At 68.9% G+C, this 111228-nt stretch carries 86 protein-coding genes and 1 pseudogene; 42 read left to right on the top strand and 45 right to left on the bottom strand.

The window, feature by feature from the left end; genetic code table 11:
• Positions 1-28 precede the first annotated feature (28 nt).
• The 19 genes from NBG84_RS04570 to NBG84_RS04480 form a co-directional block, all read right to left on the bottom strand.
• On the bottom strand, positions 29-922 hold the full coding sequence (locus NBG84_RS04570) for an SDR family NAD(P)-dependent oxidoreductase (protein WP_250917949.1): 894 nt from the start codon (positions 920-922) through the stop codon (positions 29-31).
• A gap of 158 nt (positions 923-1080) precedes the next feature.
• Positions 1081-2235, bottom strand: a complete 1155-nt coding sequence (locus NBG84_RS04565; protein WP_250917948.1) for a thiolase family protein — start codon at positions 2233-2235, stop codon at positions 1081-1083.
• A 387-nt stretch (positions 2236-2622) separates the two neighbouring features.
• Positions 2623-3417: an SDR family NAD(P)-dependent oxidoreductase gene (locus tag NBG84_RS04560; RefSeq protein WP_250917947.1), complete on the bottom strand. Its 795-nt coding sequence runs from the start codon at positions 3415-3417 to the stop codon at positions 2623-2625.
• Between the two features lie 572 nt (positions 3418-3989).
• Positions 3990-5069, bottom strand: a complete 1080-nt coding sequence (locus tag NBG84_RS04555; protein ID WP_250917946.1) for an ABC transporter substrate-binding protein — start codon at positions 5067-5069, stop codon at positions 3990-3992.
• Between the two features lie 71 nt (positions 5070-5140).
• A complete protein-coding gene (locus NBG84_RS04550) occupies positions 5141-6049 on the bottom strand; it encodes an ABC transporter permease (RefSeq protein WP_250917945.1) in 909 nt (302 codons plus the stop codon).
• Positions 6046-6879: an ABC transporter ATP-binding protein gene (locus NBG84_RS04545; protein WP_250917944.1), complete on the bottom strand. Its 834-nt coding sequence runs from the start codon at positions 6877-6879 to the stop codon at positions 6046-6048. The genes NBG84_RS04550 and NBG84_RS04545 overlap by 4 nt, the downstream gene beginning before the upstream one ends.
• A gap of 94 nt (positions 6880-6973) precedes the next feature.
• A complete protein-coding gene (locus tag NBG84_RS04540; protein ID WP_250917943.1) occupies positions 6974-7600 on the bottom strand; it encodes a CoA transferase subunit B in 627 nt (208 codons plus the stop codon).
• A complete protein-coding gene (locus NBG84_RS04535; RefSeq protein ID WP_250917942.1) occupies positions 7597-8355 on the bottom strand; it encodes a CoA transferase subunit A in 759 nt (252 codons plus the stop codon). The genes NBG84_RS04540 and NBG84_RS04535 overlap by 4 nt, the downstream gene beginning before the upstream one ends.
• A gap of 26 nt (positions 8356-8381) precedes the next feature.
• Positions 8382-9194: a TIGR03084 family metal-binding protein gene (locus tag NBG84_RS04530; RefSeq protein WP_250917941.1), complete on the bottom strand. Its 813-nt coding sequence runs from the start codon at positions 9192-9194 to the stop codon at positions 8382-8384.
• A gap of 320 nt (positions 9195-9514) precedes the next feature.
• Positions 9515-9916, bottom strand: coding sequence for a Zn-ribbon domain-containing OB-fold protein (locus NBG84_RS04525; protein ID WP_250917940.1), 402 nt, complete (start codon positions 9914-9916; stop codon positions 9515-9517).
• Positions 9917-9929: 13 nt separating this feature from the next.
• Complete coding sequence (locus tag NBG84_RS04520) at positions 9930-11129, bottom strand: thiolase family protein (RefSeq protein ID WP_250917939.1); 1200 nt, start codon at positions 11127-11129, stop codon at positions 9930-9932.
• A gap of 2 nt (positions 11130-11131) precedes the next feature.
• The gene (locus NBG84_RS04515; protein ID WP_250917938.1) at positions 11132-11578 is read right to left on the bottom strand and encodes a hotdog family protein; all 447 of its coding nucleotides are present in this window, start codon (positions 11576-11578) and stop codon (positions 11132-11134) included.
• 22 nt (positions 11579-11600) lie between these two features.
• Entirely contained in the window at positions 11601-12086 is a 486-nt protein-coding gene (locus NBG84_RS04510) for an FAS1-like dehydratase domain-containing protein (protein ID WP_250917937.1), read from the bottom strand.
• Between the two features lie 108 nt (positions 12087-12194).
• Positions 12195-13469 carry a CaiB/BaiF CoA transferase family protein gene (locus NBG84_RS04505; protein WP_250917936.1) on the bottom strand — a complete coding sequence of 425 codons (1275 nt, stop codon included), beginning with the start codon at positions 13467-13469 and terminating at the stop codon, positions 12195-12197.
• A 55-nt stretch (positions 13470-13524) separates the two neighbouring features.
• Complete coding sequence (locus NBG84_RS04500) at positions 13525-14778, bottom strand: CaiB/BaiF CoA transferase family protein (RefSeq protein ID WP_250917935.1); 1254 nt, start codon at positions 14776-14778, stop codon at positions 13525-13527.
• On the bottom strand, positions 14775-15941 hold the full coding sequence (locus NBG84_RS04495; RefSeq protein WP_250917934.1) for an acyl-CoA dehydrogenase family protein: 1167 nt from the start codon (positions 15939-15941) through the stop codon (positions 14775-14777). Before NBG84_RS04495 ends, NBG84_RS04500 begins: the two co-directional genes overlap by 4 nt.
• Entirely contained in the window at positions 15938-17188 is a 1251-nt protein-coding gene (locus NBG84_RS04490; protein ID WP_250917933.1) for an acyl-CoA dehydrogenase family protein, read from the bottom strand. The genes NBG84_RS04495 and NBG84_RS04490 overlap by 4 nt, the downstream gene beginning before the upstream one ends.
• A 239-nt stretch (positions 17189-17427) precedes the next feature.
• Complete coding sequence (locus tag NBG84_RS04485; RefSeq protein WP_250917932.1) at positions 17428-18222, bottom strand: enoyl-CoA hydratase-related protein; 795 nt, start codon at positions 18220-18222, stop codon at positions 17428-17430.
• Complete coding sequence (locus NBG84_RS04480) at positions 18219-19967, bottom strand: class I adenylate-forming enzyme family protein (protein ID WP_250917931.1); 1749 nt, start codon at positions 19965-19967, stop codon at positions 18219-18221. The genes NBG84_RS04485 and NBG84_RS04480 overlap by 4 nt, the downstream gene beginning before the upstream one ends.
• 291 nt (positions 19968-20258) lie before the next feature.
• Between NBG84_RS04480 and NBG84_RS04475 the strand changes: the two genes are divergently transcribed.
• Positions 20259-20867: a helix-turn-helix domain-containing protein gene (locus NBG84_RS04475; RefSeq protein ID WP_250917930.1), complete on the top strand. Its 609-nt coding sequence runs from the start codon at positions 20259-20261 to the stop codon at positions 20865-20867.
• A gap of 221 nt (positions 20868-21088) precedes the next feature.
• On the opposite strand, the gene NBG84_RS04470 is transcribed toward NBG84_RS04475, so the two are convergent.
• Together NBG84_RS04470 and NBG84_RS04465 are read right to left on the bottom strand one after the other, a co-directional pair.
• Positions 21089-21787: a TetR-type transcription factor C-terminal domain-containing protein gene (locus NBG84_RS04470; protein ID WP_250917929.1), complete on the bottom strand. Its 699-nt coding sequence runs from the start codon at positions 21785-21787 to the stop codon at positions 21089-21091.
• Positions 21788-21847: 60 nt separating this feature from the next.
• Positions 21848-22642: an enoyl-CoA hydratase/isomerase family protein gene (locus NBG84_RS04465; RefSeq protein WP_250917928.1), complete on the bottom strand. Its 795-nt coding sequence runs from the start codon at positions 22640-22642 to the stop codon at positions 21848-21850.
• Positions 22643-22778: 136 nt separating this feature from the next.
• Between NBG84_RS04465 and NBG84_RS04460 the strand changes: the two genes are divergently transcribed.
• The 4 genes from NBG84_RS04460 (at position 22779) to NBG84_RS04445 (ending at position 28662) form a co-directional block, all read left to right on the top strand.
• The gene (locus NBG84_RS04460) at positions 22779-23945 is read left to right on the top strand and encodes an acyl-CoA dehydrogenase family protein (RefSeq protein WP_250917927.1); all 1167 of its coding nucleotides are present in this window, start codon (positions 22779-22781) and stop codon (positions 23943-23945) included.
• 93 nt (positions 23946-24038) lie between these two features.
• Positions 24039-25658 carry a carboxyl transferase domain-containing protein gene (locus tag NBG84_RS04455; RefSeq protein WP_250917926.1) on the top strand — a complete coding sequence of 540 codons (1620 nt, stop codon included), beginning with the start codon at positions 24039-24041 and terminating at the stop codon, positions 25656-25658.
• 53 nt (positions 25659-25711) lie between these two features.
• Positions 25712-27721 carry an acetyl/propionyl/methylcrotonyl-CoA carboxylase subunit alpha gene (locus tag NBG84_RS04450; RefSeq protein ID WP_285366341.1) on the top strand — a complete coding sequence of 670 codons (2010 nt, stop codon included), beginning with the start codon at positions 25712-25714 and terminating at the stop codon, positions 27719-27721.
• The gene (locus tag NBG84_RS04445; RefSeq protein WP_250917925.1) at positions 27718-28662 is read left to right on the top strand and encodes a hydroxymethylglutaryl-CoA lyase; all 945 of its coding nucleotides are present in this window, start codon (positions 27718-27720) and stop codon (positions 28660-28662) included. The genes NBG84_RS04450 and NBG84_RS04445 overlap by 4 nt, the downstream gene beginning before the upstream one ends.
• An 89-nt stretch (positions 28663-28751) precedes the next feature.
• Here the strand turns inward: NBG84_RS04445 and NBG84_RS04440 are convergent, their stop codons facing one another.
• Complete coding sequence (locus tag NBG84_RS04440) at positions 28752-30275, bottom strand: AMP-binding protein (RefSeq protein ID WP_250917924.1); 1524 nt, start codon at positions 30273-30275, stop codon at positions 28752-28754.
• Positions 30276-30797: 522 nt separating this feature from the next.
• Between NBG84_RS04440 and NBG84_RS04435 the strand changes: the two genes are divergently transcribed.
• Positions 30798-32456 (top strand): AMP-binding protein, encoded by a 1659-nt coding sequence (locus tag NBG84_RS04435; protein WP_250917923.1) that lies wholly within the window; start codon positions 30798-30800, stop codon positions 32454-32456.
• 270 nt (positions 32457-32726) lie between these two features.
• Here the strand turns inward: NBG84_RS04435 and NBG84_RS04430 are convergent, their stop codons facing one another.
• The 4 genes from NBG84_RS04430 to NBG84_RS04415 all read right to left on the bottom strand — a co-directional run bounded on the left by NBG84_RS04430 (position 32727) and on the right by NBG84_RS04415 (position 37249).
• On the bottom strand, positions 32727-33974 hold the full coding sequence (locus NBG84_RS04430) for a DUF1214 domain-containing protein (protein ID WP_250917922.1): 1248 nt from the start codon (positions 33972-33974) through the stop codon (positions 32727-32729).
• A 101-nt stretch (positions 33975-34075) separates the two neighbouring features.
• The gene (locus NBG84_RS04425) at positions 34076-34849 is read right to left on the bottom strand and encodes an SDR family NAD(P)-dependent oxidoreductase (protein ID WP_250917921.1); all 774 of its coding nucleotides are present in this window, start codon (positions 34847-34849) and stop codon (positions 34076-34078) included.
• A gap of 58 nt (positions 34850-34907) precedes the next feature.
• Positions 34908-35573 carry a GntR family transcriptional regulator gene (locus NBG84_RS04420; RefSeq protein ID WP_250917920.1) on the bottom strand — a complete coding sequence of 222 codons (666 nt, stop codon included), beginning with the start codon at positions 35571-35573 and terminating at the stop codon, positions 34908-34910.
• Positions 35570-37249: a flavin-containing monooxygenase gene (locus NBG84_RS04415; RefSeq protein ID WP_250917919.1), complete on the bottom strand. Its 1680-nt coding sequence runs from the start codon at positions 37247-37249 to the stop codon at positions 35570-35572. The genes NBG84_RS04420 and NBG84_RS04415 overlap by 4 nt, the downstream gene beginning before the upstream one ends.
• Positions 37250-37556: 307 nt before the next feature.
• Here NBG84_RS04415 and NBG84_RS04410 point away from each other — a divergent pair, with 307 nt between their 5' ends.
• On the top strand, positions 37557-38813 hold the full coding sequence (locus tag NBG84_RS04410) for an alkyl sulfatase dimerization domain-containing protein (RefSeq protein ID WP_250917918.1): 1257 nt from the start codon (positions 37557-37559) through the stop codon (positions 38811-38813).
• Between the two features lie 88 nt (positions 38814-38901).
• On the opposite strand, the gene NBG84_RS04405 is transcribed toward NBG84_RS04410, so the two are convergent.
• Positions 38902-39978, bottom strand: coding sequence for an ABC transporter substrate-binding protein (locus tag NBG84_RS04405; protein WP_250917917.1), 1077 nt, complete (start codon positions 39976-39978; stop codon positions 38902-38904).
• A gap of 538 nt (positions 39979-40516) precedes the next feature.
• Here NBG84_RS04405 and NBG84_RS04400 point away from each other — a divergent pair.
• The 4 genes from NBG84_RS04400 to NBG84_RS04385 all read left to right on the top strand — a co-directional run bounded on the left by NBG84_RS04400 (position 40517) and on the right by NBG84_RS04385 (position 43988).
• Positions 40517-40684 (top strand): hypothetical protein, encoded by a 168-nt coding sequence (locus tag NBG84_RS04400; protein ID WP_250917916.1) that lies wholly within the window; start codon positions 40517-40519, stop codon positions 40682-40684.
• A gap of 85 nt (positions 40685-40769) precedes the next feature.
• A complete protein-coding gene (locus NBG84_RS04395) occupies positions 40770-41810 on the top strand; it encodes an NAD(P)-dependent alcohol dehydrogenase (protein ID WP_250917915.1) in 1041 nt (346 codons plus the stop codon).
• Positions 41811-42204: 394 nt separating this feature from the next.
• Positions 42205-42585, top strand: coding sequence for an effector-associated constant component EACC1 (locus tag NBG84_RS04390; protein WP_250917914.1), 381 nt, complete (start codon positions 42205-42207; stop codon positions 42583-42585).
• Entirely contained in the window at positions 42582-43988 is a 1407-nt protein-coding gene (locus NBG84_RS04385) for a caspase, EACC1-associated type (protein WP_250917913.1), read from the top strand. The genes NBG84_RS04390 and NBG84_RS04385 overlap by 4 nt, the downstream gene beginning before the upstream one ends.
• Before the next feature lie 329 nt (positions 43989-44317).
• Here NBG84_RS04385 and NBG84_RS04380 read toward each other — a convergent pair whose 3' ends face one another.
• The 4 genes from NBG84_RS04380 to NBG84_RS04365 form a co-directional block, all read right to left on the bottom strand.
• Positions 44318-45781 carry an extracellular solute-binding protein gene (locus NBG84_RS04380; RefSeq protein WP_250917912.1) on the bottom strand — a complete coding sequence of 488 codons (1464 nt, stop codon included), beginning with the start codon at positions 45779-45781 and terminating at the stop codon, positions 44318-44320.
• A gap of 5 nt (positions 45782-45786) precedes the next feature.
• Positions 45787-48282: a vWA domain-containing protein gene (locus tag NBG84_RS04375; RefSeq protein WP_250917911.1), complete on the bottom strand. Its 2496-nt coding sequence runs from the start codon at positions 48280-48282 to the stop codon at positions 45787-45789.
• 40 nt (positions 48283-48322) lie between these two features.
• Positions 48323-48700 (bottom strand): hypothetical protein, encoded by a 378-nt coding sequence (locus NBG84_RS04370; RefSeq protein ID WP_250917910.1) that lies wholly within the window; start codon positions 48698-48700, stop codon positions 48323-48325.
• Positions 48701-48932: 232 nt separating this feature from the next.
• Positions 48933-49091 (bottom strand): hypothetical protein, encoded by a 159-nt coding sequence (locus tag NBG84_RS04365; protein ID WP_250917909.1) that lies wholly within the window; start codon positions 49089-49091, stop codon positions 48933-48935.
• A gap of 39 nt (positions 49092-49130) precedes the next feature.
• On the opposite strand from NBG84_RS04365, the gene NBG84_RS04360 reads away from it, so the two are divergent.
• The 8 genes from NBG84_RS04360 to NBG84_RS04325 all read left to right on the top strand — a co-directional run bounded on the left by NBG84_RS04360 (position 49131) and on the right by NBG84_RS04325 (position 63664).
• Complete coding sequence (locus tag NBG84_RS04360; protein ID WP_250917908.1) at positions 49131-49481, top strand: hypothetical protein; 351 nt, start codon at positions 49131-49133, stop codon at positions 49479-49481.
• Positions 49482-49653: 172 nt separating this feature from the next.
• On the top strand, positions 49654-50148 hold the full coding sequence (locus NBG84_RS04355; RefSeq protein ID WP_250917907.1) for a GNAT family N-acetyltransferase: 495 nt from the start codon (positions 49654-49656) through the stop codon (positions 50146-50148).
• 425 nt (positions 50149-50573) lie between these two features.
• The gene (locus NBG84_RS04350; protein WP_250917906.1) at positions 50574-52967 is read left to right on the top strand and encodes a hypothetical protein; all 2394 of its coding nucleotides are present in this window, start codon (positions 50574-50576) and stop codon (positions 52965-52967) included.
• A gap of 740 nt (positions 52968-53707) precedes the next feature.
• On the top strand, positions 53708-57679 hold the full coding sequence (locus NBG84_RS04345; protein WP_250917905.1) for a hypothetical protein: 3972 nt from the start codon (positions 53708-53710) through the stop codon (positions 57677-57679).
• A 33-nt stretch (positions 57680-57712) separates the two neighbouring features.
• A complete protein-coding gene (locus NBG84_RS04340; protein WP_250917904.1) occupies positions 57713-58873 on the top strand; it encodes a hypothetical protein in 1161 nt (386 codons plus the stop codon).
• A gap of 40 nt (positions 58874-58913) precedes the next feature.
• Positions 58914-59714: an alpha/beta fold hydrolase gene (locus NBG84_RS04335; protein ID WP_250917903.1), complete on the top strand. Its 801-nt coding sequence runs from the start codon at positions 58914-58916 to the stop codon at positions 59712-59714.
• A 634-nt stretch (positions 59715-60348) separates the two neighbouring features.
• Positions 60349-60660, top strand: a complete 312-nt coding sequence (locus NBG84_RS04330) for a trypco2 family protein (protein WP_250917902.1) — start codon at positions 60349-60351, stop codon at positions 60658-60660.
• Positions 60661-60712: 52 nt separating this feature from the next.
• The gene (locus NBG84_RS04325; protein ID WP_250917901.1) at positions 60713-63664 is read left to right on the top strand and encodes an NACHT domain-containing protein; all 2952 of its coding nucleotides are present in this window, start codon (positions 60713-60715) and stop codon (positions 63662-63664) included.
• Positions 63665-64193: 529 nt separating this feature from the next.
• On the opposite strand, the gene NBG84_RS04320 is transcribed toward NBG84_RS04325, so the two are convergent.
• Together NBG84_RS04320 and NBG84_RS04315 are read right to left on the bottom strand one after the other, a co-directional pair.
• Positions 64194-65450 carry a hypothetical protein gene (locus tag NBG84_RS04320; protein WP_250917900.1) on the bottom strand — a complete coding sequence of 419 codons (1257 nt, stop codon included), beginning with the start codon at positions 65448-65450 and terminating at the stop codon, positions 64194-64196.
• Positions 65451-65775: 325 nt separating this feature from the next.
• A pseudogene (locus NBG84_RS04315) lies at positions 65776-66565 on the bottom strand (DUF475 domain-containing protein); the annotation flags it as partial.
• 154 nt (positions 66566-66719) lie between these two features.
• On the opposite strand from NBG84_RS04315, the gene NBG84_RS04310 reads away from it, so the two are divergent.
• A complete protein-coding gene (locus NBG84_RS04310) occupies positions 66720-67985 on the top strand; it encodes a DUF6357 family protein (protein ID WP_250917899.1) in 1266 nt (421 codons plus the stop codon).
• A 673-nt stretch (positions 67986-68658) separates the two neighbouring features.
• Here the strand turns inward: NBG84_RS04310 and NBG84_RS04305 are convergent.
• Entirely contained in the window at positions 68659-69327 is a 669-nt protein-coding gene (locus tag NBG84_RS04305) for a class I SAM-dependent methyltransferase (protein WP_250917898.1), read from the bottom strand.
• A gap of 200 nt (positions 69328-69527) precedes the next feature.
• Between NBG84_RS04305 and NBG84_RS04300 the strand changes: the two genes are divergently transcribed.
• Complete coding sequence (locus tag NBG84_RS04300) at positions 69528-70169, top strand: nucleotidyltransferase domain-containing protein (protein WP_250917897.1); 642 nt, start codon at positions 69528-69530, stop codon at positions 70167-70169.
• On the opposite strand, the gene NBG84_RS04295 is transcribed toward NBG84_RS04300, so the two are convergent.
• Both NBG84_RS04295 and NBG84_RS04290 read right to left on the bottom strand, forming a co-directional pair.
• Positions 70100-70558 carry an amidohydrolase family protein gene (locus NBG84_RS04295; protein WP_250917896.1) on the bottom strand — a complete coding sequence of 153 codons (459 nt, stop codon included), beginning with the start codon at positions 70556-70558 and terminating at the stop codon, positions 70100-70102. The two genes, NBG84_RS04300 and NBG84_RS04295, sit on opposite strands and share 70 nt — an antisense overlap.
• A 544-nt stretch (positions 70559-71102) precedes the next feature.
• Positions 71103-72725, bottom strand: coding sequence for an amidohydrolase (locus NBG84_RS04290; RefSeq protein WP_250917895.1), 1623 nt, complete (start codon positions 72723-72725; stop codon positions 71103-71105).
• A 1036-nt stretch (positions 72726-73761) separates the two neighbouring features.
• Here NBG84_RS04290 and NBG84_RS04285 point away from each other — a divergent pair.
• The 5 genes from NBG84_RS04285 to NBG84_RS04265 all read left to right on the top strand — a co-directional run bounded on the left by NBG84_RS04285 (position 73762) and on the right by NBG84_RS04265 (position 78563).
• Positions 73762-74121 carry a hypothetical protein gene (locus NBG84_RS04285; protein ID WP_250917894.1) on the top strand — a complete coding sequence of 120 codons (360 nt, stop codon included), beginning with the start codon at positions 73762-73764 and terminating at the stop codon, positions 74119-74121.
• Entirely contained in the window at positions 74094-74339 is a 246-nt protein-coding gene (locus NBG84_RS04280; protein WP_250917893.1) for a hypothetical protein, read from the top strand. Before NBG84_RS04285 ends, NBG84_RS04280 begins: the two co-directional genes overlap by 28 nt.
• Before the next feature lie 696 nt (positions 74340-75035).
• Positions 75036-75869 (top strand): PIG-L family deacetylase, encoded by an 834-nt coding sequence (locus NBG84_RS04275; RefSeq protein WP_250917892.1) that lies wholly within the window; start codon positions 75036-75038, stop codon positions 75867-75869.
• 307 nt (positions 75870-76176) lie between these two features.
• A complete protein-coding gene (locus NBG84_RS04270) occupies positions 76177-76425 on the top strand; it encodes a hypothetical protein (protein ID WP_250917891.1) in 249 nt (82 codons plus the stop codon).
• Between the two features lie 617 nt (positions 76426-77042).
• The gene (locus NBG84_RS04265; protein ID WP_250917890.1) at positions 77043-78563 is read left to right on the top strand and encodes a glycoside hydrolase family 18 protein; all 1521 of its coding nucleotides are present in this window, start codon (positions 77043-77045) and stop codon (positions 78561-78563) included.
• Between the two features lie 983 nt (positions 78564-79546).
• Here NBG84_RS04265 and NBG84_RS04260 read toward each other — a convergent pair.
• Positions 79547-80284, bottom strand: coding sequence for an IclR family transcriptional regulator (locus NBG84_RS04260; protein WP_250917889.1), 738 nt, complete (start codon positions 80282-80284; stop codon positions 79547-79549).
• A gap of 188 nt (positions 80285-80472) precedes the next feature.
• Entirely contained in the window at positions 80473-81285 is an 813-nt protein-coding gene (locus tag NBG84_RS04255) for a nucleoside phosphorylase (protein ID WP_250917888.1), read from the bottom strand.
• Positions 81286-81691: 406 nt separating this feature from the next.
• On the opposite strand from NBG84_RS04255, the gene NBG84_RS04250 reads away from it, so the two are divergent.
• The 11 genes from NBG84_RS04250 to NBG84_RS04200 all read left to right on the top strand — a co-directional run bounded on the left by NBG84_RS04250 (position 81692) and on the right by NBG84_RS04200 (position 91715).
• A complete protein-coding gene (locus NBG84_RS04250; protein WP_250917887.1) occupies positions 81692-82441 on the top strand; it encodes an ABC transporter ATP-binding protein in 750 nt (249 codons plus the stop codon).
• A 2-nt stretch (positions 82442-82443) separates the two neighbouring features.
• Positions 82444-83277, top strand: a complete 834-nt coding sequence (locus NBG84_RS04245) for an ABC transporter permease (RefSeq protein ID WP_250917961.1) — start codon at positions 82444-82446, stop codon at positions 83275-83277.
• Positions 83278-83309: 32 nt separating this feature from the next.
• Positions 83310-84338 carry an ABC transporter substrate-binding protein gene (locus NBG84_RS04240; protein WP_250917886.1) on the top strand — a complete coding sequence of 343 codons (1029 nt, stop codon included), beginning with the start codon at positions 83310-83312 and terminating at the stop codon, positions 84336-84338.
• Positions 84325-85119: an ABC transporter permease gene (locus NBG84_RS04235; RefSeq protein ID WP_250917885.1), complete on the top strand. Its 795-nt coding sequence runs from the start codon at positions 84325-84327 to the stop codon at positions 85117-85119. Before NBG84_RS04240 ends, NBG84_RS04235 begins: the two co-directional genes overlap by 14 nt.
• A gap of 95 nt (positions 85120-85214) precedes the next feature.
• Positions 85215-86192, top strand: coding sequence for a dihydroorotate dehydrogenase (locus NBG84_RS04230; protein ID WP_250917884.1), 978 nt, complete (start codon positions 85215-85217; stop codon positions 86190-86192).
• An 85-nt stretch (positions 86193-86277) separates the two neighbouring features.
• Complete coding sequence (locus tag NBG84_RS04225) at positions 86278-86862, top strand: hypothetical protein (RefSeq protein WP_250917883.1); 585 nt, start codon at positions 86278-86280, stop codon at positions 86860-86862.
• Positions 86859-87341 carry a hypothetical protein gene (locus NBG84_RS04220; protein ID WP_250917882.1) on the top strand — a complete coding sequence of 161 codons (483 nt, stop codon included), beginning with the start codon at positions 86859-86861 and terminating at the stop codon, positions 87339-87341. Before NBG84_RS04225 ends, NBG84_RS04220 begins: the two co-directional genes overlap by 4 nt.
• Positions 87338-88636, top strand: a complete 1299-nt coding sequence (locus NBG84_RS04215; RefSeq protein WP_250917881.1) for a Zn-dependent hydrolase — start codon at positions 87338-87340, stop codon at positions 88634-88636. The genes NBG84_RS04220 and NBG84_RS04215 overlap by 4 nt, the downstream gene beginning before the upstream one ends.
• Complete coding sequence (locus NBG84_RS04210) at positions 88633-89511, top strand: iron-sulfur cluster-binding protein (protein ID WP_250917880.1); 879 nt, start codon at positions 88633-88635, stop codon at positions 89509-89511. The genes NBG84_RS04215 and NBG84_RS04210 overlap by 4 nt, the downstream gene beginning before the upstream one ends.
• A complete protein-coding gene (locus NBG84_RS04205) occupies positions 89508-90860 on the top strand; it encodes a dihydroorotase (protein WP_425608567.1) in 1353 nt (450 codons plus the stop codon). Before NBG84_RS04210 ends, NBG84_RS04205 begins: the two co-directional genes overlap by 4 nt.
• Positions 90861-91439: 579 nt before the next feature.
• Complete coding sequence (locus NBG84_RS04200; protein ID WP_250917878.1) at positions 91440-91715, top strand: hypothetical protein; 276 nt, start codon at positions 91440-91442, stop codon at positions 91713-91715.
• Between the two features lie 337 nt (positions 91716-92052).
• Here the strand turns inward: NBG84_RS04200 and NBG84_RS04195 are convergent, their stop codons facing one another.
• Entirely contained in the window at positions 92053-93096 is a 1044-nt protein-coding gene (locus tag NBG84_RS04195) for a hypothetical protein (protein ID WP_308312002.1), read from the bottom strand.
• Between the two features lie 481 nt (positions 93097-93577).
• Between NBG84_RS04195 and NBG84_RS04190 the strand changes: the two genes are divergently transcribed.
• On the top strand, positions 93578-95188 hold the full coding sequence (locus tag NBG84_RS04190) for an amidase family protein (protein WP_250917877.1): 1611 nt from the start codon (positions 93578-93580) through the stop codon (positions 95186-95188).
• Between the two features lie 246 nt (positions 95189-95434).
• On the opposite strand, the gene NBG84_RS04185 is transcribed toward NBG84_RS04190, so the two are convergent.
• Both NBG84_RS04185 and NBG84_RS04180 read right to left on the bottom strand, forming a co-directional pair.
• Positions 95435-98128, bottom strand: a complete 2694-nt coding sequence (locus NBG84_RS04185; RefSeq protein ID WP_250917876.1) for a tetratricopeptide repeat protein — start codon at positions 98126-98128, stop codon at positions 95435-95437.
• A gap of 682 nt (positions 98129-98810) precedes the next feature.
• Complete coding sequence (locus NBG84_RS04180; protein ID WP_250917875.1) at positions 98811-99983, bottom strand: NAD(P)/FAD-dependent oxidoreductase; 1173 nt, start codon at positions 99981-99983, stop codon at positions 98811-98813.
• 1011 nt (positions 99984-100994) lie between these two features.
• Here NBG84_RS04180 and NBG84_RS04175 point away from each other — a divergent pair.
• Entirely contained in the window at positions 100995-101717 is a 723-nt protein-coding gene (locus NBG84_RS04175; RefSeq protein WP_250917874.1) for a dienelactone hydrolase family protein, read from the top strand.
• Between the two features lie 784 nt (positions 101718-102501).
• Here the strand turns inward: NBG84_RS04175 and NBG84_RS04170 are convergent.
• Entirely contained in the window at positions 102502-103911 is a 1410-nt protein-coding gene (locus tag NBG84_RS04170) for a choice-of-anchor A family protein (protein ID WP_250917873.1), read from the bottom strand.
• A gap of 1478 nt (positions 103912-105389) precedes the next feature.
• Here NBG84_RS04170 and NBG84_RS04165 point away from each other — a divergent pair.
• A complete protein-coding gene (locus NBG84_RS04165; protein ID WP_250917872.1) occupies positions 105390-105575 on the top strand; it encodes a hypothetical protein in 186 nt (61 codons plus the stop codon).
• 629 nt (positions 105576-106204) lie between these two features.
• Here the strand turns inward: NBG84_RS04165 and NBG84_RS04160 are convergent.
• Positions 106205-106426: a helix-turn-helix domain-containing protein gene (locus tag NBG84_RS04160; RefSeq protein ID WP_250917871.1), complete on the bottom strand. Its 222-nt coding sequence runs from the start codon at positions 106424-106426 to the stop codon at positions 106205-106207.
• Complete coding sequence (locus tag NBG84_RS04155; RefSeq protein ID WP_250917870.1) at positions 106426-106923, bottom strand: DUF2975 domain-containing protein; 498 nt, start codon at positions 106921-106923, stop codon at positions 106426-106428. The genes NBG84_RS04160 and NBG84_RS04155 overlap by 1 nt, the downstream gene beginning before the upstream one ends.
• Before the next feature lie 575 nt (positions 106924-107498).
• On the opposite strand from NBG84_RS04155, the gene NBG84_RS04150 reads away from it, so the two are divergent.
• Complete coding sequence (locus tag NBG84_RS04150) at positions 107499-108050, top strand: EF-hand domain-containing protein (protein WP_250917869.1); 552 nt, start codon at positions 107499-107501, stop codon at positions 108048-108050.
• 708 nt (positions 108051-108758) lie between these two features.
• On the opposite strand, the gene NBG84_RS04145 is transcribed toward NBG84_RS04150, so the two are convergent.
• Entirely contained in the window at positions 108759-110069 is a 1311-nt protein-coding gene (locus tag NBG84_RS04145; protein ID WP_250917868.1) for a Cys-Gln thioester bond-forming surface protein, read from the bottom strand.
• 802 nt (positions 110070-110871) lie between these two features.
• On the opposite strand from NBG84_RS04145, the gene NBG84_RS04140 reads away from it, so the two are divergent.
• Positions 110872-111048, top strand: a complete 177-nt coding sequence (locus NBG84_RS04140) for a hypothetical protein (RefSeq protein ID WP_250917867.1) — start codon at positions 110872-110874, stop codon at positions 111046-111048.
• Positions 111049-111228 lie beyond the last annotated feature (180 nt).

The raw sequence follows: 111228 nt of genomic DNA, 5'->3' as shown, positions 1-111228 counted from the left end.
GGCCCGGTCCACACCGGGTTACGCACCGTCAGCTCTGCTGGACCGCCCGTTGGGCGCCGACGGCGACCTTGGCCGGCTTGGCCGGCACTGCGGCGGTGGCCTCGGCGAGTTCCTCGATGCCCCAGCGGTGGTCCGCGGTGAAGGTCTGTGCCGGGCTCCAGCCCTGATAGAAGTCCACCTGCCCACCGATCACACGCAGTACCTGACCGGTGAACCGGCAGTCCGCCGCGGCCAGCATGGCGACAACCGGGGAGACATTGCCCGGATGCCAGGTGTCGAACTCGGCGCCCACGGTGGAGGTCATGATCTCGCCCAGGCCCGGGGTCGACTCGGTCATCTGGGTGCGGGCGCCTGGCGCGACGGCGTTGGCTCGCACGTGGTAGCGCTCCAATTCCTCCGCGGCGATCAGGGTGAGAGCGGCGATTCCCGCCTTCGCCGCACCGTAGTTGACCTGTCCGACATTGCCGTGCAGGCCGGAGCTGGAGGTGGTGTTGATCAGCGAGCGGTCGGCCGTCACTCCGGCTTTGGCCTGCTCGCGCCAGTATGCGGCGGCGTGCCGGGTGACGGCGAAAGTGCCCTTGAGGTGGACGGCGATGACCGCGTCGAACTCGGCCTCGGTCATCGAGACCAGCAGGCGATCGCGCAGGATGCCCGCGTTGTTCACCACGATGTGGAGATCACCGAAGGTCTCCACGGCTGTCTTGACCAACGACTCGGCGCCTGACCAGTCGGCGATGGACTCGGTGTGTGCGACGGCCTCGCCGCCCGCGGCCCTGATTGCCTCGACGGCGCCGTGCGCGGCCTCGCCGAGGTCGTTCACCACGACTGCGGCACCTTCGGCGGCGAGCAGCAGCGCGTGCTCCCGGCCGAGTCCGGCTCCGGCTCCGGTGACGACGGCTACGCGCCCGTCCAGCGAACCCATGGTGGAACTCCTTGCTGTGGTTGTCTGCCGGGTCGGCAGTACGGTGGGTGGAATCCGGTGCCGTGCCCGTCGCGTACCCACCGAAGGCCAGGGCGGGGTGTCTCCCCACCGGCTCGCGCGGTGAGCACTTCGCGGGTCTCGGCGGTCACCGCGGTGGATCAGAGGAGTTCGAGGATGGTGGCGTTGGCCTGGCCCCCGCCCTCGCACATCGACTGCAGGCCGTAGCGGATTCCGTTGTCCCGCATGTGGTGGACCAGAGTGGTCATCAGGCGGGCGCCGGAGCCGCCGATCGGATGGCCGATCGCCATGGCGCCACCGCACGGGTTCATCCGCTCGTAGTCGGCGCCGGTCTCCTTCAGCCAGGCCAGGGTGATCGGCGCGAACGCCTCGTTGATCTCGAACGCGCCGATGTCGCCGAGCGACAGGCCAGAACGCCGCAGCGCCTTGGCGGTCGCCGGGATCGGCCCCTTGAGCATGCTGACCGGATCGCAGCCGGTCACCACCGCGGTGTGCACGCGGGCCATGGGGGTCCAGCCCTGGGCGGCGGCGAACTCGCTGGTGGTGATGAGCAGCGCGGCGGAGGCGTCGGAGACCTGTGAGGCGTTGCCGGCGGTGATGTCGCCGCCCTCGAAGACCGGCTGGAGGGAGGCGAGCTTCTCCGCGGTCGAGCCCCGGCGCACCCCCTGGTCCGTGTCGAAGACATAGTCGGCGCCGTCCGCGTCGGTGACCGTGATCGGCGCGATCTGTCCCTTGAAGCGGCCTTCGTCGATGGCACGGGCCGCGCGGGCGTGGGAGTCGAGGGCGTGCTGGTCCATCTCGGTGCGCGAGATGCCGTACTCGTCGGCGATCAGCTGTGCTCCGGTGAACTGGCTGAACTCCTCGACGCCGTAGCGAGCCAGCGCGAGGCGACCGTACGGCTGGCCGAAGGATCGCGCGTCGGCGGCCCGTACCCGGCTCATCATCTCCACGCCGCCTGCGACGGCGACCTCGTACTGACCGGAGATGACACCCGCGGCGGCAAAACTGACAGCCTGCTGCGAGGACCCGCACTGGCGCTCGACGGAGACACCGGGCACATGCTCAGGCCAGCCCGCGCCCAGCACCGCGTAGCGTGCGCAGCACATGCTCTGCTCGCCGATCTGCGCTCCGACACCCCAGATGACATCGTCGACCAGGGCCGGGTCGAGATGGGTGCGCTCTTCAAGGGCCTTGAGAACATGGGCCGACAGGTCGACGGGGTGGAGATCGGCGAGAGCGCCGCCCCGCTTGCCGACGGCAGTACGAACGGCATCGACGATGACCGCGTCACGCATGAGTGATCCTCCTGGTAGTTGCAGGGAGTGGGCGGCGGACGGGGAGAGCCGCCGTCCGGCACCGAAACATGGGGTGGGTGCGCTCTCAGGGACCCTGGCGTGCACACTCCGCGGCTGGTCTGCCTCGCCGCCGGTTGGGTCGCCGAAAGGAGGGGCGGACGGCGACATGGGCAACGAGTTCCGCGGCTGCTGGCTCCCGGAGAGCGGCGCGGGTAGGGCACACCGCTGTTGTCGGGCCTCGTCACCGACGGGCAGCGGGGGACCCGGAGAAGGACACATCACCGTGGACGATGGCGTCGTGGCGCTCCCACCCCCGGTGGTACGGGGCGATCACCGGCGCAGCGAGGTTCCGGAACGCCGACGATGCCCAGGATTGCCTCTAGCGGGTCAGCGGCTGGCCGCGTCCACCATGAGGGCCTGTCCGGAGACGTAGTTGGTCTCTTGGAGGCACAGTGCGTAGACGGCGCCGGCGGCCTCCTGCGGGGTGCCGGGGCGGCCGAGTGGGCTGGTCTTCTCGACGCGGTCCACGATGGCCTGGCTGACACCGATCTTGATCTTGCGGCCCTCGATTTCGAGGGAGGCGCTGCCATCGGCGACGGCTTCGGTCATCCGGGTGAGGATGAATCCGAAGGCGACGGCGTTGACGTTGACCTTGTAGCGGCCCCACTCCTTGGCCAGGCTCTTGGTCAGTCCGATCACACCGGCCTTGGCCGAGCTGTAGTTGGCCTGGCCCGGGTTGCCGTACACACCGGAACCCGAGGAGACGTTGACCACCTTGCGGTGGTAGTCGGTCGGGTTGGCCTTGATGAAGGGCAGTGCGGCGCGCAGAATTCGGAACGGCGCCTTGAGGTGCATATCGACCACGGCGTCCCACTGCTCGTCGGTCATCTTCTGGATGACCGAGTCCCAGGTGTATCCGGCGTTGTTGATGATGATGTCCAGGCCGCCGAAGGCCTCTACGGCGGTGTCCACAAAGCGTTCGGCGAACCCGTCCTCGGTGACCGAGCCGACACAGATGACAGCCCTGCCACCCGCCGCGACCACATCCGCCGCCGTCTCCTTCGCGGGCTCCTCATCCAGATCGTTGATCACCACACTCGCTCCCTCAGAAGCGAGCTTCAGAGCGATCTCACGACCGATACCCCGGCCGGAGCCCGAAACGATCGCGACCTTGCCATCCATGGTTCCCATCATGCGTGTGCTCTCTTTCGGTGGTGTTCGGCGGGTGAGCAGGCGGTGGCGACCAAGGTGTCCGTCCGGGGCATCGTGCCGTCGGGCATGACGCCGCCGTTGCGCCGTCGCGGGCCACCTCGTGGGAGATCCCGTATCCGCCATGGCCGCAGCGCGGGCGGCCACCCGCTGTGTCGCGGTCGCCGCCGCTGCCTCCGGGCTCGGTGGGGGTGGTTCCGGCCCTAGGGCCGGTCTGCGCATCCCCGCACCGGAAGATATCCATGTCGGGGATAACGTTCATTCACTTTCTCGGTGGAGTCCCGAGTTGTCAAGTGACGCCGGGGAAAACTGCCCTTCGCCAGGGAGATGGCGGGCACCACAACAGACCGCGTTCGCCAGCACTGTCTTGCCCCTCACACACTTCGACTGCCCGGAAGCCCCTGCCTGGAGACTGCACACACCGAAACGAGAAACACACCCGCTTCACCTTGCCAGGTTGTTAGGTTTGATTTACTTCGAGGGAGGATGAAGAGGTCGACCCGACCGGGTGCGGACACCATGCCGGTGCCGGTACGGCCTCCGGTTCAGGGCTTCGCCGGCGCCTCGCCCAGGGATCGCACCACCTGGTCGCGGAAGGGCACATCGACCACCTTGCCGTACGCCAGCGGGCTCTTGAGCTCAAGGGAACCCTGCTCGATGAAGAGGGACTGCATGCCGTTGAGCTTGTCCTTGTCGACGGTCAGGGTGTCGTCATAGGCGTACTCGGGTGTGGTCTCCACCAGGGAGCGGGGGAACTTGCCCAGCTCTACGAAGCTGTCGACCGTCTTGGGGTTCTTGCTGTAACCGGGGGCGAGCTCCTTGCGGGCGGCCTCGATATGAGCCTTGAGGAAGGCGCAGCCGACCTCCGGCCGCTTCTTGAGCAGGTTGGGCCCCATGATGATGCCTCCTGTCTGCAGACCGACCAGGGCTCCCTGGGTGTCCAGCGGCTGGGCGACCCCGCTCTTCTCCACCGCGGAATCGAACGGCGCGGTGACCAGGGCCGCGTCGATGCTCTTGGTCTGCAACGCGGTCAGCATGTCGGCGGGCGCGAGCGTCACGTTCTTGACGTCGCTCAGTTTGAGGCCGCCCTTCTCCAGCCCCTGGCCGGTCACATAGAACGCGGCGGAGCCGGGCCCACCGGGCATCCCGATGCGCAGTCCCTTGAGATCGGAGATCTTGGAGACGGTGCCCTTCTTCATCAGGTCCGACCTGACGAAGAGCACGGTGGTCGGGCTCTTCGCGGTCATCTGGCCGGCCGACGACACGATGCGGACATCCACACCCTGGTCGATGGCGCTGAAGATGTTCGCGGGGAATCCGACCATGGCGGCGTCGAGTTGGCCCCGCCCGACGAGGGCGATGACGTCCTGGCCGGTGCTGAAGGTGGATGTCTTCACTTCGAGCTTGGCGCTCTTGTAGTGACCGCCTCCCTCCGCTTGCGAGGGCGTGCCGAAGGCGAGGGACGGCGTGGCGCCGAAGGTGACCTTCTCGGTCTTGGCGAGCGGCTTGCAGTAGTCACCGGTTCGGGCCTGGGTGGCACCGTCGTCGTCGCCTGTTCCACACGCGGTGACACCCAGCAGCAGTGTGGCGAGTCCCGCGGCTGACACGGCGCGGCTTCTGTTCATGGGGCTGTTCCCTTTCATGAGGGGGTGCGCTGAAGTGCTCGTTGGTGCCTGTGCGGTGGTGCGGTGAGGGGTCAGCGCGCCTTGCGGAAGCGCAGGCGGGAGCGGCGCCGGGTGCGTGCCCAGGGGGTGCACAGCCGCTGGACGACACCGATGACGGCGGTCGAGATCACACCCAGCAGGGCGGAGACAACGATGCCGACGTACATCGGCGAGGGCTGGAACAGGCTCCATGAGTGCCAGATGAGATAGCCGACGCCCTGGTCGGCGGCGACGAACTCGGTGGCGATGACCACCAGGATCGACATGCCCATCGCAAGGCGGAGACTGGTGAAGATCGGCGGGAGAGCCGCGGGCAGGACGATCTCGAACAACTTGCGGAAGTAGTTGGCGCGGAACGCCTTGGCGACATCGAACATGCTCGACGGGATGGCGTGGCAGGCGTCGGCGGTCGCGATGGTGACGAGGAGGAAGACCGTCATCCCGACGAGCAGCACCTTGGATGTCTCGCCCACTCCGAAGATGAGCAGCAGCAGCGGGAAGATGCCCAGCTTGGGAATGGTGTAGGCGCCGGTCACACTCGTCCGGAAGATCGCGTTGGCGATCGGGAGGGTGCCGAGCAGCAGGCCGAAGCCGATACCGAGGACGACTCCCGGCACATAGCCGAGCAGGACCCGGTTCATGGTCGCTGCCACATGGTCGAAGAGCGCGCCGCTGGAGATCAGTTCACGCGCGGATTCGGCGATCTCCGTCGGCGGCGGGAAGAACCGCACGTCGATGAGGTCGTTCATCGCGGCGAGTTGCCAGACGACGAGCAGGACGACCGGGGGGAGCAGGCTCAGTACCGCGGAGAGCCGGCGCCGTCTGATCTGGTAGCGCCGGGGGTTCAGCTCCGCCTTCCCCGGTGTGATGACGGTGCTTCCCGCCGGGCGGCCCTGGGTGGGGGCCGTTCTGCCGGTGTCGAGGGTCACGGGGTTCGTCATGGCTTGTCCTTCCGCATGACCTCTTCACGCAGGCTCTCCCAGATCTCCTGGCGGAGTTCCAGGAATTCGGGTGCGTAGCGCACCGAGGGGTCCCGGGGGCGTTCGATGGGGACGTCGAAGATCTGCTTCACCCGGCCGGGGCGTGCGGTCATCAGCACGATGCGGTCGCTGAGCAGGATGGCCTCGTCGAGGTCGTGGGTGACGGCGACCGCCGTACGCGACCGGTCGGACTCCCACTGCCGGAGCATCTCCTCCTGGAGGATCTGCCGCATCTGGGCGTCGAGCGCCGCGAAGGGCTCGTCGAGGAGGAGCAGCGCGGGGTCGAGGGCCAGGGCCCTGGCCAGCGCGACCCGTTGTTTCATGCCGCCGGACAGCTGGGCCGGATACGCTTTCTCGAAGCCGGTCAGCTTCATCGTCTCCAGCCAGGTGTGGGCGGTGGCCAGCGCCTCGCGGCGGGACTGCCCGCGCATCCTCAGGCCGAAGGCGACGTTCGCCTCCACCGTCTTCCAGGGGAGGATGCTGTAGTCCTGGAAGGCGATGGACAGTTGGGTGAGGTGGTCGCCGTAGTGGTTGACGGTCACCTCGCCCGCGGAGGGCTTCTCCAGGCCGGCGAGGATGCGCATCAGCGTGGACTTCCCGCAGCCTGACGGACCCAGCAGGGTGATGAACTCCCGCTCGCGGAAGGTGAAGCTGACATCGTCCAGCGCGGTCACGTCCGCTGTGCCGCTGACGAAGATCTTGCTGACCCCTTCGATGCGGACCTTCACGGGTGCGGCTTCGAGGGCTGACAGCCGCAGTGCCTCATGCTCGGCGGCGGCTTGGGTGTTCATCGGTTTCCGCCTTTCGAGGGGGGCTGGAGTACGCACACCAGCGCGGTCATGGTCATGGCCTGTCCTTTCCTCTGGGGTGCACGGCCGGTGGCGGTCATGCCAGGGGTGCTCCGGTGCGGGAGCGCACCTCGGCCTCGGTGACCCCCGGTGCGATCTCGCGCAGGGCCAGCCCGTCGGCTGTCACATCGATGACGGCGAGATCGGTGATGATGCGGTGGACCACTCCCCGGCCGGTCAGGGGAAGGGTGCACTCGGGGACGATCTTGGGCGAGCCGTCCTTGGCGCAGTGCTCCATCAGGACGATGACCCGACGGGCTCCGTGAACGAGGTCCATGGCGCCGCCCATGCCCTTGACGAGCTTGCCGGGCACGGCCCAGTTGGCGAGGTCGCCGGTGGCGGAGACCTGCATCCCGCCGAGGACGGCGACATCGAGATGGCCTCCGCGGATCATTCCGAAGGACAGCGCCGAGTCGAAGAAGGAGGCGCCCGGCACGGTGGTGACGGTCTCCTTGCCCGCGTTGATGAGGTCGGCGTCGACCTCGTCGGGAGCGGGGAAGGGGCCGGTGCCGAGAATGCCGTTCTCGCTGTGGAAGACGACATGGACGTTGTCGGGCATGTGCGCGGCGACCAGGGTGGGCAATCCGATGCCGAGGTTGACGTAGTCGCCGTCCTGGAGTTCGTCCGCGGCCCGGGCGGCCATTTCGGTCCGGGTGAGGCTCATGACGCACCTGCCCCGGCCGTGACGGTCACTCTCTCGATGCGTTTCTCGGGGGAGGGCGCGTGCACGACGTGTTGGACGAAGACGCCGGGGACGTGCACCGCCGCCGGGTCGAGTTCGCCGGGTTCGACCAGTTCCTCGACCTCGGCGATGGTGACCCGTCCGGCCATAGCGCACAGGGGGTTGAAGTTCTGGGCCGATTTGGCGAGGACGAGATTGCCGTGGCGGTCACCGCGCGCAGCCGCGACCAGGGCGAAGTCGGTGGTGATGGCGTGCTCCAGGACGTATTCCCGGCCGCCGAACGCGCGTGTCTCCTTGGGCGGGGATGCCACCGCGATGGAGCCGTCCGGTGCGTACCGCCAGGGGAGTCCGCCCTCGGCCATGGCGCTTCCGACGCCCGCGGGGGTGTAGAAGGCGGGTATCCCGCAGCCGCCTGCACGCAGCCGTTCGGCAAGCGATCCCTGGGGGCAGAGTTCGACCTCCAGTTCGCCCTCCAGGTACTGCCGGGCGAACTCCTTGTTCTCTCCCACGTAGGAGCTGGTCATACGGGCGATGCGGTGCTCGGCCAGCAGGAGGCCCAGCCCCCAGCCGTCCACGCCGCAGTTGTTGGACACCACGCTCAGTCCAGTGGCCGAGGTGCGTTGCAGCGCGGCGATGAGTGCCGAGGGGATGCCGCAGATGCCGAACCCGCCCACGGCCAGGCTCGCACCGGTGCCGATCGCCGCGACGGCGTCGTCGGCGGTGACGACCTTGTCCATTGTCACGTCCTCCGGGGTGTGGGATATCAGGAAAGGGCCACGGCGTTTTCGGTACGCAGTGGCTCCCGGCCGGTGCCGGGCTCGCCCGCGAAGGCCTGGGCGATGGACAGCCACTCCTCGGCCGCCGCTCCGGTGGCGGTGAGGGAGAGGTCATCGAGATGACGCCGCTGGGTGACGGCGAAGCAGAAGTCGAGCGCTGTGCCGGTGACCCGGTCGGTGGCCGCGGCCGGGCCCCAGGTCCACAGCTCTCCGCTCGGTGAGATCAACTCGACCCGTACCGGGTCGGCCGGGGCCTTGAGTCCGTTGGCCGCGTAGCTGAAGGCCCGCGCACCCACCCCGATGTGGGCCACATGGCGGAGTCGGTCGGTCGGCGCGATCTCGGCGCCGACGGTGTCGGCGATGTCCTGGGCGTGCGCCCAGGTCTCCATCAGCCGGGCCGTCAGCAGCGATGCCGCGCTCATCGAAGGCCCGAACCAGGGAAGCCGTACGGCCGGGTCCAACTCGCGGAAGGTGGAGAGCAGTTCGCCGCGGGCCCGGTCGTACCAGGTCAGCAGTTCGACGCCGGAGAGATGGCGGTAGCGCCGGGCGATGACATCGGGATCGATCTCACCGCTCGCCTCGACTCTCGCCCGCATCTGTACGAACGCGTCGGCGTTGGTGGCGGAGAGAACGGTGACCTCGTCGTAGTGGGCGAGATGCGAGATCTGGTCGGCGACGCTCCAGCCGGCGGATGGGGTCTCGGCGCGCCAATCGACCTCGGCGAGAGGAGCGACCACCGCTCGGACGACGGCGGACTCGGCAGCGAGATCCGCTGCCAGGTCTGCGAGGGAGATGGGCATTTTCCTCTACTTTCAGGCAGGGTGGGGCTTCGCCGGCCGCAAGAGGGCACACGCCGGTGAACGCTGGGTCGAGCCCACCGGACCTTCAGGGCCTTCTCGGTGGGCGGGCGAGGGGCCGGAGGCGATCCTTGTGAGTCGCTCTCCGGCTCCGCGCCCACTCCCAGGGCGGCGTGACCGGCGGCCGGAGCCTTCGTCCGCAGCGGGACGGGGCCGGTGCGTCAAGTACCCCCGGTGTCCCGCCTGAAGATACTGACCGTACGTACGGTTGTAAATGGTTGGACCCGACCAAATCGCCCGCACACAGGGTCTACGGTGGGTGGCTAGGCCGGCTCGTAGCGCAGCAGTGTGATGTTCCCGTCCGGGACGTCGTAGAACACCGGGCGCAGCGGCATACCGATGGTGATGGCCGCCGGGTCGACATTGACCAGTTCCGTGGTCAGCCGTGGTCCCTCCGCCAGCTCGACGATCGCGGGGAGCTGCGGCGGGGAGTCGGACCAGGCCGCGGCGGACGGCACGCGGGCGACCGCGAAACTGTAGAGAGCGGCGGCCCCGGACACCTCGCGCCATTCGAGGTCGTCCGCGAGCGACCCGGGGGCGAGGAGGCGGGGGTAGAAGACCCACCGGTCGCCCGACGGCGAGTACTGGATACGCATCCGGTGCTCGCGCAGTCCGTCCCAGAACGGTTGGGAGACGGGCGTGGGAAGGGGCAGTGGCTTGTCCATGATCGTCGTCTCCTCAGTCGCCCTGAAGGATCAGAGCCACCTGCTCGCTCATGATCCCGCCATTGCCGGTCACGAACGCCCGGTCGCAGTCGGACACCTGGTTGTCCCCGGACCGGCGTTGGATCTGCCGGGTCGCATCGCAGACATGGGACATACCGCCGGCCCTGCCGGGTTGCCCGAACGAGAGCTGGCCGCCGTGGGTGTTGCACGGGAAGTCGCCCCGGAAGGTCAGATCACGGCTGTTCACAAAGTCGGCCCCGGTGCCCTTGGGACAGAATCCAGCGTCCTCAAGGCTCATCAGGACGGTGATCGTGTAGCAGTCGTAGACGGACACCATGTCGATGTCCGCGTGGGTGACACCCGCCATCGCGAACGCCTGCGCGGACGCGGGCGCGATCGCCGTCTCCATCAGGTTCTCCGCGTAGGTGGGCGTCTTGAAGGCGACCCGCTCCCCGAAGCCCTTCACCCAGACCGGCCGGTGGCGGGCCCTGCGTGCGACGTCCGCGTTGGCCACGACCACGGCCGCTCCACCCGAGCACGGCATCACGATGTCCAGCAGCCGCAGCGGCTCGGCGATCACCGGGCTCGACAGCACATCCTCGATCGTGATCGGCTTCCCATGGAACACGGCGGCCGGATGGGCACATGCGTTGGTCCGCTGATCGACGGCGATCTTGGCCATGGCTCGGGTCGGATCGCCGAACTCGGCCGCGTACCGCTGGGCGAACATGGCGTAGGGAACGTTCTGTGCGACATTTCCGTACGGGATCTCGAACTCCGCCTGCGGTGACCCGTAGAGCGCGCTGGACGACACCCCGAAGGGGTCGGCCGGGGCATCGTTCACCACCGGCGGCTCGGGCACGGGGTCGCCCGGTAGCGCGCAGAGGACCACATCGGCGATGCCCAACTCCACGGCGGCAGCGGCGCGCCACACCATTCCCGCCGCCGAGGCACCGCCGAGGTCGACGAACTCCCCGTAGTTCACCGGGATACCGAGATACTCGGAGACCGTGGCGGGTGCGAACCGGGAGGTCTCCTGAACGGCGGTGGTGACGATTCCGTCGACCTCACGCGCTCCGATCCCGGCGTCCTCCAGCGCGTCACGCGCGAGTTCCGCCCACTGCTCGATGGTGAACCGCCGGGGGCGGGACGAACGGCGCTCGGGTTTCCACTCCGCGATGCCGATGATCGCGGCTTCTCCTCGCAGGCCCATGGTTAGCGGTCACCGCCCGTGCGGCGCGGTAGCGCCACGGTGGCGGTGCCCGGCATCAGGATCTGCCCCGCACCGTCCTCCTCCAGGATCTCGATCTCCACCAGTGCGTCGGCGCCGCTCTCGTGCTTGTCCGTGACCCTGCCGGTGAAGCGGAGCTCCCGGTCGGGGAAGGCACTGGCCCGGTTCCGCAGGGCGATCCGGGTCAGCCGCCCTCGGGGTCCCGCCCAGTCCGTGAGGGTCTGTGCCATCAGGGCCGCCTGCAAGGGCCCGTGGACCAGGATGTCCGCGTACCCCTCCTCCTCGACGGCCCAGGTGGTGTCGTAGTGCACCCGGTGGGGGTTGTTGGTGGCCGCGCTGAAAAGGAACAGCTGGGTCCGCCCGACGGTCCGGCTGGCGACCGGGATGTCGTCGCCGGTCCGCACATCCTCGAAGTAGCGTTGCTCGCTCATGTCACCTCTTCCTCGTCACTTCTCATCGGGCGATCATGGAGCTGACGCATCGGCCCACGATCTCGTCGTACTGGTTGCGGTCGACGCTCTCCCAGGTGACCAGGACGAAGGCCCCCGAGCGCCCGGTCTTCTTCTCGATGTCCCGGATGGAGCGACGGGAGGTGATGACATCGCCCGGGTGAACGCAGGAGTAGTACCAGCGCTCCTCTCCCCCGCCCATCCGGCGCGGTGGCAGATCGAGTTCGTCGGGCAGCGGGCCGAAGCCGACCCGGCCCCTGCGGGTCCCGTCCGGCCTCAGCTCGTCCAGCCGCGGGGCCTGATGGGTGACACAGCTGAGGAACAGGGGAGGCATCACCACATCGCGGTGGCCGTTGGCCCTGGCGAAGTCCTCGTCGAAGTACATGGGGTTGAGATCACCGACGGCAGCCGCCCACCGTTGGAACTCCTTCTTCTCCACACGGGCGGTCAGTTCCTCGGTGTGCCCGTCCGGGATGGGTATCGCACTCACTGTTCGCTCTCCTCTCTGCTGTGATCTGCCGTGATCTGCCGGGACTCGTCGGGACTCGTCGGGATTCATCCGGGCTAGATCCGGGATGTCATCTGGTCGCGCCGCGCATCAGACGATCTGCTCGTCGCTGACCAGGCCCTGGGCGACCCGTTGGTCGTACTCGGCGTCCGTGCAGCCGAGCACGTCCTTGTAGACATACGCGTTGTCCTCCCCGAACCCGGGAACGGGGCGCCCCCACCGCAGTTCGAAGCCGTCCGTACGCCAGGGGTGTCCCGGGTAGGGGTAGGTGCCGACGGTGGGGTGGCTGCGGGTCTGGAACCACTCGCGGTCCGCCAGATGCGGGTCCGCGAGAACCCTGGCCTCGGACATGACCTCACCCGCCGGGATACCGGCCGACTGGAACAGGTCGACCAGTTCGTCGACCCCGTACCGCGCGGTGAAGTCGGCGAGATGCTCCAGCAGACGGTCGGCGTTTCGGGTCCGCAGTTCGCCCGTGCGTCCCTCGGACAGCCAATCAGCCGCCCCGACCACGCCTTCGAGCGCGCGCCAGTCCGCGTCGTGGCGGATCGACAGGGCGACCCAGACGTCCGGCCCGGCGGTCGGCAGAACGTCCTGGAGCACCAGCGGGTCCCTGTTGCCCGCCGGGGCGGGGACCCGGTCGTTCATCTGGTGGTCGAGGAAGTACTCCCCGATCTCGTGCATCACGTTCTCGGCCTGGGCGAACTCCACGAGCTGGCCGCGCCCGGTGCGTTCGCGCTCCCAGAGGGCGGCCAGCACGGCGAAGGCGGCACCGGCCGGGGATGCCTCATCCATGTGGTAGTTCTCGCCGGCGATCGTGGGGTCGCCGTCCGCGTAGCCGTCCATCGCCTGGATGCCCACCAGGGCGTTGAAGTTCGGCCCGTAGCCGCGGTAGTCGCTCATGGGGCCGTCGAGCCCCAGCGCGGGCATCCGTACGACGATCAGCCGCGGGTTGACTGCGCTGAGGGTGTCGTAGTCGATGCCCAGTTTCGCCAGGACGCCCTTGGTGTTGTTCTCGATGAAGACATCGCTCTTCTCGATGAGCCGGAGGAAGTCCGCGTGTCCCTGGGGGGTGCCGAGGGACATCGACACACTCAGCTTGTTGCGTGCGTGCCAGTTGAAGATGGGGCTGCGGTCGTAGGGCCGCTTCCCGGGGTCGCGTTCCGGGTAGCTGCGGGTGGCGTACTCACGGCCGCCGACCTCGCGGTCGGCGGTCCGTGCCGAGACTCCCCGGCTGGTGCGCCGGGGGTCCTCGACGCGAATGACCTCCGCACCGAGGTCCCCGAGCAGCGTGGTGGCCCCGGGGCCCGACCACACCACGGTCAGGTCGACGATCCGTACGCCGTCCAGGGGGGCGCCTGTCATACCGGTCTCCCTTGCGTGTGTGATTCCTTGAAGCACCGTCGCCGGGTCGGCCGGCTCATACCGGCTCCGCGCCGCCCGGCGCCTCCGCCGGGGCGAGGGGAGTGTTCAGCTCGGCGAGTACGTCGGCGGTGTCCTCGCCGAGCAGGGGCGCCGTGCGGCGGAGCCGCCATCCCGAGCGCATCCGCCAGGGCGCGCCGAGATACTCCAGTTCACCGACGGCCGGGTGATCGGCCTTGATGAAGTAGCCCCGGCCCCGGAAGTGTTCGCTGTCCGCGACTTCGCCGACATCGAGGAACGCGGTGAGCGGAATCCCCGCCGCCTGGCCATGGGCCATGACGTCGTGTTTGGAGCGGGTCGCGAACCAGTCCTCCACCCGGTCGCGGAACGCGCGCTGCTCCTCGGGCGAGTCAAAGCTGAAGCGGTCCCGGAACCGGGTGCGGAACCCGTCGTCGCCGGCCGCGACCAGATCGACGAGCCGGTTCCAGAAGACCTGGTTGGCGACGTAGAGCATCACATGGCCGTCGCGGCACCGGAACGAGCCGGTGAAGGTGGCCGCGCCCCGGTGCGGACTGCGCACCCCTCGGGGCGCGTTCATCCCCGCGTACGCGGCGGTGAGCAGATACGAGGCACGGCGATCCGCCCCTGCGAGGAGGGCCTCCATACCGGAGACGTCGATGACCGAGCCCCGGCCGGATCTACGGGCGCTGAAGAGCCCTCCGAGGGCGGCCTCGGCGGCCATCCGGCCGATGGTGCAGTGGTCGAGCATCCCCGGCTTGCGATGGGGCGGCCGGTCGGCCGCGCCCGTGGCGTTCAACGGCCCGCCCATGGCCTGGAGCACCAGTCCGGTGGCCTCGTGGTCACGGTAGCGGCCGGTCTGGCCGAAGGCGGAGATACGGACGATGACGGCGCGGGGGTTGGCCTCGTGCAGCGCGCGCGGACCGATGCCGTGGCACTCCAGCGTCCCCGGTCTGAACGACTCGACGACGAGATCCGCTTTCGCCGCCAGCTCCAGCAGCAGCTGCCGTCCGATGGTCGTCGAGAAGTCGAGGCTCACCGAGCGCTTGTTGGTGTTGAGGTGCAGGAAGAGCGCGCTGGCCTCGGGGTTGTGGGTATCGCCGGGGTAGGGCCCCCGGTGCCGGGTCAGCGAGCCCTCCCCCGGCTTCTCGATCTTGATGACATCGGCGCCGAAGTCGGCGAAGGTCTTGGTGCAGAACTCACCCGCCACCCACCGCGAAAGGTCGAGCACCCGCAGATCGTCGAACACCTGGGAGGGTCCGCCACCGGCCGTGAGCGCCGGGCGCGCTGTCACGGCGTAGTCCTCTCGGCCGGGGCACCGACCAGTCCGAGCGCCTGTTCCAGCCGCCCGATCTGGGTGTCCCACGCACCGCCGAGGAGTTCGGCGGTCTTCGCGCGCTCGGACCACATGTGCAGTCCTGTCTCCAGGATGTATCCCATGCCCCCATGGGCCTGGTGCGCGTTGAGGGTGGCGAGCTTGTACGCCTCGTTGCTGTGCAGCTTGGCGATCGCGACCTCCCGCTCGGCGAGTTCACCGCGGGCGGTCCGCCAGCACGCCTGGGCGGCCACCAACCGGGCCCCGGCGACGGCGATATGCGCGTCGGCCACCAGATGCTGGACGGCCTGGAATCCGGCGAGTGGGCGGCCGAACTGCTCGCGGACCTTGACGTAGTCGACGGTCCGGTCGAGTACGGCCGCGGCGCCGCCGACCATCTCCATGCACTGGAGCGCCGTCACCGCGTTGGCCACCCAGCGCAGATCGCTCTCGTCCAGGCCGCCGTCGAGCAGGTCGATCACCCGGTCGTCGTCCGCGTGGACGGCGAGGTCGAGGTGGACACGGCACTGGATGTCCCGGCCGAAGGTGCGGTGCCGCTCACTCCGCCAGCCGTCCTGGCCGGGGGTCAGGATGAAGGCGAGCGTTCGCTCAGGGCCGTCCTCGGGCAGGGTGCGCGCGGAGACCAGCACCGCGTCCACGACATCGGCGTTCTGGACGAAGTCGATCGTCCCCGCCAGATGCCAGGTGTCGCCGTCGCGCCGGGCGGTCACGGTGGGGCGGATGTCGCCGGAGTCCGATGGATTCCACAGGGCCGTACTCGCCCTCAGCTCACCGGCCGCCAGTGACCGCAGCCATCTGCGGCGCTGCTCGGGCGAGCCCAGCCGGTCGATCGTGATACCGAACGCGAGCGTGCTGTAGACGATCGTGGGACACAGCACCCGGCCGGCTTCCTGAAGGACCAGGCCGAGTTCGAAGAGCCCGGCTCCCTGGCCGCCGACATCTTCCGAGAAGGGCAGCCCGAGGATGCCCGTATCCGCCAGCGAGGTCCACAGCCGCTGGGGGTCCATGGTCGTGTCGTCGGCTCGCAGTTCGCGTACCAGCTCCGGAGGGCACTCCTTGGCGAACAGACTCCGTACCGACCGCTGGAGTTCGATCTGGTCGTCGGTGAGCGTGATTCTCATCGGTTCGCTCCGTTCAGTTCGCGGTCGGCTACGGTCTTGTCGGCCGGTCGGCTCGGGCGCCGTCCGGACGAGGGCATGCCGTGTCCGCGTTGGGCGATGACATCGCGCAGCACCTCATTGGTGCCGCCCGCGAAGCGGAAGCGGGCGGAGGAGCGGTAGAGCCACTCCATCGCGCCGTTCAACGGGGCGTCGGGATCGTGCCGATCGAGCTGACCGGCTGCCCCGAAGATCTGCATCCCGTAGTCGGCGATCTTCTGCCGGAGTTCGCTGGTGTAGATCTTCGCGGTGGTGAGGGTGATCGTGGGAATGGCTCCCTCGTCGACCTGGGATGCCGCTTCGAGGGCGAACAGCCGGGCGACCTCGACACCCGCGTCCAACTCGGCCAGCCGACGGCGCACCTCGGGCCGATCCGCGAGCCGTACGCCGTCGGCGGTGGTGGTCCCGCACCGTTCGATGAGCCGGTCCACCTCCCTGCGCATCTCACCGTCGAAGACGATGAAACCGCGTTCCAGGTCAAGGGCGCCGGTGATGTACTGCCAGCCCTTGTTCACCTCGCCGATGAGATGGGTTCTGGGCACCCGGACATCGGTGAAGAACGCCTCGTTCGTACGGGAGCCGCGCCAGGTGATGAGCGGCCGGATCTCGATTCCCGGAGTGTCGATGGGAACCATGATCACCGAAATTCCCCGGTGTTTGGGGGCGAGGGGATCGGTACGGACACAAAGCCATTCATGGGTGGTGTGGTGGGCGTGGCTGTTCCAGATCTTGGAACCGTTGATCACCCATTCATCACCGTCGAGTACGGCCTGGGTGCGCAGGCTCGCCAGGTCCGTTCCCGCGTCCGGCTCGGAGTATCCGACCGCGGCGGTTATCTCGCCCTTGGCGATTCCGGGAAGGAATTCCGCCTTGTTCTGCGGGGTGCCGTGCTCCATGATCATCGGGGCGACCGAAGTGACCGTCAGATCAGGTCCCGGGACCCCCGCGTAGTCCAGTTCGGTGAGCAGGATCTGCTGGTCGACCGCGCCGCGCCCCAGACCGCCGTACTCCTTCGGCCAGGTGAGCCCGAACCAGCGCTTCTCACTCAGCTTCTTCCAGAAGACCCGCAGATGGGGCCCGGGGCCCTCCGGGGAGTCGGGGCCTCCGGTCTGCCACAGTTCATCCCGCAGTTCCTGTGGCACCTGGGCGGCGAGGAAGTCACGTACCTCTTGCCGCCAGCGCCGCTGGGAGTCGTTCAGTTCAAACTCCACGAGAGCCTTCCTTCCTCACTTCCGGCCGATCCATCCTGGCTCGTCAACATATTGACAGCGTCTTGAATATATTGAAGCTAGCCCGCATGGGTCACTCCGTCAAGGAGATGTTTTCGACCTCGGAATATCGATTTTTCTTCTGCGCCGGTGTGATCGGTGGCGGCAATCTCTTCAATAGCCGATGCCGGTCGATGCCCTTTGGCTATCGGCGCGTTGGCCTTCTCGCGCGATTCACCTTTCTAGCGCGGCACTGCCCAGGACGGTGCGCGTTTCTCCGCGAATGCGCGGATGCCTTCCTGACCGTCCTCGCTCGCGAAATAGCGGGCCGCGATCGCGGTCATCTCCCGGAAATCCGCCGCCATACCTCCCGGCTCACGCCGCAGGAGTTCCTTGGCCCCCGCCAGGGCCGCCGGCGCTCCGAGCCGAAGCATGTCCGTATAGCGCCGGACCTCGGCGTCGAGGTCATCGTCGGCGACCGCGGCCGTGATCAGCCCGATGGCCGCCGCCCGCTCGGCGCCGAACACCTCGCCGGTGAGGAAGAGCTCCTGTGCCGCGCGGGGATGCACTCGGCGCAGGACCGGGACGGAGATGACCGCCGGTACGACGCCGATCCGGACCTCGGGGAACGCGAAGGTCACGGACCGGGACGCGATGGCCAGGTCGCAGGCGGCCACCAGGCCCACTCCCCCGGCTCTGGCGGGTCCGGCGAGCTTGGCGACCACGGGCTTCGGGGATTCCCAGATGCTGGTGAGCAGCGCGGGGAACTCATGGACGCCCTGGTCGTCGGCGCCCGCGCCGCGTGACTCCTTGAGATCCATTCCGGAGCAGAACACGCGCCCGGTGTGATCCAGCAGGATCACTCGGACCGCCTCGTCGCTGATCGCCCAGTCGAGACACTCCGCCAGTTCCCGGCGCACCCGCGTGGACAGCGCGTTGCGATTGGCCGGTGAGTCAAGCGTGATGGTGGCGACGCCTGGGCCATGCGCCCCGAGGTCGAGGCGGACCAGTCGGCCGGCCGAAAGCGGGGCGCTCAACGCGGGTCCCGACCGGGACCCGACCGGGTGGGCGCATCGTCGCCGCCGGTCGTTTCTGGCTTCCTGGTCCCTTCGTCCGCGGAGAACCATTCCTGGAGCCGGAACTTCTGGATCTTTCCCGACGGGGTGGTGGGGAACTCGCTCACCACCCGGACATGAGCGGGGATGCGGTAGTTGGCGATCCTGCCCCGCAACCGCTCCCGCAACTCCGACTCCTCGATACGGGCCCCGGGGTGTGCGAGCACATAGGCGACGACGGCCTCACCGTAGTAGTCGTCGGGTACGCCGATCACACTGACATCGGCGACTTCGGGAACGTGTTCCCGGATGGCGTCCTCGACGGCGACGGGGGCGATGTTCTGACCGCCCCTGATGATCATGTCCTTGGCGCGCCCGGTGACCTGGAGGTATCCGTCCGGGCTCAGCCGTCCCAGATCTCCGCTCCGCAGCCAGCCATCCGCGCTGACGGTGGCCGCCGTCGTCTCGGCGTCGCCCTCGTACCCTTCCATCAGACCCCAGCCACGGAAGCGGATCTCGCCCTCCTCGCCCATCGCCACCCGTTGCTCGGTGCCCACGCCGACGATGTCGACCTCGGCCCCGGGCAGGGGCCGCCCGACGGTGACGAGGGCCCGCTCCAGGGGATCGGTGGGGCCGGTCTGGAGCACCGGACCGGCGGTCTCCGTCATGCCGTAGATATTGGAGATCGCCACACCGTAGGTGTCGACCCAGTGCCGGGCGGTCTGTTCGGGGACCAGAGCGCCTCCGGTGATGACCGTGCGCAGGGCGGAGAAGCCGAGGCCGTCCCGCTGGGCCCGGTCCGCGACCGCGATCATCATGGTCGGGACGGCGTGGATGGCCGTCGCCGCCTCTCCGTCGATCGCCGCCGCCATGGCGGCGGGACTGAATCGGGGCATGGTCAGCTGGGTGCCCGAACTGGCGAGGCAGAGGGCGATGGCGATCGTCCCGCCGACATGGAAGTAGGGCATGGCGTGCACATAGCGGCAGCCCTCCTCCAGTTCGGCCCGCCCGGCGGTGCACCGGCCGACGTTCGCGAAGGCCGCGCTGCGCAGCCTAACCCCCTTGGGTCGTCCGGTCGTTCCGGAGGTGAACTGGATCTGTACGACGTCCTCGGGGCGGGCCTCGGCGCGTACGGCGGCGTAGGCCGCGTCATCGATCGCCGCGGCTCCCCGCAGCCACCCCTCCCATTCGGTGTCATGACCGGACTCGGGGTCGAGGGCGATTCTCAGCCGCAGCTCCGGCAGCTCCGCGGCCACCTCGGCGAGCGTCGCCCAGAGGTCGTTGCCACGGTCCCGGCCGATGGAGAAACACAGTTGGGCATGGGAGCGCCGCAGGATATCGGCCAGTTCCGCACCGCTGTAGCCGGGATTCATCGGCACCATGGCGGCGCCGATCCGGGAGCAGGCGAGCTGGAGAAAGACGAACTCGGGCCGGTTGGCCGCGCAGATCGCGACGACGCTTCCCCGCCCGGCACCGGAGGCGAGCAGCGCCCGCGCGGCGGCGTCGACCCGTTCGGTGAGTTCGGCGTAGGTCCACCTCCGCGCCGGTCCGTCGTCCCGCAGGAAGACCAGCGCCTCACGGTCCGGCGCTGCCGCCGCGGCCCGTTCGAGCAGTTCGTCCAGACGCAGTTCCGAAAGGCCCGGCATCTGCTCGTCGGACTCGCGCCAATAGGCGGGGCCGGCGGCTTCCTCTGCGGCGGATCTTTCCCTCATGGTGAGTTCACCCATGGACTGAACCCCCTTCGATCGCATCGGTTCAGCGCCTAGCACTGTCTGATTTTCGACTACGCTCACCGTATCGACCGTCCGTACGGTTAGCAATAGGTTCCTGATACATCGAGTCGCCGTCCGGAGGCTTGCCGACAGAGTGCCAGGAGAGCACCCGAGCCGTCTTGTTCCGGCCGTGCCATGGCGCGGCCAGTGAGGCGGTGAGGGGCTTGATCGCCTGCAATACTCTGGAAAAACGGACCCGAGGGCGGCAGCGACCCGTCCTATGGAGGCGCGAGGAGCATGAGGTCAATGACGGCTGGAGCGGTCAGCGAGCCGGAGGGGCCAGCCGCCGCTCCGATGCTCCATGTGATCGGGGCGCGGATAAGGGCCCGCAGGGCGGAGCGCGGACTCTCGGTCGAGCGCCTCAGCGCGCTCTCCGGCATCTCGGCCGGAATGCTCAGCCTGGTCGAGCGCGGTAAGGCCAATCCGTCCTTCACCACACTGCTGCACATCGCGCACGGTCTCGGTGTCTCGATCGGCTGGTTCTTCGACAGCGACGAGACCCGGCCCCACTCCCCCGTCGTCCGCAAGTCGGAGCGGCGCGGCATCGAGGGCTCCACTCGCCCGGTCGACGGCATCGTCCGCGAGGCCCTGACCCCGAGCGCCAGCGGCGTCCTTGAGGCGGTCTGGCTGGAGAACCCGCCCGGCTTCGACAGCAGTGCCACGCCGTACCAACACGACGGCGTCGAGTTCGGGTTCGTACTCTCCGGGACCTGGGACGTCTACCTCAACGGCGAACGCCACCGCCTGGAAGCGGGCGACACCATCACCTACGACTGCGATGTCCCGCACTGGCACGTCAACCCGGGCGAGGAACCCACCACGGCGATCTGGGTGGTCACACCGCCACGGCGCTAGCGGTGGCCCCGGGAGCGGGCCGCATGCGCGGGCATCACACTCCCGGCCGGCCGGAGCGCGGCCACATCGAACAACCCGGGCAGCTGGGAACACCCGGGCCGTCCGGCACCAGCGGCTACCCCTGGGCGCCGGACATGCCGATGACACCCCTCCCGCCGGAGAGCCAGCGTCACAGGGGTGCGGGTGCGCCAGTGGGAACGGCCATCGCGCGCGACGCGATGTCAGCTCGCGGCAGGGGGCTCCGGGGGGAGGCGGTTGGGTGTGCGGATCACCGTGGCGATGGCCGTGGAGATGGCCTCGTCGACGTCGGTCAGGGACTCGCTGCGCGCGCCGCAGAGCCCGAGCAGCACATCGCTGGCGAAGAAGGTGGCGATCTCCTCGATCGACTTGGCTCCCTCCGGCCGGTACCAGGTCCAGGCGTAGTTGCACATACCGAAGATATGCAGCGCCGAGAGCCCGGGGTCGCTGGAGTGGAACACGCCCCCCGCCACACCGCGCTCGATGATCGCGACGACCATGTCGCGGTACTCGATCCGCCGCCCCCGCAGCTCCTCGCTGAGACCGCCGCCCTCGGCGTAGCGCACGAACTCCCGAAGGAAGGCGATCGTCGCCGCGCGGTCGTCCCGGTGCGCGGCCAGTAGCGCGTAGACGATCGCGGCCAGTTGGGTGAGGGGGTCGTCGAGTTCCCGGTGGATGAACTCGGCCTCGGCGAAACGACGCTCGTAATAGGCGGAGTGCACTTCGTGGAGCATCCGCTCCTTGTTGCCGAAGTGATGGACGATGGTGCCCTTGCTCAGGCCCAGAACCGTGGCGATCTCGCTCAGGCTGGTGTCGCTGTAACCCTTCCTGGCGACGTGTTCCGCGAAGACGCGGAGGATGTCGTCACGGGAGCTCGCCCGGGGTGTTCTCACGGTGACCATGGAGGAACTTTACACTGACCGTTCGTCCGGTAGGCGAATCGCGTCCGCACCTCTGGCCCATCACCGCCCGGTGAACCGGGGCTGCCTCTTCTCCAGGAACGCGTCGACGGCCTCCACGTGGTCCTCGCTCATGAAGGTCAGCAGCTCGTAACCGGTGGACGCGTCGAAGGCGACCCCGAGCGCCTGCTTGACCAGTTTGTTGACGGCCATCTTGGTGAAGCGGACCGCCATGGGCGCACCTTCGGCCAGACGCCGGGCGAACGCGAGGGCCCGCTCCTCCAGTTCGGCGTCGGGCACCACATGGTTGACCAGGCCGAGCCGCTCGGCGGCGGCGGCGGTGAGCGCGTCACCGGTCATCAGGAACTCCTTGGCGCGGGCGGGCCCCACCGCCATCGGCCAGGCCACCACTCCACCGTCTCCGGCGACGATGCCCGCTTTCACATGGGGATCGGCGATCTTCGCCGACTCCGCCATGAAGATGACATCGCTGTAGAGCGCGATACTCGTGCCCAGCCCCATGGCGTAGCCGTGTACCGCGGTCACGATCGGGATCTCCACATCGAGCATGTCCCAGATCAGCTGCTTGGCGTCGCGATTGAGCTCCGCGAGGGCGTGCGGGCTGCGGAGCGTACGGAACCACTCGAAGTCCCCGCCGACCGAGAAGGCCCGCCCGCGTCCGCTCAAGAGCACCACGCGCGCCTGGGATTCCTGCTTGAGCATCCTGAACAACTTGGTGAGGTCGTCGTGCATCGCCCGGTCGATGGCGTTCATATCGCTGCGGGGGTTGTCGAGGACGACATGCAGCACAAAACCGTCGCGCCGCACATCGACACAGGTGAAATCGCTGGAGTCCATGGAGCCCCTCGGGCAAGGGCCGACGCTGTCGACCGTGTGGGCGGTTGAGATCGAAAACGTAGCTGACCAACCGTACGGTCATCAAGGTGGGGCAGAGATATTGCTGACCGTACGGTTGGTCAGCTACGGTCTGGGCATGCTGCTAGATCTGGATCAGGACCGCCGCGACTTCCGTGACTTCGTGCGCTCGTGGGTGCACAAGAACTGCCCGCCCGATGTGGCGCGGGATCTGGAGAAGCGCGAACACCAGTACCCCCACGAGCTGTGGGCGGCCATGGCCGAGGCCGGCTTCCACGCCGTCGGCATCGACGAGAAGTACGGGGGTCAGGGCGGGGACGCCGTTGACACCGCCGTACTGGCGCGTGAACTGGCGCGCAGCCTCGCCGGACTCACCTGGGTGTGGGGCGTACCGTCCTTCGCCGGGGCGAAGGCCATCGGCCACGCCGGCTCCGAGGAGCAGAAGCAGGAGTATCTGCCGAGACTGGCCCGGGGTGAGATCAAGTTCTCGATCGCCGTCACCGAGCCGAGCGGCGGCACCGATCTCGTGGGCGCGATGCGGACCCGGGCCACCAAGGCCGATGGCGGATGGCGGATCACCGGGCAGAAGATGTGGTCCACCGGCGCCAAGGAAGCGGACTACCTCCTGCTCCTCGCCCGGTCCGGCGACCCCGAAGCCCCGGGCAAGCGCCCCCTCACCACGCTCTTCCTCGTACCCGTCGACTCCCCGGGGATCGAGACGCGCTACATCCCGAAGATCGCCATGCGGGCGATGGGATCGTGCGAGGTGTTCCTCGACGATGTCTTCGTCCCCGACGCCCAGGTGCTGGGCGAACCCCACCGGGGTTTCCGTGCGCTGACCGGATCCCTCAACAACGAGCGGGTGATGGCCGGTGCGGTCGCGCTGGGCTGCATCGACGGTGTCCTCGACGAGGCGCTGTTCCATGTGAAGACCCGTGAGGCCTTCGGCAAGACCATCGGCAGCTTCCAGATCATTCAGCAGTACATCGCCGAGATAGCGCTCAGCCAGAAGCAGGCCGAGCTGATGGTCTTCGACGCGGCCTGGCGTGAGGTGTCCGGTGAGGACTATCTGCGCGAGGCGAACATGGTCAAGATCGTGACGTCCGAGTACGCGGTGGCCGCCGCCGACAAGGGCATCCAGATCCTGGGCGGACTGGGCCTCGCGCAGGAGACGCACGCACAGCGCTTCTGGCGCGATACCCGCCAGTTCCGTATCGCCCCCATCTCGAACGAGATGGCGCGCAACACCCTCGCCGAGTCCTACGGCCTGCCGCGCTCCTTCTGAAGCCGGCCGCCCCGTCCGCACCGGTCGGGGCAGCACCGATCAGCCCCACCGCCCCAGCACCGCTGGGAACACACCCGAGGAAGCACCGACGCCATGGCACCCCATGCCCCGACCATCGGCACCCCGGCCAACCCAACGAGCGAGGCCGTCGGTAGCGCCGTCGAACACCACACCCAGCAGCTGAAGGAGTTGCGCTCGGCACTGGAGCGCACCGCCCGCGGCGGCTCCGAGACGGCGAGGAAACGTCACACCGCCCGCGGCAAACTGCTGCCGCGCGATCGGGTGGCCGCCCTCCTCGACCCGGGCTCCGCCTTCCTTGAACTGTCCCCGCTCGCCGCACACGGGATGTACGGGGACGAGGCCCCCGGCGCCGGTGTCATCACCGGCGTCGGGCGGGTCTCCGGACGTGAGTGCGTGATCGTCGCCAACGACCCCACGGTCAAGGGCGGCACGTACTACCCCATCACGGTGAAGAAGCACCTCAGGGCCCAGGAGGTGGCGTCCGAGAACGAACTGCCCTGTCTCTACCTGGTGGACTCCGGCGGCGGCTTCCTCCCCCGCCAGGACGAGGTCTTCCCGGACCGGGAGCACTTCGGGCGCATCTTCTACAACCAGGCGCGCATGTCAGCCCGGGGCATTCCGCAGATCTCGGCGGTGCTCGGATCCTGCACCGCGGGCGGCGCCTACGTCCCCGCCATGAGCGATGAAGTGGTGATCGTCAAGGAGCAGGGAACGATCTTCCTGGGTGGGCCGCCGCTGGTGAAGGCCGCGACCGGCGAGGTCGTGACCGCCGAGGAACTGGGCGGCGGCTGGCTGCACACGCACAAGTCCGGTGTCGCCGACCATCTCGCGGACGACGACGCCCACGCCCTGAGGATCGTCCGGTCGATCGTCTCCACCTTCGCGGACCGCGCCGAACCGGTCTGGACCGTGGGCACGGGTGAGGAGCCGGCGTTCGACCCGGCGGAGCTCTACGGGGTCGTCCCGGCCGACGCCCGCACCCCGTACGACGTCCATGAGGTGATCGCCCGCATCGTCGACGGCAGCCGGTTCCACGAGTTCAAGGAGAACTACGGCCCGACGCTGGTCACCGGGTTCGCCAGCATCCATGGACACCCGGTCGGCATCGTGGCCAACAACGGCATCCTCTTCGCCGAATCCGCGGTCAAGGGCGCCCACTTCATCGAGCTCTGCGACCAGCGGAAGATCCCGCTGCTGTTCCTCCAGAACATCTCCGGGTTCATGGTGGGCCGGGAGTACGAGGCCGGCGGGATCGCCAAGCACGGCGCGAAGCTCGTGACGGCGGTCGCCTGCGCCCGCGTACCGAAGTTCACGGTGATCATCGGCGGTTCCTATGGAGCGGGCAACTACGGCATGTGCGGGCGCGCCTATTCACCGCGCTTTCTGTGGATGTGGCCCAATGCCCGGATCTCGGTCATGGGCGGTGAGCAGGCGGCTTCCGTGCTGTCGACCGTCCGGCGCGATCAGGCGGAGGCCATGGGCACGCCGTGGACGGACGAACAGGACCGGGCGCTGCGGCAGCCGATCCTGGAGCAGTTCGAGGAGCAGGGCAGCCCCTACTACTCAACGGCCCGGATCTGGGACGACGGTGTGATCGACCCCGCCGAGACCCGCACCGTCGTGGGCCTGGCGCTGTCCGCCGCGAGCCGCGCTCCCCTCGCGGACGTCCGTTACGGCGTGTTCCGCATGTGAGGGGCGCACCGCACCCCGGAGACCCCGTCATCACGCACAGCTCGGAGAAAAGGTTGAGAGAGTTTCCGTTCGACACCCTGCTGATCGCCAACCGCGGTGAGATCGCGGTCCGGATCATGCGCACCGCCCGGGGGCTCGGCCTGCGTACGGTCGCGGTCTACAGCGACGCGGATGCCGACGCCCGTCATGTCCATGAGTCCGACCTAGCCGTCCGGATCGGCCCGGCCGCCGCCGCGCAGAGCTATCTGTCGATCGAGAACATCATCGACGCGGCCCGCCGCACCGGAGCGGGCGCGATCCATCCGGGCTATGGATTCCTCGCGGAGAACGCCCGGTTCGCCCGGGCGTGCGCCGACGCGGGCATCGTCTTCGTCGGCCCTCCGCCCCTCGCGGTGGAGACGATGGGCGACAAGATCCGCGCGAAGAAGGCTGTTGTGGCGGCCGGTGTCCCCGTCACTCCTGGGGCCGCGGAACCGGGCCTGACCGACGAGCAGCTCATCGCCGCCGCCGAGGACATCGGCTATCCGGTGCTCATCAAGCCCTCGGCCGGGGGCGGTGGCAAGGGCATGCACCGTGTGGACGCCTCGTCCGGCATCGCGGCGGCGGTCGCCGCCGCCCGACGGGAGGCCGGATCCTCCTTCGGCGACGACACCCTCTTCATCGAGCGCTTCGTCATCAACCCCCGGCACATCGAGATCCAGGTCCTCGCCGACACCCACGGCAGCGTCGTCCATCTCGGTGAGCGCGAGTGCAGTCTGCAACGCCGCCATCAGAAGATCATCGAGGAGGCCCCTTCGGTGCTGCTGACCTCCCGGACCCGGGAGCGGATGGGCCGCGCCGCCGTCGACGCCGCCCGCGCCGTGGGGTACACGGGTGCCGGGACGGTCGAGTTCATCATGTCCGCCGACGCGCCCGACGAGTTCTTCTTCATGGAGATGAACACCCGACTCCAGGTCGAGCATCCGGTGACGGAGATGGTGACCGGAGTCGATCTGGTCGAACAGCAACTGCGGGTCGCCGCGGGTCTTCCGCTGGAACTGCCGGAGACGGCCCCCCACGGGCACTCCGTCGAGGCCCGTGTCTACGCGGAAGACCCCGCCCGGGGCTTCCTCCCCACCGGAGGCCGTGTCCTTGGACTGCGTGAACCCTCCGGTGAGCATGTCCGCGTCGACACGGGCTTGCGCGTAGGCGACGAGATCGGGAGTTCCTACGATCCCATGCTGGCCAAGGTCATCACCTGGGGCCGCGACCGCCCGGAGGCGCTGCGGCGCCTCGACCGCGCGCTCGCCGAGTTCGCCGTCCTCGGTGTCACCACCAACACCGCCTTCCTACGGGCCCTGCTCTCCGACGCGGACGTCCGCGCCGGGAATCTCGACACCGGCCTCGTCGAACGCCGTGGCGACGCCCTCGCCGCCGAGTCCACGGAGCACGACACCCTCGCGCTGATCGCCGCAGGAGTGCTCGCCACCCGATCGGCGATGGACAACGGGAGCGAGGCGTTCGCCGCCCTGGGGCACTGGAGCGTTCAGGGGCAGCGCTGGAGTTCCTGGCGTCTCCACTGCGGCGGGCGCACCGCGGAGGTCTCGGTGGCGTACACCCCCGGCCCCGACCGCTATCTGGTGCGGATCGACGGCGGGGACCCCCACGACGTGCGGCTGGCGGACAGCGGCGCCAAGGCGATCCTGCTGACCGTGGACGGGCTGACCCGGCGTCTGGACCACATCGGGGACGGCACGGAGGACTGGTTCGCCGTCGAAGGCCGGAGTCGGCAGGTCCGGCGCGGCGACGGCGATACGGGCGGTTCCTCGTCCGACCAGGACAGGGGTTCGGGCGCGTTGCGCTCCCCGATGCCGGGAACCGTGGTCGCCGTCCCCGTGTCACCGGGCGACCAGGTCTCGCAGAAGGACCCTGTCGTCATCGTCGAGGCCATGAAGATGGAACACACTCTCACGGCGCCGTTCGACGGGGTGATCGGCGAGTTGACCGTTCGCGTCGGCGACACCGTGGCCATTGACCAACTACTCGCCACTGTGGACGCACGAGTGGAGGTGACCGCGGAATGAGCCGGTACGGTGTGCACTTCGCCGCTGGGTTGCCGCAGTCGGTGCAGATCTATGAAGTCGGGGCGCGGGACGGCCTGCAGAACGAGCAGCGGCCGGTGCCGACCGCGGTGAAGACCGAGTTCATCACCCGACTGGCGGGCGCGGGGCTGACGACGGTCGAAGCCACCAGCTTCGTCCACCCCAAGTGGGTGCCCCAACTCGCCGACGCCGGCGAGGTCGTCGACGCGCTGAGGGGCCTGTCGGGGGTACGGCTGCCGGTACTCGTTCCCAATGAGGCCGGGCTGCGGCGCGCGCTGGACCACGGCGTCACCGATATCGCGGTGTTCGTCTCGGCCACGGAGGCGTTCTCGCGCAGAAACCTCAACCGCACGGTCGCCGAGTCGCTGGCGATGACCGAGCAGGTGATCACCGGGGCCCGCGAGGCGGGCGGTGATCGGATCTCGGTGCGCGGCTATGTTTCGATGTGTTTCGGTGATCCCTGGGAGGGTGAGACCTCCATCGACGCGGTGGTAGGGGTGGGGTCCCGGCTCCTGGAGATGGGCTGCTACGAACTGAGCCTCGGCGACACGATCGGGGTGGGCACCCCGGGACATGTCCGTCGGCTGATCGCCGCGTTCGGTGAGGCCGGTCATCCCGCGTCGCGTCTCGCCGTCCACTTCCACGACACCTACGGCCAGGCCCTCGCCAACACACTCGCCGCTCTCCAGTCGGGCGTCCGCACCGTCGACGCCTCCGCCGGCGGGCTGGGCGGGTGCCCGTACGCCAAGAGCGCCACCGGCAATCTCGCGACCGAGGATCTGGTGTGGCAGTTGCACGGCCTCGGCATCGACACCGGTGTCGACCTCGACGCCCTGGTCCGTACGAGTCTGTGGATGGCGGACCACCTGGGCCGCCCGAGCCCTTCCCGGGTGGTACGCGCACTGGCCGCCGAGAACGGCTGACCTCCGGGGCAAGTGCCCTTCTCAGAACGAGACGTCCCGCCGTTGCCCAAGGGCAACGGCGGGACGTCTGTTGTGCTCCGAGACCCGGTTCAGTGGACCTGACGGCCGTGGCCTCGCCAGTAGGGTTCGCGCAGCTTGAACTTCTGGAGCTTCCCGGTCGCCGTACGGACCAACTCGTCCCGGAACTCGACCTTCTTCGGGCACTTGTATCCCGCCAGCTGCTCACGGCAGTGGGCGATCAGTTCGGCCGCGGACACCCCGCCGTCGGCGACCACCAGTGCGGTGACGAGTTCGCCCCACTTGTCGTCGGGGATACCGATCACCGCGGCTTCCCGGACGGCCGGGTGGGACATCAGGGCGTCCTCGACCTCGATGGACGAGACGTTCTCGCCACCGGTGATGATGACGTCCTTCTTCCGGTCCGCGATGGTCAGATAGCCGTCCTGGACGATCCCGCCGTCGCCGGTGTGGAACCAGTCGTCAGCGAGCGCCTCGGCGGTGGCCTCGGGGTTGTCCCAGTAGCCGTGGAGGTTGTGGTTGGACCGTGCGAGCACTTCTCCGTCGTCGTCGGTCTTCAGCCGTACGCCGAGGGCGGGTGCGCCCGCGCGGCCCAGGAGCCGGGCCTGCTCGGCCGGTTCCAGCCCGTCCCACTCCGCACGCATCCGGCTCATCGTCAGCAGGGGCGCGGTCTCGGTGAGGCCGTAGATCTGGATGAACTCCCAGCCCAGATCGCGCCGTACCCGCTCGATGGTGCGGGTGGGCGGCGGCGCTCCGGCGACGATCACCCGGACCCGGTCCCGACCGGGAATCTCACCCTCCCAGGTCTCGGCGGCGTCCAGGATGGTGGCGACCACGGCTGGGGCGGCGCAGAGATAGGTGACGTCGTGTTCCGCGATTCGCCGCAGGATCTCCGCGCCGTCGATCTGTCGGATGATGATGTGCCTGCCGCCCATGCCGGTGACGGCGAAGGGGTGGCCCCAGCCGTTGACGTGGAAGAGCGGCAGGGTGTGGAGATAGACATCACGGTCGTCGACCGATGCCTGCCATCCGAAGACGCTCGCGTTGACCCAGAGGTTGCGGTGGGTCATCTGGACACCCTTGGGGCGGGCCGTGGTCCCGGAGGTGTAGTTGACGGTCGCGGTCGCCGTCTCGTCCGCCGCCCATGACCGGGGCTCCGATGTGCTCGACCAGATCCTGTCGTCGTCCTGCCCCAGCACAAAGGTGTGCTCGCACTCGATGTCGTCGAGGACACCGCGCAGGGTCGGATCGACCATCAGCACCTCGGCACCCGAGTGGCGCACGATGTAGCCGATCTCGGCGGGTGTCAGACGGAAGTTGACGGGGACGAGAACGCGTCCCCAGCCGCAGACTCCGAAGAACGACGTCAGCAGGCGGGCCGAGTTCTGGGAGACGACGGCGACCCTGGCACCGACGGGGACGCCCAGGTCGTCAAGGGTCGCTGCCTGGCTGCGGGCCCGTCGGCCCAGTTCGGCGTAGCTGATCGAGCCCCATGGCGCGGCGGGCTGGTCGGGCTCGTCGACGATGGCGACACGGTCGGGATAGACCGTCGTCGCCCGGTCGAGGAAGTCACGGATGGTGAGAGGGAAGAACAACGCTGCCTCCGTGGGCGGCTCTGCTCGGTGCGGGGAGCACCAGGTCGAGGGAGTGGAAACTGAAGGTGCCGGCACGGGGCGACCAGTGCCCCACCCTCACGTGGCCGGGCGCGGGACGCTCCGTCATGTGTCATCCCTTGTGCGGCTTGGGCGAGAGGTGGTGCAGGGCAGCGCACTCCCTGCTGGACGACCGATCACCGCCACTGCGTTCCGTCACGGAGACTCCCAACTCGCCGGGAGGGATAAACAACCGAGTGACTCCTTCAGGGGATCCCCGTCGTCCACCCGGCCAGTCGCACCTTTTACCGTGAACACACTAGCGACCGTACGTGCGGTCAGTCTACCTTGTCAATGCGTCGTCACTCATGACGGCCAGCGCGCACTTCCACAACGCGACCCCGGGATACGGCATCGCCGGAATGGAAGGCGCCGCCATCGGATTCCCCCTGCGCGCCCTTCAGAGAGGCCCCCAATTTCATGCATCGGCCCTTGGCAGGAACCCATCGAGGCAACAGTGCGGCTGTGGAACTGAACCTCTGGCACATCTTCTCCGCCGTTTGCGCGTCCGTCGCGGACCGTGAGGCCATCGTCGCCGCCCATCGCAGATTCAGTTACGCCCAGCTCGCGGATCGTTCCAGCAGACTGGCCCAGGTCCTCTCCGCCCATGGGCTCGGGGTCCACACTCCCCGAGCCGAGTTGTCCGGGTGGGAGATCGGCCAGGACACCGTCGCCCTGTGCCTGCTGAACAGTCCGGAGTACCTGGAGTGCTCGCTGGGCGGCTACGCGGCGCGAACCGCGCCGTTCAACGTCAACTATCGATACGTTCCCGAGGAACTGGCATACGTTCTCAATGACGCCGGCGCCTCGGCTGTCGTCTACCACGCACGCTTCGCGCCCGCCATCGCGGCCACACTGCCGCAACTCCGGCGCACTCCGCTCCTCCTTCAGGTCGCCGATGAATCGGGCAACGCGTTGCTGTCCGGAGCACTGGACTACGAGACCTCCCTCACCGATGCTCCCGCGCTGGTGCCGAGGACGGATCAGTCGCCCGACGACATCTACCTGCTCTACACCGGCGGCACCACGGGCATGCCCAAGGGAACGCTGTGGCGGCAGAGCGACATCTGGCACGCATTGCTCTCACGCGAACGCTATGCCCTGGACGACGGGGCCGATGTGATCGCCGCCGCGGCTCCGGGGCACAACCACCGGCTGGCCCCCTGTGCACCCCTGATGCACGGCGCGGGGCACTGCGCCTCCCTCGGGGCGCTGCTCAGCGGAGGCACCGTGGTCTTCAACGACATCGTTGACCGGGTGGACCCGACGGACTTCTGGCGGACCGTGGAACGGGAACGCGTTACCCGTACCGTCTTCATCGGCGAAGCGGTGGCCCGCCCCCTGCTCGCCGAAGTGCAGAGCGGGCGGTATGACACATCGGCGCTGGACACCATTGTCAACGCCGGTGCACCCATGACCCCGGAGACCAAACAGCGCCTGACCGCGGCCATCCCGCAGCTCTCCATCGCCGACACAGCGGGTTCGTCGGAGACCGGGCGCTCCCTCCAGCAGAACAGCACCACGGAAGACGGCGTCCGCCACGGCGGGCTCTTCACCCCGCTGCCCGGCGCGGGAGTGCTGGACGCCGACCGCACCCGAGTGCTGGAGCCCGGCCACCAGGGCGTCGGGTGGTTCGCCAAGTCCGGGCGGCTACCCCTCGGCTACCTCGGGGACAGGACCAAGACGGAACAGACCTTCTTCGAAGCCGAAGGGGTGCGTTGGGTGGTCCCGGGCGACCGGGCCCAACTCACCTCTGACGGTCTGGTCCGGCTACTCGGAAGGGACTCGGCAACCATCAACTCCGGCGGCGAGAAGATCTTCTCCGAGGAGGTCGAGGCGGCCCTGATGACACACCAGGACGTCGCGGACGCCATTGTGATCGGCCGGCCCAGCGAACAGTGGGGACAGGAGGTCGTCGCCCTTGTGGAGCTCGCTCCCGGCTCCGCGGTCTCGGACCACGATCTGCTCGTCGCGGCGGGCGAGCGGATAGCCCGCTACAAGCTGCCCAAGGCCGTCATCAGGGTTCCCTCGATGGGGCGCACCACATCGGGCAAGCCGGACTATCCCTGGGCGGCCCGTCAGGTGACCGCTCATGGGGAAGGGCGGCCCATCCCCGCTGAGTGAGCGCCGAAAGCACCCGGAGGGTCTGTGCGTCGGCCGCGAGACGAATGACCGTCCCGCGGCCGGTCGGGTTCAGCGAGCGGGCTCGGCTTCCGGCACCGCTACCGGGAGTTGGCTTCGGCCGGTCCACGTCGGATAGGGGCCAGGAGGGCCGCGCCCCGTTCTGCGGGCACCGGCCCATGGCCCCTCCCACCTCCGCCGCAAGTCGAAGGCCTGCCGACAATGCCTCCACCCACTGAACTCGGCCAGTCGGCTTCAGCCCTGCCGCACCGCCTACGGCGTTCCGGCCAACGGAGGCAGACGGTATCGTCCGTTCGCCGCGTCGGCCTTGGGGCCGTAGAGGCGGTAGGTGAGGTTGTATGTGATGCCGGGCCGGGTCGGCAGCCAGTTGGTCTCGGGGTGGGCGGTGGGCCGCTCCGGTGCGAAGACCAGGGTGAGGGAGCCGTCCTTGTCGTACTCCAGCGGCGAGCGGCCGTTCAGGACATGGCGGTCGAGTGGGTTGGGGATGACACGGAATTCTCGTGAGTCCACTGCTGTGATCGACCAGTAGTAGTCGACGTTGTCACCCGGCAGTCGGTCGCGGGGGTAGGTCTGGGTGTAGTGGGTGCTCCCATCGAGTCCCATGGCCGCCAGTGCGGCACACTCACCGGTGTTGTTCGCCCAGAGGCCGCCCAGATTGCAGACCGTACGCGTCCAGTAGTCGTCGCCGTAGTTGCCGATCGGGTGCATTCGGGTCCACCCGTTCTCGATCTGGCCCGCGGTGACCATGTGCCGCCGCAACTCCTTGCGGGCCTGCGCCATGACCACGTCGTGGACGCTCTCCCGTGCGGCTGGCTCCGACGCCGTCAGCTCCGCCACGGCGGCCAGGCTCGCCCGCGGCCCCTCCATTCCCGGATTGATGTCGTCGTTCGCGGCGAGGATCTCGGCCGCGAGGTCGAACGCCTCGACACCGGGCAGTTCACGATTGGTGAAGGCCGGCACCGCGACGGACGCGGGGGTGGCCGGGCGGCCGAACGGAGTCAGTACGAAAGCGTGTTGCAGCCGCCTGGCGGCCTCGGGGTCCGCACCGATCTCGATGCGGGCAAGGACTCTGGTGACCTTCGCGGGGAGGTCGATCCGCAGGGCGTCATCAGGCATTGGCGGGGCGCTGCCCTCAAGGCAGAGGGCATAGCGACCGTACGGCTGGTGGGGATAGGTGCGCTCGTTGATGTTGAGGACCGTTTCGCCCCAGCCGTTCAGCATGTGCCAGGTGTAGTACCGACCCTCGATCCTCGGGATCTCCAGCAGAACACAACTGTTGTGGTCGACGGCCACCCATGCCTCGGAGTAGACGACATCGAGGTTGGGGTTGACCCATGCCACGTCTCCTCGCTCGCGGTGCACCAGTCGGTTCCAGTCGAGTCCCTCCCGCTCGAAGTCGAGCCGCTGCTGGCGGAGCACCAGCAGACGGCCCATCACATAGCCGTAGGCTTCGCAGATTTCCTGGTCGGAGGGTTGACGTGGTGCGGTGTCGCCGCTCATCCGGTTGGTCCTCCCTGAGATGACGCATGGGGGTGCCCGGCCGTGGGGAACGCGTGTCCGTGGCAGTGGGGAATGGGCACGACTGTTGTGGTCCGGCGGGGTCAGCGGGCGGTGTAACCCCCGTCGACCAGGTGGTAGCTGCCCTGGACGAACGAGGCCCGGTCGGAGAGCAGAAAGCAGATGATCTCGGCAACCTCCTCCGATGTGCCCATGCGTCCTTCGGGATGCAGGGCGGCCAGTGCGGCCCGGCCTTCGGCGTTCACCCGTTGGAGCAGCGGGGTCTCGATGAAGCCAGGGCCCACCGCGTTGACCCGGATGCCTTGGGACGCGTACTCCAGGGCCGCGGTCTTGGTGAGCCCGATGACGCCGTGCTTGGCAGCGACATAGGCGCTCCCGCCCGAAGTAGCCACGGTTCCCATGACCGAGGCCACGTTCACCACGGCGCCCCCGCCCGCCGCGCTCATCACCGGCAGTTCGCAGCGCAGGGAGTGGAAGACCCCGTCGAGGTTGACGGCCATCACTCGACGCCAGTCGGCCAGGGGATAGTCGGCGAGAGGCGCGACAGCTCCGGAGATCCCGGCGTTGTTGACGGCCAGATGCAGCCCGCCCAGGCGCTCAACGGTGGCCTCGACGGCCTCCCGTACGGACTCGGGATCGGCCACGTCCACGGCGAGGCCTATGGCGGTGCCGCCGTTGGCGGTCAATTGCCCGGCGACGTTCTTGGCGGCTACCGCGTCGACATCGGCGACCGCGACGGCGGCCCCCCGCGCGGCGAGGAGTGCGCAGACCGCGAGGCCGATACCGGATGCGCCACCCGTGACGAAGGCCGTACGGCCGTCGAACTCGCGTGGGGCGTTTGATGGGGAAGTGGGCATGACGGTGTTCCTCTCCTCGTACGTGCGGCGGGAGCCTGCGGTACCACCCCGCCGATGTTCAGTGCGCCGCACTCTGCGGCAACGGAAGCTCCGCCATCCGGGCCCGGAGGTCGGTGTAGATCCGGCGGTAGCGGCTGACCGCCGCGTCCCGCTCCCAGCTCTCCAGATGGGCGAGCACCTGATGGCAGCCCTGAAGCCAGATGGTCCACACGGGGCCGTCGGTGACGGTCGCGAAGAGTCTGCGGGTCCGGTGGAAGACCAGGTCGACCTGATGCAGCAGTTCGCTGTTCCCACAGGCGCCGATCACGACATCGCCGAAAGCCAGGCCCGCCCGGCCCGCCGCGACCAGATTCCCCGCCGCGTAAGACGCGTCGAACTCCGCAAGGCGTTCGCGCAGTCGTACGAAGTGGGTGTCATCCAGACGTCCAACGCCCCAGGCGAACCCCGCGCAGCTCAGCAACTCCACCACGTCGACCAGTTCCAGCGCGGACTCACGGGTCAGAACGACGACGGTCCGCTTGCGGTTGGGCTGTATGTCGACGAGACGTTCAAGCCCGAGCTGGGCGATCGCCTCCCGTACGGGGGTGATGCTCACCCCGAGACGCCCGGCGATCTCCGCGTCCCTGACCGGTGCTCCCGGTGAGAGTTCACCGCTGATGATCTCCTGGCGCAACTGCTCCAGCACCGCTTCACGGCGGGTCGCGGGTACGGCGAATTCCGTCATTGCTGCTGCTCCTCTTGTCGTGTCCGCTCCGGCGCCTGGCTGGTGGAGAGGACGAACCCTTCGTACCCCGTGGCGGCCACGGCGTCGCAGCGCCTGCGGTACGCACCGAGCCCTCCGGCGTACGGCATGAACACACGCGCCTTACCAGGCACATTCGCGCCGAGATACCAGGAGTCGGCCTCGGAGTAGAGCATCGCACCGCTCACTTCATTGACATGGCCGACCCAGTCGGCCTCGGCGTCCTCCAGCGCCTCGATCGCGACGGCACCGCTCTGGCGCACATGGTCGACGCAGTCTGCGATCCACTCCACATGCTGTTCGATGGCGGCCACCATATTGGTGAGCACGGACGGACTGCCGGGACCGGCGACAAGGAAGAGGTTCGGGAAGCCCGCGCTCTGGAGTCCGAGGTAGGTGACGGGTCCGCCAGCCCATTTGTCGCGTAGGGCGAGCCCGCCGCGGCCACGGATGTCTATCGCGTTGAGGGTGCCGGTCATCGCGTCGAAGCCGGTGGCGAAGACCAGTGCGTCGACCGGGTACTCGGCGCCAGCGGTCACCACACCGCGCGCGTTGATCCGGGTGATGGGCGCCCTGCGGATGTCGACGAGACGGACGTTGTCCCGGTTGTAGGTGGCGTAGTAGCCGGTGTCGAGGGCCGGCCGCTTGGTGCCGAAGGGATGGCCGGTGGGGCACAGCAGATCGGCGGTCGCTGGGTCGGAGACGGTCTCGCGAATCTTCTCGCGGACGAACTCGGCAACGGTCCTGTTGGCATCGGGGTCGGTGAGGATATCGGTGTAGGTGGACACAAGACCGTGGAGCAGGCCCTTCTCCCACTGCTCGGTGTACCGCGCCCGGCGTTCCTCCTCGCTCGCCGCTAGCGCGCCGCCGGTCGGCCGGGACAGTCCGGGGAGCCCGACGGGTGAGTTGCGCGCCTCAGCCCGCAGACGAGGGTAGTGGTGCTTCACCGCGTCTCGTTCGGCCGGGTCGAGGGGCCTGTTGCGGGCGGGCAGACTGTAGTTCGGGGTGCGCTGGAAGACGGTGAGTTCGGCGGCCTGCTCGGCGATAAGGGGGATCGACTGGATGCCGGAGGAGCCGGTGCCGATCACACCGACCCGCTGACCGGTGAAGTCCACCCCCTCGTGGGGCCATTGTGCGGTGTGGTACCTGGGCCCCTCGAAGGCCTCCAAGCCTTCGATGTCGGGTACGCGGGACGAGGACAGACAGCCGGTGGCCATCACGCAGTAGCGGGCTTCATAGCTGTCGCCGCGGTCGGTCGAGACCGACCATCGGGCCGTGACCTCGTCGTACGAGGCCGCCACGACGCGGGTCGACAGACGGATATCACGGCGCAGTTCAAAGCGGTCGGCTACATGGCCGAGGTAGCGCAGGATCTCCGGCTGGGCCGGGTAGCGCTCCTGCCACTCCCACTCCTGCTCCAGCTCGGTGGAGAAGGAGTACGAGTAGTGCATGGCCTCCACGTCCACCCGGGCACCTGGGTAGCGGTTCCAGTACCAGGTGCCTCCCACCCCGTCCCCCGCTTCCAGGACCACGGCTCTCAGACCCAGGCCGCGGAGCTTGTGCAGCATGTACAGACCGGCGAAACCCGCTCCGACGATGACGGCGTCGAGTGCCGCGGAGTCGGTCTCGGGAGCGACGGAGCGGCGGTGTTGCGACATGACGTCCCTTCGTTGACTGTGCGCCAGGGCCGGCGAAGAGCGAGATCCTCCGGCGACAAGTTGCGTGCGGACCGTGGGGATCGGCGTACCCGGGCGATCGATGGAACGGGGCGGCCGCTCGCCGACCCACCGCCGCCGGGCCGACGGTGCAGGGCGTGGAGCCTCTTTCCCCACGGTGTTGCGGTCGCCGGGTTCGGCGTTGTGGAATCCCACTCCCTCAGCTCTCGCTTTGAGCCAACTTAGAATGCATCATGCATCTAATCAAGAGAGCGCCTCGGAGAATCCGCGCCCCGAGAGGGAGACCACCATGTCCCGAAACCCCTTGTCAGCCATGTTCCACGGCCCCGAACGACCTCCTGAGGAGGCCGGGTTCTTCTGGCGCGGCGGCCCCTTCGAAGTCGCCGACCGCACCTGGCACACCTCACTGGGCTCGGGTGTCACAGCCTTTGAGACAAGCCAGGGGCTGGTCCTCATCGACACCGGCACCGAAGGGCTCGCCCCGAAAATGGCCAGTGGTCTGCGCGAGTTCACCCAGGCCCCGGTCCACACCGCCGTCTACACCCACGGCCACCTCGATCACGCCTACGGACTGCCCGCGTTCCTCCTGCCCGGCCAGAGCGCCCCGCGGGTCATCGCGCACTCCGCACTGCCCGCCCGCTCCGCCCGCTACAGCCGCACAAGTGGCTACAACGAGGCGATCAACGCCCGCCAGGTCTCCGGCGATGTGACCAAGAGGCGCCTTCGGTTCACACCTCCCCCCATCCCTCCTGACACGTTGTACGACGACTCCACATCGATCGAAGTCGGGGAACTCACCTTCGAACTGCGCCACGCACGGGGCGAAACCGACGACCACACCTGGGTGTGGAACCCGGAGCACCGGGTGCTGTGCCCCGGGGACCTGGTCATCTGGGCCGTGCCCAACGCGGGCAACCCGCAGAAGGTGCAGCGCTACGCCTGGGAATGGTCCGACGCGCTACGCGCCATGGCCGCACTGAATCCCCGAACCCTGTGTCCGGGACACGGCGCCCCGCTCGTGGACGAGCCGGAGACCATCCAACGGCTGCTCCTGGAAACAGCCGACTACCTCGATTCCATCGTTGACCAGACGCTCGCCGCCCTCAACGACGGAGCCCCACCGCACACCGACATCGTTGAACGCGTCACTCTTCCCTCCAGTGACTCGCCCTGGCTCCGCCCGATCTACGACGAGGCCGAGTTCATCGTCCGCAACGTCATCCGCTACTACGGCGGTTGGTACTCGGGCCGACCCAGCGAGCTGAAGCCCGCACCCCGCCGGGAGGTCGCTGCGGTGGTCAGTGAACTCGCCGGCGGGGTGGACATACTCCTCGCCCGCGCCGCCCTGGCCGTGGAGGCGGGCGACCTGAGGCTGGCCTGCCATCTCGCCGACTGGGCGGTCGAGTCCGAACCGACGGACGAGCGGGTGAGGACCGGGGCGGCCGCGGTCTACGAGGCGAGAGCCGAGGCGGAGGAGAGCCTGATGGCCATCAACATCTACCGCTCCGCCGCCCACTACGCCCGTGCGGGCCGCCCCTTCCGCTGACCACGGGAGACCGGGCCACCCCGCACCGAGGGTTCCGGTGCGGGGTGGCGGCATCGGACGCCGCCTCACCGGGCGGTGGTTCGGGGGCTCACGGTTTCACCGAAGCCTTGTCGAGGGATTTGATCGCCTGCTCATAGAACGGCACATCGACCACCTTGTCGTACGGCAGCGGACGCTTCAGGTCTAGGGAGCCCTGATCAATGAACATGGCCTGCATTCCGTTGAGCTTGTCCTTGTCGACAAGGAGAGTGCTGTCGAAGACGTTCTCGGGCACCGCCTCCATGAACTGGCGGGGGAATTTGCCCAGTTCGACGAAGCGATCCATCACCTCGGGGCGCTTGCTGTAACCGGGGGCCAGTTCCTTGCGGGCAGCCTCGATATGGGCCTTCAGGAACGCGCACCCGACCTCGGGCTTCTTCTTCAGGAGGTTGGGCCCCATGATGAGGCCGCCGGTCTGCACCCGGATCAGGGAACCCAGGGTGTCGATTCCCTGGGCGAGACCGCTCTTCTCCACCGAGTTGTTGAACGGCGCGCTCACCATGGCCGCGTCAATGCTCTTCGTCTGGAAGGCGGTCAGCATGTCCGGGGGCGCGAGCGAGACGGTCTTCACATCCTTCAGCTTGAGCCCGCCCTTCTCCAACATCAGACCGCTCATGTAGAAGGCGGCGGAGCCGGGTCCTCCCGGCAGCCCGAACCGCAGTCCCTTGAGATCGGAGATCTCGGAGACTGTGCCGTTCTTCAGCAGATCCGACCGCACGAACAGCGTGTTGCGCTTGTCCTCCTTGAGCAGGCCCGACGCCGAGACGACACGGACATCCACGCCCTGGTCGATGGCGCTGAAGACATTCGCGGGAAATCCGACCATCGCCGCGTCGAGCTGGCCCCGGCCGACGAGGGCGATCACATCCTGGCCGGAAGCGAATGTGGACGCCTTCACCTCAAGTTTCGCCGCCTTGTAGTAACCACCGCCCTCCGCCTGGAAGGAAGTGCCGTACGCGGGGGCCGGGGCGGATCCGAACGTCACCTTCTCGGTCTTGGCGAGCGGCTTGCAGAAGTCACCGGCACGGGCCTGACCGTCGTCCTCTTCTGCGGCTCCCCCGCACGCGGTCATCCCCAGCAGGAGCATGGCAAGACCCACGGCCGATACGGCTCGGCTTCTGTTCATCGGACTGTTCCCTTCACAAGGGCGTGCGGAAGCGCACGGCGACAACTCGAAGGCGGTGCATGGGTGGTAGTGAACGCGCCAAGGAACGGGCGCCACATCGGAGACAGGTTCGGTACGTCCCAGGGGCAGCCAGCCCCATGAGCACGCTCTGGGGAAGCGGTCACGGGAAGACCTGCCTGGCACGCTTTCGCACTCGTACAACGGAGTGTTCAAAGCCCATGGGGGGGTGAGCCGGATGGCGGTCCTCGCGGGCCACCCCGCCTCGATGGCTACTCCCAATCCGTCATATAACGCGCACTTTCGGCGTTCGGCCCGAACATACTGACCGCACGGACGGTTGTAAATGCATTCTGCATGATTGATTGACCGTCCGTACGGTAATCTCGCAACCGGGGGCCGCGGCAGGAAATCGGGCACGCAGCGAGGTCGTCGACCAGGCATATGGAGGCACGCCGGACCGCATCCCCTGGGCATGGCGGCGGTCGCTCGCGATGGGCCTTGCACTCCAGCCACTGAAGGTCACCCTCAGTATCTGTCCATGACAATCCACTACCCGACCGGTCCGAGGAACTTCGGCGCACAGCTCGTCGGCGGCCGTCGCCATCGGGCACGGCGCACTGTCATCACCCCTCTGCGGAGCGCGCACTCAGCCCGCGACATCCGCAAGTCCAGGACCTCTGATGGTCAGACCCCATCGGCCGAGTAGGCTCGGTCGTGGGTGCTATCGGGGGCTCCATACAGCACCGCGCAACCGACTGACCTGGGAATTCCAGGAAGCAGGGAGAACCACTATGAAGGCACTGCAGTACCGGACGATCGGCTCCCCTCCGGAAGTCGTCGACATCCCCACCCCCGAACCAGGCCCCGGCCAGATCCTCCTCAAGGTCACCGCGGCTGGTGTGTGCCACTCCGATATCGCGGTGATGTCGATGTCCGCCGAGCGGCTGCCGTTCCCACTGCCGCTCACTCTCGGTCATGAGGGAGCGGGCATCGTCGCCGGGCTCGGCGACGGTGTGACCGGTGTGACGGTCGGGGACGCCGTTGTGGTGTACGGGCCTTGGGGCTGCGGAGTCTGCCCGGCCTGTGCGTCTGGCCGGGAGAACTACTGCCCCCATGCGCGCACCCTCGGTATCCACCCGCCGGGCCTCGGTTCCCCGGGCGCGATGGCGGAGTACCTGGTGGTCGACGACGTACGGCATCTGGTGCCGATCGGCGACCTGGACCCCGTAGCCGCCGTCCCCCTGACCGACGCCGGACTGACCCCGTATCACGCGATCCGACGCGCACTGCCCAAGCTGGTACCCGGCTCCACCGCCGTCGTCATCGGCACCGGAGGCCTGGGCCACCTCGCCATCCAACTCCTCAGGAACCTCACACCGGCCCGGATCGTCGCCCTCGACGTCTCCGAGGACAAACTGCAACTGGCCCGCAGCGTCGGCGCACACGAGGCACTGCTGTCCGACGAGAACGCCGCCACGCGCGTACGGGAACTCACCGGCGGGCTCGGCGCACGGGCGGTCCTCGACTTCGTGGGCATCGACATCACCGGGCGAATGGCCGTCGCCATGGCCGGCCTGGACTCGGATGTCCAACTCGTCGGCCTCGGCGGCGGCGCCATCCCGGTGGGCTTCGCCCAGGTCCCCTACGGCATGTCCGTCACCGCGCCCTACTGGGGCAGCCGCACGGAGCTGGCCGATGTCATCGCCCTCGCCCAGGCGGATGTGCTCTCCGTGCGCACCGAGACATACAGCCTCGACGAGGCACCACTCGCCTATGAACGCCTGCACGACGGGAAGATCTCCGGCCGCGCCGTCATCCTCCCCAACGCCTGATCCACCACCAGCGTCCTGTTGCGGCAGCCCGGCAGCTGCCGCGACAGGACGTATCCCTGGTCAGGGGCCACAGCCGACTCCCGCTCGGACGGCAGACGACGACGGCGGGCTGACCGGTCGGAAGGCGCGCTGACGCTCCAGAGCCTTCGCTGCGGTTCGCATCCCGTGTTGACCGCGCTTGTGTTGGACCCGAGCAGGGCGCAGGCGACCTGGGGCCATTTCTCGCGTGAGTTCGCCGCCTTGCTGGTGGCTCGCGTCGAACAGTGCGGTTGGGCCCATGGGCGGCGCGTTCCACTGTGTGTCGACAGACGAGTCGAAACTGTGGGTAAGGGAGTTGACACGCCCCGGAGTCGTTTAGGCTGCTGCGTCGGGTACCTGCGGCGGAGAGGTCGACGTGCGGATCGTCATCAGCTGTTCCCATGGCGCGGCGGAGGAGGAGCTTCGTTCGCTGTACGCATGGTTACTGGCAGTACCGCCCGCGCGTCGGCATGCGGGGCTCGCGCTCGGCGCGTCACAGCCGCCCGAGCTTCACCATCAGGGTGAGCTGGTCGACATCCTGTCGCTGGTGCTGGGTTCGGGCTTCAGCGCGGGGTCCTTCTCCCTGGCCCTGGCCACATGGCGTGCCACCCGGCCGCAGGAGCCAGTCATCAGGGTGGAGCGGCCCGACGGGGTGGGGATCACCCTGACGAATGTCACCCCCGGTGAGGCGGAACGGCTGGTGCGGCTACTTGGCGGCGAGAGCGCGCCGGACAGCGAATCGGAGCCTTCGGGGTGAGCTCTGGCCGTCTGCCTGATCCGGCGGCCTCCCGGGTCGTGCTGATCGGGGTGAGCGACTTCGTCTCCACCGCTGGACGCGCCCCGCATGCCCTGCCCGCGGTCCGTAACAACTTGCGCGCCTTGGAGGGTCTGTTCGGCGATCGGCTCTGGAGTGAAGGGGCCGTCCACTGCACGAGGGTGGAGAACCCCGCCTTTCCGGTCGATCTCGTCAAAGCCGTGCGTTGTGCCGTCGCGGCGGCGACGGACACATTGGTGATCTACTACGCGGGTCACGGCCTCATCGACTCCCAGGGCGAGTTGCACCTGGCGGTGGGACACAGTGATGCGGGGTTCGTGCGAGACACCGCCGTCGAGTACAAACGGATCGGCGAGGAGCTGCGGGCATCCCGCGCCACGCGGCGGATCGTCGTGCTCGACTGCTGCTTTGCGGCGCGGGCCTTCGGAGCGCAGTCGGCCGAGCCGGACTTCGCGATGGACGGCACCTATGTGCTCGCCGCCGCCGGAGAGACCGTGATGGCGGTATCGCCGCCCGGCGGCGAATTCACCGCGTTCACCGGTGCTCTGGTCGATGTCCTGCGCACCGGCGTTCCTGGCGGGCCCGAGTACCTCAGCTTGGACGCCCTCTTCGTGGAGCTCACCTGTGAACTGGCGGAGCGCGAGGGGCCAGCGCCCCAGCGGCAGTGCCAGAACCGGGTGGGAGCGACCCCCTTCGCCCGGAACGCGGCGGTAGGTACTTCGGCCACCGCGTCCGATACGCGTCCAGCCCCTCCCGCACCTGGCAGACACCAGAAGGCGGCCGGCCCCCGGAACCGTAGACGACGGATGCTCCTGGCTGCCGCCGGGGCCAGCGCCGTGGGCGCTCTGGTGTATTGGCAGCTGCCGCTCGACACGTCCGCGCGGGAGAAACCGCCTGTGTCCGCGAAACCCGCGGTGCCGTCGTCGGCACCGAGCGCGTCCCAGTCGACTCCGGCCGAAAGCACACCGCCATCGGGTGCGGAGAGCCTGAGGGTGAAGCTGTTCAAAGACGGGCGGACGGCCAACGGAAACGTGGGCATCGATGTGACCAGCCTCGTCGGGAACGTACGCCGCAACGGTGTCAACGACGCCTTCGGCGGCGGTGAGGGCGAGACCGGCGGGGGCGCTGCCGTCCAGGCTGAGGAGCTCCCCGGCGGCAGCACCAGCGGTCTGGTCGACTTCCACGTAGAGACTCCCTGGGGCAACTGCACAGCCGAAGGAGTGGCCATCGGGCGCTCCACCGTGGTGACCGCACGTTCCGGCCCCTGGGTACGAATCACCGTCACCGCGGTCGAAAACGGCTCACGAGCCGACGCCGCAGTAGTCACCTTCCGGGTCACCCAGGGACGGGACAAGGCACCCGAGGGCAATGAGACCTGCGCCTGAGTACCTGACGCTGTGCGGAATCCGGGCATGCGGAGTCGTCGGCGTGGCCGCAGCCGTCGAGACCGCCGCCGCAGCCGGGACTGGTGGGCACTGAGGCCGTCGCAGACCGGCATCAGGACATCCTCGGCGCCGTGGTTCTTCAGCTCGGTCAGGACGCGGAGTCAGTGCTTGGCGCCTTCGCCGCCCTCGCCGCCCTCGCCGCAGGACCGCAGGACCGCAGGACCGCAGGACCGCAGGACCGCAGGTCGAGAGTGTCGCGGTGGGGCCTTCGGCGGTGACCGCGAGGGCCCTGCTCAGCCTTCCGGGCAAGCCGATGCCCCTGGTACGGGTCAGTCCTCCGGGTCGGCGACCGGCATGGCTTCCCGCAGGTCCGCGTCTAGTTCCCGGGCTGCGGCGGCCAGACTGTCAGGCGGGGAGCCGTCCACGACCGCGGCGAGATGGCTGGCATAGGTTTGCGTGAAAGCGCCGTAGTACGGAGTGCGAGGGCGGGACACCGCGTGTTTGAGGGCCTCTTGGAGGACACCGCTCGCGTAGGCGGGTCGACCGTCCTCGTCGCGGGGCATGGTCTGGGCGGGTTCGCCCGAGGGCGAGGCGCCGGGGGAGGCCATGCCGGGGGTGTCGACATAGGTGCAGGTGACGTCGGGATCGTTGTAGGCGGAGCGGCGGGTAGCGGCGAAGCCCGCGTCGAGCAGGCAGCGTTCTCCTGAACGGCTGGTCAAGAAGGAGATCAGTGTGCGGGCCTTGTCGGCAGCCCTTCCACCGACGGTACCGGCCAGCGCGAGATTCTGGCCGCCCAGAACGGCCTTGCCGGGCAGGGGCATCACACCGACGTCGGCGCCGCGCAGATCGGCGACATCGCGGTAGATGGAGGGCCAGTGCCGCAGGAAGGACGTGCGGCCGACCATGAAGTCGGCGAGCGAGGCCTGCTCGCTCGACTCGGAGGCCGCGGGCAGAGTGTGTCCGCGGTGGGTGCGCCGAGCGAGTTCCTCCAGACCGTCCTCCAACAGGTCGGCGTTGCCCGAGTAGCGCCCTTCGGCATCGGTGATCGCCGGGGCGGATCGGGTGGTGGCGAGTGCCTCGACGCCGTTGACGGTGAGCCCTTCGTACCTCGCCAGTTGGCTGGTCCAGCCGGACTCGACGCTCCCGAGCACACTCTCGTCGGGGGCCCGAAGGGCGGCCCTCTCTATGGCGTCGGCGTAGTCGATCAGGTTCTTCCAGGTGAAGCTGGTGTCGGCGGGGTCGACGAGACGTGCCGCGACGAGGTGGTCCTTGCGGTAGTACAACAGACCGACGTCGGTGTTGAAGGGGACGGAGTAGACGGTGTCGTTCCAGCGGGCAGTGGCGGCGACGGCGGGGAAAAGATCCTTCTCGTCGAGCATCGACGCGTCGAGCCGCTGGATCAGACCGCCTTCAGCGAACTCGGGGATCCAGGTGATGTCGAGGTTGACCACGTCGTACGAGGCGCTCCCGGACTGCAACGCGCCCAGGAGCTGGCTGCGTTGCTGGTCGGCGGAGCCCGGCAGCTCGACGAGCCGGGCTCTGTAGGGTGAGCCCGCCTTCTTCTCCCGCGCGTTCCACTCCCGGACCAGTTGGTGCCGGATGCCGCCCTGGCCGGTCACGTCGAGTCCGCTGACCACCACGATCTCGGTGTCGCTGCCCAAAGCGTTGGGGCTCGCCGCGGGGCGGGACGGGTCGCTTCCGGTGCAGGCCGTGACAGCGAGCAGCAGACCGAGCGTGGCGGCCGCGGCGCGAACCCTTCCTGGTCGGCGGAGCCAGGACGAGGAGGTGGTCACGGCGATCACTGTTCCTCGCCCATACCCACCCACGCCACCTCGGTGGCAAGATCTTTCATGAGCGTGCCTGGCGCGTCCGGATCCAGACAGCGGCCCCCGGCGGCGTCCGTGACACGGCGGTCAGGGGTGCCGTCGGCACAGGCGCCCCTGGCGAAGACCGCTATCACGACGGGTATGCCCTGCTCACGTGTCTCGTCGGTGAGGTCATCGAGCTGCTGCTGCCAGCCGGGACGGCGGCCGTCCTCGTCGTCGGTCAGGAAGACAATCAGCTGCGGCCGGTCGTCGTCCTGCCCATAGGTTGCCATCGTGTCGACAGCTCGGCCGAGGGCCCGGTAGGGATCGGCCTCCAGTCCCCGGCGCAGCTGGGCCTTGGCGTCAAGGGCCTTCCGTGCGGCCTCGGGGCGATGGCTGCCCATCGACAGGACGGTGCTGTAGGGGCGCTGCGCACCGTCCTTCGATGCCACGCTCCAGACTTCGTACTCATCCTTCACACCGAGCCCCTTGAAGGAGGCGCGGAGCAGTCCGAGCGCGCCACCGTCACCCTCCCAGTGGGAGGACATCGAAAGGGAGGTGTCGACCAGGAACAGAACCCGGCCGGGGCCAGTGGCCTTGCGGTACTCGGCCAGGACCGCGTCCAGCCCTGCGGCGCTCGCGCGGTCGATCCCGCCCGATTCGAAACCGAGCCGGGTGAACTGGTCGCGGCCCTCGGGGCCGGTGAGCCATAACTTGAACTCCTTCAGGATCTTCTGGCGCGTGGTGGTGAACGGATTGTCGGCACGAGTCCATTGCACCTGCACGAAGACCGGATCGAGGCCGGGCATGCCGTTCGGCTCCACGGCGATCCTGTGCACTGTCTCCGGGCGGCCGCAATCGACGCCCTTCTTGAGCCGGAACGCGGGTACCAGCGCGGAGGCGCCTCCCGACGTGCTCTGCGGTAGCTCGCACAGGAGCTTCTCACCGGTGGTCGCGGGCGGGCGCTGTCCATCGCTGATGCGGCGTTCGGCGCGCTTGCGTTCCTCCACGCTGTCGAGTCCCGTGTACAGGCCCTGGGTGGCCAGGAGCCCGGTGGCCGCTGCCTCGGGATCGGTGCGCCGGACCACGGAGTCGGCTTCGACGCCGTGCAGCACCGTGAGCAGTTCACCGAGGGTCCGGCCGGAGGGCCCGGCGGACAGGCCGGCCTTCGTCGCGACGGCCTCGGGGACGGCGAGGACGATCGGGGACACCGGCAGCGCGACCGGGCGGTCCGACAGTTCCGCGGGGCTGGCCCCGCCATCGACCGGCTCAGCGCGCCGTGGCTCGGCGGAGGTGGCCGGGATCCACACATCAGGCTGGGGGCCGATGTCCCGGCCAGGGTCCGCCTCCTCCGTGGGGTCCTGCCAGGCGGCGGCGTCCTTCCGGAATGCCTGCACCACTTGGTCGGCTGGCGCGCTGTACACGGTGACGCCCCCGAGCAGGCATCCGTCAGCGTCCTTGTTGGCCGGGGTTCCCTCGAAGGTGTCGGCGGCCGCCCGTACGGTCTCCTCCAGCTCCGGGTCGGTGAGCAGGCGTATCTCCTGGGCTGGGACGCAGGAGAAGGGTTGGTCAGCGATCGCCCGGTACAAGGCGTACGATCCCCCGCCGAGCCCCGCGAGGACGACGGCGACGACGATGAGGTGGGCACGTAGCCAGACGAAAACGCCGCGCAGCCGGTCGGCGGAAGCACGGCGCAGAGGACTCAGCCGTTCCCGCAGACCACGTTCGGGCACGGACGCCGTCGGTTCGAGCCGCGCCGCGGCCACCGGGTCTCCCGCGACGTGCACGGTCTCCCGCGCGCTGCCCTCGTACGTCGTCCACTTCTGCTCGGCCGCGATCCCCGCGATGCGCTGGGCCAGGTCGCGCGTGTCACGGTGTCCGGCCGAGAGCAGGGCCGCCAGCTCACGGGTGTACGGCGTGGGAGTCCCGCTCGTGCCCGCGTCCACCCGCCGGTTGGACTGGACGCCGAGCAGCAGGGTGAACTTCCGTCGGCGCGCGTCGGGCAGCCGGGCGAGCAGGGCTTCGGCGGTTCCGGCGTAACAGCAGTCGAGGACGACGACGACACGCTGCGCGCGACTACGTCCGAGCCGCTCCAGGACCCGGGACAGCCGGATCGAGTTGGCGTAGTCGATCGAGTCCTCGCCACGCACCGCGTGGCCACGGTACAGCGGAAGCCACAGCTCCTCGCCCCGTAGATGTGGCATCGCGTGCCCGCAGTAGTAGAACAGGAGCAGGCCGCGTGCGAGGTTGGCCGCGGCCTTGAGCTCGGCCAGGACCTGTTCCTCGGAGTGAGTGTGGTCGCAGACGCGCAGCGCAGCGTCTGGGAAGAGATCGATTCCCTGGAAGGCGGACTTCATCAGCTCTACGTTGGTGCGGGCTGCCGGAATGTCACCGGGAAGTCCGAAGTTCTGGTTCTTCGCGAGATGGTATTCGTACCTGGACACGCCGATCAGCAGGGCCTGGTCGGGCATCTCCCCTCTGCCAGACACCGGATCAGCTCCTCACATCGCTCCGATGTCGGCCGGGCGCTCACTCATCGTCGCGCTCCCGCGTGACGTCGGGCGCCTCTTCGGGACCGTCGCCGCGCTGAGCGCGGCGCGTGGTCCACCAGGACCGCACCGATGCCTCGGCCTCCTCCAGCAGGCGGTTCGCGGTGTAGGCCACCGCGGGCCCCACTATCAGCGTGATGAGGAGGTCTTCCAGGGGCCCCATGGGCGTCCGGGAATCTCCGGCGTCGGGCTGCCGCGCCTGTGAATCGAACCGGAGGGCATTCTGATCGATCAGCTCGCGGAACACCCGCTCCCGCTTGATCCAGAGGGTGAGTTCCTCGACATCGGCGGGTGTCGCCGCCTCCGGATGCATCGCCACCCGCAGGGTGAGGGGCCGGGAATCGTCCTTCGAGTTCATAAGTCCCCATAGTGGCACGCGAGTTCATCGCGGTGCAGGACGAGTCGGCAACAGGTGCCGGGTTCTGTCGGCTTACCGGCGGAAGCTTCGGTGAGGGCTTCGGGCGCCGGGGTGGAGGGCAGGCCCGGTCGCGACATCCCCGACCGCTTCCCGCCCTCAAGGTCATCGTCGGCAGCCCGTAGTCGGACGAGCCCGCTGTTCAAGCGTGCGAGTCCGGCTCCCGCGATCGAACTCACCAGACCAAACGCTGCCACCCCCCGAGGCCGACCGGGACGGACGAGTGCGCCTGCCCGAGCCGGACCTGAGGGTGCGAGCTGTTCGCACCGCGTACCGAGACGAAGTCGGGCTCCGGCAGGGCACGCTCCTGGAAGGCGTCGAAGACTCCACTCATCGGACTCCGAGATGATCAATTCGTAGGGGTCGGGACGCTATGGCGGCTGTCGGCTCATCAACTCAGCAACCGAGCCGGGACGCGGACGACATGTACGAGTGGTACGACAGCGCTTCCGACGGAATCGGCGAGGTGCTGACGCTGCTGGACGCGCCCGGCAACCTGCCGTTCACAGCGGCCTTCAACGTCTACCGCCAGGAGGCGGGGACCGGCGGCATGCTCATGTTCATGCCCGGCAGCACGGACGTCTCCTTCGTGCCCTCCGGCGACCCTCGGCGCGTCCCGGCCGTGCCGGAGTTCACCGACCTCGCCTGGTACCTGCACGCCCTCGTCCCCGCCCTCGTCACGGCAGGGCTCGAAGGGTACGAGGCCAGAGAGGTCCGCTACTGACAACGCCAGCACCGTCGCAGGCCCGGCGGGCCTACCGGGCCCGTCCCGCCGGTCGCCGACGAGGGGAGCGTTGTCACTCAGCGAGATGTGGGACAGACGCCCTCGTTGAGTGTCACGGTCGGCGCACCGGACCCGCCGCTGCGGGGTGTTGGCGGGCGGGACACTGGTGGGCATGAGGGTTGAGGTGGTCCCGGCCGCGGAGCGAGACAGGAACGTGCTGGGGAACCTGCTGCAGCTCTACCTGTATGACTTCTCTGAACTGCGGGATCTCGATGTCACTCCCCAGGGCAGGTTCGCCTACCGCTTCCTCGACCACTATTTCAGGGAAGACGACCGGGAGGCATGCCTCTTCAAGGTCAGCGAAGCGCTTGCGGGCTTCAGCATGACCCGGCAACTGGAAGACGGTTCACGGGAGATGAGCGAGTTCTTCGTACTCCGTCGTCATCGTCGCCATGGCCTGGGCAAGGCCGCCGCTCAACAAGTCCTGCGACGGCATCCTGGCCATTGGACGCTGTCCTTCGACCGTGCCAACCAAGCCGCAGCCCACTTCTGGCCCCCTCTTGTCTCCCACCTGGCCTCCGGCCCCGTGCACAGCCGCGAAACGACTCCGCCAGATGCCGCGTACGCCACGTCCTGCCTCCGGTTTCAGGTCGCTGAAGCTCCCTGACACCGACGTGGAGCACGCGGTCCGCAGCCGTCTGCGCCCGTGCCAGCGAGGCGGGCGCGGTGTCGTCGAGACCGGTTACCAGGACGAAGTGCCCCTGAGCGGCCCGGTACCGCCCGTGGGCGGCGAGGGTGCCGGTGACGCGCACGGTCCGGCGAGTACGACAGGGCCGTGCCGAGAGCGGCCACGGTTCACGGCCCTCCAGCGGTCGGCGGAGAACTGCTCGATCGGACCGCTCCACGAGGAGTCCGCGCCGGGGCCCGTCCTCTGGTCCCGTGCCATCGCGCCGCGGATCCAGGTGAGATCGGCGCCCGCGCCGGCGGGGAGCAGCGACCGGGTGGAGGCCCCGCGGGTAATCCGTTCGGCGGTTTCACCGGTGGACGAGCGTCCCTTATACCTGAAGGACCGCGACAGTTCGGAGGTCGGGCATGACCGCACCCGTTCCGGCGGCGAGCGTACGGCTCGTACGGCCGCAGGACATGCTGGTGATCGACTTCGAATTCCACAACCTCCGGCTCGATCCCGGCGCGGATCCCCCGCAGTTGCGCCGAATCGACCCGGCGCTCCCCCGTGTCGTAGTGGTCCGATTCGAGTCCCAGCACATCACCGAGCAGACCGTCTACGAGAACGAGCCGGACCGGCCCGCGCCGGGGGCGATCGCCGCCCGGGCGGTGGGGCCGAGCCGGATCGCCTTCGTCGTTCCGGAGACGGTGAAGACGATCCCGTACACCGAGACCGGACTGCTGCGTTGGTGGCAGTGGGTCATGCGGGTGGTGCCCGGCGCCGGGCGACCGGACGGCCACGAGACGGATCTGCTGGTCGTGGACTGGCTGCATCTGACGCCGGAGCAGTACGCGACCTGGGACCACGCCGAGACCCCGGTGGAGCACGACGGCCGGACCGAGCTCTGGCACACCCGGCTCGCCGCACGCGGACCCAGGGGCCGTCCCGATCCGCTGTCCGTGCCCACCGTCCGGGTGGTCGCCGCCGACGAACCGGCGAACCCCGAGGAGGCCCGGCTCTTCGGCGCGCTCAACCCCGAGGGGTTCGACTACCGCCAGCTCGTCACCCTCACCAATCCGCCCGAACCGGACGCCGCACCCGTGGACGCGGCGCTGCTCGCGCTGAGCGCCACCGGGGCCACCCTCGATCTGGACGGCCGGTGGGAGCCGACCACCACCCCGGGGCTGAACCTCAAGCACTGGGAGCACCACGCCTGGCAGGGCCGGGACAACAAGGTGATCCTGGAGCAGTACGGCTTCCTCGTCCCGTACGGCCATCGCGCCCTGCTGTTCACCGAGACCAAGCGGACGTTCGACGCCACGACCGGGGTCGCCTATCTCGAACAGCGGCGGTTCGTCCGGATCACCGAGCCGGTCAAGGAGTATCCGGGGGCGTACGGGGTGCCGTTCGGCGGCCGGTCGCTGCCCTTCAACCGGATCGTGGTCGAGGGGCCCGTACCGCCGGTTCTGCCGCTCAGTCCGGAACCGCTGCTGCCCGGCCGTCCGGAGCACGGGTTCTGGATCCAGTCACTGGACACCGGCGCCGATGTCGCGTTCGTGCTGCGGGGCACCGACCAGGCGGGCCGCGAGCAGCGGTTCACCGCGCCCCTGGGGTTCGTCCCGCACGACGTCGCGGTCCGGTATCCGGCGGCGGGCACGGTCCTGCGTGAACTGATCGACGCGTACGGCGGATTCGACCGGATCACCGGGGACGCCCCGGACCCCCGGCGGTCGGTGGATCTCGCCGGGCAGGAACTCGGCTATACCGCCGAGAGGGATCCGGGCACCGCGACCCACCCCACCCAGCGGATCCTCTGGGGCCTCCAGGGACCGCCGGGGCCGGTGGACCCCCGCCCCGACAGCCCCCTGTTCTTCCCCCGCATGCTGGCGGCGGAGGCACGGCTGTCCGCCGTGGACGCCTTCTTCGGCCCGGGCGACCCGGTCGTCCTCGGCTACGACGAGAGGTATCTGGAGAACGCGTTCGCCGGGAATCCGGGCGAGGTCTATGTCCGGGTCCGCGACTCGGTGGCGTCCCTCGGCTCCGGCGAGGACAAGCCGGTGGAGCGGCTCGTTCTCAACAGCAGCGGTATCGGCGGCATCTGGGCACCGAACTTCGACGTCGGCGGACTGTCGCGGGCCATCGGCGCGGTGGGCGGGAAGGTCGAGTCGATCGACCATCTGCGGGACGAGGGGGAGATCGCCGGGAAGGCCTACTTCAACGTCAGGGACCAGGCCAACCAGGCTGTGCTGTTCGGGGCCACGCTCCTGGCGAACGTCCTGCCGGACAACGCGGGGGGGCCGGGAGTTCGCCCCGAGGATCAAGAAGGAGACCCTCTACCCGAAGAGGCCCAGTACCGGGATCCCCAATACGGACAAGCAGCCTTCGGGTCACCGGATGACCATCGAGTTCACCACCCCGCTGGTCGACTTCGGACCGTTCCGGGCCCTCGTCGGCAACAACCGGGCCAAGCTCGATCTGAGGATCCTCAACGAGGTCAGCTACGCCGAGGGCACCAACACCAACACCATCTCCGGCAAGATCTCGCTCTTCGAGTTGAGGCTGCTGACGGCGACCCCGGGGCTCCAGTTCATCGGGGTGGTCTTCAAGGACTTCACGTTCAGCTTCGACCACGACGGCGGGCCGTCCTTCAAACCGGGCGTCGACGCGGTCCGCTTCTACGGCCCCCTCGCCTTCGTCGGCATCCTGGAGGACTACATCTCCGACGCCTTCAAGGGCGTCAGCATCCTCGGCCTCAAACTGAAGACCTATCTGGAGATCACGTACACCGAGGTACGGGTCGGCGTCACCTTCGGTCTTGAGGACATCAAGATGGGGCCCGTCCTCCGGGTCACCAACTGCGTCCTGTCCGCCGGGATCATCGTCCCCTTCGAACGGAAGCCGGTCAGGGCGGCCTTCGGGTTCGCCCGCGAGGACGAGAAGTTCAACATCACCGTCTACGGCTTCGGCGGCGGCGGCTTCCTCACGATCGAGGTGAGCGAGAAGCGCATGGAGAAGATCGAGGGCGCGCTGGAGGCCACATACACCCTCGCCTTCGACTTCGGCATCGTCGCCACCGGCCTCGCCAGGATCGCCATCGGCGTCTACTTCAAGCTGGAGCGGGGTGACGAGGACGACGAGAACTCCAAGGACGAGGTCGTGCTCCGCGGCTATGTCCGGGCCACCGGGCGGCTGAGCGTCCTCGGGCTGATCAGCATCACGGCCGAGTTCTACGCCGATCTCCAGTACCGGCAGCTGGGTAGCGAGTCCGCGGTGACCGCGCACGCCCGGCTGACCGTATCCATCGACATCCTCTTCTTCCATGTCTCCGTCGCCCTGGAGTTCTTCTACAACCTCCAGGGCAGCATCTCCGACGAATCGCTCACCGGGGGGCGGGGCGCCCGAGCCGTCGGCGCCGCCGACGAGCCCACCTCGTTCGGCGATCTGATGTCCCGCGAGGACTGGGAGCAGTACTGCGCCGCGTTCGCGGCCTGACGCCCCCGCTCCCGCCGTGCTCCCCCACCCCCCGCCGCTGCGCCACTCAGTCCGAGGAGACCACCCCATGGCAGCCTCACGCATCGTCTGGACCCCGGTACCGGCCGGGCGCGAAGGCGGCAGGCTCAAGCTGTCCGTCCTCGTCTCGCCGCGGCTCGCGGGAGCCGCGGCGACGCTCGCGGGCTATCCCGAGTGGCTGGAGTGGCCCGCCCAGCGGCCCCGCTACTCCCTGGTCTTCGGAGCCGGGCCCGCGGTCCCGGCCGTGCCCGCAGGCCCCGGGCCCCGGCTCGATCTGTGGCGGCAGCTCTTCCCCGGCACCACTCCCGTGGTCACCCGGGCCGTGGCCCTGGCCGCCGCGACCGTGCCGCCCATCCGCTCCTGGCCGCCCGTCAGCGCCCGTGACCTGGCCCGCTCCGAGCACGCCGCCGCCACGGCGTTCCACGCCACCGCGCCCCTCAGCGTCAACGGGATGGCCTCCCGCGGCCCCGGCCTGACGGACGGGGGCCGGAACGGGGGCGGGGACCAGGACCTCGTCACGGACATCCCCATCCCCCCGGCCCGGCTCGCCCGCGCCCGTACCCTCATCGCCGACGCGCTGGCCAGGGACGGCTACTTCCTCGGCGGCCGGCTGGAGGACCCCGACTCACCGTTCGAACCGTTCAGCTCCGCGCAGATCGACTTCCTTCTCGCCCACCAGTTCCACGACCGCAGGGCGGAGGACAACCCCTCACCCGGCGGCGGTGGTCTGACCGCCCATACCGCCCGGATCGCCGACGGCGACCCCGTCGACTTCCACGCCGCGCTCGGCGCCCTCGCCCAGTACCCGGCGCTCCAGCGGGCCCTGGGACTGGTCGTCGACCTCACCGTGGACGCCGGGGCGCCCGGGGTACCGGCCGCCGGGGACCCGGTGGCCGTCGCCCTGCGGGTGGAGTGGCCGCCGCTGGCCCCGACCGGCCCCTACGAGGCCGTCCTGCCCGCGGTGAACGCGACGCTGACCGCCACCCGCTTCACCGCGAAGCCCGCCGGGACCCTCGTCGGGAACGGGCTGCTCCGGCTGGACTCCGACCGGTTCGAGGTGGTGGAGATCGACGCGGACGGCACCGCGGACGCGCTCTCCGGCTTCGGCCGAAAACTCCTCGACCGCAACGACGGCTTCTCCGGAGCACCGGCCGTACCGCCCGACGCCGCCCTCCCGATCGCCGTCGAACCCGGCGGCGAGCCGGCCCCCCTGCCCAGCCACCGCGCCGACAGCATCGGTGTGGCGCAGCGCGGCCGGGCCCGGGACTTGCGCGACCGGTTGACCCGGGCCACGTCCCGGGCCGCGGCTTCGCCGTCGCTGCTCGCCGACGAACCGTTCGGCGCGGAGGAGTTGGAGTACGGCATCCGGGTCGACGTCTGGGACGACGTGACCCGGCGCTGGCACTCCCTGTGCCGCCGCGCCGGTACCTACGACTGCGGCGAACTCCGGTTCGAGGCCCGGGACGAGGGCACCGTCCATCTCGCGCACAGCACCGCCGTCGACGGCGATCCGACGATCTACCTCCATGAGTCGATCTTCGCCTGGGACGGCTACAGCCTCGCCGCGAGCCGCCCCGGCGGCATCACCCGTACCGTGAACGGGGAGGAGGTGACCATCGGCCCCGACACCGATCCCACCGGGCCCATCCGGCTCCGTACCTCCTTCCGCGCCCTCGGCCTGCCCAAGCTGCGGTACGGCCGCGGCTACCGCTTCCGGGCCCGTATGGTCGACGTCACCGGCAACGGACCCGGCCCGCACGACCCCGCCGCCGAGGACTTCTCCGCCGCCACCCCGCTCGTGCGCCATCTCCGCTTCGACCCCGTCGGCTCCCCCGATCTGCTGCCCGCCGCGCCGCGCACCCAAGGCGAGTCGCTCGCCCTCCTGGTGATCAGGGGCAACTACGACGACCCCGCCGAGGAGATCTGCGAGCGCCGGATCGTGCCCCGGCGGACCAGCCCGGCGGCGGCCGAGCGGCACGGGATGTACGACGTCGCGCCCACCCCCGTGAACCCCGGGGGCATGGACCGGCTCGCGTACGACGACATCGTGCGCCGCGATACGGCCGGTTTCACCGGCGGCGCCGAGGACCCCGGAGGCTGGGGCGACACCCCGTACTTCGAACTCGCCCCGCTGGAAGTGCCGTATCTGCCGGACGTCCTCGCCCGGGGCGCCGCCTTCCGGGGCCTGCCCGGGCTGCCGCCCGGCGAGGTCTTCCCCGTCGCCTTCGACGACCGGCTCTCCTGGCCGCGCCGCGCCCCGTTCAGCCTGCGTCTGGAGCACGGCACCGGCGCCCCCGGGTACGACACCGTCCGGCGGGTGCTCACGGTCCGACTGCCGCCGGGCCGGACCGCCGACATCGTCTGCTCCGCGCGGATCGACGAGGACGATCTGGACGCCCTCGGCATCTGGCAGTGGTTCCTCGACAGCGGTCTGACACCGCCGCCCGGCACCACCGTCGACGATCTGCGCCGACTGGCGGCGCAGGGACGGCTCTGGCAGCTCACGCCCACCCGGCCGCTGAAGCTGGTCCACGCCGTCCGGCAGCCCGTCGCGCCCGCGGTGTTCGGCAAACCGCTCGCCGTCCGGGTCCCCGGCGACACCTCGGCCCGGATCGTGGACGTCCTCACCCTCGACCGCGCCAGCACGGCCAAGGTCGACATCCGCGCCGAGTGGACCGAGCCGGGCGACGCCCCCGCCGACCCCGCGCCCGTCCTGCGCGCGGGCCGGTCCCATCTCACGACCCTCGCCACCGCTCCGACCGACCCCGACGGCGACCGGCTCAGGCTCGACGCCCGGCACGAGTTCCACGACACCCTGCACCGTACGGTCACCTACACCGCCGTGGCCTCCACCCGCTTCGGCGACTTCTTCACCGAGACCGCGCGGGCGGTCCTGACCGGGGTGGAGCCCTCGGTGATCGCGCCCCGCGAGATCGCCTCCGGCACGCTCACCGTCCTCGACCCCGCCGCCGGCCGGGAGTTCGCCGACACCGACTACGTCGCCGACCTGGCCGCCGGGACGATCCGCCGCTCGGGACCCGACTCGGCGATCCCCGACGGCGCCACCGTCGAAGCCGGTTTCGTGACCGGCCCCGTAACGCGGATCAACACCGAGACACAGCGCCCCGTCGTCGTCATCGTACGGTCGTCGGCCCGGCCGGCCCCGCCCGACATCGCCTATCTCGTCCCCACCTTCGGCTGGGAGCGGGCCCACGTCGACACCGGGACCACCAGCACCCGGCGCGGCAACGGGCTCCGGGTCTATCTGCGCCGCCCCTGGTACTCATCCGGCGACGGCGAGGAGCTCGGCGTCGTCCTCGCCGCGAACGGGGCGCCGCCGCCCGCCCTGCGCCCCTGGGTCACCCTCCGCGGCCAGGACCCGCTGTACGCCTCCGCGCCCACCGCCGCCGCGCCGGGTCCCGCCGAGTTCCCCCGCGCCACGCGGACGGCGACCGGACTGGTGCTCGCCGAATCGGGGACCGTACCGGATCTGCCGGGGGTCGCCGTGGCCGCGCACGCCGTCGGCTACGACGAGCGGTGCCGGATGTGGTACTGCGATCTCACCATGACACCGCAGCGCGCCTACCGCCCCTTCCTGCGGTTCGCGTTCGCCCGCTATCAGCGGCGGTCCCTCTCCGGCCTGGAGCTCTCCCCCGTGGCCCTCGCCCAGTTCGCCCAGCTCAACCCGGACCGCACCCTGTCCGTGGCCTTCGGCGCCGATGACCCGGCGCGGGCCACCGTCACCGTGTCAGGACCGACGTACGCCGGCGACCCGGCGCGCGGCGCTCGGCTCACCCTGCTGCTCCAGACCGCCGCCACCGGTCAGTCGGGCGCGCTGGGCTGGCGTACCGAGTCCGAGTCGCCGCTGCCACCGGTACCGGGCGGCGGCGGGCAGTGGAGCGCCGACGTCACCCTTCCCGCGCCGCCCGGAACCGCGCCTCTGCGGCTGCTGGTCGAGGAGCGAGAGGTGCTGCCGACGGCCGGGAGCCGTCTGGTGTACGCGGACGCCGTCGAGATCTGAACAGCCCCTGGCCGTACCACTCGAAGGACAGTGATGACCGCCTCCACCTCCAGCGGGACCTCTCCCGCCGCGCTGCCACCGGGCGGCTTCGGCAACGGCATCTTCCAGGCGTACGTCAACGGCCGTGAACGGCCCGGCGCCGGTGCGTTCACGCTCCTCACCGGCGAACAGAACCCGGCGGGGCCGGGCCGGGACGTGCTCTACGGCGGCGGTGTCCCCGGCACCAGCTTTCTGCGGGTCGCGGATCTGGGCACGGGACGGGTCTACGTCCAGGGCCAGTTGCTCACCCACGCCGACGAGGAGTCCCTCGACCCGTCGGTACGGTCCGTCCGGATCGACGGGGCCGAGTCGGTGACCCGGTGGTCGGTGCGCGACGCCTTCGACCTGGAGCAGCGGGTCCAAGTCAGCGGAACGACGACCGCGGACTCCCGGGTCGCCGTCACCACCAGGATCACGGACACCCGTACGGAACGGCACCGCTTCCTGGTCGAGTACCTCTGGGACACGGCGCTCGCCGGGGACGACGGCCCGGTGGCCCAGCTCGGCGCCGCCGGGTCGTCGTTCCGCCCCTTCGACCCCGTCTCGTCGACGGAACAGACCTTCGACCGCGCTACGGGCGATCTCGCCGTGGCCGACCAGTACGCCAACCCCGGCGCCCCCACGTTCGCCGTCGCGGTCTCCGCCACGGGCAACCCCGGCGCGGTCCCCGACCGGGTGCAGTTCGTCTGTCTGCCGGAGGCGGTCTTCGCCCCCGTCGGCGGCTATGTCACCGACCCGGAACGCGACATCAGCGGCCCCGCTTCGTCCTGCCGCGCCAGCACCGGAGCCGCCGACTCCGGTCTACTGCTCCTCTGGTCCCGGGATGCGGCCCAGGACGACACCACGGTCGCCGCGACCCTGCGGATGAGCCCGGCGACGCCGTACGCGAGCACGCTCCGCGCGGGCCCGGTCTCCCTCGGCCGGGCGACCGCCACCCTCACCGACACCGCGACAGGCCACCCGGTCCGCGGCCGTCTCCTCGTCTTCACCTCCGGCGGCCGGGAACGCTGCCGTGTGACCACGGACGCGGCAGGCCGCGCGGCCTGCGACGCGCTGCTCGGCGGACTGCTGGGCTACGACGTCGACTTCGCGGGCGACGCGATCTGGGCCGCGGCGCACGCCCACGGGGGGCTGCCGCAGGCGGAAGAGGCGTGAGAGTGGCCAAGTCAGCGGACTTGGGCGAGGCTTACCCGCCATGGAAGAGTTCACCTACATCGCTTCCGAGGGAACACCTCTACACGCCGTCGCTCTTGGCACCGCTGCCAGCACCATCGTCCTCCTGCACGGTGGCGGCCCTGACCACCGCAGCCTGCTGCCGCTCGCCGAGCGGCTGACCGCCCAGCACACGGTCGTACTGCCGGACGTACGCGGATACGGACGTTCCTGGTGCGCCGACCCGGCCCGCCACACCTGGGCCCAGTACACCGCCGACCTCATCGCCCTGCTCGACCACCTCGGCGAGGCCCGGGCGGTCGTCGGCGGCACCGGGCTGGGGTCGACGATCACTCTGCGCGCCGCCCTCGCCCACCCTGACCGGATCCGTGCGGGCATTCTGATCGGTGTCGAGGACATCGAGGACGACGACGCCAAGGAGAGGGAGACCGCGTTCTTGGACGACTTCGCCGAGCGGGTCACTTCCCAGGGCCTGGAGGCCGCTTGGGCCCCCGTCCTGAGCATGTTCCCGCCGATCATCGGTGCGGCGGTACGGGCTGCGATCCCCCGCTCCGACCCGCCCAGCATCGCCGCCGCCGCCTCCATCGGCCGTGACCGCGCCTTCCGGGATGTGACCGACCTGAGCGATCTACGCTCCCCGGTCCTCGTCATCCCCGGCACCGACGCACGCCACCCGACCGCCCTGGCCGAGCAGGTCGCCCGCACTCTTCCCCACGGCCGGCTGGCCCCGGTAGCCGTCTCCGAAAGCCTGCACACCACGGAGGACCTCGCCAGGGTGGTGGCCCCGCCCATCCAAGACTTCCTCAGCGCAACAGACACCTGACCAACCCCCACAACCCGGGCCGCTCTCCGATTCACCCTCTACGGCACGGGGTCGGATCAACGGGACACGACTGCGTCATATCGAGGACCCCGCTCAGAACGGTGCGCGGAACCGGTCGCGGCTGACCTGGCTCGCGCACCGTGGAGTGGCACCCCTGACGACGATCGCGCTCAACTCTCGTGCGGCAAACGGTGGCGGTGGGCGGGACGTGGTCGAGCCGAGCCGCGGATGGCGGCTATGCCGGGGCGGCTGGGCCTGGCGGCCATACGGCCTCCCGCCAGAAGCGGGGCCGGGAACCGTGGGTCCCGTGGGAGCTCGGGCGAGAGGTCCGCGGGTTGCCGACCGGGCGGCCGGTGGTCAGCGGGTTGTGGTCAAGCCCATGAGGGGCCGCGCGCTCACTCAGCTGGGCTCCGACCTACCGCTGTCACGCCAACTCGGCCTCTGGCAGCGGGACTTCGCGCACAACCCCGCGCAGGGTGTGATGGTGCCGGATCGGCGGGTTGTTTGCTGATCCCGCCCCCCGAGGAGATCGGGAACGGCTACGGTTCAAACCGATATCGGCCAACGTAGCTTTAGTCATGCCCGTTTGGCGTCGTCCGTCCGGGTGTCAAGGTCTCATCAGAGAGGTACCGACGTGCCGCAGGAACCATGGGCTGAGCTGGGGGAGACCATCAGCGCGATTCGAGCCGAGTTGCAGAGCGCCTTGGAAGCGGGCAGGGAGGAGCCCCTGAAGTTCAGGACGGGGCCGGTGGAGCTTGAGTTCACCGTGGAGGTCAAGAAGGACGGCGGGGCCAAGGCCAAGATCTTTGTTCTGCCCTGGACGGTGGAGGCCCATGGTGCGGCGAGCGTGGGCCAGACCCACCGCGTCAAGCTCACGTTGCAGCCGGTCGACGGCGACGACAATGATCTGAGGATCTCCGCCGACTCTCCCCAGCGTCCGCGATAGCGCGAATGGTCTGGACGGAACACAACTCGTCTCATGACGAACGGGACGAGTGATGGACGAGTCACGGGTCATGGAAATCTGGAATCCGGTCCTAGGGAAGTCGGGCAGCGGATACCTCGTCAGTGACGACGTGGTGCTCACCGCGCACCACGTCGTGGACGGGGTCCGGATGCGCGGCAGTGTGGAGGTCCGGCAGCTGGATTGGGAGGGCCACACGGACTGGGCGGCTGCCGAATTACTGTGGCTCCCGGAACAGGCAGCTTCGGAGGTGCTGCCGGACGCGGACGCCGCGCTGCTGCGGATCACCGGGGCGGACTGGCGACCGCCACTGACTCCGCCGGTGCGATTTGGGCGGGTTGTGGGCAAGAACCGCGTGCCCTGCCTGGGACTCGGCTTTCCCGACGCGGTCGCGCGTCCCGACCACGCGCGGGACACCATGCCGATACGCGGCCATGTGGACCCGTTGCACGGCATGAAGTCGCGGATGACCACGGTCCATGTCGATGTGGGCATCGTGCCGAGCCGCTCGGGCTGGCACGGCAGCTCCGGGACCGGGCTGCTGTGCGGACCACATCTGATCGCGGTCGTGACGACGGAGAAGAGCTTCGCGCCCGGTGTGCTGGAAGCCGTACCCGTCAGCGCCCTCGCCGAACTGCCGGGATTCGAACAGACATTGCGCGCCCACGGTGTCCACTTCGTCACCGAGGAAATCGACGGAGTGTCTCCAGATCCCGACGACGAGCTGGACTACGCGCCAATCGCCATACCGCCACCCTCCCTTCGGCACCAAGCGAAAAGGCTGCTGGTGCCTGCCGCGGGAGGGACGCTGACGATCCTGGCGCTCTGGGCGCTGACCCCGGACGCGGCGGGCATCACTTGGCCGATCGGATCGACGCTCTCCGGCATTCTGACCGGGTGGGTCATCGATTGGCTCCGTCGCCCCCAGTCGTCGGGAGCCGGCCGCGAAGCGGCGGTCCACACACTGGGCGAGGCCGTCAGGGGGGAAGTCGCACGACGTCGTCGGCAACTGCTGGGCAACGACAGCAAGGCCATCAACGTCACCTTCGTCACCGTACCGCAGGGCGGCAGGGACGCGGACACGGCCTGGCCGCGCGGGGACTTCGACGGCATCGCCCGCTATCTGGATGTGCTGCGGCCGAAGCGCCTGGTCATCACGGGCCGACCCGGCTCGGGCAAGACGCTCCTGGCTTATGAAGCCGTCCATCGGGTGCTCGCCCGCAAGCGCCACAACGGTCCGGTGCCGGTGCCGGTCGGTCTGTCGGAATGGGACCCCACCACGATGTTCGCCGACTGGTTCACCGCGCGCTTCGCTCACGAGTACCTGGACGGGGCCCGGACCAGGGCACGGGACTTACTGGCGTCCGGGCGCATCATGCCGGTTCTGGACGGCCTCGACGAGATGGACCCTCCAGGCAGCGGACGGCCCAGGGCCATCGCCGCGCTGGCCCAGCTCAACCGGTTCGCCGGGCCCTTGGTACTGACCTGCCGATCGGATGAGTACGCCGAGCTCAGCCGCGCCGATCAGCGTCTACTGGACTGTGCGACGGTGCGGATCGAGGAGGTCCAGGCCGTCGACGGTCGGCGGTTCCTGGACGAACGGGCCAGGAACAGGGCCCGGCTTACCGATTTGCAGGATGATCTCTTCGCACCGGAGACGGCCACGAGAGCCGTGCTGTCCTCACCCTGGATGCTCACCCTGGCGTCACTGGCATCGCAGACGGAAGCCGGTGCCAAGAGCCTCCGCTCCTTCGTCGGGGTACCGGCCTCAGCCGGCCGAGATCAGGAGGAACTGCGCGCGGCGCTGCTGAAGGAACTCATCCCGTCCTTGTGTGAGCCGGATCCGGCCGACCGGCGCCGGCCGTACCAGGCGCGAGCCGTGACTCAGTGGCTGCGGCTACTCACCGCAAGCCTGCGCGGTGGCCACTCGGCGCCGTCCGACGGCGGCGGTGCCGTCGTACCATCCCGAGACCTGGCCATCCATACGCTGTGGCCGGTCGCTGGGCCGCGCGGCGCCCGCTATGCCGCCGCGGCCATCACCATCGCCTTCTGGCTGCCTGCCCTGCTCTCCCTGGCGTTCTGTTTCCACCGCAACCAGGCCCTGCCACTGCCTGGCGCGGTACTGCTCGCACTGCTGACCCCGGTGCCGCTGCTGTCGGCCTGGAACGCACGTGCACCGTACGTCCAGCCCCGCCGAATCCTGTTCCAGCGGCTACGCAGCAGACGCGGCTGGAGCCGTATCGCCCTGGGCGCCACACTGGGCGGCGTCCTCATGCTGCCGCTGACGCCCCTGTTCGGCCCGGGCTTCGCACTGGCCGCCGGCGCCGGGTTCACTGTCGTCTTCGGCTTCGGCCTGGCACTCTCGGTGCGGGCCGACATCGACCGCCGCCATCTGGTCGCGGTCAGCACCCCGTCCGCCCTCGCGGTGATAGTGACGGCCGGGCTCATCGCCGGTCGACTCGGCGACTTCATCGGCCTCACCGCGGGATGCGGTGCCGGAGCAATCGGCCTGGCGGTGGGGGTACCCGCCGGGCTGCGCGCCGCTCGGCGCAAAGACGGCGGAGACCCGGACCCGGACCCGCCCGGGGTGCGCACGCCGTTGACCCCGCTGCGCAATGACGCGATGGCGGGGGTGGTGTCCGGTGCCGTCGTCGTGGCCCTCACGCTCTATGGGACGCTGTGCGTCGAGTGGTTGCGGGTTCCCTGGCCGCTCGCCGTCATCACTGCCCTGGCCTGCGGTGTGGCTGCCGGGCCCGGTTTTGTCGCGGTCACCAGTCGCCAGTACCTCGGCCTGATCTCGGCCACCCGCGGCAAGCTGCCATGGCGCCTGGCCGCATTCCTCCACTGGTGCCATGAACGCGGTCTGCTGCGATCGGCCGGCACCGTCTACCAGGTCCGCCACGACGAACTACTCGAGTGGCTCCAGCATGGCCCCCTGCCTACGCGACACGCTCGCTCAGCATGCGGCGTTCGGCCCGTTCCGTGACATCGGTGAACACCACGCGAGCAGGGAGATCGCGCCGAAGACGCCTTGGAGGGCTCGGGCGCCGAGCATCCTCTCCTGGCCGGTGGCCGCGCCGCCGAGTGCGGAGGCCGGGGCGAAGCCGTCGTGGGCAGCGGCCACCACGGCCGTCACCGCCTCGCCCGGGAGCGCTGGGCTCCTCGTCGGATCGATATGCCCCGATGCCCACGACCAAGACGAGGGCGCACGGGACGGGTTCCTTACTCCGCCAAGCGCAGATCTGGTTTTGGTCGCTCGGCGGCATCGAAGGCTGCTTGCAGCCAGGGTTCCGCACTGATCGACCGGTGGTCGGCGGGCTCTTGAGAGCGGCGGGAACGGATGAGGCAGGCCACCGGTCCTGTCGAAGGCGGTCGAACGCCGACCTGTCCCAACCGCCAACGGGCAGCGGCTCCAGCCCGGGGGATCCCCGGCGCCTCGCGCACGACGCGCCAGGGCCCCAGCGGCATTCCCTACCCGACCCCCGTTACCGGAGCTCTCGTCAAAGAGGCGGGCTTCAGCGCTTCCAGACGGTCGCACGCCAGGTCGTCGCGTTGCCGGCGCCGTCGGTACCGACGGCGAATCCGGCGATCACTCCGGCGTCGTTGATCGCGAACGCCGCGGCGTAGGGACCCAGAGGTGACGGCGGCAGCGGGACGACCGTACCGTCGGGCTTCCACAACAGGGCCTTGTCCAACGCGGGGTTACCGGCCGGCGGCCACGCGTACCCGACGGCAGTCCCCCGGTTGTTGATCGCCAGCACCTCCCCGGCCGCTTCCGCCGGATTGGCGAGCACTGTCCGGGTGCCGTTCGCATTCCAGCGGGCCGTATCGCCGTTCGGGTTGTCCTCCAGCGAAGCTCCCACGGCGGTGCCAGCCCGGTTGACGTCGTATCCCCGCCCGCGCCCGGCGTCGCGGACGGTGCCGTCGGCCGCCCACACCAGGACCCGGTCGTACTCCGTGCTCCCGGCAAGCCGCCCGTGACCGAAGACCACGCCGTTGTCGGTGATCTGGCTCGTACGGGCCCCGACGAACCCCGCCGGGAGGGGCAACGCGCTCACGGCACCCGCCGCGTTCCAGCGCACGGGATGCGCGGGGCCACCGGCGCCGTCGCGCTGCTCGGTCCACCCGACCGCCGTGCCCGCACGGTTGATCGACGTCGCGGTGCCGCTGTTGTCGCCGGGCAGCAGGGGCAGATCGGTCCTGCTGCCGTCGGACCGCCAGCGCAGAGGGCGGGAGCGGTTGTTCTCCTCGGACGCGTCGCCGACCGCGACCCCGGAGTTGTTGACGGCCGACGCGCTACCGCCGCGCGACCCACCGGGAAGCGTCAGCCGCGTCGGGGCGGCGCCCGGTGTCCATCGGACGGGGTGGGAGTTGGGCAGGCTGTTGTAGGACAGGCCGACCACCCATCCGCGGTCGCTGAGCGCGATCGCGCGGCTGAACCGCTCACCGGGCAGCGGTGCCAGGCGGGTGTAGCCGGGACGCCCGGCGTTCCACCGGATCGCGAGCGGCCCGTCGGAGCCCTCCACGTAGTACTCGCCGACGACCGTGCCGCTGCTGTTCAACCCCTTGACGAAACTGTGGAGCCCTCCCGGCGGTATCGGGAGCAGCCGTGAGGTCGGCCGCAGTTCGGAGCGTTCGGCCACCGCCACGGACGCCGACCCCAGGAGGAGCAGGGCGGTTGCCGCCGCGACAAGGGTTACGGGTCGGCGAACGCGCAAGCGGGCCATCCGGGCACTCCTGATCTCTTCAATGACATTGGCGTACACACGCATGGGCACTTCGTCTGTTCCAGGCCAGCAGGAACCCGCGCCGCAGCTCAAGTTTCCGCATTCGGTGACTCGTTGGAAGCCCGATCTCCGAAACGGCTGGATTCGTACACCCGTTCACTTTGCTCCGCGCCACCCGCTGTGCGACGCGTCCGCCCCGCCCCATGGACGGGCCCGGCCTCCGGGTGACGGCGCCCCAGCAGCACTTCCGGTCCCACGGCGGCGGTCGCGGCCGACGGCCGGGGAGCGTCCTCGCCCGCCCGTGCACGGCAGGAGACCGCAGCGGCTTCCGGCCACCCGCGCGGCACCAAGCGCCCGTGTCCGTGCCGGGTCAGACGCCGCAGGGGACCTCGGCCTTTTCGGTGGGCCCGGCTTGTTCTTCCTCGTCCGCCGCTAGCGGTTGCGGCGGACGGAGGACCAGAAGGACCAGCCGATCAGGATGACACCGATGAGACCGGTGACCGCCTCGGGGATCTGGTGGCGGATGGAGATCATGAGGATCGCGGCCAGCGCGCCGTGCTCCAGGTAGGCGTAGTCGTCGAGGGTGCCCTGGCGGACCAGGTAGGCCGTCAGCGAACGGACGTACATCGCGCCGATACCGAGGCCGAGCGACATCAGGACGATGTCATGGGTGATCGCGAAGGCGGCGATGACACCGTCGAAGGAGAAGGAGGCGTCCAGGATCTCCAAATAGAGGAGTATGAAGAACGGGGCCTTGCCGGCGATCACGACCGCTGGGACCTTCCTGCCGCTCCTCCTGGCCTCCTCCCCGGCCTCGCGCTCGCGCTCCTCCTCTTCCTCAAGCTTGTTCGCGAAGCAGCCGGAGAGACCGCCGACGGCGAGGTAGGTGATGAGTCCGAAGACGCCCGAGAGCAGGACCGTCGCCGCCTTGTCGACGTGCATGCCGCCGTGCTGGTGGGCCTGGGTCGCGAAGGTCATGGCGCTGATCGCCAGGACGACCAGGGCGATGCGGGCCGGCAGCATGTCGATCTTGGCGAGCGGGCGTTCCAGCCAGCCGAGCAACTTGATGTCACGGTCCTCGAAGACAACTCAAGGAAGATCATCAGCAGGAACACACCGCCGAATGCCGCGATCGACGGGTGGGCGTCGGTGACGGGCTGTGTTCTCCACCGGGACTCGGATGAAGTTCAGGCTCAACGGCTGAGTCGACCATGACGAGCCTGCTCGCTCTGGGCGTGCGTGTACACGAGAGCGGCCGGTCGGATCGGTGCGGGCAGGACTCGTTAGTCTCGTCTGATGGGGAAGAGTGAGTCTGTGAGAGACATCGTTTTCGCGCGCCGGAGCGGCTGGATTCCGAAGGTGGTTCGCGAGGACGGTGAGCTGAAGCTGATGCTCGGTGCCGGGGCCGACGCCAACCACGCACCTCGCACGTTCACGTTCTCGATCAGGGAAGCCCATCTTGCGGTGATCCGGGAGGACCTGGCCAGACACCTGCTGTTGTGGAGTGCGGTCCTTCCGCTGTGCGACGCCGCCGGGACCCGGGACCGGCTCGACGAGAACGCTGCCGTCGCGCTGCTGGACCCGATCCTCCTCTCCGCGCCCGCGGACGTCGACGCGCTCTTCCAACGCATCCGGTGGGACAGGGGTCGACTCATCGCCCATGGGGCTGACATCGATCTGCTTGAGCGCGGTCAGGTCTGCGCGGCGATGCGCACCGCGACAGAGACATCCAACGGGAGGCGAGCTCAGGAGTACCACGCGGACCGCCGTCGCGCCGAGCGCGGAGCAGTACCCGGTCCACTCGACGCCGCGATTCTGAGGTACACGGGCCAGTACCTGTACGGGGCGACGGTTCCGAGGCGGACACCCGACGCCGTCGATCCCGCGCTGCTGCCCGAGGTCATGCGTGTGGTCGCCACCGCGGAGCAGGCGTGCGCCGGACTGCGGATCGGCCGCGATCCGCGACGGGGAAAGCGCGCCACGGACAAGCGCGACTGGGATCGGATGGCGTCGACGGTCGACGCGGCCGTGCGCCGCGCACACCCTCAGCTCGTCGATGACGCGGTGCGTACCGTGAGCTTCCTGATGTGCTCGGAGGCCGCGGCCCGCTCCAGGAGCACGCCCACGGAGGATGACGAGGAGGCTGCCAGCGACCGCTTCGGCGGGAGTGCGAGGAAGACGATCCTGTCGTTCACCGACGACAAGGGCGTCGAGAGGAAGTGGCTCCCGGACAATCCCCGCACTGCCACCGCGGAGTTCTGGGAGTTCGTCGGCGATCGCTCTGCCGGGGACAACGAAGTGTTCACCATCGAGGACGAGGAGAGGGGCGAAGGCATCCAGCTCCACTTCTACGCGGACTCCATCGCCCGGATCACGACGGTGCGCGAGGGCGAAGGCGGGTCGGACCCGGAGTACCGGGTCGAGTACAGCCTGGTCGACGGGATCGGCGGGTACCGGAACCTGGTGAGCGCCTTCGTCCGCGGCGGCTGCGCCGCACTCGAACAGCACGGCTCGTGGATGCCGGATGCCGCTGAGTTCGAGCGCGCGCGCCGGCGGCGCGACGCCGGGCAGTCCCAGTAGTACCAGCGGGGAGCCCGCGCAGGCGCCGCCGGAAGGAACCGCGCATGAGCGGGTAGCAGGAGTCCGCGCACTGGCCGACGCAGCACCACCGTCAACGGCCACCGACCGGAGCCGTCCCGACTCCGGTGGTTCCAGTAGTCGCGCCAGGGTGGTTCAACCCATCTACCGGCGGCGCCACGGCGGCTCGCGAGTACGCCACTGCGCTGCGCCATTCTTCTGGACGCTGTCGGCGAGGTTGAGACGCGGTGGGGTGGGGTCCCGCCCTCGGGGTCGGCCCCGGGCACGGGGAAGTCCCCGATGAGGCCGAGTGCCCCGAGATCGACGGGCTCGCCGGACCCGTGGCGGGCCCGCTCGGCCGCCTTGAGCAGACGACCGGTCGGCGCACGGCCCACGAGCGTCCGCCGTTACCGCCGCCGGGCCGGGCCGATGCGACGAACAGGCCGTCGACCTCGGCGCGGCGCGCCCTCACGATCAGCTCACCGTCCCATTCCTCACTGACCAGAACGTACTTGAGCGGCAGCGCGCGCTCCCAGGTTCCAGACGGCCTCCTCGGCCACCACCGCGTCCGCATCTCCTCGCTTGTGTGCCCTGCCCAGGCCCTCCGGAGGTATCCGAGCGGAAACTAGCGGTAGGCGTCCGGTAGGAGGCCTGTGCCGCTTCCGGCGCCTGGCCGTCAGCCGGGGCGCCTGGCCATGACGACGAGCCCCGGCCCGCTGTACTCCTCTGGAGGGAGGCGGAGTTCGGCGACCGGGTACAGGCCGGCCCGCTCAATCAGGTCCACCAGTTGTTCCGGTCGCCATTTGTGTGTCGTCCAACGAACGGGTACGCCCCCGTAGGCCTCGGTGCGCACCGCGTCCTCGTCACCGACGTGTGTCGCGGTGATGAAGTGGCCGCCCGGCTTCAATGCGCGCGCGAACAGGGCGAGGACTTGGGGAAGGACCTCACGGGGAAGGTTGAACAGTGACCACCAGCCGAGCACGCCACCGAGGGACGCTTCACCAAGGTCGAGGTCGGTGGCAGAGGCGACACTGAAGCGGCAGTGGGGATGAAGACGGCGCGCGTTCTCGATCATCCGAGGGGAAAGATCCACCCCAGACACGTCGAGTCCGCGTTCGGCGAGGTAGGCCGTTACCGTTCCGGGTCCGCAGCCGACGTCGAGGACAGGTCCGAGCTCCCTCACGCTGTCGGCGAAGGCATCGATCGATGCCTTGAGCCATGGATGGCTACGGATGTCGCCGACCCCCGTCGTCACCACCATCTGGGCGTAGTTGTCGGCCACTCGGTCATAGGACTCACGAACCGCATCGAGATCGGCTGGGCGGTCAATAGGGTGTTCGCGCATCAGCCAACGATAGGACTTGGGGCCGGTAAACGGCCTCGGTACGCTTGGGATCGCGTATTCAACTGTCCCCCGCCGGTCCGCCGAGGAGTCCAACCGGCCGGTGACCTTGTGTGAGCGTCGGCGGCGTACAGCTCCAGGCATCGCGGTCTTCCTCATCGACCCCGGCCAGGGGCCTTCGAGTCCGCTGATAGATTCCTGCGGTGAGCGAGCAACTGCCCAGCGGAGGCGTCGAACTGTCACCCGACGAGATCGAAGCCCTCCACGCCAGGTGGTCATCCTGCTGGACCCCGGTTGAGGTCGCGCGGCAGTTGGCCGGGATCAGCACGCCCTGGTACGTGGCCGCGGGCTGGGCGCTGGATCTGTTCCGCGGCAGGCAGACGCGCGCTCATGGAGACATCGAGATCGCGATTCCGGCCGCGGGCTTTCCCGAGGTCCGCAACCGCTTCCCCGGATACGTCTTCGACGCGGCAGGCAGCGGCCGGATCTGGGAGAACGCAAGACCGGAGGTGCTGGCCGCCGTGCATCAGACATGGCTGCGCGATCCGGCCACCGACAACTACCTGCTCGACGTGTTCCGCGAACCGCACGACGGCGACACCTGGATCTGCAGACGCGATGAGAAGGTCCGACTTCCCTACAGCGACATCATCCACCGCACCCGGGACGGCATCCCGTATCTGGCGCCCGAACTGGTACTGCTGTTCAAGGCCAAGCACGCCCGCCGAAAGGATCAAGCAGACTTCGACGCGACCGTCCCGTACATGTCCCCGGCTCAGCGCGTGACCCTGGCCGAGCTACTCGCCCGCGTACACCCGGGGCATCCCTGGCTCTCGGACCTGTAGCCCCCGCTTCGGTCGGTTTCGGGACCTACTGGTGGGATCGCCCATGCAACTGTCACCAGCCCGCCGAGGAGTCCAACCGGCCGGGTGACCTTGTGTGAGCGGTAGGCCGGGCCCAGGGTGGCGATCATGGCGCCGAGGTACTGGTCGACGGTGCACGAGGGCAGCAGTCCCCGGGTCGCGGCCTCCCAGGTGTGGCGATGGGTGTCGACGAAGCCGGGGATCACCACGGTGCCCGTGGCGTCCACCACCTCGGCGTCGACGGTGTCGAGGCCCGGTGCGACAGCGACGATCTTGCCGTCCTCGACCAGGATGTCCGTCTCCGGGCGGTTCCCGATCGCGGGGTCCCGCGAGACCACGAAACCAGCCCCGATCAGAAGTCGATTCGCCATTTCCCATGTCCCGTCGCCAGGGAGTCGAGGTCCCCGCCGAGGCTTCGTCCCGCCCGGAGCCATGGCCGCTCCCCCATGCGACATGTCAAGGGGTATGCGGGCGTCCCGATAGCTCTTCCGTCACCGCACCGGACCTCGGAGGGCTGTGCACTCGTGCGCAACAGCGCGGGTACGCCCCTGCAGTATGCGCATGGTCAATGCTTGTCGAAAGCTCTGGGCTCGGAGGCACCCGTCATGCCCTCGGGGCATCCGTCCGCTGGGCCAGCAGTCGAACTCCGTCACCATCATCCAGGGCAACTGGTCCCGCGCGCCGCACAGGGCCCGTGCCGGTCCCGAGAGAGTGGCACTCGGGACCGGCACGGGCAGGCATTTCCCACTTCCAGCGGGAGGGGCGCAGGAGCCACACTGTCTTCATCCCCGGCAAGGCGAAGTCCAGGCAGAACAGCGGTCCGCCATGTCCCGGCCGGAGTCGACAACGCGTGGAGGCGGTCGGAGTCAGCCGCAACGCGGAGAGGGTGCCGGGTTGAAGGTCGGCATCGGTGGGTCAGATGGTGTCGGAGTCGTGGGTGGTGTGGCCGCCGACGACGGTCCAGTCGCTCAGGATGGTCGAGAGCTCGTCGACGGGAACGCTGAAGGGGTCCTTCGTCGGGACGAAGAAGTCCGCGAGATGACCCTCGGCGATCATTCCCCGATGGCGCTCCTCTCCGACCATGTAGCTTCCGGTGCTCGAATAGGCGGTGAGGGCCTGGGCCACACTCAGCCGGTGCCTGGCCTCGCGCAGCCCGGGTTGGTCGATGGTGCTTCCGTTGACGAGCCACTCGATGGACGTCCATGGCTGGTACCAGTTCGCGCGGGTCCCGTCGGTGCCGCCCACCAGCCAGAGACCGGCGTCGGTGAAGTCGCCGAGTGGAGGGGTGCGGCGGACCTGGTCGAGACCCCACAGCGGGATGTAGTCCGTTCCCTGGAGGACCATGCGGTTCTGGACCTGGACACCCAGGCCGAGGGCTGCCATCCGGGCGATGTTGGCGGGGCTCGCCTGGTCGGCGTGGACCACGGACCACCGCAGAGCTCGTAGGTCAGCGGTTCGGGCGACTTCCTCCCAAGCGGACAGGACACGGTCCAGCGAGCTGTCGAGGACGGCGTGGATGCTCATCGGCCACCCGGCGGCGGCGACGCGCTCGCTGATCGCGATCAGTTCGGCATGGGGAGCGTCCTGGATGATGAAGTCGCCGTCGAACCCCTCCATATCGTGGCATCCCAGATGCACCAGCTCCCCGATACCGCTGAAACGCATCAGGTCGTCGCCGAACCCGGGTGCCAGGTGGCGCATCCACGTGGACAGCTCCTCCAGCTCACGCCCAGCCGTGGAAGCGGAGAGGAACAGTCTGAGGCGGACCGGCAGGGCGCCCGCCCGCCACAAGTCGAAGACCGGTTGATAGCTCTCCGGTGTCATCATGAAGCCGCCCGCGTCGGCGACCGCCGTCAATCCGTGCCGGGCAAACTCGTCGAGCATGGCCCGCGTGCCGGCGCGCTGGACCTCGGCGGACGGCTTGGGCATCTTCATCAGTGCGAGGCGGTACGCCGCCTGCCCGCGGACCACCCCGGTCAGCTCGCCCGTTACCGCGTCGACGTCGAAGGCGGCACCCGGCGGGGCGTCGTCCGCGGAATCCCAACCGCACAAGCGCAGAGCCGCCGTGCTCAGGACCGCGCACTCATAGCCCATCTGAACGAAGACCGGATTCTCCGGGGAGACCGCGTCCAGCTCTGCTTTCGTCGGCATGCGTCGCTCGGTGAACTGCCGGCAGTGCCAGCCGCCGACCACACAGACCCACTCGTCCTCGCCCACCTGGGCTACCCGTAGCCGAATGGTCTCCAGCGCGTCCGCGACCGAGCGCACTGCCTCCCAGTGGAGTTCGGTGCCCCAGGTGGCACCGGCGCGCACCGCGTGGATATGCGAATCCTGAAGCCCGGGGAGTACCCGCCGGCCGCCGAGGTCGATGACGTGCTCGGCCGCGCGGGCAAGGGGAGCGATGTCCTCGCCTGTGCCGACCGCGACGAAGCGTCCGTTCCGGACCGCGAAAGCGGTGGGTTCCTCACCTTCCGGGCCACTCTCGCCGGTCCACACTCTCGCACCTGTCACGACGAGGTCAGCAAGTTTCGTTGTCATTCCTACTCCCTTGGTCGGCGATGACTCGGCCGCCGCGGCACCTGACGGGTGACAAGCCGTCGGCGCAGGGCGATGCGGAGCGTCGCCGGGTGATTCCGGTGATCACTGCGTGGGCGCGGGCCCTCGCCCGCTCTGGCTGATCGCCGTGGCGAGGACGCCAAGGCCGAGACAGGCGGTCGGGCAGCTGACGACGTGTGCTCGGCGACACTCTTCGTCGTGGAGTCGGTGGGCGAGTCGGTGCCGCGTTCGACTCCTCGCTGACCTGGATTCACATCGGGCGCTCGGACCACTGCCGGCTCCCTTGGTGAGCTCCGCGCCGTGCGCGTACGACCACCCAGCGACGCATCGACGCATATGCGTTCACCTCTCAGGCGCAGCGGGTCCAACCGTCGTCGGCATGGCAAGGCTCCTCCAGGACATCCCAGCGCGGCAGCGCGTCGAGCCGATGAGACTACGGAACCTAAACGGAATAGTATCCAATTACAATACTCGACTCCCAGAAGTTGCCCCCTAAAAGCCGCGACTACGCCAGATATTGGATACAACCACCGAGGGGTCTGTGGGCTCCCCGATCTCGACGCCTAGCCGCTACCGCGAGAGACGGCCTCGACTCGCCGCCGACTGCGGTGCCGTGGTGAAGACCCGGACGGCACGGCTGCGGCGGCAAAGGCCGGGTCCGCTGACGGCGGAACGGGCAGCAGGTCGGGCCAGAAGTGTCGTCAAGGGAGCCGCCGTCCGTCAGAGGGCGGGCCCGGTGGGCTCTGGTCGTGGTGCACCGCGAGGCAGCGGAGGAGGTCCATGCGGTGGGGCACCACGGCACCCGATCCCGCACGCCGCGCCGGGCCCCATGCCGTCCCGAGGACGAACCCTCCGAGACTGGGATGTGGGGAAGCACGCCGAAAGGTCCGCTCGACCGGCTCACTGCTGCCCCGATGCGCTCAGGTCGGCCGAGCCCGTGGGCAGGGGCATGAGCCGGGCACCGCCCCTGGCCGGATGGGATGGCAGTCCGGTTCTCGCCGGTTTCACGGTGTGGCAAGTGACGTACGTATTGATCGAGTTGATGTCTGTGCGCGTTTTCGTGAGAGGCAGGAACATGACACTCGTCACCGGTCTGACGGGACGACTCGTCGGAGCATCCGCGTCAGTCGTCCTGGCAGCCACCGCCCTGGTAGGGGGCGCGGTGGCCACGGCGGCACCGGCCCAGGCCGCGAGCCGACACTGCGACGACTACCTCAGGAGCCTCGGATACAACACTCCCTTCATGGGTCTCCACTGCATGAGGGGCGAATCCACCGTCGGTGAAGCATGGCAAGACTGTCTGAACGGGCTGGCCAGAGAGGGCATCCAGCCAGCACACGCTCAGCGGGCGTGCCAACTGGCCCGCTGGGGATTCTGACGGCCGCGGGCGTCACACATGACAACGCGCGCCGCGTCGAGGAACTCGGAATCGGACGAGAGATCACCGACAACTCCCCCGACGGCATCACGGCCGTCTGCCGTGAGGTACTGACGAATTCGAGCGTCGGCGCGAACACCCGCCGAGCGCGCCTGGCCACGCTCGCGCTGCCGGAGATCGAGAGCGCCGTCGCCGACCTGGAGAAACTCGTCGACTAGTAGGCCACATTCCTGCTCCGGGGCGCGTGCGGTCGTCACCGAAGGTGTTGTGCAGCCGGTACTCAGGGGATTCGCCATGCTCACTGGACCCCGTCTCGGACCGCGCGTCCACAAAAGCGGCACCGGCGAAAACCCTCGCCGCGCCGGCGGCCTCGGTGACGCTGGCGGTCGATCTGCTGAGCCATCCCCACCGTGCCCCGCTGCGGCGGCCAGCGCCGATCGCTGAACCAGCACGAGGAAACGCCGTCCTCACGCATCCACACGGCCCTGTTCCCACCTGTCGATCAGTGGCTGACGGCTCTGGTCCGGGGCATTGCTCCCGGCCGGACTGTTCGCGTGCTGGACCACCATGCCTGTCGTCTAGCCGGCGTCCGACGCCTTGCCGTAGAGCTTGCTGCCGTCCGGCTGTGAGCTTGGCGGCTGCGGCCGGGCCGGGCACTGGGTCAGCGTCCAGGAGTGCAGGTCGCGCCTGTACCTTGTTCGCGTCGAAGCGCCGACGGTTGGAAGGCCAAGATGCCGCGCCGGGAACAGCCGGTCCGGCCAGCACGGTTGCATCGACGGAGGGACCGGCGCCGCACAGGCGGGGAACACGGAGACCACAAGGTCGTCCGCCCCACCAGGGTCCGGGCCCCAGGATCGCGGTACGCCCGCCGCGCACTCGGACCAAGACGTACTTTTTCGCAGGAGGACTGTTTCATGACTGACCGGCCCTTGACGCTCATGGCAGTACACGCCCACCCCGACGACGAGGCCACCGGAACCGGAGGAGTCCTCGCGCGGTACGCCGCGGAAGGCATCCGCACGGTTCTCGTGACCTGTACCGACGGCGGTTGCGGTGACGGACCGGGGGGCGCCAAACCGGGCGATCCCGGGCACGATCCGGCGGCGGTCGCCTTGATGCGCCGTCAAGAACTTCAGGCGAGCTGCGACGTCCTGAAGGTCAGCGATCTGGAGATGCTGGACTATGCCGACTCCGGGATGGCGGGCTGGCCGAGCAACGACGCCCCCGGATCCTTCTGGCGGACCCCCGTGCAGGAAGGCGCCGCCCGACTTGCGGAACTCATGCGGCACTACCGACCTGATGTGGTCGTCACCTACGACGAGAACGGCTTCTACGGCCACCCCGACCACATCCAGGCCCACCGCATCACGATGGCGGCGCTGGAGATGACCGCGCTGACACCGAAGGTGTACTGGACCACGATGCCCCGCTCGATGATGCAGCGGTTCGGCGAACTCATGCGCGAGTTTCATGAGGACATGCCGGAGCCGGATCCCGCCGAGGCCGCCGCGATGGCCGAGATCGGCCTCCCCGACAATGAGATCACCACGTGGGTGGACACCACCGCGTTCAGCGGTCAGAAGTTCGACGCGCTGGCCGCGCACGCCAGTCAGGGCGAGAACATCTTCTTCCTCAAGATGGGCATGGAGAAGTTCGGCGAGTTGATGGGCATGGAGACCTTCGTACGCGTCAAGGACGCCACCGGCGCGGCCGTACCCGAGAACGACCTCTTCGCCGGACTGCGTTGATCTGCCCGTCCGACCTGAGCTGATCACCTCCGATGGCCGTCCCCCGCGTTGGCCGCGACCGCCGGGGCTCTGGGCGTGCCGATCGTGGAAGCGGTGCAGGTGCGCCCCGGGCCTCGATGGCGCGACAGCCGATCGCGACTCCCGGGCCACGGCGGGCTTCCGCAGGGCGTCCGGTCTGGTGTCCTCCGGTGTGTCCGCGGCCAGCGGGTTCGTGGGGAGCTGGCCGCGCATCGCCTTGTGGACCGCCCGCCGCCGCTGCGGGACGAGGCCAGCCAGGGCACGCTGGGCCTGGGGGTTGAGAACGACCTTGCACATCACGCCGCCTCGCCCCTGCTCGGCGTTCGTAGGCGTTGGGGTCGTCGTCGCCCATGACGGCGTCGAACGGAACGCCGTTGTCGATTCCGGGCTGGTGGTCGGCCATGGCCCGGAAGGTGTCCGGGTGGGCCTTCGCCTCCCGCTCGACGCGGTACGCGCCGATCACGTCCCGCACCGCGAGCAGCGGCTCCTCACCCTCGTGGTGGAACGGAGCGCTTTCAGCTCGGCGACGAACTCCTGAAGCAGGTGGGGCCTGGGGGCGATGGCGGACTTCAGCTCGGCGATGCTCTGCGGCCCCTCGTACTCGCCGAGTTGGTGCGATGAGCGGGTGGGGTACCGACTCATCGCCAGACTGCGGACGCGGCTTCACCTGTCGAGAGGTTCCTCCCCGCTGGCGGCGGCAACCCTCGGTGTCACCCATGGGCCGCCGCTGGTCAGGGTCGGTCAACCGATCGGACGACGACGGCTGCGGCTCCCACAGCGCAGCCGGCCAAGAGCAACCGCCCTACGAGACGATCACCCGCTCCGGACCCTTTCAGGGGCTTTGAGGCGGGTGATCGTCAGCGAGCCGGCCATGCGGGCCCGTTCTTGAGCAGGGGGAAGCTGGTCGGGCGTGACCCAGCGTCGGTCATTTCCCTGCACCTTCCTGAATCGAGGTCCGTGTCTGGAAGGTCCGCGGAACGGAGTCACTCCAGCGCCGCACTGCGGGTGGCAGGTGAGAGACCGCTCACTTGGTGGGAGTTGCCTCATAATCGTTGCCGTTCCACCCCACCCCCCATAGCGTCAGCCCAGGCCGCAGCGGACGCGTTCGTTCCGGGAAGCGGTGTGTTTTCCCCTTCCCACCGACGAGGAGGAACGATGAGAAGTCACCTCGCACACGGTCCGAGATTTCGGGTCACCGCTGTACTGACGGGGCTTGCCGTCCTACTGGGTCTGATGACGGGTCTGGCGGGCTCGGCGCAGGCCGATGACAGCTACCACCCGGGAGCCCCTACTCCCGTGGCGATCACCGACCACACGGTCACGGTGACCTGGACTCCGCCCACCGCCAATGTGGACATCCTCCACTACCAGATGGTCAAGAACAGCAGCATCGTTGTCGGGACGACGACCGACACCACCTTCACCTTCACCGGTCTCCTCGCCAACAGGCTCTACTCGTTCGCCGCGGTCGCCGTGAGTCGCGACGGTCGCTCCTGGACCAGCAACCACACGAGGGTCACGACGACGGGCACCACCCCACCGATGCCGAGGCCACCTGTCGTGATGGGGGTCTTCACCGAAAAGGGCAGCCACGAGCGCGGCTTCCATGTGAAGGAACTGGTGACCGGCGGCTCCGCCGCCAAGCTCACCCACCTCACATACGGTTACGGCAAGGTCGACGGCGGCCAGTGCCGCGTCGCGGACGAGCACGCGGCGCTGCAACGCGGCTTCACCGCAGGCAACAGCGTCTCCGGCCAGGCGGACACTACCAACCAACCCCTGCGCGGGTATCTGAACCAACTGCGCGACCTCAAGGCCAAGTACCCGCAGCTGAAGCTCCTCTGGTCCTTCGGCGGCGCCGAGCCGGCCAGCAGTTGGGCCGCCGCCCGGCAGAACCCGGCCGCGTTCGCCGCCTCCTGCGCCCGGCTCGTCAACGACACCCGCTGGGCCGGCCTCTTCGACGGCGTCGACCTGGCTCTGGAGTTCAACTCCTGCTACAACGCGGCCTGCAGTCCGACCGGCCCGACCACCCTGGAACCTCTCACCAGGGAGCTCAGGAGCGCACTGGGCAACGGCAAGCTCCTGACGGCGACCATCAGCCGCCGGGGCGACGCGGAAGAGTCGTACACGGCGTCCGACCTCCCCGCAGCGGCAGCACACGTCGACTGGTACAACGTGCAGTCCTACGACTACTACCGCCCCCTGGACAACCTGTGGGCCCAGATCCCCACCCCTTCCGCCCCCTTTGTCGCCTGGGACATCTGGGAATGGGGCAGTGACCTCACCTACGACGTGTGGAGCCTCACGGGGGAGGCCATTCACCCCAACAAACTCGTCATGGGTATCCCCACCCACGCATGGGGCTGGAAGGGCGTCATCACCTGGCCCTGGCACCCCAGGCTCACGGCGGCCGGTCCGGCCGACGGCGCCTCGGGCCCCGGTCTCGACGACTACCGAAACATCAAACCCCGTTGCGCACCCACCGGAGAACGGGGAAAGACCGCTGTCGCCCACTGCGGCACCGAGTACTGGACCTATGACACACCGGCCACGATCACCGGCAAGGCCGCCCACCTGAAGGAGAACGGGATGGGCGGGGCGTTCCTGTCCAACCTCCGCGGTGACACCGCGGGAGGCGAACTGCTCACCGCGCTGACCTCCGCCCTCAACAACTGACCTCGCGGACGCCCCATCCCCGTCGCCCCGCGCGATGCGGACGGGGCGTCCGTCCTCGCCGGCTGTCGGGCGATGCGCGCGGTCGTCACAACCTGTCGGACGCACGGTGTCGTCGCGGTAGGAGGGCGCCTTCTTGGAGCTGGGGCCGTGAGGCGTCAGGGCCGTCATCGACGGGTGTGCTCCCCCGCGTCGCAGCCTGGTCGGATCGCCCGGCGCACACCGGAACGGCTCAGCCGTCCGCTGAGTGCGGCGGCCGTGTTCATCACTGGGTTGATGTGGCGGGTACGGGTGGCGGCCCATCTCCTCTGGGGCGTTCCGGCCAGGAGCCACGAATCCGGCAACCGTGGGGCCGTACCGGACGGGGGCTGTCACGGACCTTTCCGGCAGGGCCGACGCGGTGATGGCATGGCCTTCCGGCCGCTACGGAGCCACCTCCGGCCGCACGGCCTGGGCTTGGGCCTGGGCCTGGGCCTGGTGAAGATCGCGCACCCGGCGAACGGGAGGCGAGCGGACCTCATGGCGGTCACGGAAGCCGGCCGCACCGCACTCGGGTAGGACGCCCTCCCCTACCTGAAGTGGTATCCGGCTCGTTCCTCGTACCACCGCATGACCGCACGGCTGCCAATCCCGCTCCGCTGTGAGAGGCCGGGGTGGGTCTCCGCCCGCAACCGGACGGGTTCCGCCTCCACACCCTCCGTTTCCCTTCCGCCGTCGCTTCGGCCGGAGGACCGTCGGCGTCGCGCACCCAGGTGCGGAGCGTCCCCGGATAGACGTGCGGATTCGATCGCTACGTCCCGATACAACCATCTGGCAGGTGAAGCCCGCCGCAACTCCATCGCGTCGGACCGGGACTCCGCGCTCTACCGCGAGGTCCGCGCCAGGTGGATCTGCACCTTCCGGACCAAGTGAGATCCACTGCCAGGTGTGTCCACATCATCGGGGTGACTTCAGAGCTGCCCGGCCGCGACGGGTGGTTGCCGGCCCTATCCGGCGGGTTCGGGTGCGGGACGGTAGCGGGCGGGGGAGACAGCGCCGGCGTAGCCCTGTTCGATGGAGAGTGCGCGGGCGGCCCGCAGGGTGGTCTCGGTGGCGCGGGTGCGGGCCAGTGGGTCCCGCATCCGCTGGCCCGCGGCAGCGAGGGTGATGCTGGACGTGGTCTGTCCGGTGGAGCCGAACACGGGGGCGGACACGGCCCAGACGTCGTCGTCCAGTTCGTTCTCGCACACGTCGAAACCCTGCATCCGCACCTGGACGAGATGGGCGGTCACGCGCTCCGCCGTGTGCGGGGTGTCCGTGGTGTAGGCCGTCAACTCCTGCGCGCGTAGCACCATGGCGACGGTCTCGGCTGTCTGGAAGGCGAGGATGCTGCGTGCCGAGGCTGCCGCGTGCGGTGGCATGTCCTGGCCCACCCGCACGAACAGGCGGAGTGGGTGCACGCCCTCGACCAGGGCCACGCAGAGCAGGCGGGTGCCGATCAGTTCGGTGAGGAACACGGTCTCACCGCTTTCCCTGGCTGCCTCTTCCATGGCGCGCGGCGGACTGACCGCCGTGCCCTGGGAGGCGATGGCCATCGTGGACAGCTCGGTGAAGGCCGGTCCGAGGAAGTAGCGCCGGTTGCTGGGGGAGCGGGTCACGTAGCGTTCTTCGACGAGCGCGGCCATCACCCGGTGCAGGCTCCCTATCGGGATGCCCAGCTCCTCGTGGAGCTGTTGCAGCGACATACCGCGCAAGTGGGTCGCGATGACGCGCAGGATGCGCAGCGTTCTGGTGTAACTGTCAGTACTCAGCGGTCTGTCCGTTCGTTGAGGGCAAAGGACTACCGGGCGGGGGCAGGAGCATCGCCCTGGTACCGGGGTCACGCCCGCTCGTGCGTGGCTCCGGTCCCGATGTGCGGTTGCCCGTGCGCTGTTCAGGTCGTGATCGCGGTGTCCGCCTGCGGATCGTCGTCGTCCGAGAGTAGCGCCGCGGCGCACACTGCGACCCGCAGCATGGCGAGTTGGGCGGGACGGTAGTCCTCCAACCAGCCGTCGGTGGCACGGTTGGCGTGCGCGACCAGAACGGCGCCTGCTCGCATGCCGAGTGCCCCGGCCACCGCCAGCACTGTCTCGGTCTCCATCTCCACTCCGTCGACGCCCAGTCCGCGCAGGACGTCCATCCTCGCGGCCGCGTGTTCCTCGTGTCCGGGAAGTGGTCGCCCCTGCCCGAGGTAGTAGGAGTCGACCGTGGCGACGGAGATCTCGGTGAGCGGTACGTCCAGATCGTGTGCCGCACGACGGAGGGCGGCCAGGACGGCCGGATGGGCCGCGGGCCCTTCTGGGGCGCCGGGATAGTGCGAGGCGGCGCCGCTGCCCGGCACCGCTCGGGTGGCGGCGCACACGGTACCCGGCGGTATGCGGTTGGTCAGGGCGCCCATGCCACCGGTGCGCAGCACGGTCTTGACTCCGAGCCGGGCGAGTTCGACGACGGCGATCTCGGTGGAGGGGCCTCCGATGCCGGTCGAGCAGACCGCGATCCGCCGGCCGCCGGGTGCGCGGCCGGTACCGATCCTGAACTCTCGGTTCTGGCCGAGGATGTGGAAGTCATCGAGCACTTCGGCGGCCAGGTCGACTCGGGCGGGGTCTCCCGGGAGCAGACAGACCGGTGGGAGTGCTTCGGCGGCGGCGCCAGCCGGAAGATGGGGCGGTGCCCCCCGGTGCCATGGATCCTGTGCGCTTCTTGCCATGGGCGAGGACCTCCGTTTGAGTTCTTGGTTTCCACATGTGGAAGTTGATGCGCGAAGGGGCACAACTTTCCGGCAGGTGAGTTGTGGGTGCACAGGTCCCTATGCCGGGAGAAATCGAACCCGCATCACGGTATACACCGAATTGCGGGTCAGATCTAGGTCTTGACTGTGGCCGAAAAAGAGCCCAACCTCTGAACAACGCAGTGGAAACTCATTTTCCAGATACGGAAGCTGCGATGCGGTGGTGTGCCGGTGGCCCGGAACGATCCCGCTCGGCTCCGTACGGACACCGAGCCGCAGTGACTATTGAGGAGACCTTCATGCCGCACCACCCCACCCATGCCGATGACGGGTGTCACCGCAGCGCGGGCGTCTTGGGCCGCGCGACTTCGGGGGCGGAGTCCGCATGAAGCCCCTTCTGTCGGTGCGAGGCGTCTACAAGACCTACACCGCCGCCAAGCGCGCGAAGGTGGTGGCTCTGGAGGACGTCGACCTGGACGTGGGTGAGGGCGAGATCGTCGCGCTCATCGGCCCCTCGGGGTGTGGCAAGTCGACCCTGCTGAGAATGATGGCGGGTCTGGACACGGACTTCGAAGGAGAGCTGAGCTGGAGCGTCGCTCCGCGCCCGGGCAAGGACATCGGCTTCGTCTTCCAGGAGCCGGCCCTGCTTCCCTGGCGCACGGTGCGGCGCAATGTCTCCCTGGGTCTGGAGGCCCAGCGCGACTCCTCGGAGCAGGGGCGCGAACAGGTGGCAAAGCTGCTCGACCTGGTCGGTCTCACCGACTTCGCCGAGTCCTTCCCCAAGGAACTGTCCGGCGGCATGCGCCAGCGCACCGCCATCGCCCGGGCATTGGCCTACAACCCCCGGATCCTGCTCATGGACGAGCCCTTCGGGGCGCTGGACGCGATCACCAGGGACCGGCTCCACGACGACCTGCTGCGCATCTGGGAATCGACCCAGAAGACCATCGTCCTGGTCACCCACAGCGTCGAGGAGGCCACCTACCTCGCCGACCGCGTGGCCGTGATGTCGGCACGGCCAGGCCGTATCAAGGCCGTCCACACCGTCCCCCTGAACCGTGACCGCACCCCCGAGACCAGGCAGTTGCCCGAATTCGCCAAGTTCGCCGGCATGCTCCGTCAGGAGCTGGTGTGAGCATGGAGACCCTCACCCGCCGCCGGGGTCCCGACCGGGACGTGAAGCGTCCCGCCGCGTCCGGCCCCGGCGACAGGGGCACCCTCCGCAGGGCCGGACGCATACTGACGCCGCTCGCCTACGCGGCAGCCGTGCTGGCCGCCTGGAGCGCCTATGTCGCGCTGGCCGACGTACCGTCCTATCTGCTGCCCGCTCCCGGCGACGTACTGGACGCGGGACTGAAGCTGGTACAGGACGGCACGCTGTGGCCCAACCTCACCTACACCCTGCGCAACATCGTGCTGGGATTCGTCGGCGGGTCACTGATCGGTATCGCCCTGGGCTGGGTCCTGTGGGCCTCCCGCACCGTCCGGGAGATCCTCGCCCCCTATATGGTGCTGCTCCAGGCGGCTCCCAAGATCGCCGTCGCACCACTGCTGGTGCTGTGGTTCGGTCTCAGCCTGACCTCGCAGTTCGCGCTCATCCTGCTGCTGGTCTTCTTCCCGATGGCCATGGCCACGATGCTCGGGCTGAAGGATGTGAGCGAGGACATCAGCTCACTGGGCCGGCTGCTGCATCTGTCCCCATGGCAGTACCTGCGGATGATCCAGCTCCCCGCGGCCGTGCCCGCGCTGCTGGCCGGTGCCAAGATCGCCGTCATCGACGCCATGACCGGCGCGTTCCTGGCGGAGTACCTCGCCTCCGAACGCGGCCTGGGATACCTCATGGTGCTCGGCAACACATCCAGTGACACCCCCCTGCTGATAGCCGCAGTCCTCATCACGGTAGCGGTCGGGCTCCTCGGTTTCGGCCTTGTCTCCCTCGCCGAGCGCAGGCTCCTGCGCGGTAGGCGTTGAGTCCCACTCCCACCTTGCCCTAAGGAAAGATCATGAATAGAAGGCCCCTGAAGCTGGTCGGCATCCCCGCCGCCGTGGCCGTCGCCGCTCTCCTCGCCGCCTGCAGCCCTGGCTCGTCCGACTCGGCGAAGACGTCGTCCGACGGCACCAAGAAGGTCACCATCCAGATCGACGGTGCCGCGGTGCCGTACTACGCCCCGCTGTACGCGGCCAAGGAGCAGGGCTACTTCGCCGACGCGGGCCTGGACGTCGATTTCACCTACGCCCAAGGCTCCGACATCGTGAAGAACGTGGCGTCGGGCAACGTCGACTTCGGCTTCCCGAACGGGGACTCGGTCGTCACCGCGTACGGCAAGGGCATCAAGACCAAGGTCGTGCACACCACGTACCAGCAGGGCATCGGCTCGCTGCTGTCCCAGCCCTCCTCGAACATCGGCTCCCCCGCCGATCTGAAGGGCAAGACCGTCGCCGTCACCGACCTCGGCAGCCCGAACTACATCCAGCTCCAGGCGATGCTCCAGAGCGCCGGCCTGAAGCTCACCGATGTGAAGGTCCGCACCCTGGGCACCGGCGTCATCGTGGACGCGCTGAAGAACGGGCAGGTCGACGCGATCGTCTTCTCGCGCCTGCGCTACTACGCGCTGCAGTCAGCCGGGGTCGAGGTGAACCAGATCCTGAGCGACAAGTACCTTCCCTCCTTCGGCAACGTTGTCATCGCTGGCGAGGCCCTCGTCAAGGACGACCCGGGCACGGTCAAGGCGTTCGACAAGGCGCTGAACCAGGGCATCGAGTACACCGTCAAGAACCCGCGCAAGGCGGTCGACATGTCGGTGAAGAAGTACGCCTCCTCCTTCAAGGGCCAGGAGAAGGAGATCACCACGATCATCGAGGACCTCTTCGCCAAGACCCTGTGGCAGTCGGAGAACACGCAGAAGAACGGCCTGGGCTCCCCGGACCTCGCGCGCTGGCAGCAGGCCATCGACTCCCAGAAGGACTTCAAGCTCCTCGACAAGTCCTTCGACGCGAGTGATCTGGTGGTGAAGCCGAATGGCCTCGGCTGAGACGGCCGCCAGCTCCGGCCGGACGGCCTCGACCGTCCGGCCGGTGCTGATCGGCACGTCGTCCCTGCTGGCCGGTGTCGCGCTCTGGTGGTTGGTCACGGCGGCCTTCGACATACCGGCCTACAAGCTGCCGAGCCCGGCTGCGGTAGCCAGCCATGCCTGGCAGCTGGCCGCGGACGACGTGCTCACGGTGCACATCCAGCAGACCCTGGCCGAGGTGGTGCAAGGTGTGCTGATCGGCGCGGTGGCAGGAGTCGTCCTGGCGATCCTCTTCACCCGCCTGCCGCTTGTCGAACGCCTGCTGATGCCGCTCGTCATCGTGGCGCAGGTGACCCCGAAGATCTCGATCGCCCCACTGATCGTGCTCTGGCTGGGGCTCGGTGTCGGCTCCAAGATCGCCCTCGTGGCCCTGGTGTCGTTCTACCCGGTCATGATCAACATGGTGACGCGACTACGGTCCGTGCCCAAGGGCGTCGACGACCTGGCCCGCCTGCTGCGCATCGGACCGGTCGCCAGAGCCCTCAAGATCGATCTGCCGTACAGCCTGCCGGCCATCGCGGTGGGTCTGCGCCTGGGTGTTCTCCAGGCGGTGACGGCGGCGGTCATCGGCGAGTTCATCGGAGCGCAGTCGGGGCTCGGCTATCTGGAGAAGCAGGCCCAGGACAACGACGACATCAAGCTGGTGATCATCTGCCTCGGGCTGCTCTGCGTCATGGCGTGGGCCATGCACGCCCTCATCGGCTGGGCCGAGCGCAAGCTCACCGAGCGATTCGGCGGCTGACACCCCCGCGACCCGCCGTCCCACCCAGGTGCCGGCGGGCCCAGCCCCCTCCGCCCCCTCTTTCCCCGATCCCCCTGACGCAGAAGGCAGGCCCCATGACGGAGGTCCAGGACCACAGTCCCGCAGTGCTGGACGACCGCGACCGGCATTTCGCGGACCAAGTCGCATTCCGGACCGATCTCGCCGTCTCGATGGGCCCACTGCGTCTGGCCAACCCCGTCATGCCCGCGTCGGGCTGCTTCGGTCCTGAGCTCGCGGCTCTTCTACCGGTGCACGAGCTGGGCGCCGTGGTCACCAAGACCCTCTTCTCGCAACGGCGTTCCGGTAACCCCTCGCACCGGCTCACCGAGAGCGCGCAGGGCATGCTGAACAGCGTGGGAATCCCCAGCCCGGGCTCGGCGGATTTCATCCGTACGGTGCTCCCCCGCTACCGGTCGTTCGGGGTGCCCGTCGTGGTGAGCGTCGGGGGGCTCACCGTGGAGGAGTACCTGCGGATCACCGAGGATCTGGCCGACGCCCCCTGCGAGGCACTGGAGGTGAACGTCTCCTGCCCGAACCTTGAGCACGGCGGGCTCGCCATCGGAACGGACGCGTCGACCGTGGAGCGAGTCGTCTCCGGTGTCGTGGCACGCACTTCGCTGCCCGTCATCGTCAAACTGACTCCGAACGTGACATCGATCGGTGACATCGCGCGGGCCGCCGAGCAGGCAGGCGCGACCGCTGTGACCGTCGCCAACACCTTCCCCGGCATGGCCATCGACCTGAACGCGCGGAGCGCGGTACTGGGCAACGGAGTCGGCGGACTGTCCGGACCCGCGGTCCGACCCATGGTGCTCCGCCTGGTGTGGCAGGCCGCCGCGGCCGTCGGGATACCCGTCGTCGGATGCGGCGGCATCAGCACCGCGCGGGACGTCCTGGAGTTCGTCCTGGCCGGAGCCACGGCCGTGCAGATGGGCACCGCGACGTTCACCCGCCCGTACGCGATGACCCAGGTCCTACGGGACCTCGACGCCCTGTGCGGCGAACTCGGTATCGCCCGTCTCGCGGACGAACGCGGCACCGTGCGGATCTGAGCCCCATCCGCGGCCGGACCGCACCTCCCGGCGCCCGTCCCGACCTCGCGCGGTCTCCACTGACCGTCCCATCCACGGAGCCCACATGAACCTTGCCCAGGTCCTGCACACGGCGGCCGACGCCCCCAGCGCCTTCCAGAGCGCCGAGCAACGAAGCGCGGAACTGTACGCCGACATCCTCGCGGTGGCCCCCCTCGGCGACGGCCGGGTCGACGTCGAAGCCGTCCAGAGCCGCCCGTCGATCCTGCGTCGTACCGCGGCGCTGCTGTCCGAAGCGCTCCCGCCCGGGACCGACCGGTTGGTGTGCACCACCCCCGACGGCATCGCCGCCACCACCGCCCTGGCCCTGCACACCGGCCTACCGTTCGCGACGGTGACCGGTACCGGGGACGACGCCGCTCTGACCGGCGAGGCCCATCCGGGCGAGTACACCGTCGTCGTCGTGCCGTTGATGGGCACGGCGCAGGACGCGGCCACACCCGTACTCGCCGCCCTGAAAGCCGGGATGCGGGTCTCCCGCGTCCTCAGCGTGCTCGACAGCAGCGACAGCAGCGTGGCGGACACGCTCCTGGAACGGTACGGAGTACGGTTCCACGCGCTCTTCTCCGCCACCTCGTCGCGGACCCCGCTCGGGTCCGCGACCGACAAGAAAGAGATGGATCCCCGATGACCGAAAGCACCTCCGCGATCATCTCCGGCATCCGTGAACTCGGCGCGGCCCCGGACACCTACGGCACCACCCTGAACACGCAGATCTCCCCGGCCGCGGCCGACCTCATCGGCCAGGCCGTCGCCGACGCCGTGCGCGATCTGAAGCCGGACCACATCGCGGTGTGGGAGAGCAGCGACGAAGCCGTGCTCGCCCACGTCGTGGCCCTGGCGACGGGCTCGACCGTCCTACGGGTCACCGACGAGTCCGGAATCATCTCCGTCTCCCCGTCGATCACCCCCGGCGACCGGGTCGTGGCGCTGGCGACCGCCTGGGAGCCGCGCTGGCTCCAGGCCATGCTCAGCGTGCTGCGCGGCGCGGCCGCCGAAGTGACCGCGGTGGCCGCTGTCCTGCACACCCCCACGCTCGATGCCGCAGGTTCCGTACCCGTGGTAGCGCTGCTCTCCGAGGCGGAAGCCTCGTCGGCCGGACTCCGATGACCGCACCGACCCTGGCTGCTCTCCCTCGCGCCGACGCCGACCGGCTCCAGAGGCACCTGGACACCTTCGCCGGAATGTCGGAACCCGGCCAGGGCCCCGGCGTCACCCGGCTGGCGTACACCCCGCTTGAGCGCCAGGCCCATGACGTGTACACGGCGCACATGCGTGCGCTCGGCCTGGAAGTACGCACGGACACGGCCGGCAACACGATCGCCGAACTGCCCGGCACGACCCCCGGACTGCCGGGCCTGGGCACCGGCTCCCATCTCGACAGCGTGCCGGGCGCCGGCGCGTACGACGGCATAGCCGGTGTGGTCGCGGCGATGGAGGTGGCACGGCTGTTCGTCTCGGGCGGGATCCGGCTCACCCGGCCCGTCCGGTTCGTGGCCTTCGCCGCCGAGGAGGGAGCCCGCTTCGGACAGGCGTGCACGGGCAGCCGGATCGCCGCGGGACTGACCGGCCCCGCCGACCTGAAGACCAAGCAGGACGCCGAGTGCGTGTCGCTGGCACAGGCCATGACCGCTGTGGGCCTCGACCCGAACGACACCGAAGCGGCCCGCTGGCGCGGCGAGGACTGGGCTGCCTTCCTGGAACTGCACATCGAGCAGGGCTCCGTACTGGAATCCGAGTCCGTTCCCATCGGACTCGTCGACCTGATCTCGGGCAGTACCCGGCTACGCCTCGATCTCACCGGACGGGCCTCGCACACCGGGGGAACCCCGATGCGGATGAGGGCCGACGCGATGGCCGCGGCGGCGGAGATCATCCTGATGATCGAGACCCTTGCCAACGACAGCCGCCATCACGGCACCCGTGCGACCGTCGGACGCATGCATGCCTCGCCCGGCTCCCTCACCACGATCGCCGGGAGCGCCGAGGTCTATGTCGACGTCCGAGACGTCGACAACGACCGGCAGCGACTGACCGCGGCGGAGATCGTCGACGGTGCGCAGAACATCTGCTCCCGGCGCGGGGTCGGGTGCCGATCCCGGCTGCTGGCCGACGCCTCCCCCGTCATCCTCCCCCGATGGCTCCGGGACACCATCGCCGAGGCAGCGGCGGAAGCGGGGATCGCCCACCGGGTCATGCCCAGCGGGGCCAGCCACGACGCACAGATGATCAACCATGTGGTGCCCACCGGCATGATCTTCGTCCCCAGTCACAACGGCGGGGTCAGCCACAGTCCCGAGGAGCTGACCCATCCGGCCGAACTCGCCGTCGGCACCGACATCCTGGCATCGGGTCTGCTACGACTCGATGCCCGGCTGTCCGCACAGGAGGCCACAGCAGCATGAACACCCTCGATGCGGAGGCCGGCATACCTGTCCGGGACAGCGTGACACCGCTGTCCGGGTCCGGGACCGATCTACCCGCCCCGACCTGGCACCGTGCCCGGGTGCTCGCCTCCACCCCGCATGGCCCGGGCTACCACTTCCTACGCCTGGAAGCGCCGAGTATCGCCCAGAGGTGCCAGGCAGGACAGTTCGTGATGCTGACCGCTGCCCGGGACGGGGACACGGGCCCCGTCCTGCCCCGCCCGATGGCCGTGTACGGCCGCAACCCGCAGGCCGGCACCCTCGACATCCTCCTCGGAGTGGTCGGTGACGGCACCCGTCGGCTGGCCTCTTTCCGACCGGGCGAGCGGATGCTGGTCGTGGGACCGCTGGGCCAGGGATTCCGTATCGCCCGGCGAACGACGCGCGTCCTTCTGGTCGGACGGGGCATCGGCACCTGTTCGCTGACCACGGTCGCCCAGGAGTGCGCCGGGACCGAAGTCGAGATCGTCGCCGTGGCCAGCGGCAGAAGCCCGGACAGAGTAGTCGGCGCGGACGTCTACCGGGCGGCCGGTGTGACACGGCTGCACGAGGTCACCGACGACACCGGCAGCAGTAGCGTGACCCAGCTCCGGGACATGCTGACGGCCGACCTCGACCAGGCCCCTCCGCAGCAGATCATGACGTGCGGTTCGGAGCGGCTGGCCCGGCTCTGCGAAGAGCTCGGCCGACGCTGGGCGGCGGATGTCCAGGTATCGCTGGAAGCCCACATGGCCTGCGGCCTCGGGTACTGCCACGGCTGCGCCACCGGGACCAGAAGCGGTCCCGAGGAGTCCCCGCTGATCTGCGCGGACGGACCGGTCTTCCGCCTCACGCGCTCGGACACAGAACGGTGAACGGCTCCCGGGCTGACGGCTCCGCAGGGACGACGATCCTGCGGGGGGTCCGGCCCCTCGGCGGCCCACCCCGGGACGTGACCGTACAGGGCGGGCGGATCGCCGCCGTGACAGCCCCCGGCAACGGAAGCGGCACAGGTGCCGCGGACGCGACGACAGCCGACTGCGACGGTCTGATCATGCTGCCGGCGTTGGTGGACCTCCATACCCACCTGCGCGAACCCGGTGACACAGCCTCGGAGACCATCGCGAGCGGCACCAGGGCGGCAGCGCACGGCGGGTACTCCGACGTGCTCGCCATGGCCAACTGCGTGCCGGTGACCGACAGCCCCGAGCGGGTACGGCACATCATCGAGCGGGCGGCACGTACCGCGTCCTGCCGGGTGCACCCAGTGGGAGCGGTCACCAAGGGGCTCGCCGGCCGCGAACTCGCCCCCCTCGACGCCATGGCAGCAGCCGGCGCCCTGATGTTCTCCGACGACGGCGTCTGCGTCGACGACCCCACGCTCCTCGTACAGGCGCTGGAGGCGGCCCGCCGCACCGGAACCCTGGTCGCCCAACACGCGCAGTGCCCGCGTCTCGCGGAGCGAGGCCAGGTCAACGCCGGCGCGGCGGCGCACGCCACCGGTCTACCGCCCTGGCCGGCGACGGGCGAGGAGGCAATCGTCGCCCGTGACGTGGTACTCGCCGGGGCCACCGGCGGACGTCTGCACATCTGTCACGTCTCCACAGCGGGGACCGTGGAAATCGTCAGATGGGCCAAGTCGCGCGGCTGGCCGGTAACCGCCGAAGTGACCCCCCACCACCTGCTGCTCACCGATCTCCTGACGCACGACACCGACCCCTTGCACAAGGTGAACCCGCCGCTGCGCAGCGCCGAGGACGTGGCGGCCCTGCGCGCCGCCCTTGGCGACGGAACCATCGACGCCGTCGCCACCGACCACGCCCCCCACACCGCGTCGAGCAAAGACAGGCACTGGTGTGAGGCACCCTTCGGCATGCTGGGCCTGGAGACCGCGCTCCCCGTGGTCGCGGAGGCCCTGGGCGCCGGGGGCGAACCGGACTGGGGCCTCGTGGCCACGGTGATGTCCGCGGGTCCCGCCCGTATCGCGGGGCTCGCCGACGTAGCGGGCCGTCCGTTGCGCGCGGGGGAACCTGCGACGTTCACCCTGGTGGACCCCCGGGCCGACTGGCGGGTGGACCGGACCGAGTCCATCAGCGCGTCGGACAACACCCCCTTTCACGGCATGACGTTCCGCCATCGCGTCGTCGCCACCATGGTCGAGGGCTGCGTCACCGCCGACATCGACCACCGACTGGGCAGTCGGCGGCGGGCGTGTGGTCGATGACCGCCCAGACCTGGCGGCCCTGTGGCGCGACCTCGCTTCCGCCGTTGACAGCACCGGGTTCCAGGACGCGGGGTAGGAGCGGGGGCTCCGGGTCTGAGGCGCTCGGCCGGTCACTGCTGGCGAGGTACGGGGAGGCCGGAGCAGGAGCACATCGGCTGGATGGAACGCACAACAGGGTGGTCTGGTGCCCGAGCCGGGGCCACAGCCCCGCCTCGATAGTGTTGTCCTGGCGGGCTTCGGCGAAGGTGCGGCCGTCAAGCCACTTCTGGAAGTGGAGGGACCCGGAGTCGGGTCGGTCCCACACGCAGGGCCCGCGGGACCGTGACCCCGCCCGCCCTCGCGTCGCTCATGGTCGCGGCCATGGGGTGCCGATGGGCTTCGCCCTCACGGCCGTTGAGCATGAGGAGGTAGGCGTGGTGGGAGTCGGCAAGGGGCCGGCAGGTGTTGAAGCGGCCCTCAGACATTTCGCCCTACGCCCCCGATGGTGAGGTGACGCCCATGTGGCAGACAACAGAAGGTCCTGCGCCAAAACGCACCCTGATCGTGCTCATGGTGCTCGGAGCGTGTATCCCGGGCACCATGGCTGGCCTCATCCTCGGACCGGTCGGGGTCGACCACATCCTGCGGGCCCTCCGGTGGATCGAGGGGGGACCGGGCGATCCCTCGTTCCTGCTAGGGGCGCTGCTCATTGCTGCGGCGATCACTCCCTTCGCGATCGGCGTCGCCGCGGGCGCGTATGCCCGCCGCCGCGGCCGGCCATGGGAACAAGCCGTGAAGACAGGCGCTGTCACCGCGTTCCTCACCGGTGTGGTCGCCTTCATCGCGGCCATGCCCATCGCCGTCGTCTTCGCCTAGCGGCTGGATGATCCCGCAGGCGCGGGGCGGGGCCGAGCCCGCATATCCCGCACGGCACCCCGACATCCGGCAAGCTCCGGCGTATCACCGGCTTCGCCAGAGTTCCCCCGCATGACAGTCTCGGGCAGGCCTCGCCGCCGCGAAACACCGACGGCGATGGCGCCGATGGTCGCGGAAGCCATGGTCCGGTGACCGCAGCGGTCCCATGTCGCTGTCCCTCACCAGGACGCGTATCGAGCAGTGATCATCGGGTGGTCCGGGGATATCTCCGACCCAGATCATCAAGGCGCGCAGATGAGGGCCGGCGAGGTAGCTGGCCGGAGCGACCTCGCCGTTCCTACGACGATTTCGCGGCCCAGTACGCGGCCCGCACCTCCCCCTCCGTGAAGTCCCGGCGTGGCAGACGCAGGCCGAGGGACTTCTCCAAGGCGTGGAAGTACAGCTCGAACGTGTCGGTCACCTCGGGGTGGTCCAGCTCGGCGCGGCGTACGGCGCGGTTGAGGAAGTCCAGTTCGCCGCCCCGCAGATAGGGGGCGAGGCCGCGTTCGTACCAGATCAGTTCCAGCACGCCCTGGTCGTCGTCGACGCGGCGACCGTCCCGCAGGTAGTCGAAGGTGTAGATGGCCTTCGCGGAGGTGGCGGACAGCCTCACGCTCTCCTCGATCCCGAGCGCCGTGTATGCCTCCTTGTTGGCGAAGGCCCTTCGCGGCGCGTCGTGGTACAGCAGGAACGTCCACCCGCCGGCCCGCCCGAAACAGCAGCTCTCCCACTGGCGGTCCCCGTGGGCCCGGCCGCTGTCCACGGCCTTCAGGTCCTTCAGACGCGTGCCAGCCGCGACCTGCGCGGGATCGGCCCCGTACAGCAGGGCCAGCCGTTCGGCGTCGACGGTTCGCCCGGGCGCCGCGCGGAAGAAGGCAAGGGTCGTGTACGGGTGCTGTTCGCGCCAGGACCCGGCTATCCAGGCGAGCCCCTCCAACGGGTCGCGCCCGCACGCTTCGACCGTCCCCGTGTCGTCCAGGCCGCCGCTGCGAAACCGTCTGCCCCACGCCGGATCGATCCGCTCCATCGCGTCGGCCACCTCGGCGACGCTGCCGCCGCGCCGACGCACCGCGGCCTCAGCGATCAGGTACAGCACCTGTTCGAGGTCGCTGGTGACAAAGGCCTCCCGGTAGGCACCGTAGTGGCCGCGCACGGTGCCGTTCTCGTCCAGCAGCAGGCACAGTCCCTCGTCCTCCGCCTCCTCAGCGCGCTCGACGCACTCGTCCAACGCCTCGTCCGAAAACGCCACGGGCGGCAGCCCGACCCCGTGGAGCAGGGCGTGTCCAGCGGCGGTGCGCTGCCACGCCTCCGCGAGTGTCCCCTGAGTGATCTCCATCTCCATGACATCAGCATATGAAGGGGCACTGACAACCGGCCGATCCTCTCAACTGGGCCGCGTGCACCGTCGAATCGGCCCATGTCGTGCGGTTCTTCGACACCTACGCCCCGCACCTCGGTCTCGGCCGCGCCCAGTCGTTCGACCACACACGCCGGGAAGCAGACCATCTGCCGGAGCACGAGGATGACCTCGACTGGGACATCTGCGCCGAACTCTTCCGCGACGAAGCCCGGGACCCGCTGCCCGGCGCCGAACCCACCGGGGCTGGAGCCTGCCGTACGCCGTGGTCACCGCGCCCAGAGGCCACTTCACCCCGCTGGAGGAGCACGCCCGTACCACCGCGCTCGTGCCCTTTCTGCGTCACGCCCGGATGAGACAAGCCCCGTGACGGCGCCGGGCGCACCTGGGGCGAGTCGGCCGCTGCGGTGTGGAGAGGCGCAGAAGTCTCTTGCGCCCGGCGGTTCTCCTGCACTGGGCTGTCCCCATGAACAAGAGAAGCCTTGCGGCATTGACCGCGGCCCTGTCCTTGGCGCCCCTTCTGGCGGCGGGTGTGCCGGGGCAGCGTGCGGCGGCCGCCGAATCAGATGCCGGCGGTTCCTCGGCCCCCACCGGATCGGCGCTCCTGCGCGGAGTGGACCTGGACACGGTGACGATCCCCGAGTTGCAGGCGCGTATGAAGCGCGGAACCCTCACCTCGTCGGAGCTGACCCGGGCGTACCTCAGGCGGATCGAGGCCATCGACCCGAAGGTCAACGCGGTGCTGCGCATCAGCCCGACGGTCTTGAGCCAAGCGGCCGCCAGCGATGCGCGGCACCGTCGCGGAACGGTCCGCGGCCCGCTCGAAGGCATCCCCGTCCTGCTGAAGGACAATGTGAACACCTTTGACATGCCGACGACGGCCGGATCGCTGGCGCTGGCCGGAAGTCCGCCGGACACGGACGCGGAGTTGGTCGGAAGACTGCGTGCGGGGGGTGCGGTGATCCTCGGCAAGGCCAACCTGTCCGAATGGGCCAACTTCCGCGCAGCGAAGCCGACGTCCGGCTGGTCGGCGGTGGGTGGGCAGACACACAACCCGTACGTCCTGGACCGTAATCCGTGCGGATCGTCCTCCGGTTCGGCCGCCGCGCTCGCCGCCTCGTTGGCACAGGTGGCGATCGGCACCGAGACGGACGGCTCCGTCGTGTGTCCGGCCGGGATGAACGGGGTCGTCGGCCACAAGCCGAGCCTGGGAATGGTCAGCCAGTCCGGTGTCGTCCCGATCTCCGCCGAGCAGGACACGGCTGGCCCCATGGCGCGTAACGTCATCGACACCGCGATCACCCTCTCGGTGCTCAGCGGTCACCACACCGCGGGCGCCGACCTTGCCTCCGGCCTGACGGAGGCGGTCACGCGCCGCGGTGGTCTGCGCGGCAAGCGGATCGGCCTGTGGCGGCTCCCCTCGCTCGGCGCCGACGTGGACGCCCTGATGACCCGGACCGCGACGCGGCTGCGTGCCGCCGGGGCCCGGGTCGTCGAGGTGACACCGCCGTACCAGGGCAGGCTCGCCGAACTGGAGTTCCCGGCCCTGCTGAGCGAGTTCCACCGGGACATCGACACCTATCTCTCCTCGCGCAAGGGGCCTCGCGACCTCGCCGGGCTGATCGAGTTCAACCGTACGCACCCGGCCGAACACACCTGCTTCGCCGGCCAGGAACTCTTCGAACTGGCCCTGGCAGCGCCGCCGACCACGGATCCGCGCTACCGGGCCATGCGCGCCGAGCTGACGGACCTGTCCCGGCGGTCCATCGACGAGACGATGGCCGCCCACGACCTGGACGCCATCGCCGCCCCGGCGAACCCGCCCGCCTGGACCACCGACTGCGCGCGGGGCGACAACGACGTGATCCCGTCCTCCACCCCGGCCGCCGTCGCCGGCTACCCCTCACTGTCCGTGCCGGCCGGGTTCGTCGGCGAGTTGCCGGTCGGCCTGCTCCTGATGGCCGGTGACCGCCAGGACGCCAAGCTGCTGTCGCTAGGGGCGGCGGTGGAGCAACGGCTGGACGCCTGGCGTGCACCGCGGTACCTACCCTCGGTCCCATCCGGGCGCGCCGACTAGGCCTGTTCACGGTTCAGATCATGTGGCTGACGTGATGTGCTCCAGCCACATGATCCATCCACTGGGACGGAGTCCGGCGAGGTAGCTGGTGGGTGCGCCACGAGGCGAGGACCGCTCCTGAAGGTCGCCGCCCCGGGCGACAGGACTCGGGAGCTGAGCACGGACTCCCTCGTGGCGGCGGCACTCGACCGGTTGTTCCCGCACATCCTGCGCGTGGGCGACGAAGCCTGTCCGGCAGACTCCCGGTCATACGGTGGGCCCCGGGGCGCCCTGCTGGGTCAGCCCGTCCGTCGAGGGCTCGGGGACTCTGTCGAGAGCGTCCCGGAAGTGCTGCTCCGAGCGATCCATGCCGAGCCATTCCGCAAGCGTCTGCCAGACCGCGGAATAGGCCACACACAGGTTGTGGACCGGCTTCGGCTTCAACCAGGCCACGCCATTGGCCGTCGCCCTGCTGAAGCTCTCCTGCCCCTCCTCCATCCTCACCCTGTGGGTCTCGTTTCCCTGCAGGTCCTGCTGAAGGTCCCGCAGCGTTGTCTGAATGTGCTTGCTGTCGTCCTTCGCCATCGCACGCGAGAGCATCGACGGAGGGAAGCCGGGCGTGACCGGCAGTACCGGGTGGCTGTTGCGGACGGCAGCGATGAGCTCCACGCGGTCCTCCCAGTGGCCCAGGCGGTTGGGGTCGGTCACCTTCTTCACGGAATCCCAGATTCGGCATTCGCTCTGGAGCCACTCCGCCGCTACCCGAATCTCGAAGCTGGACTCCATTCCGCGCAGAGCCCACACCCTTTCCAGCACCTGCGCCGCCTCTTGGAGGAGCCGGTGGTCGTATGCCCTCATCTGCGCCTCGGACCAGTTGTCCGGTGGCGTTGCGGCGGGAATCTCCACCCCTGGGTACGCGGTGAGTTCAAAGCGCTGGAACAGGGGGTCTTTCCGAAGATGTGCCAGATCCGGGTCTTCATGGGCCATCCAGGTCCGCTCGACCGTCGCGAAATCGCCCCGGGGAAGCAGAACCGCCTGTTCGAGTTCCTCGACGGCGAACTTCACATGCATCGCCCTCTCCTCTTGTTTCCTCCTTCTCTCTTCCTCTGTGGCCTCCTCCGCTTCGTCCTCGACGCCTCCCGCCTTCAGGGCGACAGCGTGCACGCAGGCGCTGTTGTAGCGGGTCAGCCAGTCGCTGCGGCGGCACAGCGGTAGCACACGACGCAGCAGTACCAATCGGCTCCGGGCCCTGTTGACCAGATCTGCGAGTTCCTGGGGAGCGATGTCCGTGCTCACCGAAGGCCCGGTGCGCCAGCGGTAGCCCAGGGACGGGTCGAGGTCGACCGAATGACGCGAGCGCGCGTGTTTGAGGGACCAGGCGAGCCGGAGAGGTGCCCACACGATCTGGTTGATCCGGAAGGCGCCTCTGGTCACGCTCTGCCGCGGTCCGAGGTAGCTCTGCACACTGGAGAAGGGGGACAGGAACCGCAGGAGGCTCTCCACCCGTGCGGGCCAGTAGAGGCCGGCGACTCGCGCCCAGCGGTCATCCGCTGCCAGCCGGTTCGTCTCCTGTATGGAGGCCCGCTGGAAGACCAGGCGCACCAGTTCCTCATCGGGATAGGACGATCCGGTCGTACGGCCGGTGTGCGGCTTCAGCGCACAGGTGAGCCACTTCTCCTCGGTACCGCTCGGTACGAGTCCGATCGCCGCTCTCCAGTAGCGGTTCGCGATGAGGCCCGCCAGGCGTCCGCGTGTGCCGTCGTCCCGGGCCTCGCCCGTGTCGAACCACTGCTTCGTCGTTTCCTCCGAGGTTCCCAGGATGACGGCGTTCCGGTACCGCAGGCCGAGCACCTCGCGGTAGCGGTGAGGGTGGATCAGATAGCGCAGGCGGCACCAGCCGGGTTTCCACGGCCGCAGCCACAGGCGCTTGGTGTACTGCCCGGTGGTCTGTCCATCAAGGGTGAGGGCCCGCTGGCAGGTCTCCAGCGCGTCGATGTGCAGCCCCATCTTCTCCTGGACCTCCGCCAACTCGCTGCGCAGATGCGGGTTCTCGGGGTCGAGCGCGATGGCGTCGTAGTAGCGTGACAACGCCTCGTGATAACGGCCCGCCCGGCTCAGCTCGCTGGCGTTCTGGTAGGACTCGTACAGTTCGGGACTGAGTTCCCGCCCCCACCATCTCCGCCACGGCGGCTGCCTCCCGGCGCGGGTGACCGGCAGGAGTGTGCTGATCACCCAGCAGCCCGCCTTGCGGATGACCTCGTCCCATTCGCTTCCCCACAGGGTGGTCGAACGGGACCCGCCGAACACGTACGCGGTGACGGTCACGGTCATACCCAGCCGGTCCGGCTCCTGTTCCCGAAGCCGGAGCACACCGCCGACCCGGTAAGCGAGCTTCGGCCGGAGCCGGCTGAGCAGGCGCGGTATGGCGCTGCCCAGCGACTTGGCGTCGAACTCGACATCTCCGACCAGTTCAAGAAAGCTCATGGGCGGTGCTTCCGCGGGCAGCGTCGTCGGTGCGTACATGCTGCAGTCGGACAACTGCTGACGCAGCTCGGCGGTGAGATCCGCGGCCGACTGGGTGAGGGACTTCGGCGGTGTCGCGTCGATGAGCTCCTGGACGTCCACCGGGCCCGGTTTGTAGGCGAGGAACGCCCGCGTCGCCCGCCAGTACAGGTACAGGACCATGAGGGCTACGGCGAAGAACCCCAGTCGCTGGCCGAGGATGAGACCACCGTCCGGGTCGAAGACCTGCCCGAGGCCACCGCACACCCGGGCCAGCCAGCCGCTGATGCCCCAGGCCCAGTCACCAACGCTCCACGCCTCGTGCCCCTTTCCCGCCAGGGTCAGGAGAGCGAGCAGCGCGACGGTCCCCACACCGCTCCACACCCACCAGGCGATCCGTCTCGGGGCCGGGAGCGCGGACGTCAGCGCGGTGTCGCTTTCCCTTCGCCGATTGACCATGGAGAACTCCCGATCGGGAGGAAGACCCTGAAGGCCCCTTTCCAGGCTAGCCGCCATTGCCGCGACGGGCAGGACGAGGGCCCGCCGGGCGAGCGGGACGGGGGCCGGGCACCTCGGACGGGACCCGAGCCGGTTGCGAGGGGCGGCGCCGCGGCGACCAGCCGCATCCCCGGCACCGGGCCGGGGAGACCCGGGCTACTCGTGGGACAACCCGAACACCATGTACTACTCGTTCGACTTCGTCGGCTACGTGCCCTGACGGCCAGCCCGACCGGACAACGCCCCGCCTCCCCTCCGGATGCGGGGCGTTGTCACGCGGCGGACAATGAGTAGGCGAGGGGGTCGGCGTCAGGAGCACCGGACCTGGGCCGGGAGCGCGACGAGCACCACAAGCGCGACAGGCGTGCGCGTCACGACATGCACTGCGAAGCGCGACGCCCCCCGACACACGATCCCGGAAGAGGCGCCGGTGTGCGGTGAAGCGGGTGCCGCGCGCGGCGCTGCGAATCCTGGAGGAGTACGGTCGGCGTACCTGTTCCGGGGGCTTGGTCAGACAGGGGCGGTAAGCAGTTGCGGGGAGTTCGGGGGAAGGGTCTGAGTCCTGGTGGGTCCGGACCCGGGAAGACTGGTCTCTCGCGGGCGTGCCGCCGCCTGCTGTGGAGGAGGCGGTTGAGGGCGCAGGTCACTGGTCACCCAGTCTGGTGGCGTGTTGCGTTGCCTCGATGTCGGAGCGTGCCTTGCCGAGGAATCGTGTGGGCCGGAAAGCTCTCAGGAGGTCTTGCTCCCGTTCTGTCGAGATCTCGGTAGCGACCAGGCGTCCCAGAATCGGGGCCAGGGTGATACCGCTGTGGGAGACGAGGCAATAGATCCGGGAGCGCCCCGACGCGTAGCCGGCGACGGTGTGCCCGTCCAGGGGCAGCGATCGGAAGCCGATGCGCGGGTCGAGGTCGATCTGCGGTCGTTCACCTGGCTGGGGCAGCAGTGCGGTGAATCGCTGAGCGATGGTGCGCGCGATGTCCCCCTCCGCTGTCGGAGGGTCTTCAGGATCGACGAGAGCGTTCAGGTCGAGAGCCTGGAGGACGGTGTGCCCGCCGTCTGAGGGGCGGAGGTTGAGGCCGGGGCTGTGGATCACACAGCGCAGGTCGAGTCTCGGGGACCTGGCGTGGACGAGCAGACCCACGGTTCGCGATCCGCGACCGGTGTCCGTCACCATGGGAACGTTGATCCCCGCCTGGGCAGCCAGCCCCTCCGTCCAGCGGCCTGCCGCCAGAACGACTCGGTCGGCCCTGAGGACATCGCCTTCGGCCAGGGTGATGGACACTCCGTCAGCAGTGTCCTCGATGGCCACGACCTGACCGATCGCGTACCTGGCTCCATGCCGTCTGGCGTCCGCCAGCAGCCTTCCCATGAAGAGGTCCGGTAGCACATACCCCTCGCTGGGGAAGTGCGCGATGGAGGTGACGGTTGCCGGGATGCGGAGGTCTCCCGCGATCCGCGTCGCCTCGGCAGGTGTGACGAACCGTGCGGGGTAGCCAAGGGACTCAAGCCGTTCCACATTGTCGGTGAGCCATCGCTCGCTTGCGGAGTCGGCCCATTGCAGTGCCCCGCTGGGGAAGTACGGCAGCGCATCCCCCATCTGCTCGGCGAGCCTGGTGTGCTCCTCCATCCCCGCAAGGCCCAGCCGGTGGTAGTCCGGGGCAAGCCTGCGGTACGAGTTGATCCAGGCAAAAGTAGTTGCGGTCGCACCGGTGCCCGCGCCCCACCGATCCAGCAGAACAACGTCCTGACCGGCTAGAGCAAGCTGCCTCGCGACACTCACCCCCAACACGCCTGCACCGACAACGACGACCTTCATCTCTCGTACCCTTCCCTTTCCGGCAGCGGCACTCTGATCACACAGCGGAGACGGGGAACTCCCCAAAGGAGCACAGCGGTTCCCGGACGCACAAGGGTCGTGACCACCTCGACAGTGTTTCCGTCATCCGCACGCTCGAATCATTTGCCCTCACCTGCGGCACCCACCACTCCGCCCAGCTTCCGAGCGCCCTGTGGATAGGCGCCGCGCCTACCGCCGCCATGCGCCCACACACTGGTTCACCAGGGCCTCCACATCGCTCGCGAAGGGGTCGCGAGGCATGCTTACCGCCGTCTGCGCCTGGCCGTATCGCCCACACACTCACGATCCCGACCTGCGTGTGGCATCGGCACTGGGGCAGGTTCAGGCCCCGGTCTCTTCCGCGTTCGGTGAAGCAGATCCTCGCGCGGGTGGACACGGTGGCCGGTCAAGCACTCGACGAGCCGACGCATTTGATGGTCGTTCACATCAGCCCCGCCGCGAGGGCCAACGACCGGACATCGCTGGGGAAGGTGGGAAACGGGTCGATCGGAGGGCGGCCGCCCTGACATCCATGGCCCACAGGGCCACTGCCGACCCGGACCGCACCCCCTCAGGCTGTGATCAAGCTGGCAGACGCCCGTTCCCCCGCCCGTCACCCCGCCGCCCTGTGCACCGCCTATCCGACCGCAAACGGAACTGCCCCCCGTTTGCGGCGCATCGGCCATCAGGGTTCCCCTCGACGCCGGCGGCGACCTGAAGACCGCCGTCCTGTGTCATCGAACCGTGAGCGTTGTCATCGAGGGTTGGGGGATGCGTTCGTCCGGCCTCGGGGAACCCGGCCACGGCGCCTGCGCGAAAACCCGCTACCGCACCACGGCGACCACTGCTAGCCTCCGGGAGGCCGTGCGAGAGAACGAGGAGGTGGTACCCGTGGACGCAGTATCGACATGGGTGCTCCCCTCCGGGGTCACGGTCGGGCGATAGGTCGTCCGGGAGCGCCGTTCCAGAGCACTCCCGAAGGGCACGACCATGCAATTCACGTCTGAACAGCGCCTCGACGACGGCGTCCTTGAGCGCGAGTTCACCCTTGGTGAGATACCCGGCACCCTGTGGACGCCTGGATCCGCCGCACCGGCCCCGCTGATCCTGATGGCACACAACAACGGCTTGCCCAAGAGCGCGTCCCGGCTGGTGGCACGGGCCCGGTACTCCGCGGCGTCCGGCTACGCGGTGGCCTGCATCGACGCCGCCGGGTGCGGTGACCGGCCCCGTTCCGCAGCCGACGAGCAGGCCCGCGCAGACCTCCACCGGGCGTTTCAGGCCGACGAACCGGTCGATGAGGTCTTCGAGTCCATCATCGGCCCGCTGGTGGAAAACGCGGTCCCGGAATGGCGGACCACCCTGGACGCCCTCCTCTCGCTGCCCGCGATCGGCGGCCCGGTCGGGTACTCGGGGTGGACCGCCGTCGGCATCCGCCTTGCGGTGGCCGAACCACGCATCACGGCCGCCGGCTTCTTCGCCGGTGGGTACGTGCCCCGCGCCCAACGCGAGGAGGCCCGGCAGGTCACCATTCCGCTGCTGTTCCTGCTCCAATGGGACGACGAGGGGAACCCCCGGCAACGGGCCCTGGACCTCTTCGACGCCTTCGGCAGCAAGGAGAAGACGCTCCACGCCAATCTGGGCGGACACACCGGCACCCCGTGGTTCGAGGTGGAGGACGGGAACCGATTCTTCGGCCGGCACCTGAAGTGAGGCCGGGCCGGCAGGCCAGCGGCAGACCGTAATCGACGTCGGCCACGATGCCGTCATCGAGGACAGGCCCCCGGCCCTTCTCGATGACGGCACCCGTCAGATCACCACCGCCCCGATCGCAGCGGTACCGGCCACCAACGCCAACATCAGCCGGGTCCACTCCCGGGAGGTACTTGGCCCGCACCCAGCGCATCGCCGGGCAGCCCGGCTGTCAGGAAGACGGCGGGGAACCTGTTCTCGCGTACGGCATCGTTCTCCATCAGAATCGTGCTCGGCTTCACACGCTCCACAGGGACCGGAGTGCCCTCGCGGAACTGCGAGTGATACGCGGTACGTGGAGCAACCCCCTGCGCGCACCCGCTCCGTTGTCGTGGAAGATCACATTGGGCTTGTTGACGTGCCGTATGGTTCCGTCGGCGGTGTCGCTCAGCGCTCGGGGAGTCTGTCCAGGGGCGGGGACAGCCGTGGCTCGCCCTGTCGTATGCAATGAAGTGATGTGACGGAGCAGGCGGCTTCGACTCCAACGCCTTGCCGCCCTGCCCCGTCGACGACGATTGCACCGGTCTGCCTGATCACCAACCTGTGCCTCGCACTCATGGACATCGCGTCTGCACTGTTCATGCCTACCCGTTCGACAACGACCAGGTCCATGGCCCTGAAGGGCATGCCGGACCTGAAGCGCAAGCCCTGGACGCGGTTTACACATGAGCTGTCGGTCGATTCCCAACGCCCCGACCACCGTAACCGGAGGCGCGCCCGGAACGCCGGTTGGGCGTGGTCTGGATCAGTTGCTACCGCGCCTTCTGACGAAGACGATCAACACCATGCCGCTGGCGAGGGCGAGTGCGGCCGCGCCGATCACCCAGGGGCTTCCGAGCGCGCCGGTGATGGCGAGTTGTCCGTCGTCACGCTTGGCCTCTCCCCCATCTGGGCCCCCGTCTGGGCCCCCACCTGGGGTTCCATCGGGTGACTCTGCGGGACTGGGATTGTCTGTCGGTCCGGTGGTCGGCTCAGTAGGCCCGTTGGACGACTCCGAGGGAGCGGGTTCGTCTGTCGGTCCGGTGGTCGGCTCGGTAGGCCCGTTGGACGACTCCGAGGGAGCGGGTTCGTCAGTTGGTCCGGTGGTCGGTTCCGTAGGGGTCGGGGTGGGTTTGGTCGGCGGCTGAGCGGTGTCGCAGGAGGGCAGGTCTCCGGTGAAGGGGTAGCCGTGGAGTTCCGAGCCGGAGGAGGCGGTGTGGTTCAGCGAACCGGCACTGTAGAAACGGCCGTTCATCCCTGGCACCGCTACGTTCGTCGTGCTGTTCTGCGCGCCGACCAGGACGGACCCCTGGAACTGCGCGCCACCCTTGAAGGTGACCGAGGTGGCGTCGGGAAAGTTCCACAGGAGTCGCTCCCGGATACCGGCGGGCTTGAGGTCGTGACCGATGTAGGAGCTGATGGTTCGCTGGTCGCCGAGCATGTTGACCAGTACGGTCGCGCCGTCGGGAATGCCCTCGAAGGCGATACCCTGATCGCCGCCGGTCGCCGAGGTGGGATTGAAGTCGACGTTGAAGACCTGAAGCTTCGAGGCACCGTCGCCGCGGAAGAGGGTCTGGTACCCCTGGTTGACCGCGGTCCCGGTCGCCGGTCGTGTCTTGCCCTCGACGTAGGCGTAGCACCTGCTCGCGGTGGTCAACTGGGCCCGCACCCCCCGGTAGGGCCCAGCCGCGCCGGGGTCGTGCACCGGCGCGGGAATGACCGTGCCGCTGAGCTTCCCGCCGTACTTGACGACGCCAGAAGTCTGGCCTTCCTCGGTGAGTAGCCGCTGCCCGTTGGCGACGGTGATGTCTCCACCGACTGTGAGGAAGTCAGTGCCGTTGGGCGGTGACACCCGCGAACCGACCCCCACGATGCCGGCGTTGTAGACGCTGGAGCCAGAGGTCTTGTTCATCGAGAAGTCGCCAAGGGTGACGATCTTGCCCTCGGCCTCCGCAGCAGACCCGCCGACGCGGTAGTCACCGCCGACGAAGATGTTGATGTTCTCGTCACGCCCGGGGACGGGACCGTTGTGGGGGTCCTCGTACGAGCCGGGGCACGACGATCCCAGACAGGGCCCAAGCCCGCCGGGTAGCGGGGCCGCGTATGCCGTACTGGCGCCGACGCCGAGCAGCGCTGCGAGGACAGCACCAGTAAAAGCGGAAAAACCTGTTCTCATCACTCTTTTCCTTGCCATGTCACCAACTATGCAAGCCATCAATCCCCAATATACCCCCAGGGGGTATATGATCGACGTTCTTCTTTTCATCGCGTCAGATTTCTGCGGGAAATGCCACACGGTGCGTCAATTCACCTACTCTCCGTACCGAATGAGGGATCGACACCCGCCCTAGTGATCCCCAGCACACCCGTTCCGGTCGGCTCGAATACCGCAATTCCCGCGCCTCCCGGGCCCCGCCCCGCAGCCCGAGAACTCCACACGGTGCGCCAATTCAGCTACTCTCCGTGTCGCATGACAGCACGTCACCCACCGTACGAACGCGGGAACCAACCCCCGGAGCGTGCCGGCTCCCGGCACCGCACCCCTCCTCCTCCATCGCCGCACAGACCGGCACCCCGGCGGCTTCGAACCGCGCGGAGGACGGATACCGGCGACCGCAGCCAACGCCGGACGACCAACGGTCTGGCGGGTGTGCGGCCCACTCAGGGCATCACATCGTCACTAGATGAGGCACCTTGCCTAAACTTCCCAGGCATTTCCTATGGCGACCCCTCCGGGCGGTCCCAACAACGCACACGGGAGCGGCCTTCACAGCCCGCCCTCCCCCACCGCCAAGCTCTGGCGCGTACCCGTACTCAAGGCCCGGCGAAGCCTCCAACGAAACCGCTCCTATGACGTCACCCAGCCCCGTCAGGTCAGATGGCCACCCCGGTCACGCACTCCTCGACGTGACCGACCGTCACCCACTCGTGAGACCAGCGGAAAACATCATCCCCGCAGGTCAAAAGCGCGGAAGCGACCTGCCGATGCCACAAAAGAACACCGGGCCATTGCCCGTTCTCGGGCACCTCACTCCCCGCATGGGGTGACCCGCATCACCCCATCTGGCCGCCCCGAAGGAAATACGAAGGAAGCCTATTGAATTTACGCGATGATGCCCTCGAATAACGGGATTCCGTGATTGGCCAAATCCGCAGGCGGGTGAGGCATTCCTGAGAAAGACCGCTTCCGTAGCGGTGAAGAGCGCCGCCACCTTCACCAACACCAAGCAGGGCGGGCCCATCCAGCCGCCCACCATCCCTTTGACGACCCCGCCGGTCACCCCGACACCGACCCGATCCGCCTCCGCCCCGCCGATCCCCCGACGGACACGCCCAGCATCCGACCCTCCGAGGGGTCCCTCGCTCACACCGGGGCCGACTCCGACATCTGGCTTCTCGCCGCCGACGACCTCCTGGTTGGCTACGAACTGATCATCGTCAGGGTCCCTGGAAGGCGCCTTCCAGGGGGCCTTCGCCTGTCTCGACACAGATCGGCGCCGACGTACTGCCGCCACCTCGTACACGCCCACCCCAACCCGAAGGCCCCGGGAACCATGGGCGGTTTCTAGGGGCCCTCGGCAGATCCGGCTGAGGCTTCAACCGCACACGGCGCCTGCGGCAGACGCAGTGCTCCGTCGGAAGGGTCAGACATGCATGACGGCCCCCGACGCGAGGGCTCCAGCCGCCCAGGCGACCCTGACGGGCGATTGGCTCGATACATTCCTCGACGGCCGCCTGCTCACAGCCGTACGCCCGGTCGACGGCCCCCGACCGAGCTGGTTCGTCGACGGGGACAGCGACACATGGGAGGACGACCTGTTCACAGGGCTCCCGGTGTGACGAGGGCCTCTCCGCGCGGGCCACAGGCTCCCTTCCGCCCTGCGTCGTAGGCTTGTGCGCTCTGTCTCCGAACGTCACACGAGCAGTACGTCGGCCCGACGGGTTTCGCCTTCCGCTTTCCCACCGTCAGTTCCTCGGCTGTCGGATGTACTGGTCGTGCCCTCGCTCACACTCCGCGCTGTGCCAGGAGATCCAGTCCCAGAGGTGTGCACCGGTGCCACACGGCTTTGCCTTCGCGTTGAGAGACGACCAGCCCGGCTTCACAAAGTGCTGTGGCCTGTATGGACGCTGCCGCCAGGCTAACCGCGAGCTGGTTCTGAAGCCGGGCCTGCACGTTGTGACAGAGGCGTTGCGGTTGGCGGTGTGTTTGGTTTGGTCGCGGTAGAGGCGGGTGAGTGGTTGGTTGCCGCCGGTGCGTCCTGGGGTGTGGGAGCCGACGCGTCCGGGGTGGGTGCGGGCGTTCCCGGCTCGGAGGTCTCTGGTCACCGCCGTCCCTCAGCTTTGTTCTTCCTGGAGGTCGGCCATCTGCGCGCGGCGTCCAGAGCCGACTCCTCGACTCCGGCGCAGTCGGCGCAGGGCGTTGGAAATTCCCCGTGATGGATGCGGTGGGGGCGGCGCTCGGCGGAGGGTCACCCAACCACAGGGGCATCCGCTTCCCGGCGCAGCGAGTCACCCGGCTGGCATTCGAGCACCTCACAGAGTGCCGCAAGGGTCGTGAAGCGCACAGCCTTGGCCCGGCCGTTCTTCAGCACCGCCAGATTGGCGGGCGTGATTCCCACGCGTTCAGCGAGCTCGCCCACGGACAGCTTCCGCTGAGCCAGCATCACATCGATATCGACCGCGATCGCCATCAGATCACCTCGGCCAGTTCGGCCCGCAGTTCGGCGGCCTCGGCATCACGCTCGACGGCTTGGGCAAGGAGTATCCGCAGTACGAGCACGATGAGCGCGATGCCCTGGAGCGCCAAGGCGACCCCACCCGCCAAAAGGACAACCCCCGGGGCGACCCCCTCGCCCGGCACCAGGATAGACCCGAGCGCGGCCACCAGCAGGGAGGCGGCCACAAAAGCACCGATCACCCCATGGACATAGCGGAAGGCCGCATGAGAGAACACAGTGCCGCGTCGCACCATGGTCACCAGTCGCCATACGCAGACCAGGAACACTTGGACGGTGACGCCCCCCGCAACGGTGATCACCAGCGCAGCGATGCGCACGTGTTCAAGGTCCGATTCGAGCTCCTCCAGATCGACGGCGAGCAGGGGCACCAGCACCGTCTGAACGAACACCGAGCCGGCGAACAGCGCCGCCAGGACGGCACGCAGCGCAAGCACCGTGAGCTTTCCCACCATCTCTCCCTCAATCGAATAACGATACAAATCTATCGACTATCGATACCTTCGACAAGAGGTCGACGACCGAAGGCGGATTCCACCCCGCCAGGGAAGGAACCCCCGACGCTCCGTACCAACGAACCACGCTCGAACAGGAGGTGCGGGGCGAGCCATCACGCTCCGGGGCCAACCAGCGCTATTGGGGCGTCCGTTCGAGCTTGCCGCCGCCCTCGGTCGGGATGCAGCGGAAGGGACGTCAGAGCCTGGATGGACTTGAACGGCGTGGCAGACTCCGCCGGGCCGACCTGATCGAGATGGGCGTCGTACGCGGTGTCGTCCTGGCCGCCGACGCCATCTCTTTTCGGCCTGGTCACTTCTCTCACCAGAGTGAGTGGGTGGGCGCGGGTCATGAAAACGAGCCGCACTTGTGCGGGCGGCCGGCCAGAGTGGCCCGAAGGACTGCGGCTGATGGGCGCCATGGCGAAAAAGCGATCACTGGATAGAGTGCTCTGTGGAGCGTTCGAGGCTCCTTTCCCATCGATGTGCTCCAAGCTGAGCGGCCCGAGACAAGATCATGGAAGGACTCGGCTATGACCGCTGCGGCACAGGACATCATCACCACCAAGCTTGAGCGCACCTTCGACACCCTGGATGCCAACCACGACGGCTACGTGGACTGGACGGACTATCAGAAGCTCGCCGATCGTTACATCCAGGCCTATCGGCTCGACAAGGGCGACCGCCGGGCCAGAGCGCTCCAGTCCTTTTGCCAGATCTACTGGCTGGAGTTGCTGCGCCACTCGGGTGTGGCGGAGGACCGGCTGACGAAGGACGAGTTCATCACGGCCAACCGTCTCGCGACCGTCGATACAAGCCGGCTCAACGTGACCGAGGGCGGTGGCCATGCGATCTTCGACATCATCGACAACGACGGCGACAACGAGATCAGCAAGGATGAGTTCACCCGCTTCCTGAGGGACGTGTGGAAGGTCGACGCCTCCGACGCGATGGGCATCTTCAACAAGCTGGACACCGACGGAGACGGCGCAATCTCGCGCCACGAGTTCATCCGTGCGGTGCGCGAGCACTTCCTGTCCAACGACCCGGACGCGCCGGGCGGCCTGTTCTTCGGGCACGTCTGACCTACGCCCTTCACGGCGGTCGCCGTGCGCGAGCCCTAGTCCGCCCGACTGCCCCACTGCCGTGCAACAGTGGTGGGGCTTCGCCGTTGGTCCCTGTGCCGCGGGGGCAGGCCAAGGCTCACTGGCCCGCTGATGGTGTGGTGTCGATCTGGTCGAGTTTGGACTGGGCGCCGTCGGCGAGGCTGGCACGGAGGCCCTCGATCTCTCCGAGCCAGCCCTCCTTCTCCGCCTCGGTGACGCGGTCGACGAGGTTGTCCCGTCTCTCCGCGAGGCGAGCACGTCGTCGCGGGTGACTTCACGCAGGTGGTCGTAGCGGTTCGACCACTCCAGCAGCACGGGTCGGATCCGGTTGAGGTAGTTCCAGACTGCCGCAACGTCCCGGGAACGGGGACCACCGTCGTGCAGCAGCCGGGCCCAGTACCCGACATCACGGCCGATTTTGGTGGCGCGGCAGTCGAGCTTGGACTCCAGCCACTGCTCGAACGAGGAAGACACCGATGCGGTCCAGGCTGACACCAGCCGATCGCCTTGCGGGCGATGGACCGCTCGCGGTTGGCAGTGTCGGCGTCCATCGCGTCCGGCAGCGGCTCCAGTCATCGGGACGGGACCGGTGCCGTTCCTGCGCGACAGCGGCTGACCGGTCGGTCCCGCATATGCGACAGGCCCGCCGCCTCGCGCAGTGCGAAGCGGCGGGCCTGCAGGGCTGGGTCAGTGCCGGGCGGAACGCCGACGACGGACGGTGAACAGAACGCCACCACCGACCACCGCGAGCGCGGCGGCGATACCCGCGATCACACCAGTGCCGCTGCTGCCGGTCTCGGCCAGCGGGCCGCCGGGCGTGGGAGAGACCGACACGCTCGGGTTGGCGGACGGAGTCACCCCAACGGTGGGGGAAGCCGTCGCGTCCCCACCGGTGCTGTTGCCCCCACCACTGGTGCTGTTGTCCCCACCGCCGGTGCTGCTGCCGCCGGTGCTGCTGCTGTTGTTACCGCCGGTGCCGTTGCCCCCGCTGCCGCCGTTGCCCCCGCTGCCGCCGGTGCCGTTGCTACCGCCGGTGCCGTTCCCGCCGCTGGTGCTGTTGCCCTCGCCGGTGTTCCACCGCGCGACGGCCTTGGCACTCGTCGTGGCGTCGCTCGGCGCCACGAGGATGATCGACTGAGCGTGGTCCGCTGCGGTGGGCGTGTCTCCGGGCGTGGTGGGAACCGAGACGACGCGGCCGGTGACCGCCGAACCTGCGGCCGTCGCGGTGATCGTTGCGGTTCCGGACCGGTTCGTGCCTCGGAGATCGAGGTACAGGGCCTGGCCGTCGACAACGGAGTTCGGGTCGAGAGCGGCCCCCTTCGCATCGGTCAGCGCTGCCGCGGGGTCGACGGAGACGCTGACCGTGGCTTGATTGGTCGTCACGACGAACGGGCCGACGATGGTTCCGGCGTCTTGCGGGGTGCTCGGCGCGGAGATCGAGATCGTGGTCGCGGCTTCCGCCGGTGTCATCCCGGTGCCCGCGTTCGCACCGGCGAGGAGGTAGCGGTAGGCGGTTTCCGAGTCGGTGGTCTCCCATGCCCAGGGCGCGTCGTAGTCGAGATCGGTGTACCGCCAGATCGCGTACTGCGTCGCCTCGATCGCGTCGTTGCGTGCGATCCCGGGCGCTCCTGCCGCGGTTCCGAACTCTTCGAGGCTCAAGGCGGGATAGCTGTGCGCGAGTACCCAGAGGACCTTGCTCTGGACCGTCGGATCGGTGAAGCGGTTGGTTCCGAGATAGCTCCCGAGGTCGCCCACCGTGCCCTTGACATCCGTCAGTGCGTCCACGTCGTGCTCAATGCAGTACGCCCAGAGCTCCGGCTCACCCGGCTCGTCGGGGTTCGCCGGTGCGTGCGCGTAGATGGGGAAGACCCCAGTACCGCTGTACCCCTCCCGGTCACCGATGTACACCGTGCTGCCCTCCTGCGGAGACACGGCAACGCCAGCGGACGCCGCGGCCGTTCCCGACGCAAAGAGCACGACGAACGCGAGGAGACCCATCGTCACCACACGCGAAACCCGTGTCGATCGTCCCAGTACCCTGCTCGCTATTCCCACGCCTATCCCTTTCATTCCATGGAGAGCCACGTCGGCTAGTACGCAAAGGAGCCCACGCCATCGGCTCCTGCGACGAACACGATATCGACTCATTCACCCCATGTAGTGCATTTGTAAGAGTGGGATCTGATCTCATCTAGTACATGCTGAATTGCCGTTCGATCGAAAGAGTGGGCTTTCTGGATCGTTGATCCATTCGTGAAGGAGTGAACTGCTCGGGGAAGAACAGCAGTTGTCGCCGTCGGCGCAGGAGAACCTTCGGCCGAGGCCGGTGGCGGGCCGGACTCACGAGGATGTCGGGCGGTGTTCCAGGTCACACTCAAGGCGGGTGAACAACTGGTGCGCGAAGTGGCCGTCGTGCGGCGGCGAGACACTCTTGGCCAGCCGTGTGAAGGCGGCTGAGCGGACATCAGATCCGCGACGGGACCGAGCGGCAGACGGTCTCGCAGACCGTACTGGATCACCAGCCACGTGACCTGGGGCCGGCCGGGCAGTCACGGGCCCCGGGGGCCTGATCGCGAAGCTCTGTACCAGGTACGCCTGACCGAGCGGGGCGTGGGCATGTACCCGCACCGGTGGGCGTCATTGCACAACGGGCCTGGGTCAGACATCGCACGCGCGTGGCCGTCCGGGATGGTCTGTTTCCGGACGGTCGCCCCTTCGCACATTGCCCGCAGGCCTTCTTCACCTGGTACGCCCGACGAAGTGGTCTTCTGGATGCCCGTTGCTGATGTGGGGAGTGTTCATGCGGGCACCCGGTCCGCTCGACCCCCGCAGGGTCGGGGTCCACGAGATCACGGGCAAGCTCGGCGAAGGGCGGAATGGGCCAGGCTCTTCAGGGCGCTCACCGGGCGAGCGGTGGGTGGATGGCGAGACCGGACTGCTCTGCTACTTGGAGCAGGTACGCCGAGCGTTGGCCTGAGTTCGAGTCGCTGACCACTTGTCTGGAAGAGATGGCGGCTGCGCTGGAGATGCCTTGCCTCGTCCCAGGTCTGAGGCCCGGTCTGGTGAACGGTGCGCCGGTGTGGGGGCTCGCCGGCCTGGCCCGATCCGGACGCCTCATGGGTGCCGTTCACCCGGTGACGTGCCCGCGCGGTCCGCT

Source organism: Streptomyces albipurpureus (assembly GCF_023701525.1).
Taxonomy (GTDB): domain Bacteria; phylum Actinomycetota; class Actinomycetes; order Streptomycetales; family Streptomycetaceae; genus Streptomyces; species Streptomyces albipurpureus.
This window is presented reverse-complemented; position numbering and strand designations above follow the sequence as displayed.

What these genes read in the sequence shown, in the direction of transcription:
- NBG84_RS04165 (WP_250917872.1), top strand. Translation starts at nt 105,390, where the DNA reads ATGACGGCCCCCGACGCGAGGGCTCCAGCCGCCCAGGCGACCCTGACG.
- NBG84_RS04470 (WP_250917929.1), bottom strand. Translation starts at nt 21,787, where the DNA reads ATGGTCACCGTGAGAACACCCCGGGCGAGCTCCCGTGACGACATCCTC.
- NBG84_RS04560 (WP_250917947.1), bottom strand. Translation starts at nt 3,417, where the DNA reads ATGGATGGCAAGGTCGCGATCGTTTCGGGCTCCGGCCGGGGTATCGGT.
- NBG84_RS04140 (WP_250917867.1), top strand. Translation starts at nt 110,872, where the DNA reads ATGCGGGCACCCGGTCCGCTCGACCCCCGCAGGGTCGGGGTCCACGAG.
- NBG84_RS04320 (WP_250917900.1), bottom strand. Translation starts at nt 65,450, where the DNA reads ATGCGTGTGTACGCCAATGTCATTGAAGAGATCAGGAGTGCCCGGATG.
- NBG84_RS04410 (WP_250917918.1), top strand. Translation starts at nt 37,557, where the DNA reads ATGTCCCGAAACCCCTTGTCAGCCATGTTCCACGGCCCCGAACGACCT.
- NBG84_RS04515 (WP_250917938.1), bottom strand. Translation starts at nt 11,578, where the DNA reads ATGAGCGAGCAACGCTACTTCGAGGATGTGCGGACCGGCGACGACATC.
- NBG84_RS04430 (WP_250917922.1), bottom strand. Translation starts at nt 33,974, where the DNA reads ATGAGCGGCGACACCGCACCACGTCAACCCTCCGACCAGGAAATCTGC.
- NBG84_RS04235 (WP_250917885.1), top strand. Translation starts at nt 84,325, where the DNA reads ATGGCCTCGGCTGAGACGGCCGCCAGCTCCGGCCGGACGGCCTCGACC.
- NBG84_RS04230 (WP_250917884.1), top strand. Translation starts at nt 85,215, where the DNA reads ATGACGGAGGTCCAGGACCACAGTCCCGCAGTGCTGGACGACCGCGAC.
- NBG84_RS04260 (WP_250917889.1), bottom strand. Translation starts at nt 80,284, where the DNA reads ATGTCGCTGCAACAGCTCCACGAGGAGCTGGGCATCCCGATAGGGAGC.
- NBG84_RS04210 (WP_250917880.1), top strand. Translation starts at nt 88,633, where the DNA reads ATGAACACCCTCGATGCGGAGGCCGGCATACCTGTCCGGGACAGCGTG.
- NBG84_RS04540 (WP_250917943.1), bottom strand. Translation starts at nt 7,600, where the DNA reads ATGAGCCTCACCCGGACCGAAATGGCCGCCCGGGCCGCGGACGAACTC.
- NBG84_RS04525 (WP_250917940.1), bottom strand. Translation starts at nt 9,916, where the DNA reads ATGGACAAGCCACTGCCCCTTCCCACGCCCGTCTCCCAACCGTTCTGG.
- NBG84_RS04365 (WP_250917909.1), bottom strand. Translation starts at nt 49,091, where the DNA reads ATGAGTGGAGTCTTCGACGCCTTCCAGGAGCGTGCCCTGCCGGAGCCC.
- NBG84_RS04395 (WP_250917915.1), top strand. Translation starts at nt 40,770, where the DNA reads ATGAAGGCACTGCAGTACCGGACGATCGGCTCCCCTCCGGAAGTCGTC.
- NBG84_RS04255 (WP_250917888.1), bottom strand. Translation starts at nt 81,285, where the DNA reads ATGGCAAGAAGCGCACAGGATCCATGGCACCGGGGGGCACCGCCCCAT.
- NBG84_RS04545 (WP_250917944.1), bottom strand. Translation starts at nt 6,879, where the DNA reads ATGAACACCCAAGCCGCCGCCGAGCATGAGGCACTGCGGCTGTCAGCC.
- NBG84_RS04405 (WP_250917917.1), bottom strand. Translation starts at nt 39,978, where the DNA reads ATGAACAGAAGCCGAGCCGTATCGGCCGTGGGTCTTGCCATGCTCCTG.
- NBG84_RS04340 (WP_250917904.1), top strand. Translation starts at nt 57,713, where the DNA reads ATGACCGCCTCCACCTCCAGCGGGACCTCTCCCGCCGCGCTGCCACCG.
- NBG84_RS04570 (WP_250917949.1), bottom strand. Translation starts at nt 922, where the DNA reads ATGGGTTCGCTGGACGGGCGCGTAGCCGTCGTCACCGGAGCCGGAGCC.
- NBG84_RS04185 (WP_250917876.1), bottom strand. Translation starts at nt 98,128, where the DNA reads ATGGTCAATCGGCGAAGGGAAAGCGACACCGCGCTGACGTCCGCGCTC.
- NBG84_RS04555 (WP_250917946.1), bottom strand. Translation starts at nt 5,069, where the DNA reads ATGAACAGAAGCCGCGCCGTGTCAGCCGCGGGACTCGCCACACTGCTG.
- NBG84_RS04425 (WP_250917921.1), bottom strand. Translation starts at nt 34,849, where the DNA reads ATGCCCACTTCCCCATCAAACGCCCCACGCGAGTTCGACGGCCGTACG.
- NBG84_RS04445 (WP_250917925.1), top strand. Translation starts at nt 27,718, where the DNA reads ATGAGCCGGTACGGTGTGCACTTCGCCGCTGGGTTGCCGCAGTCGGTG.
- NBG84_RS04305 (WP_250917898.1), bottom strand. Translation starts at nt 69,327, where the DNA reads ATGCGCGAACACCCTATTGACCGCCCAGCCGATCTCGATGCGGTTCGT.
- NBG84_RS04465 (WP_250917928.1), bottom strand. Translation starts at nt 22,642, where the DNA reads ATGGACTCCAGCGATTTCACCTGTGTCGATGTGCGGCGCGACGGTTTT.
- NBG84_RS04220 (WP_250917882.1), top strand. Translation starts at nt 86,859, where the DNA reads ATGACCGAAAGCACCTCCGCGATCATCTCCGGCATCCGTGAACTCGGC.
- NBG84_RS04150 (WP_250917869.1), top strand. Translation starts at nt 107,499, where the DNA reads ATGACCGCTGCGGCACAGGACATCATCACCACCAAGCTTGAGCGCACC.
- NBG84_RS04335 (WP_250917903.1), top strand. Translation starts at nt 58,914, where the DNA reads ATGGAAGAGTTCACCTACATCGCTTCCGAGGGAACACCTCTACACGCC.
- NBG84_RS04550 (WP_250917945.1), bottom strand. Translation starts at nt 6,049, where the DNA reads ATGACGAACCCCGTGACCCTCGACACCGGCAGAACGGCCCCCACCCAG.
- NBG84_RS04420 (WP_250917920.1), bottom strand. Translation starts at nt 35,573, where the DNA reads ATGACGGAATTCGCCGTACCCGCGACCCGCCGTGAAGCGGTGCTGGAG.
- NBG84_RS04295 (WP_250917896.1), bottom strand. Translation starts at nt 70,558, where the DNA reads ATGGCGAATCGACTTCTGATCGGGGCTGGTTTCGTGGTCTCGCGGGAC.
- NBG84_RS04240 (WP_250917886.1), top strand. Translation starts at nt 83,310, where the DNA reads ATGAATAGAAGGCCCCTGAAGCTGGTCGGCATCCCCGCCGCCGTGGCC.
- NBG84_RS04565 (WP_250917948.1), bottom strand. Translation starts at nt 2,235, where the DNA reads ATGCGTGACGCGGTCATCGTCGATGCCGTTCGTACTGCCGTCGGCAAG.
- NBG84_RS04245 (WP_250917961.1), top strand. Translation starts at nt 82,444, where the DNA reads ATGGAGACCCTCACCCGCCGCCGGGGTCCCGACCGGGACGTGAAGCGT.
- NBG84_RS04290 (WP_250917895.1), bottom strand. Translation starts at nt 72,725, where the DNA reads ATGACAACGAAACTTGCTGACCTCGTCGTGACAGGTGCGAGAGTGTGG.
- NBG84_RS04275 (WP_250917892.1), top strand. Translation starts at nt 75,036, where the DNA reads ATGACTGACCGGCCCTTGACGCTCATGGCAGTACACGCCCACCCCGAC.
- NBG84_RS04200 (WP_250917878.1), top strand. Translation starts at nt 91,440, where the DNA reads ATGGCTGGCCTCATCCTCGGACCGGTCGGGGTCGACCACATCCTGCGG.
- NBG84_RS04415 (WP_250917919.1), bottom strand. Translation starts at nt 37,249, where the DNA reads ATGTCGCAACACCGCCGCTCCGTCGCTCCCGAGACCGACTCCGCGGCA.
- NBG84_RS04360 (WP_250917908.1), top strand. Translation starts at nt 49,131, where the DNA reads ATGGCGGCTGTCGGCTCATCAACTCAGCAACCGAGCCGGGACGCGGAC.
- NBG84_RS04160 (WP_250917871.1), bottom strand. Translation starts at nt 106,426, where the DNA reads ATGGCGATCGCGGTCGATATCGATGTGATGCTGGCTCAGCGGAAGCTG.
- NBG84_RS04195 (WP_308312002.1), bottom strand. Translation starts at nt 93,096, where the DNA reads ATGGAGATGGAGATCACTCAGGGGACACTCGCGGAGGCGTGGCAGCGC.
- NBG84_RS04345 (WP_250917905.1), top strand. Translation starts at nt 53,708, where the DNA reads ATGGCAGCCTCACGCATCGTCTGGACCCCGGTACCGGCCGGGCGCGAA.
- NBG84_RS04325 (WP_250917901.1), top strand. Translation starts at nt 60,713, where the DNA reads ATGGACGAGTCACGGGTCATGGAAATCTGGAATCCGGTCCTAGGGAAG.
- NBG84_RS04455 (WP_250917926.1), top strand. Translation starts at nt 24,039, where the DNA reads ATGGCACCCCATGCCCCGACCATCGGCACCCCGGCCAACCCAACGAGC.
- NBG84_RS04520 (WP_250917939.1), bottom strand. Translation starts at nt 11,129, where the DNA reads ATGGGCCTGCGAGGAGAAGCCGCGATCATCGGCATCGCGGAGTGGAAA.
- NBG84_RS04175 (WP_250917874.1), top strand. Translation starts at nt 100,995, where the DNA reads ATGCAATTCACGTCTGAACAGCGCCTCGACGACGGCGTCCTTGAGCGC.
- NBG84_RS04505 (WP_250917936.1), bottom strand. Translation starts at nt 13,469, where the DNA reads ATGACAGGCGCCCCCCTGGACGGCGTACGGATCGTCGACCTGACCGTG.
- NBG84_RS04480 (WP_250917931.1), bottom strand. Translation starts at nt 19,967, where the DNA reads ATGGGTGAACTCACCATGAGGGAAAGATCCGCCGCAGAGGAAGCCGCC.
- NBG84_RS04265 (WP_250917890.1), top strand. Translation starts at nt 77,043, where the DNA reads ATGAGAAGTCACCTCGCACACGGTCCGAGATTTCGGGTCACCGCTGTA.
- NBG84_RS04190 (WP_250917877.1), top strand. Translation starts at nt 93,578, where the DNA reads ATGAACAAGAGAAGCCTTGCGGCATTGACCGCGGCCCTGTCCTTGGCG.
- NBG84_RS04475 (WP_250917930.1), top strand. Translation starts at nt 20,259, where the DNA reads ATGACGGCTGGAGCGGTCAGCGAGCCGGAGGGGCCAGCCGCCGCTCCG.
- NBG84_RS04495 (WP_250917934.1), bottom strand. Translation starts at nt 15,941, where the DNA reads ATGAGAATCACGCTCACCGACGACCAGATCGAACTCCAGCGGTCGGTA.
- NBG84_RS04215 (WP_250917881.1), top strand. Translation starts at nt 87,338, where the DNA reads ATGACCGCACCGACCCTGGCTGCTCTCCCTCGCGCCGACGCCGACCGG.
- NBG84_RS04225 (WP_250917883.1), top strand. Translation starts at nt 86,278, where the DNA reads ATGAACCTTGCCCAGGTCCTGCACACGGCGGCCGACGCCCCCAGCGCC.
- NBG84_RS04250 (WP_250917887.1), top strand. Translation starts at nt 81,692, where the DNA reads ATGAAGCCCCTTCTGTCGGTGCGAGGCGTCTACAAGACCTACACCGCC.
- NBG84_RS04355 (WP_250917907.1), top strand. Translation starts at nt 49,654, where the DNA reads ATGAGGGTTGAGGTGGTCCCGGCCGCGGAGCGAGACAGGAACGTGCTG.
- NBG84_RS04400 (WP_250917916.1), top strand. Translation starts at nt 40,517, where the DNA reads ATGACAATCCACTACCCGACCGGTCCGAGGAACTTCGGCGCACAGCTC.
- NBG84_RS04535 (WP_250917942.1), bottom strand. Translation starts at nt 8,355, where the DNA reads ATGGACAAGGTCGTCACCGCCGACGACGCCGTCGCGGCGATCGGCACC.
- NBG84_RS04370 (WP_250917910.1), bottom strand. Translation starts at nt 48,700, where the DNA reads ATGAACTCGAAGGACGATTCCCGGCCCCTCACCCTGCGGGTGGCGATG.
- NBG84_RS04460 (WP_250917927.1), top strand. Translation starts at nt 22,779, where the DNA reads ATGCTGCTAGATCTGGATCAGGACCGCCGCGACTTCCGTGACTTCGTG.
- NBG84_RS04180 (WP_250917875.1), bottom strand. Translation starts at nt 99,983, where the DNA reads ATGAAGGTCGTCGTTGTCGGTGCAGGCGTGTTGGGGGTGAGTGTCGCG.
- NBG84_RS04530 (WP_250917941.1), bottom strand. Translation starts at nt 9,194, where the DNA reads ATGCCCATCTCCCTCGCAGACCTGGCAGCGGATCTCGCTGCCGAGTCC.
- NBG84_RS04170 (WP_250917873.1), bottom strand. Translation starts at nt 103,911, where the DNA reads ATGAGAACAGGTTTTTCCGCTTTTACTGGTGCTGTCCTCGCAGCGCTG.
- NBG84_RS04350 (WP_250917906.1), top strand. Translation starts at nt 50,574, where the DNA reads ATGACCGCACCCGTTCCGGCGGCGAGCGTACGGCTCGTACGGCCGCAG.
- NBG84_RS04145 (WP_250917868.1), bottom strand. Translation starts at nt 110,069, where the DNA reads ATGGGTCTCCTCGCGTTCGTCGTGCTCTTTGCGTCGGGAACGGCCGCG.